This is a genomic window from Paenibacillus sp. GM2FR, from assembly GCF_002803325.1.
GTDB lineage: Bacteria > Bacillota > Bacilli > Paenibacillales > Paenibacillaceae > Paenibacillus_AQ > Paenibacillus_AQ lautus.
Genome location: NZ_MKZM01000008.1, coordinates 2,766,421 through 2,881,763 on the forward strand (window position 1 = coordinate 2,766,421; position 115,343 = coordinate 2,881,763).

Genomic DNA, 115,343 nt, shown 5'->3' on the forward strand with positions numbered 1-115,343 from the left:
CGCAAGCCCCTTCACTGCCGTCGGTACCACGCTTTCTTTCCCCTCATATTGTTCGATGGCGGTTTCAAGCACAAGTCGAAGCTGCTGCTGAAGCGTTAAATCGACCGAGCCCTCAATGGCCAGGACGAACAGATCTTCCAATACACTCCTTCCGAGATTCTCATAAGGCAGCGTATCCACTCTTCCGCATTCCTCTGCATAGAGGGTTCTGGTCTCATCGTCATATCCATACAGCGTACCGAATTCAGGAATGAAAATGTCCCATGCCAGCACAGGGTATCCGCGATCCAGCGAGCTATGAATCAAATCAAGCGCCCTTGGCAGCTCCTGATGAATGCTGCGCTTGCTCATGGCGCCCTTCTCCAAGACGGATGGATCCAGGAGATTGGTATTTGCACCGATGCCCTCGGACATCCCGTCGACGTATTTGGAATGGAAGCCGATATTATGAAGTCCCCGAGATAATACTTCGCCAAAAAAATACGCCGTCGGACCTGCAATGTGAACTTGATCCGGAATGATGTTGATCCGGAATGCATGACCTGTAAGCCCCATAACCATCGGCAGGGATAGCTTCCGATCCGTAAATTGAAGCATTTTATACGTGGCATCCGCAGCGGTTGTCCAAGTTTTGATTTCTTTCAACGATCCTTCATACGACAGAATCTTCTTTTTCATAATTCCCAAGTCCCTTCTCGTCTTAATATAAGAGTCAACGGTGACGCGGATTTTTTCTTGGATCACTTTCTTCCGTGATCTCGAAATAATCTGATACACATTGGCCGAAGAGAGCTGAAACAAGTTGGCAATTTCTTGCGGGGACAGCTGATCGAAAAAATGGGATTCGAAAATAAGTCGTTCGCGTGGCTTCAGGCATTGAATGATGTCCGTTAAAACACGCAGCGTCTCCTGCTGGACGATTCGATCCTCCGGCACGTTGAATCCAGCGGCAGCTTCGGTTGCAGAATGATGGAGCCTGCCCAGAATGCTGTCCAGATTGTTCCACTGATCTGAACTCCCGGCACTATCAAACCTTCCCCTGCCTTCAAGCTCGGTGAAGGTCTGCTCTTTCATCACGTGGCTTCCTTTAAGCCGGGTATAGGCCTGATTCCGGACGATCCGCTGCACCCACGGCAAGAACCGCCGGGCATCGACCAATTTTCCCAGGTGCATGAACGCACGGATTAGCGCATCCTGTACAACGTCCTCTGCCAGGTAGGACTCCCGGGTTATAGCTCTGGCATAGCCATATACCTTGGAGCGATGACGCCGAACAAGCTCCCCGAATGCTTCCCGCTCCCCTGCCTGCGCATATTCCACCAACTCCTGATCTTCCATCTCATCCCACTGGACCGTGCGGTCGGCTGTCGTTTCCAATTGCTCAAACCCTCTTTCTTATCGTTGACTACTTATATGACCAGAGAAGTTTGTCATTTCTGACAAAGTAATTGAAAAATATGATCTGACTTTTATAATACATAAAAAACGTTCCAAGATGACCCCCAAAACTCGGTCACTCGAAACGTTCATTAAAAACATACTCGCTTAAATGACATCCGCCGCTGCCTGGTGAACCTCCCCGCGAAAATGTCCTGGTTCAGGACGTGTTAGGCCCAGGTGCTCCCGCAGTGTCGTTCCGCTGTATTCGGTACGGAATAAGCCTCGTTCTTGCAGCACCGGTATAACCGTATTCACGAAAGCATCCAGATCTCCCGGCAGAACCGGAGGCATGATATTAAATCCGTCGCAGGCATAACCTTCAAACCAATCCTGCATCATGTCGGCTAATTGTTCGGGCGTCCCGACAAATTGCATATGGCCCCTCGAAGTCAGTATCTTTCTGCCTAACTCCAGGATCGACAGATTTCCTTGGTAAGCCATATCCATATATAACTGAACCCGACTCTTCATACCGTTGGAAGCTGCCACGGGGTCCGGAATGTTTCTTGGCAGCGGCTGGTCCAGCGGATAGCTGCTAAGATCGTAATTCAGGAACCCGGATAGAACGGTGATCGCCGACGCTGGCGGAATCAGTTCCAGCAGCTCCCGCGCCTTGCGCCGTGCCTCCTCCACTGTGGACCCGATGACAGGCGACAGGCCTGGCATGATTTTCAGGCTCCCGCTTCCTCTACCATAATGAGACAGCTTCGAGTGGACGCTTGCATAAAATTCCTGTGCGGCCTTCTTGGACTGCTGGGCCGTGAAGATAACCTCGCCATATTGCGCGGCGAAGTCCTGTCCCGGATCGGAAGACCCGGCCTGTATCAACACGGGGTAGCCTTGCGGCGGCCTAGGTACGTTCAGCGGGCCTTTCGTGGAATACCATTGCCCGTTAAAATCCACAGGCCGTACCTTCGCTCCATCCGCAAATCTCCCAGACTCCCGGTCAAGCACCAACGCATCGTCATCCCAGCTGTCCCATAAACGGGTAACCACTTCGACAAACTCACGTGCCATTTCATAACGCAGGCCATGCTCCGGATGCTTTGTCTTCCCGTAATTGTGCGCTTCGATATCCAGCTGGGACGTTACGATATTCCAACCCGCCCTTCCTCCGCTGATCCAATCGAGAGAAGCGAACTTCCTTGCCACGTTGTAGGGCTCATTGTATGTTGTGGAGACCGTGGCGGTCAGTCCCAGTTTATCCGTAACGGTTGAGAGAGCGGATAAAAGCGTCAACGGGTCCAGCATGCCGGAGGCGGAATTTTCGACCTGGGTCACATACAGCAAATCGGCCAAAAACATCATGTCGAACTTCCCCCGCTCCGCTGTGGCGGCAAGCTGCTTATACAGCTCAATTCCAAACATGCCCTCCACATCGGATGCAGGATGACGCCACCCGGCATGATGATGTCCGGCATAATAAATAAACGCACCCAGGTGCATCTGGTGATCTCTGCGATCGGTTGTTCCCATCCGTAGAACACTCCTTTTAGAATGAATTTTCCACCAACCTCCTAGAAGCCCTTATAAGTCTCTCTCCAGCTCAGCAGTCTGGATTCCAGCAGACGCACCACAGAATCGGACGCTTTGCCCATGATCGCGAAAATAATGATGCCTACAAATACGATATCCGTCTGTGAGTAGGCTCTGGCGTCCTGAATCATATAACCGATGCCCGCGCTGGTCCCCATCATCTCTGCAACGACCAGAACAAGCCAGGAGACGCCAAGCGACAGGCGGATGCCAAGCAAAATGTTCGGCAATGCAGCCGGTACGATCAATCGGATCAGCAGCTGCGGCTTGGGATATTGAAAGATCCTTGACACTTCATACAGCTTAGCATCCACATTTCGAATGCCGAGGAAGGTGTTTACATACATCGGGAAGAAAGCCCCCAGGGAAATCATCAGAATCTTTGAGAATTCCCCGATGCCGAACCAGAGAATAAACAGCGGAATCAGCGATAAGAGCGGCACGGTGCGCAGCATTTGCAATGAGGGATCCAGCGTTCGCTCCGCCATTTTGCCTAGACCCGTGGACACCCCCAGTGCAAGACCGGTCAAACCGCCCAGCAAAAAGCCCGAGAGCGCTCGAAGAATACTGATTCGAAAATGCTCCCACAGCTCTCCGCTAGCACCCAAACCCGCGAATTGCTTGGCAATCGTAAGCGGCGTAGGCAGCAGGGTTGCCGAAATCCATCCTAAACCGCCCGCTGCCTGCCATAAAGCCACGATCACTACAGGCGCAAGCCAGGCATGAAGCGGCTTTGGTATAGCCTTCAACCAATCCTTCTCCGTTGGTTCACGGGTGGCTATTTGACTTTTCATGACTTGTCATCCCCCTTGTAGCTTTCCTGCCAACGCAGCAGCCTGCCTTCGAGCCATTTAACGAGTGTATCCGAGAGCTTTCCGGCGAGTGCAAACACCATAATTCCGACGAAGACAACGGTGGTCCACGAGAAGGACCGCGCGTCATTGATGATATATCCGATGCCGGAGCTTGCGCCCATCAGCTCCGCCACAACAAGACCAAGCCATGCCACGCCGATGGAGAGGCGGATGCCGAGGAAGATATGGGGCAGCGCAGCGGGAACGATCAGCCTGCGGATCTGGTCCCAGCGGCTGAACTGCAGAACGCGTGCTACATCAAACAGCCTGTTGTCCACGGATCGGATGCCGAGGAACGTGTTCACGTAAAGCGGAAAGAACGAGCCTTTGGCAATAAGAAGTATTTTCGAGGTCTCCCCAAAACCGAACCAAAGGATGAACAGCGGGGCGATCGCCAGATGGGGAAGCGTCCGCAGCATTTGCAAGGAAGGATCGACAAGCCGCTCGGCTTTGTACGAAAATCCTACCCATATGCCCGTAGCCAAACCCAAACTGCCGCCAAGCAGGAATCCGAGCAGCGCTCGCCAGGACGATATGCCAAGATGCCTGATCAGTTCGCCCGTGCTGGTTAATTGGACGAACTCATGCCAGATACTTAGCGGAGTCGGAAGCAGAATCGGATTGAGCCAGTCTAGAGCTCCCGCGGTCTGCCATGCGATGATTATAAAGAGCGGAACAAGCCAGCCGATCAATGCGTTTGTAAGCTTTAGCAGGAACCTGCGGTCTAGCCGTTTTTGGCGGCGAACAGGCTCGGCGGGCATGACCACGGCTCCTTTGCTGATCCCTTCTGGGAGCATATACGAATACCTCCTTTCTGATTCAGATGAATTGCCGCTTATTTAGACGCAGCCTCAATGTACTGATTATCAAACACGTCTTTAACCTGGATTTTTTTGCGGATCGTTTTTTGCTCGAATTGGAAATCGGCCGTTTTCTGCTGTTCGGCAATAATTGCCTCCGTCACCGGAATGTTGATCGACCTTGAACGCTCAAAGGTGCCTTGAATGACTTCCTGCGGAATGCCGCGCTCATCGGCATACCGCTTAAGTGCCTCGGCTTCGTTCTCTTTCTCCCAAGCGAGCGTTTTGTTCAGCACGGTCAGATAGAGTGTGACCAAATCCGGATACTGATCGGCAAAATCCTTCCGCACGATGTTGAACGACGGTGACAGAACGCCAAGCTGCTCGCCGTCCGCCAGCACTTTGCCTTTGCCCGTCAGCGTGTTCAAGGTGATATACGGGTCCCAGGTTGCCCATGCATCGACGCCGCCCGATTCGAATGCGGGCTGGGCTTCGTCGGGCTGAAGCTGGATGATTTCGATATCGGACACCTTGACTCCCTGATCCGCCAGTCCCCGGTACAGAAAGTTAAAGGCGTTGCTCCCTTTCGTTACCGCAATCTTCTTGCCCTTCAAATCACTTAAGGTCTGCGCAGTACTGCCCGGCGGTACGATGATGGCCACATTCTTCTGGCCATGCAGGCTCTGGGAAATGACCTTAAACTGGATATCAGCCGCCTGGGCAGCGATAATCGGCATATTGCCGAGCCCCGCAAAGTCCAGGCGATTCGAAGCCATCGCTTCGGTCATCGGGGGGCCGCTCTGAAATTCCGACCACTCCACCTTGACACCCAACTTGCCAAACTCCTCCTCAAACCACTTCTCTTCACGTGCCTTGCCAAACAAACCGCCGCTGTCCTGTACCCCGAGTCTTACGGTCAGATCTTTGTACTTTCCGTCCGCCCCTTTCTCCACGGCGCTAACCTTGGGCTGGCTGTTTGCGTCCGCGCATCCGGATGCCAAGACAGACATGATAAGGAATAACATAATGACGACATTCTTTTTCTTTGTGTTCATAATCAGATTCTCTCCCCTGTTTTCCATCGTTCATCTATCTGGTAAGAAGTTCAGCATCATCCAGCGTGTTTAAATGCCCGCACCGGTGTCGAACTCCGGTTCTTCCACTTTCTCAAACTCGCGCAGCACTTTAGTCCGCAGCTCCTGAAAGGAGGAACCGGTCCGTTTGCGAGGAAACGGCAGATCAATCGGCAGGATGGAACGGATATGGCCCGGCCTCGGGTTCATAATGACAACACGCTCGCCGAGGAACACGGCTTCATCCAGATCGTGGGTAACAAAGAGCATGGTCGTGCGGTTATTTTGCCAAATATCCAGCAGCACCTCTTGCATATGGGAACGCGTGAATGCATCCAACGCGCCAAACGGCTCATCCAACAGCAGCACGTCCGGATTCCGCAGCAGTGCCCGGGCGATCGCCACACGCTGAGCCATCCCTCCTGACAGCTCCCTGGGATATGCTTTCTCGAAGCCTTTGAGCCGCACCAGCTCGATGAATTCATCTACTTTGTTGCGGATGTCCTTCTGCTTCAGCGACAAATTGCCAGCGATATTCTTCTCCACAGTAAGCCATGGAAACAAGCGCGGCTCTTGAAAGATGAACCCTTTCTCGATGCTTGGACCGGATATCGGTTTGTCATTCAACAAGACACTCCCTTCGTACGCTGTGTCCAGACCGGCAACGATTTTGAGCAGGGTGCTCTTGCCGCAGCCGCTCGGTCCGATTAACGTAATGAACTCTCCCTTTCGAACCCGCAAATCAATGCCTTTCAGCGCAGTAACATTCCCCGTCGGGGCTTGAAAAATTTTATTGACCTGTTGAATAATCAAGGTGTCCGCTGACATTGGTCTCACCACCCTATAACATAATCATTCACACCTGTTTACTTGGTAAAAAAGACAACAAAACCGTCTAAGGACATACTCTCTAAGAAGACTGACCGTATGTAGCGAAGGTTTTTTTCTTGCAAGCTAAGAAGGGTTAAGCTCTGGTAGCTATGCTTTCTTATCTCGAAAAAAAAAGAGATATTGCGCTTGTCTAAGTACGTCCATCCATCATCGTACTTGTTCATATGCGCGATATCTCCAGTTATCCGGTCGATTATCTTGGTATTCTTTGGGTATGTCGTTATATTACAACCGCTGGTAAAGGTTGTCAAACCTTTTTTTCATTCCGCGCCTCAGTCATATATGTCAGAATATAGTCCTACAGGCAATGGACAAATGCCGTCCAATAATGCGACAATATACTCTGCATGTCATATCTTATATAGTAAGAATAACGAACTTTGCACCACGACACTCAAAGAAGCAACATTGCACTTATAGGAAGGGAACGAAAGCATGGCTCAATTATTTTTTAAGTACGGCTCTATGAACAGTGGTAAATCCATCGAGATTTTGAAAGTCGCCCATAACTACGAAGAACAGAACAAACCGGTGCTCCTCTTTACGTCCGCTATCGATGACCGGGATGCTGTTGGTTATGTATCCTCACGAATCGGCCTGCGCCGCGAAGCGATACCTATATCCGATACGACCGACATCTACGGGATTGTGAAGGATCATCAGCCTAAGCCATACTGCGTTCTTGTTGACGAGTGCCAGTTCCTGTCCAAGGACAGCATCCTGCAGCTCGTTCGAATCGTAGATGAGCTTAGCGTGCCTGTCATGGGCTTCGGACTAAAGAATGATTTTCGCAACGAGCTGTTTGAAGGCAGCCGCTGGATGCTGATTTACGCCGATAAAATCGAGGAAATGAAGACGATCTGCTGGTTCTGCGAGCGCAAAGCGATCATGAACCTTCGCGTCATTGACGGTAAGCCCGTGTATGCCGGCGAGCAGATTCTGATCGGAGGGAATGATACCTACTTCCCTGTTTGCCGCAAATGTCATACCAATCCCCCTTTATCATAGGACGTTTTTACGAACAATCCACCATTCAAACGTAAGGAGTAGGTGATCCATGCCGATAGTCAGACCGCTATTAACCGACCAGGACTTTCAGGAAGTTATGGAGCAGCAGATCCGTATACGCATCTTCAAGGATAATCATCTGATTGATTCCGGCAGTCTCGTCATCCGCTTCACCGACGAAACCGTCATTACGCAATCCAGCGTCAGTTCGCTCGGCTATCATAAGCGGGATGAATGCGAATTTTTTGAAGTACGAAAATGATAGATGGATTGCCTGATCGCTTACATGATAGATCCTACGAAATCTCTATCAGACCCTCAGGCAATCCGATCTTTTCCCCCGCTATAAAAAAACAGCGGCCTTCTGCAGAACAAGATCTGCAAAAAACCGCCGTTCGTTAAGCAACCTATTACATGGAGAGCGTGTGCTTGCACCTAGTGAATATCGGACTTCGCCATGCTTCCACCCAGCACGTCCGCGACATTTTGAATCGAAATAAATGCGTTCTTGTCAATCTCCTGCACAACCGTCTTCAGCTTCGCAATCTCCAGCCTAGTGATGACGCAATAAATCATCTGCGTATCCTCTTTCGAATACCCGCCCTTGGCATAGATCATCGTCGTGCTGCGGCCCAGACGCTGCATGATGGCACTTGAAATTTCTTCGTATTCATTGGATATAATCGTAACGGATTTGGACTCGTCCAAGCCCTCTACCACAATATCCATCACTTTTGCCGCTATGTAGTATGAGAAGATCGAATACATGGCCGAATCTGCACCGAATACAAATCCTGCCGTAATAAAAATAAACACGTTGATGATCATGATGATCTGTCCAACCGGCATCCGTAGCTTTTTAGACAGCAGGATAGCTACGATCTCCGTCCCGTCAAGAGCTCCGCCGTAACGGATAACAAGACCTACCCCCAGCCCCAGAACCAAGCCACCGAACAGCACCGCTAAAATTTTCTCGTTCGTAAACGGGTCTACATGATGCAGGAAGGTAGTCGCCACCGACAACACCACGATCCCATATAAGGTGGAAAATGCAAACGTTTTGCCGATCTGCTTGTAACCGATGAACAGAAACGGTAAGTTGATAATAAACAGAAATACCCCCAATTTGATGGGCGTAATCGATGATAATACGATGGAAATACCGGTAATACCACCGTCGATAATTTCGTTGGGCACCAGGAATATTTCAAGCGCCACGGCCATCAGAACTGCACCGATGGTAATAAAGATGAACCGTTTCAGAATTTCGCCGACTGTCAGATTTTTGTGTTTTTTGACCATGCCATTCTCCTTTTTGTATCTTTTTTCACACGAAGTGCCTGTCGAAGAACCATTGTATTAAAAAAAGGAATGACATGTCAATGTTGACACGCGAAATGACATGGGTCTTTTAGGCCATTTCCTTGTCATCCAGACATAAAGAACGCAGATGCTGATCGACAATCCTCTCGATTTTTTCTTTGGCGAGCTGCTGTGGCCTCATGATATGATGAATCGCTAACCCATCCACCAATGCGTATATTCGCTCCTTCTCATATTCAAGATCCAGCTCCGGTTTAGCCAGCTTATGGGCAACCAGGGTATCCACCACATAATGGCACGCCTTGGTTAAACCATCGTACATATGATCGGTCATTATTCTTAATTCGGGATAGACTAACGCTTTGGCAACAAACGACATCCACACCTCCATCTCCATCGTCCTATCCTCATCCATCGGCAGAAATTGCATCAACACTTTCTTTACATCCTCAAACACGGGTCCCTTCAAGGGTAGAGAAGAAAAACGTTCTTCAATCCGTTCGATAATCAGGTTCATACAGAAAGCTAACAGCTCAGCCTGGCTGGTAAAATAGTGCCTCATTGAACCTACGGATAAACCCGCCTCTTCCGCGATATTGCGAACCGTCGCTTTTTCGAGTCCACTCCTCTGAATAACGCGCAGGGCAGCCTCAGCGACCCGTTGTCTTTGTTTATCATGATCTACGATTTTCGGCATAACCCCATTATACACTTCCGGTTTTTTTTAATACAACGTACGATAAACAACATGTCAGCATCTTTAATTTGCTTCGTTCATGCCTACCCTCTTAAAAATAGGTGCTCTCTATGGAACACCTTGGTAGAACCAATACTATATATATTAATGTCAAAAAGAATAGGGAACACGGGTAGCGTGTTCCAGGAGAGGAGAGAGTCGTCATTCGTACATTAACTGAATCGAAGGCTAGGCATGGTGTCTCTCGAGCATTCCGTGATCGGGAGGGCCGCTTAAACCTGTTCTGGCGTGTCGTCCTTGGGTGGCTGGCTTTTGTTGTCGGGCTCAGTTTAGCGGTTGTGATTGCAACGGTTGCGGGCTCTTACGAAATTCCCACGCTCGGGCTGCAAATTCTCCTTGCAGTCGTAACGACCAGCGTATCCGTGCCGCTGATTTATCTGCTTAGGCGTTATGCCGACCAGCGTCCCTGGAGCGGACTTGGTCTTAGCTCTCCACCTTCCGGTTTTCGTTATTTTATTCTCGGCATTGGCTTCCTTGCCCTTGTCACGGCAGCAGCCCTGCTGATTGGCAGTGCCGCCGGATGGCTCCGGATCGTTGCTTTTCATTTACCTGTAGCTACGATGCTCGTTATCCTCATCAATGCTCTCATTGCATTTTTTTATGAATCTTTTCCCGAAGAAATCACCTTCCGCGGTTATGTGTATCGGAACCTGAATACCCGTTTTCCTCGCTGGCTTGCTTTGATCCTTCAGGTCGTATTGTTCGTGCTTGCACCCATCGCCGTAACGGGATTCATGGTAGCGATCGGAATAGGGACATGGGACCTGATCACGGTGGAGTATATCGTTAACTTAATCGCGTTCGGTACGGTTCTGCAGCTATGCCGCATCGTATCCAACAATCTGTGGGTGAGCATCGGCTTTCACCTTGCCTGGCTGGAGATGGTGCGATACGTCGTGGTGCCTTCGAGTTATGCATTCATCGAGATCGAATACCTTTCGGTCTGGGGCAATTATATGGTAACCATCGGTTCGGTCATCATTGGAATCATCCTATTGATCGTCTGGTCGCTGCGGGGCAAAAATCGAATTGATTGGAACCGGATAGAGCCGGATCTTCCGCTGGATTCGAAACCTGAAACCGAGGAAGCGGCATCCATCTCCCGTTCGGAATAGGAATATGTCAACCGGTATAGCTCAAACTCACCGCTGCTTTGGCGGAGTTTGGGCTTTTGCCTGTATCCGGCTCCCGCATTAATACTTGCAATTTATAATATTGATTCCGGTTATGCTATAATATATTCCATCCGCGATCGACCGGAAAATACATCATTTTACCCCAGGCAGGGAGAGGATTTACTCATCATGTTGGAATGGCTTCAGAACGTGTGGACCCATATGAAAGAAATTGACATGGATCAAGTACAGGGATGGCTTCAGCAGTACTCGCAGCTGGGTCCCATCCCGGGTATTTTGCTTCCATTTATAGAGGCGTTTCTCCCCTTTCTGCCCCTTATTGTCCTGGTCATGGGGAACTCGGCGGCCTATGGTTTATGGTGGGGATTCTTGCTGTCCTGGATCGGCGTTTGCCTAGGATCCGTTACGGTATTCTGGATTGTTCGTAAGCTGGGAGGCAAGCTGGGACTGCTCATACAAAAAAGAATGCCGGGGTCCCAGCGTTTCTTCCATTGGATCGAAGAAAAAGGCTTTACGCCCATCTTCATCCTGTACTGCTTTCCCTTCACGCCTTCCTCGCTGATCAATATCGCATCCGGCATCAGCACGGTATCGGCAACGACGTTCACGATAGCCGTAATGGCAGGTAAATCCGTCATGATCTTTATGGTCGCATTCATCGGACATGATTGGCAAGCCTTTATCCAGCAGCCTTGGCGCATCCTTATCGCGGCCGTCGTCCTCTGGCTGCTGTGGCTGGCCGGCAAAAAGATGGAAAATCGTTACCATCACGATGATCAGCCGGGAAGTGTCGTGATAAGCAACAAAAAGACAAAGCGTTAAATTCATAACAAGACCCGCCTATCCCTACAACCGGAACTGGCGGGTCTTGTTCATAATAGACGTGCTAGAGTCCATGTCCAAGCGTTTCGCGAACTCGTTTTGGCCATTTCTACCATAGGATGACACCCACGAGCTAAGGCATAAAAAAGAAACGGGCTTCCCAAGTTCGCGGGAAGCCCGTTTTTCATATTCCCGATATTTCAAATCGTAGCCTTTTTGTTCGAGGTCACCCCTTCTCGGAGTGCTCCCCCTTCCGGGAAGCGCGCATCCGCTCACGTTCGCGCTTGAGTTCAGGCTTAAGGTCATCGAGAACGCTGTTCTCCCACATGGACACGCCTGATCGATAGGCCGCTCTCCCGTTCAAGTGACCTGCTACCGGCCCCGTAATGAATACGAATACGATTCCCAGCAGCAGTTTGGCACTGACATGCTCCAGGTAGAAGGTGAAATACAGGAATGCGCCTGCAAGGATCAAGAGGACGCCCAGCGTAGCACTTTTCGTAGCGGCATGGGACCTCATGTAAACATCCGGCAGACGGATAAGGCCAAATGCGCTCAATGCACCAAGTAAAGCTCCGAGCAGCACCATCAGCGCGATCAGAAATTCACCGATCTGACTCATCGTTTGTGCGTTCAATGACATCACCCCTCTCGATATATCTGGCAAGCGCCGTCGTTCCGATAAACGTAAGAATCCCGATCAGCAGAATGATATCGAAATAGACGGTTGTCCGGAACAGCATGCACAGGACAGCGATCATGGACAACAGAATGATTCCGATCGTATCCAGCGACATGATCCGGTCGTTCATGGAAGGTCCCTTGATTAATCGGTACAAGCAGCCCAGTATAGCAAGCGACAAAATCACCAGAGAGGCAATCAGGATGCTTTGGATCATGTGCGGGTCACCTCCTTGATCGCGCGTTCGAAGGTACCGCGGATCTGATTCGACAGCTCTTCGACGTCTTCAATATCCATCGCATGAATATACAGCGTCTGACCATCGCGAGACACTTCCAGGGTAAGCGTTCCTGGCGTCAAGCAGATCAGGCACGATAACACCGTAATTTCCCAGTCGGATTTCAGCTCGGTTGAATAGGCGAAGATGCCGGGACGAACATTCAGCTTCGGCCTTATGATCTGTCCGATCACGGTGAAACTCGATTTTAACAGTTCCCTTAGGAACAGTAGCAGCAGCAGGATGATGGACCACAGCTTGCGCAAATAGAAATCGTTCGGCCAGAAACGCCGCAGCAGAAAAATCAGCAAGATTCCGATCAGATAGCCGATGATAAATTGCTGGGGGGACCAGTTATTGTTCAGGAACATCCAGACAACAGCAATAATGATATTTAACAGGATTTGATGGCCCATATCCACTACTCCTTTAATACAGCGTTAATATATAGTGATGGGTCGGATAATACGGCGCCTGCTTGAGAGGTATAGGAATAAATCCACTCCGAGCCCACCCCAAGGACAATCACCATCACCGTTAGCCCGATAGCTGCCGCATAAGCTGTTCTGTGGATTCTAACCGGTTTCGATTCTTGCTGTCCAGGTGATTCGCCCCAGAATGCCCCCATAAACACTTTGATCAGGGAATACAATACCGCCAAGCTTGATGCCAGTGCCAGTCCCGTTAACACATAATGACCCTCGCTCAATCCGCCGCGGACGATAAGGACTTTGCCTAGGAATCCGCTAAGGGGCGGGATGCCGACCAGCGCCAGGGCAACGATAAAGAACATCCATCCCACCAAGGGATGGCGCTTCATCAGCCCGCCCATCTCGCTCAGCTTGTTCGTGCCTGCGCGAGCCATGATGATACCGCCTAGAATAAAGAGCAGTGCCTTTGCAATCATGTCATGCATCAAGTAGAATACGGCTCCGTTCAAGGAGTCGGAGGAGGCCACAGCCACACCAAAGGCGATGAAGCCAACACTGATGATGATATTGTAATTCAGAATGCGTCCGAGATCCTTATACGCAACCGCGCCCAAACTGCCCAGAATCATCGTTGCTGCGGCCATCCAGCCGATGACGACATGGATGCCGCCGGTGTCGTGATGGAAGATCAGCGTAAAGGTTCGGATAATCGCATATAACCCAACCTTCGTAAGCAGCGCGCCGAACAAAGCCGTAACGGCCGCCGGAGGTGCGCTGTAGGAGCCAGGCAGCCAGAAGAACAGGAACAAGCCCGCCTTCAAGGCGAATACAATCAGGAACAACAGGCCGATGACCGACAAAATTCCATCCTGCTGTACTTCCGCCACACGCAGGGATAGATGCGCCATATTCAGCGTGCCAACCGTCCCGTACAAATAAGCAACGGCTGCAACAAACAGGGTGGATGAAATAATATTAATCAGCATGTACTTCAGGGTTTCTCTCAGCTGCCGCTTGGTGCCGCCCAGTACGATCAAGGCGTAGGAAGCGATCAGCATGACCTCAAAACAGACAAACAGATTAAACAGATCCCCTGTCAGGAACGATCCGATCACGCCGGCCAGCAAAAATTGAAAAAAGGCATAAAAGTAATGCTTCTCTCTCTCTTCCCCGATACTCCGAAAGGAATAGAACAGACAGGCAGCCGCCACAATCAACGTCGTAAGCACCAGCAGCGCCGCGAGCATATCGGCTACAAACACGATCCCATACGGCGGCAGCCATCCGCCCATATAAAGCGTCTGAATGCCTTCGTGGTTTACCTGATTCACAATGAACAACGCCACAAGCAGGTTTAGTATGACACTGACCACACTGATCCAGCGCTGTGCGCGGACGTACTTGGAGCAGAAAATAAGAATAACGGCTGTAACCAGCGGAATAAGGAGGGGCAGAACAATTACATTATTCATCATCCATCCCCCTTAGCTCCTCCATGTTGTCCGTGCCCAAGCGTTGATACGCTTTATACGCCAGTACGAAGAAGAACGATGTGACGCCGAAGCTAATGACAATGGATGTCAGAATCAACGCTTGTGGAACCGGGTCAACGTAAGAGGAAGCCTTCTCGCCAAGCAGCGGAGCAGCACCGGTCTTCAGCCGCGACATGGTAAGCAGCAGTAGATGGACCCCATGGGTTAACAGTGAAGTACCGAGAATAATCCGCAGCAAGCTTTTGGATAAGATCTGGTATATCCCAACCGCAAATATGATCCCGATGGCAAGCGACATATATAGTTCCATGGTCAGTTATCCCTCCCAATCGAATTGATGATGGTCATCGTCACGCCAACGACGGCCAAATAGACGCCGAGGTCGAAGAGAACCGCAGTAGCCAGCTCGGTTTCCCCGAGCAATGGCAGGTTGAAGTAACCGAAGGAATGACTTAAGAACGGTGCATCAAAGGCAAAAGAGCCGATCCCCGTAAGCAGTGCGATGGCAAGCCCCGCCGCCGTAACCTTTCGGAACTCGAAGGGCACGATCTTTCGGGTCATATCCATGCCGAAAGCCATCGATAACAGAACCAGTGCGGCAGCAGTCATCAGCCCTCCGATAAATCCGCCGCCCGGCTCATGATGTCCCGAGTTGAACAGGAACCAGGAGAAGGTTACCACGATAAAGATAACCACCTTGGATATGGTTCGAAGAATGACATCATTGCTGTTGGGCAGATATGCCCCTTCATAACGATCCCGCTCACCCAGAATCCCTTCACCCAAATCGATTTTGATCAAGGCATATATCCCAAGGGATGCAATGCCAAGAACCGTAATTTCAAGCAAGGTATCAAATCCGCGGAAGTCCACCAGAATGACATTGACGATATTTTTACCGCCTGCCGAGTGGTAGCTCTCTTTAATGAAGTAATCCGCGATGGAGTCGAAGGTTCTGCCGCTGCTTGCGGCCAGCGCGATCAAGGTTACGACAGCACCGACGCCTACCGATATGAGCAGATTTCTCCACTTCAGGCTCATTGGCACCTTCTCCCGCTTCAGCTTCGGCAGATGATAGAAACATAGCAGGAACAGCATGACGGATACCGTCTCGACGACCATCTGAGTCAACGCCAAATCCGGAGCCCGGAACAGAACGAAGAACAAGGTCACCATGTAGCCGGCAGCACCGGTTAATATGATCGCCATCAGACGTGTCCGGACGAACGGCAGCGCAATGACCGGGATCACCAGGCCGAGGATGGCAACGGCCTCATAGAAGGACATCGGTGCGTAGTCCGTCATATCAAATCCAATATGATCGACCAGCAGAAGTCCCCCGCCAAGAACGGCAATGAAAAACACAAAAATATAAATCACGTAATGACGGAGCGAGCCTGTCATGTAGGTTGAGGTCAGCGTTTCGCCGCCTCTTTCGAGGGCCCGCAATCCCCCGTCATACAGCTTGTTCAATGTCCATCGCTTCGTTAGCGATGTATTCAATATACGTGCTCTGCCGTGAAGCTTATACAGAACGGTACCGAGAACAATGATGCCGATGGTCATAAAAATCTCCGTTGTCCAGCCGTGCCACATCTCGATATGCACGTGAAAACGATCTTCTGCCGCGAGGAGCCCTGGATGAATCGCGGCCATCGCCGGTTCGATGAGTGCATGGGACAGCAGGTTCGGAAACAGACCGAACACGATGGCGAGCGATGCCAGAATGACCGGAGGAATCAGCATCCCCAGCGGTGCTTCGTGCGGCTTCTTCTCCAGTTTTTCAGGCTGGAAGCGTCCGGTGAAGGTTTTGAAGACCAGGATCATGCTGTACAGGAACGTAAACACACTGGCGATCCAGGCAACGACCGGGATCAGCACGCCCCAGGTCTCACCATTCCAGAAATTCATTTGAGACGCTTGAACGACCGCCGTAAAGAACATCTCTTTACTCAGGAATCCGTTGAACGGAGGCAGACCGGCCATGGAAAAAGCTCCAATGACGGCCACGGTAAACGTGATCGGCATGAGCGACATCAGACCGCCGAGCTTCCGCAGATCCCGTGTGCCCGTCTCATGATCCACGATGCCAACGACCATAAATAAAGCGCCCTTGAATATGGCATGGTTCATCAAATGGAAGATGGCTGCCGTCGTCGCTTTGGTGTAGAGCAGCGTGTCCACGCCGCCTCCATAATAAGCTGCGGCAGAGCCAAGACCGAGCAAACTCATAATCAGCCCCAATTGGCTGATGGTGGAGAATGCCAGCAGTGCTTTCAGATCCGTCTGCTTGATCGCACGGATCGAAGCGTAGATCAGCGTGGTCAAGCCCGTAATTGCAATGATCCAGAACCAGGAAGCTTGCCCGGCAAACACCGGGCTAAACCTGGCAACCAGATAGATCCCGGCCTTAACCATCGTAGCGGAGTGCAGATAAGCACTAACCGGGGTCGGTGCTTCCATCGCATCCGGCAGCCAGATATGGAATGGGAACTGCGCGGATTTGGTGAATGCCCCCAGCAGGATCAGAATCATGGCTGGGATAAACAGCGCGTCTCCTGCAATGCTCCCCACATTCGCCACGATCTCCCGCACGCTGAAGGTACCCGTCATGATGTACAAAAGGATAAACCCTGCGAACATGGCAAGTCCGCCAAACACGGTAATCAGCATGGATTTTAATGCTCCGTATCTGGAGCGGTCCCGATGATGCCAGAATGCAATCAGCAGGAATGACGAAATACTTGTCAGTTCCCAGAAGCCGTACAGCACCATCAGGTTATCGGAGAGCACAACCCCAAGCATGGCGCCCATGAACAGAAGCAGATAAATGTAGAATTTGTGGACCGCTTCCTTGTTCTTATCCATGTAGAAGATGGAGTACAGTACAACGAGTGAACCAATACCGGATATTAAAAGTGCAAAAATTAAACTTAATCCATCCAAATAAACGGTAAAGTTTATTCCCACGCTTGGAATCCATTCCAGAACGGCTTGAAGCTGTTCACCTCCCTGAATGGTTGGGATAAGTCCTAAAAAATAGGCGAACAGAACAACCGGTACCGGCAAAATGACCCACCCGGTGTGGACACGGCCAATGAGCTTGTAAGTCAGCATAACTACAAGCGCTACAATAAAAGGTGCCATTACGGCGATGTGCAGCAAAGACAAAGTCTACTCCTCCTATAGTCCGATTTTTCCTTCATTAGTAGTATTTCCCCATTATTTAGGCATAAGTCCAAAAAAACACAAAAAGAGCCCGTTGATGGCAGGCTCCTCCAGGTAAAACCATATGGTATTTTTTCGAATCACACTGAAAATCAGTATATCTTGAGATCAAAGCTTTGTCAAAGGTATCTTGGAATGAAAAGAGGTCCGTTGGGAAATCACTGTATGTAAAGGAGTGGTTCCCATGATGATCAAAAAAGCGGCTGTTTGCGCTTTCATCTTTCTCGTGGTATTGGCGGCGGCCATCGTGACCCATATTCGCACGCAGCCCGTCTACCGACAGGATAACCCGCCAAACGGCGTATATCAAATGCAGACTTCCCTAGATGGATCTCCCTGGTTCTCTCCCCGGGAATATGTGAAAATCATTCGCAAATCACCCGACCCCTTACCGGATCAGCCATAACCCATGGATCAGTATCGTTTATCCGTGAATTTGGATTTCAGTATTCTCCTCTTTGCTTCGTTTATTTCTTCGTATCAACCACGAAATGATCAGGATGACAGCAAGCACCGCAACAATTCCCGCTGCATAGTATCCGTACCGGTTAATCAGTACTCCAATATGATCGACGACCTGATCGCCGACAAACATGCCCAAAGAGAAATAACCGATGGTCCATACAAAGGACGCGGAATACGAATACATCGCAAATCGGCGATACGGCATCCCTTTCATGCCAACCGCATAGGGCGTCACGTTGCGCAAGATGGGCAAAAAAGCGCTGATGCATATGGCGTAATTGCCATACTGGCGGGTCAACCGTTCGGATACATCGAGAAACTGGCGTATTTTCGACTTTTCCCCTACGCGGTTTAACAGCTTGCTCGCGGTAAAGCGGCTAAGCATGTAACCTACCGTCGATCCCGAGCACACGCCAAGAAACGTCATGATAAAAGACGGAAACGGCGTTAAAATTTCGGATGCCGCTAACGCTCCGCCTGTCATTGCCACGACTTCATTAGGCACAGGAAGACCGACCAATCCAAGACACAATACGAGGAATAATGCATAGTGCCCGATCTGTTCAATAAAATCTAATAGCGTATCCACCCCTGTCCCCCTAATCCGTCCCTAGAATATAGTATCAGCTTATATGACAACGTGGCTTTCGCAAACGTGCTGTAGGCGAGGATATGAACTGGACCTGAGACCAGTTTTATTATGGATCATGCCATTAGAGATTTTTAAATGCCGATATGAAAGAACCCGGATCATCCTTCACCGTGTACGAATACACGCCTTGCTGGGTGTGCAAGTATAAGAAACCCCCGCCGTCTCCCATCGGCCGATACGACAGGTCAAACACCTGCTTAATCGGGAACTCCCGGTATTTCGTTACGATTCGATCCTCGTACAGGAACATCTCCCGCCCCTGCTCTTCCGTTCGTTGTTCGATGCCATCCACAACTCGGTTGATTTTGTAGTATGGCTGTACGGCTACCCAATTCACAAGCGCCCTCCTTGCTGTCTTTGCTTTTTTATTTGGAAGATCGCACTTCCCCCTTCTTCTTTCTGCGGCTCTTGATTCGTTCCAGCAGCTCCAGCGCCCCGATAAACAGTACGAATACCACGAAGAGCGCAACCGCCCGGCCAGGCTCGATCAGACCGGTAATAGATGCAACGATGCCGGTAATGCCTACAATAATAATACCTAATACGGATAGTTTCCAACCTGTTAACATATGTATGCTCCTAAAGTAAACGTAATTGCCATCCATCAAGACATATCTACATGAAAAAAATACGCTAGACACACACGGAATGTATCATAAAGAAGCACCCATGTTCAAGTTATAATCGATTCTCCAATTTCAATTGCCAACACTCATGACATTTGCAATAATTTACTCAGGAGAGAAATTATAAGCCGACCTCCGAACACTAAAAAGACAGGAGGAACATGTTATGAACTCAACAACCTGGATACTGATTATATTATTCATTGTGGTGGATGTATGGATTATTTCTTTTTTCGTGAAACGCTCGTTACGCAGAAGCAGCGGACAGCAGCTGCCTAAAGGCAATAAGCTTGGCCTCGGGAAGATACCCGAGCTGCCGCCGATCGTCAAAGCGGGAAGCCCGGCGAGTGAGCTTGTCGGGAGACTGGAAGCTGCGCTGCCCTACACCTATCAGAACATGCTGAAGCAGCGAGTGATGAGTGAGCATCCGAATCTGTCCGAACAGGAGTATGAATGGAGATGGCAGGAGCTCAAACGGTTCTTCATCATGTGCGCCGTGCTGGATCGTGTCCCGATGTTCAGCAAAGACGTGGATGAAGTATGGCATGAAATGCTGATGTATACATACGAGTACCAACAATTCTCGGAACGCTTTCTTGGTAAAATGCTTCACCACGCCCCAAACACCGGTAGCGAACATGTACCGATTCCGAATGAACGCGCGTGGTTTGATACGGTATATGTACAATTATTCGGCTGGCATGAATACAGCGCCAAACTATGGGGAGCTTTCTTCCGCGTCCCGCTGCCGCGCGAAGAGCTGGAGGTCTGCACTTCCCGTCATTTCACCGTGAATCATGGACAGAAGCGCTTTAATGCCTGGACCTATGAAAAGATCCCTGCAGCGCGTACGGCCATTGATGCTATCATCCAGGATCTGCAGGATCGGGTTCGAACCGCCCAAGAAGATCCGGCGCGTCATGAGAAGCAGGTCAATTTCCGAAATAGTGATGTGCTCCTGGCAGCGGCCGTCTATTTTGCCTGGAACACACCGGAACAATTTGGTGACCATATGATCCCTGATGAGCGCGAGCTTCATAAAAACAACAGCAGTTCCTCCTGTACCTACGCTTCGGCATGCGGGTCCGGCGGATCGGATTCGGGTGATGGGTCCTCAGGCGATGGATCCGGATCCTCTTGCAGCAGCGGTTCATCCTGCAGCAGCGGGTCCTCTTGCGGAAGTGGCTGCGGGGGCGGCTGCAGCAGCTAAGCTGCAAACGTAACAAGGAACGCCTGCTTATTAATGAACAGAACATAAAGTACGGGCCCAGATTTCAGGCCCATGCTTATTCCGGGACGAAAATAACAAACGGTCATAGCATATTTACTTGCTCAGTTACGCATAAGTGCATATATCCAGAAAACACCATACATCTCCAACTAAAACAAAGAAGCACCTGACCCCATTCATCGAAGGTTCAGGTGCTTCTATATCATTGATATAAACTCGGCATATTAATTGTTAGATGAGAGAACCAAACCGGAACGGGTTTGCGGTCCGACCTTACGCACGGAAATCTGGTTCCGCTCGGCCCAACGCGTAAGACTCCGAATCCCTTCGCAATTTTTCTCTTCAAATTTAAAGCAGCAATACTTTGGATTCACGTTCTTGTCCTTGAGGTTTATTTGGAATGCGGCTTTATGGCATCCGGAAACCTTGATCTCACGTATCTGGTCCACATGAATCTCTACGCCATTGATTGTAATCGTATCCGAAGTCTCCTGAATATTCACTTCCCGTTTCACCAATCGGGCATACCCTTCAATAGCTAGTGCCGCAACAACAACGACGTTCACCGCCATCTGCATATAGAATAGAACAGGATAGGAATATTCGGTCAAGGTCGCTACCTGGAACAGGATAATGCTAATGACAAAGGAAAATAAAATAACGTCTTTCATTCTTGTAGAGTAATGGATCGCGTATTTCATATTAATCAGCTCCGTTCATTCTGTAAGGGTTTTCATTTAGCTCTTACCTTATTATAACACCATTGTACATAATTTTGACACATATCATTCACATTTTTGTCAAAAAAATTATTTGCGTCGCCCCTTATCCTATGCTTATCCATTTTACTTCGTGTCGTTCATGGTCTAGCCAACCTTGTAAGTAGACCGTGACGCAAGGGAGGTTGTCCTCGTTAATGGCGAATGGCGGCAAAAGTGGATGAGGAACGATTCGTTTTCCTATGGTGTCTCCTAACAACAAAAAAGAGCATCCCGCCAGATCCAAGATCTTTTGGGATACTCTTTGCTTCAACACTTTTATTTTTACTTGGTTAACGTCGTATTTCCTTCCTTTCCCCGAAACCGTTTCATCACGACAGATACGGTATCAATAAGGGTAATGACCACAATGATGTAAATGAGTCCGTCCCTGGATCGATCCCAAATTGATTTTACGGTTTCATACGCTTCATCTCCCGGTGTTACGAGACCGGCTTGAACGAGCTGATCCATGAATATCGGATTCCAAATCGTCATATCGGAGAACAGGATCACGGCAACGATAACGGAAGCGACGTTAAATATGACATGCATGACGGCGAGCTGCGGCGTCCACTTTCTTGTGATTAATTTCATGGCTTCATTGAATATGCTGAAGGCGGTAAGAAGCCAGATCAGCGGCAAATACTTGGCAAAGACAGCCTGTTCAAACACCGGAATGGCGATCGAGTTTTCATCGAATCGATGAACACCGATCAGATTAATGGAAAACGTGAACAGGACGAAGAACAGCACGGTAAACAGGATGCCCAGCACCGGCTCGATCGGTTTAATCCGATCGGCTGGTTCCGGAATTGCAGGTAAATCGGATGGTTTCCATGGGCCTTTGGAGACTTGGCGTGCACCGCGGTATTCGATATAGGCAAAGATAACGGTCACCCAAGCAAACCCGTGGATACCCACGCTCAGCAGGGAGACGAAGTACTCCAGAAGCTTCTCGGCGGTGGGAGCCGGGCTTGCAAAGAAATCAACAATGTAGAAGATACCAAGAGCGACGGCGACCGAGTACAATACAATCCGCAGAACAGCCCAATAACTGTCAATCAAACCGGGACCAATGAGATAACGCTCTCTCCCTCTGTATCTTGCTGCCATTTCCCCGGGTGGCCCGAGCTCGATCAGCACCTGTTCCACATCTGCAATGCTTGCGATCTCACCGCCGGCTCTCCGGTCTTCCAGCATGTCTTCGATGAGTCCGTGAAGCTCCTTTTCAATCTCGGCCCTTTGCGATTCGGGCAGCTTCTGTGTCACCGCATAAATATACCTGTTAATCAGATCCATTACCTGACTCCCCCTTGTTATCAACAAGTCCCTCCAGACTTGTCATCATATCCTTCCATTCATGGTAGAGCTGCCGATATATATCCTTGCCTGTCTGACTTATGATGTAATATTTCCTCGGACGAGCTTCATTCGTATCCCACTCGCTATCCAGCAGACCTTGTTTCTCCAATCGCCGCAGCAAGGGATACAGGGTACCCGCTTCCACGCTGATCCCCTTCTCCTGCAATATGGTCACCAATGAATATCCATACTGAGGTTCCGACAACTGGCTGAGAACACCAAGAATGATGGTTCCTCGCCGAAGCTCCTGCACCAAACTGTGTAGAATGTCTTGATCCTCTGACATATCATCATCTCCTGGAAATTATTATACTGTATGTCACACACTAATGTATATAGTCAAATAATAATTATTTACTATTATTTTTCGTTTAATACAAGTTGCAAGGCTGCTAAACCAAGCAGCAGGCCACGTTGAGGCCTGCCCTTTCATGTAAAAAAGGTTATCCTACAGTCGGGACAGTCCCAGACCATAAGATAACCTTTTTATATACTCTCATCTCATTTACACATTCCAAGTGATGTTGCTTCGCTGTCAAACCAGCCGCTTTCGAAAAACTACACGATCTCCTGCGGCTCCTTGCCCAGCAAACCGAGCATGCGAAGTCCGTATTGTATTCCGTCTTGACCGACATCGCGGGTTATATGTCTGGCCGCCTGCTTGACCATCTCCGGCGCATTGCCCATCGCCACGCCGTGGCCTACGTATGCCAGCATCTCCAGATCATTCAGATAATCGCCAAAAGCGATGGTATTCTCCAGATCGATACGCAGCAGCTGAATTAATGGTTTGATTCCTTTTGCTTTGGATCCCCCTGCCGGTAACACGTCAATTCCATAGGGGCCCCAGCGCACGAAATCGAACCGGCCATCGAATCTTTTTACGTAATCTGCTTCCTCATCCTCCGTGCAGAATACAATGGCCTGATAAATGTCTCTGCCCAAGTAATATTCGGGATCATATTCCGGAATCGTAAGTTTCAGTTCTCCCCAGCTGGAATCGATATGAACATGCTCGGTTACGTTCATCTTCATGGCTTCACTGCCGGCATATATGATCGGATGGTCAAGCTCCACGGCCTGCTCCGTCAGCTGCTGCAAGGCATCTTGCGCCAATGGATTTCCATATATCGGTTTGCCTTCATGAACCACATACTGACCATTCAAACAAACATAGGAATGGATCCCGAGCTCCTCCCGCAGCTCTTCAAAATGATAAGGGGCGCGCCCTGTCGCTATGGCGACGATGTGTCCGGCTTCCTTTAACTCTCGAATAGACTCCTTTGTTGTCGCTGGAACCTTCTTTTCATGATCCAGCAGCGTCCCGTCAATATCAAAAAATATGATTTTTTTATTCAATGAAAACTCGCCTCTCTTCCGTATATGCTAGCCAGTACCCCTATTGTAAATGATGAAAAGCATTTCAGAGCAAGCCATAATTTCAGCAAGGTCGCTCGGACGCTTTCCGAACATGCATAAAAACCGCGCCGGTGCACGGTTTTCACGATATCAAATATGGATGAATTAATAATACCATCTGCATTAACATTTCGTGCATGTGCTGTAATTTTCTTATCTAACGACAAAAGAGCCCGCCTATAACAGACGGACTTCTTCTGTGGTCTTTATTTCGCTTCCGAGCGAACCTCGTCGAGCATTTTATCATTGAATCCGAACAGCCAAGTCAGCACAAAAGTTAGAGCCATCGCGGTTACGTTGCACAAAATATAAAGTGGAAGCTGGCTGTTCAAGTATAAGAGCGTACCCGGAATAACGGTAATCGCCATACCCGTAGCCTCAAGCTGGAAGATGGAAGCCATGAAACCGCCCACGCCGCCGCCGATCAAGGCGATAACGAACGGTCTGACGTAACGGAGGTTGACCCCGAAGATCGCAGGCTCCGAAATTCCCAGCATGGCCGAGAATGCTGATGGCAGGGATAACGCCTTCAGTTTTTTATTTCTCGTCTTGAGTCCGACAGCGAGACAAGCTGCACCTTGCGCTGCCATGGCACTTGTCACGATCGCATTAAACGGATTGCTTCCCGTCTTCTCAAGAAGCTGAATTTCAAGGAAGTTAAAAATATGATGCACACCGGTGACCACAATGATCTGGTTAAAAAAGCCGATCACAAGACCCGCAATGCCGAACGGCAGCTCCAGCAAGAAAGTCGTCACGTTCATCACGACCTCTTCCAAGGAGTGGAACACGGGTCCAATTGCGAACAGACCAAGGACGATCATAACGAGCAAGGTTAAAAATGGCGTAACGATCAAATCAATAGCTTCAGGAATGCGTTTTCTCAAAAATCTCTCGAATTTCGCGCCAAGGAGTCCGATGAAGAAGGCTGGAAGGACCGAGCCTTGATATCCGACAACCGGAATGAAATCGAAGAGCATGAGTGCTTCGGCCGAACCGTTCGCCACGCTGTAAGCGTTGGGAAGAGCCGGGTTAACCAGCATCAAACCCAGCACGATACCGAGCACGGGGCTGCCTCCGAACACCCTGAATGCGGACCATGCCACCAATGCCGGCAAGAAAGCAAAAGCCGTATCCGTCAGTACCTGGGTGAAGAGCAGAAAATTAGGCGAGATATCATCCGGTACCGCTCCAAACCAGGCCAGGACGGTTTCTTGCGTCAATAATCCCCGTAATCCCATGAACAAACCTGTGGCGACCAATATCGGGATAATCGGCACAAACACGTCACCGAACGTACGAATCGCCCGCTGAAACGGATTCCCTGATTTTTTCGCCTCGGACTTCAACTCATCCTTGCTTGTGCTCTCCAGCCCAAGCGATTCAACCGCTTCAAAAATCTGATTAACGGTTCCTGTTCCGAAAATGATTTGATATTGTCCGGAGTTAAAAAAAGCGCCTTTAACCTTATCGATATTCTCGACCTTCTTCTGGTCTATCTTCTTCTGATCGTGAACCATAATTCGGAGTCTCGTAGCACAGTGAGCAAAGGAAGCAATGTTCTCCCTGCCACCGATGGCTTCCACTACCTGCCTTGCAATTTTCCGATTATCCGCTGCCATGTTCATTCATCCCCTTCTATATCTTTTACGGCTTGGGCAAGATCCCACTTCGTGACCTTCAAGCCGGCGCTGCCGTTCTTTGCAAAAAATCGAATATGACGGCTGTCCTCCTTGGGAAATATCCGACTCGTAAACACCTCTTGGCCATCATTGACGAACACTTCTGCCGAAGAAATATCCACAAAGAGATGGAATTTGATCGAGTCTGCTTTGTTATGCAGCATACAGGTTCGTGTCGTTCCGTAATCACTCACAATCGTTGCACCCGAGGATGAGCGATCCAGTGTAACCTTCTGCCTGACAGCGTCATACCAAATGACTGTGCGCTCCGTTTCGCCGGCTCGAAATTCAATGCCGACAACGTCCGCTTCGATCGCATGGAACTCGCATATCATCTCGAATACGGTCCCTTCTAACCCTGTATAATTCTTCACCTCGCTGTATAACGTATCCGCTGCTTCCATGGCTGTCCCACGAAGCGTTTCCAACTCGGGGACCGGCTGCTGAATCAGCTTGCCCTCACGGAAAGTGAGCACACGCGGAAGAGTCAAACAATGGGCCCAGCCATGCGAGTCCGTTGGATAGACGACCTCCGGCAAACCCATCCAGCCTACCATGATGCGCCGCTCCTTCTCATCCAGCATGGTCTGCGGTGCGTAAAAATCAAAACCTCGGTCCAGCTCGTAAAAGGGGCCGTGTTCAAACTCCAGCGTATCCCGATCCAGCGGTTTGCCCGAGATGTAGCCGGATTGGTAAATGTTCCGGAATTCGTCGTTTTGCGGACTCAGCCCCTGCGGTGAAAACAGCAGCACGCCCTGTCCTTCCAGTTCAAAATAATCGGGGCATTCCCACATATAGCCGAAATATCCAAGACGGGTTTGGATTTCCCCTTTGCATGTCCAATCCAGCAAATCCGGTGATTCATAGACAACAGCCGTTCCTGTCTGATCACCCCTCTGGGCGCCGATGACGAACCGGAACAGGTCTTCGTCTTTCCATACCTTCGGATCCCGGAAGTGCTCGGTATATCCGTCCGGCACACGGTCTATCAGCGGTTGATCGAATTTCGTAATGGTGCCAACGCGGTCCATCACCGCCATGCATTGATAAGAATGCCTGCTCCATCCCTCATCCCGGGTGTTCCCGGTATACATCAAATACAGTATGTCGTCTTTCACGATCCCACTTCCCGAATAGGCGCCATATGCGTCAAACGAGTGCCCGGGCTCAATGGCAATGCCTTTGTTTTGCCAGTGCACCAAGTCCTTGGAGGAGGTGTGGTACCAGTATTTCAAGCCGTGAAACGTACCCAGCGGAAACCATTGATAAAACAAGTGATATTCCCCGTTATAATAAGAAAATCCGTTGGGGTCATTCAACAAGCCCATGATGGGCTGTATGTGAAACCTCTGCCTCCATTCGCTTTGTTTTGCTTGCTCCTTTAAGGAGGAAATCTCTTCGGGAGAGGCCTGATCCAGGCGTCGGTATTTCCGTTCTCTGTCCATGTCTCTTCTCCTTGTAAATGGGCTTTCTAATAGCAACAAACGGATCATGCTGTGCGTGAACACCAGCCTGATTCACTTGCAGTGGAACCGGTTCCAATTCGAGGTAAAAATAATGAACTCAGCTCCAATACCAGGCAAAAACAGTATTGGAACCGGTTCCGTTTTTTTTCAGTATAAAATACCTAATTTAGATTGTCAACGCTTTCCCGATGAATCATATCGCAATTCATGACCGTCAGGAAATCCACAGGCTCGTCGTTGACCAGCTTTATAATATGCTGAGCTGCGAGGTGGCCCGCTTGGGAATATCCATATTTAACGGTTGTCAATCCGGGATGAATCACTTCGGTTACGTCGTATCCGCCAAAGCCGGTAACGGAGAGTTCGTTGGGAATATGAATGCCTCTCATGTGCGCCGCTTTCATCACGCCCAGCGCAATGTTGTCAGTAGCGCAGACCACCGCAGTAGGCATCGTTCGGTTTTGCTCAAAAATAGCCAAAGCCTCCGCAACTCCATCCGCCATCTTAAATCCACTTTCATAGAAAATCGCTTCCACCCCGTCATACTCGCTTAACGCCTTCAGAAACCCTTCTTTCCGCTGAACTCCGACAGCAACGTCTTTTTCCGTCACACCGATATAAGCTATATGACGGTGTCCCTTGGACAGCACATATCGGCCCATGTCATAGCCTGCGGCATGGTCGTTATAAATCATGCTGTGGACCTCCTTATGCTGTTGTCCGAGCAGAATGACGGGAATGCTGATCTCTTTAATCGCGGCAAGATGTGTTTCCGTCACCTGGGTGGCGAATAAAATGATGCCAGATATTTTTTGCCTAGCGAGATCATACAGCGCTTCTATCTCCCTGGATAAATCCTGGCTTGCATTGATGATGAGAAGCTGATAACCGTGTTTCCTTAATTCTTCATCCATGCCGGCAACGGTCTGCGATGCCGAGAATGAATCCAGACGCGGCACAATGGTGCCGATCATGTTGGTTTTTTTCGCTTTCAAGCTCTGTGCGAACGAATTCGGAATATAGCCGGTTTCCTGAATGACCAGCTCAATCTTTTGGCGTGTCGCATGACTGACGGAACCTCCGTTTAAGAAACGGGAGACCGTGCTTTTGGCAACTCCGGCTTTTTTGGCAATATCTGCAATCGTGTTCTTCATTCGGTTCTCCCGGGAGCCGTTTGCGGCGCTGCACCGAACGGATAAACCTCCGCAGCTCCTTGCTCCGCCACACAACAGGCAATGATTCGTTTGTGCATGAATCTCTCCCCTTCGATTTCACTTTTTCCTAACTATAACATGACGTCTGGGCATCCGTGAAATGCAGACTTCACCCCGAGCCTTTGATGGGCAATACTTTTCTGCGTTCCAGACTCTAGCGGGGAACGAAGCGATTCAAAGGGGGATTCTCCATGCAAATCCCCTTTCGGGACGCGTAAATGAACCGTGCCTTATCCCGTTATTACATGGTTACTGTTAGGCTTGCACGGTTCGCTCAGCCGATTCGACGGTATGCTTCAGCAATGTAGCAATCGTAACGGGGCCAACACCGGCAGGTACTGGTGTAATTGCGGATGCCAACTTCGCGCAGGCTTCGTAATCGCAGTCGCCGATATTGCCTGGATTATAGCCGGCATCCAATACGACGGCTCCCGGCTTGATCCAGTCCCCTTGAATGAAATTAGGCTTGCCTACGGCCGCAACCACGATATCCCCCTGGAACACAATCTCCCCAAGGTTCTTCGTTCTCGAGTGGCAGATCGTAACGGTAGCATTGCGATTAAGCAGCATCATCGATACCGGCTTACCCAGAATCGGACTGCGTCCGACCACCACGGCATGCTTCCCTTCGATCGGCAGATCATAATAATCCATAATCGCAATAATCGCGGCAGGCGTACAAGACGGGTAATCGGCAAAACCAAACGCATTTTGCGAGAAACCAAGCGTGGTCACTCCATCCACGTCTTTTTCAATATCAATAGAATCAAAAGCCGCCCGTTCATCGATATGATGCGGAACCGGATGCTGCAGCAGAATGCCGTGGACATTCGGATCCTCGTTCAGCTCTTGGATCGCGGCAATCAGCTCTGCTGTCGTTGTTGACGTCTCCAGTACCACTTTCTTGGATATGATGCCAAGCCGCTCGCAAGCATTTCCCTTCATCCGCACATAGGTCGCCGAGGCAGGATCATCGCCAACCAGAATCGTTGCCAGACAAGGCGTTACCCCTTGCTGCTTCAATTCCTGTACCTTTACGGCCAGCTTGGCCTTGATATCGTCGGATACCTTTTTTCCATCCAAAATTACGGGTTCCTTACTCATGCTAATCCGCTCCTTCGCCATTGTATTTAAAAAACATAAAGAGGCAAGGCGACTTCATCGTCTCCTTACCTCTTGCCCAGGCGTACGGCATATGATCCTATGTGCTCCCTCTTGGTACCCCAAGCTACGCCAGTAACACATAGATAACTTTTTTTAATATACCACGACTTTGGACATCGCGCTACCGATGACGAAACTGACCATTTTAAATCGTAATCTTTTTGATTAATTTAGGGGAATCACGTATGTTGCTGATGGTACAAGCATAGAATGTCCTAAGATCAAATCGCTCCAGGAGGCCCAAATGAAATATCCGGTAATCTTCAGAATGCTGCCCTTCATTATTCCGCTTGTCTTCGTGATTCCGGTCTTGACGATATGGCTGCAGAAGGATTTAAGTCTACTCTCAAGCCATGACATACAGCAGGTAAAAACCATTTTTACGGGTATTTTCCTTGAGGCACTTCCGTTTGTGCTGCTTGGGGTGCTAATTTCGTCCCTCCTGCAAATGTTCGTCAAAGAACAGTGGGTGCGTCGTATCACGCCCAAAAATCCGGTCGTCGGCGTCCTGTTCGCTTCCATGCTGGGGATCATGTTTCCCATATGTGAATGCGGTATGATCCCGGTCGTCCGAAGGTTGATGCTCAAGGGGATGCCTGCCTACATCGCCGTAACCTTTATCCTCAGCGGTCCCATCCTGAACCCCATTGTGTTCGCTGCAACGATCATGGCCTTCCGTTCGCATCCCGAAGTGACGATCGGCCGGATGGGACTGGCTTTTGCAGTCGCGGTGACGGTAGGTTTGCTCGTCTATGTTTTTTCAAGGAGCAACCCGCTCAAGCGTTCTTTTCAAGAGTTTTCCGAACGTGATTCCGCCAATGGCGGACGCAAGCTGCATGAGCATCCCAAAACATGGAGAAGCATGTTTGTCCACGCCGGAGACGAATTGATTGAGATGGGCAAATACCTGGTTCTTGGCGCATTCCTGACGGCCTGCATCCAATCCTTCATTCCAAGGGAGGAGCTGCTGGCATTGGGGAGCGGTCCCGCCGCCTCTTACTTGTTCATGATGGGGTTTGCTTTCATCCTATCCCTCTGCTCGACTTCGGATGCCTTTGTGGCATCGGCGTTCACGCATACCTTTACCGTAGGCCCGCTTGTTTCCTTCCTGGTGCTCGGCCCGATGCTGGATTTCAAAAGCCTGCTCATGCTGTCGGCTACCTTCAAAACCAAATTTGTGATCGGTTTAAGCCTGCTGGTGATGACGCTCGTATTTATCGGCTCTGTAGCCGTTGACGCTCTATTAGGTGGTTAGCTGGCGAGAGAAGGAAGATTTGCGAAAAACGAAGAGGAGATTACCGGGACCGTTCAGACTCACCAGGTACCCGTTGAGATTGGAGGTGATTGGGACCATGAAGTCCAGTTTGAGGATACGGATTCACTATACGCTCCGGTCGCTGCTTGTTGCGTCTCTCGCCGCTTATATCATGCATCTGAACGCTTCAGATTCGCTTGAATATTACTTAGCGCCTCATATGCAGACCCTGCTGCTTCTATGCCCGGTTCCGCTGTTGTTCATTGCATTCGGCATGATATGGCATTCCCTTGCAGGTGATTCAGGAGAGGTGTGTGATTGCGAGCACCCCCTTCCTGCCGGCCTTGTCAAAAACGTAACGGTATACGGGCTATTCATGGTGCCGCTGCTGTTTGGCCTGCTCCTGCCGGACCAAGCCCTCGGCAGCGATATGGCTGCCAAAAAAGGCATGATCTACACCTATCCGAATCCCGATGTGCGCCGTAAAACCGATGACCGCAACGCTTCCGTCTTTTCTGGCACGGATAAACGATTACCCGAAGTTGATCAGGGAGTACCAGAAGACCTCACATTAAACGAACGATTCGTTGCCAAGGACATCTATAGCGTGGAGTTTGCAGAGCTTGCCAAGCGCTTATATACGCTGCCCGTCATCCGGGTGGAACCGAACATTTTCTCGGAAACCGTCGGGGCCATGGATATGTATAAAGAGCATTTTCAAGGTAAAGCCATCACGGTCCAAGGCTTCGTCTTCCGCGACGGACATATGAATGAGGATATCTTTGCCGTCAGCCGATTCCTCGTGATGTGCTGCACGGCCGATGCTGTCCCGTTCGGGGTTCTTGTGCGCGGCACAAATGCTGCCTCGTTCGCTAATGACACGTGGGTTCAGATCGATGGCACGATCCAGGTTACCACCTTGAATGGTAAAGAGACTCTGCAAATTCAAGCGGAGCAGATTCAGCCGATTGAGCAGCCGGCATCCCCTTACATTTTCACGAATCCGGACTCCGTCGCGGAGTTTGATGAACTATATTCGAACATAACGATACCGGGAGGTAACAAATAAATGAACAAGATACCTGTTGTACTGATCAGTGGGTTTTTGGGAAGCGGCAAAACCACGCTGCTGCTCAGACTGCTGGCGTATGCCGCCAAGCGGCAGTGGAGAACCGCCGTATTAATGAATGAGATGGGCGAACAAGATGTGGATGGCGATACGGTCTCCGGCGAAATGCCCGATCTTCCGATTGAGAAGCTGCTCGACGGATGTATCTGCTGCACCAGGCGAGACGAGCTGGGTCAAGCATTACAGACCCTGTTCAATCAGAAGCCTGATCTCATATTTATCGAGACGACCGGCGTGGCGAATCCTGAACAGATCCTGGAGGATCTGCAGGATCCATCCCTGTCTAATCAAATCTCAATCCAGCGCAAAATCGCCTTGGCCGACTGCAGCAAATTTCTGGAATACAACAGCTTCTTCGCATCCAGCCGTGAACTGGTCCGCACTCTGAGGGGGCAGATTAGCTTCGCGGATATGATCATCCTGAACAAGGCGGGGGACTGCGACGATAAACAGATCAACAAAGTCATCACCTCCATCCGAAAAATAAACACGACGGCAAGTCTGGCCGTAACCGACTACAGCCGGTTGGATGAGAATGAAGTGTTTACGTCGCTTCAGCTTCAGCCCCGGGAGGATGGGATCCATTCGTCTCCACCTTCGAACCGGAGGCAAGGGAATCTTGCGGATCGTAAGCAGGACAAACCGTTGATTGACGATCACGGCAAGCATGGGCACGACGCCCCTGAGGGAACAGTCATTAACCTTGACCACCATAGCCATCAGCACGGAGAGGAGTCCGGGCACAGCAGCCCTTCCTTTACGGGCCTGGACACCTTGACATTATCTGCTCCATCTCCCTTCCCGCTTCAGATGAGCGTAATTGAAACTTTTCTCGCCGCTCTCGGCTCCAGTCTGATTCGGGCCAAAGGTTACATTCATCTCTCGACGGGTCCCTCTCTAGTTCAGTGGGCGGGTTCACAGCTTGAGTGCCAACCAAGCACGCTGCAGCTGCAGCGCGGCTATCTAACGCTGATCGGCCATCGTTTGAATAAAACGCGCATCGTCCAGGAGTGGGAAGACTTGCTAAGCGGCGTGGTGCAATGAAAGCTGGATGGTTGGTTGGATAGATAATAGATATAAAAAAAAGGAGGTCCACAGAGGATCTCCTTTTTCGATATGCTTCGGATTAGTCCCGAGGATAATTCACTTCCATAATGTCCATAAAAGGAACCTTTGTAATGACGCCATGCTGTTTCATATGCACCTTCCCTGTGCGGGAATCCATTTGATCGATTTGTCCGCGGACCGCTTCTTCCCATCCCCAGACCGTCAGTACGATGACCGATTCCTCCTGGTATGCTTCCGTAAGCTGATTTCCGAGCTCTTCTAGTACAAACTCATCTCTAGTGGGTCTCTTTGGAACTTTTGCTTTTGCCATAACCTTGTCCTCCTGCTTTATGTTGTTCATGCGTCAGCATTACATTCTCAATGAAAACTGAACTTTTAAGATAACTGAATTAGGAATCTACTTCCTATTATACATGAAATACGATTCAGAATACTTGGGACAGCGGAATGAAGGATTAGAATATGCGTATAAACAGGGAATAACTTGTTGAACTTTCCATGACAAATATCCCCTTTAAGTAAACTGTAGCGCTCTTCTTCAGCACTGTCTACGAAAAGGGGATCATATTCTAGAAAACCTGATCATGTGGGAGATGTTAATCCGACATTCATCAATACGCTCTGTATATCAAGAACAGCAAAGCCACTACGAGTGGCCCCTCAACTGTTCGTAATTATTACGATTAATTTCATTCAAAAAAATATAGCCTTACAGCGATAGCTCTTCGATGGCCATCCATGGCAGCGGATTATGAAAAGTCGACCAATCCAGCTGCATTTCCTGATCGTTCAACAAACATTCGTCCAGCTTCTGTTCGATTTGGGTCTGTTCCATCCCAATCCCGATCATCACGAGCTCCGTCATCCGATCTCCCCAGGCGCCATCCCATTTTCTCTGCACATCCGGCTCACTCTGAATCAGCTCCTGCTGCTCCTGCTCGGTTAAAGCAGCCACCCAATATCCTGCAGGCCCGAATTGAATCGAAGGACCGGCCTGACTTAAACTTGCCGCAACATCCTCACGTACAGCCAGCCAAGCGATCCCTTTTGCACGTACGACCTCTTCCGGCCAATCACTCAAGAATTCTGCCAGGCGCTCCGGATGAAACGGTCTTCTTCTCCGATATACAAAAGAGCTGATGCCGTATTCATCCGTTTCCGGCACATGCTCTTCCTTCTGAAGCTCCTGAATCCAGCCGGGGGACTGACTGGCTTTTTCAAAATCGAATAAACCGGTATTTAGAATTTCCGTAGGAGCGACTTGTCCTTTCTCGGTGCGTATGATTTTGGCGCTTGGCTGAAGCTTACGAAGGATGCCTTCCACCTTGGCCAATTCATCTTCGCTTACCAGATCGCATTTGTTTAGTAGCAGTACATCACACATTTCAATCTGGTCAATCAGCAGATCCACGACTTCCCGCGTATCCTCATCGCCCAGCGCCTCCTTTCGATCGAGCAGGCTTTGGCCCGAAGAGAAGTCTTTCCAGAACCGGTTCGCGTCCACAACCGTCACCATGCAATCCAGCCGGGCAAGGTCGGACAACTGGACGCCGGACACCTCATCCGGATAGACAAAGGTCTGCGCAACGGGCACGGGCTCGCTGATACCCGTTGATTCAATGAGGATATAATCAAAACGGTTTTCCTGTACCAGCTTCTGAACTTCCTGCACCAGGTCTTCCCGGAGCGTGCAGCAGATGCAGCCGTTGGACATTTCGACCAGCTTCTCATCCGTTCGGGACAGACTCCCTTCCCCTCGAACCAAATCCGCGTCAATATTCACTTCGCTCATGTCGTTCACAATGACCGCTACCTTCAATCCATCGCGATTATGTAGCACATGATTCAGCACCGTCGTTTTGCCTGACCCGAGGTAACCGCTGAGTACTGTAACCGGAATCCTATTGTTGTTATTCATCTATTGAACTTCCTCCATTCGTTAATCGTAATTATTACGATTTATACGGTATGATATTATATCTCCTCCGTTAAATTGTCAATCCTTCCGTGCAAAATAACTTTCCTTCAAACAAAACAAACCTCCGGCATTTGTGTGCCGGAGGTTTAATTCCTCACTATTTTCAACTTTTATCTTGTTAGCCCAATTTCTTTTGGTCAAGTGTCACTAATCGTTTGTATATATAATATGAATCATCTCAAGACGAAAAGGAGAAAATCGCCATCACTACCACATGAGGAGAGAAGAAGATCAATATTAATATTAAAAATTGATAATGAAAAACTTAAGGCGAGAAGATTTACGCCACGATCGTATGCCGCATTCATGCAGCCGTGCGTGTCATTCTCGCATTTTCTATGCTTACATAGTATTACGGTAAAACTATCATGTGGTACTCAACATACGGTAAACTACTCTCGATTGTTCTCACTTTATAGTCAAATTTAGTTCAGTTACAATCCTCTAAGGAGGCAATATTCAATTCAAAATATTCCTTTACAGGAATATTCCCTTGATGGTATATTATAATCAATCATTGGTTAATCTTCACAAATAAGGAGGATAAGATATGAGCCAAGAAGTAATTTCGTTCATTGAAAACCTTAGTCTGCCATGGCAAATAGAAGTCGGCAAAAAGCTTCGACTCATGGTCCATGAAGCCATTCCGGAGGTAGAAGAACGGATTCAGTACAAAAAACCGCATTTTCTAAAAAACGGACATTATGCAGCTGTGATTTCACCATCAAAAGATGCAATCGCTTTTATGATCATGAACACAACAAATCTAGAAGTCCCCAAAAATTTCGATGGTCCACCCGAACGAAAATGGCTTAAAATTCGAAAAGATGATACTCCAGACTATGAACTGCTATCTGAACTGTTAGTTCAAGCATCAAGTTCGTTGTAATAACTAGATCGGGGGTAAGGTCCTATGAAACAGACAACGTTGAACGCACTAGCCGAACCTAACCGATTACAGATTGTCGAACTATTATGAGAAGGTCCTTCAACCGTCGGTCAGATTGCTGATCGTCTTCATATCCGGCAACCTCAGACTTCCAAACATTTAAAAATATTGTATGAAGCAGGACTGGTAGAAATCCAAGCAGAGGCTAATCGACGCATTTATAAACTACGTCCTGAACCGCTTCAAGGGATGGACGAATGGTTGGAATCGTTCCGCGGTATTTGGGAGAAGCGCTTAGATCAACTTGAGGATTATTTGGAAAAATTACAAAAGAAAAGGTAGCAGTCGCTACCTTCTTAGGAGGAATTCAAATGACTGAGCAAAGCAAACAAGGCTTACTTCTGTCACGTGTTTTCAATGCCCCTCGAGAACTGGTTTTTAAAGTTTGGACCGACCCTGAACACTTCGGCAGATGGTGGGGGCCTCAAGGTTTTTCCTTAGAAGTTATTAAAATGGATGTACGTCCTGGAGGCATGTTCCTAGGTTGTCAGAAGTCTCCGGACGGCAACCAAGCCATGTGGGGTAAATTTGTATATCAGGAAGTTATCGTTCCTGAGAAACTGGTATTCGTTCAATCATTCTCAGATGAGGAAGGTAACACGATACGTGCACCTTTTAACGCAAACTGGCCGCTTGAAATTATGAATATCATCACATTTGAAGAAATCGAAGGAAAAACGACGCTTACCATGCAGGGAGGCCCTATAAACGCAACTGCGGAAGAACTGGCAGCGTTTGATGAAATGGCTCCAATGGTGAAACAAGGATTTGGCGGTACTTTTGATCAACTCGCTGAATACCTCGAAAGCCAGCAATAATTACATTGATCAAGGAAGCGCAAACCAACTGCGGCGAACCTATTTGTTCGCCGTTTTTTAATTCTTCAGAATTCAGCATCCCTCATTTAAAAAGCCCCCTTAAAATTTAAGGAGGCTTATCCATGCATATTCGAGAAATTACAGCTTTTGGGCGACTGCTTGTTCCGCTGCCTGTTCATCGTCTTTATTCTCAGGCAACTCGCCGTCTTTCCAGATGACCTGTTCGCCGTAATCTTTTCCCCAATCGTACATCAACTTCAAAATTGGCATCAAGCTCTCCCCATAAGGCGTGAGCGAATATTCGACTCGAGGCGGAACCTCGGGATAAACCATGCGATGAACGAGCTGATCTTCCTCTAGTTCACGCAGCTGATTGGTCAGCATTTTTTGCGTGATGTGGGGAATCATTCGGTTCAGTTCACCGAAGCGTTTAACGCCCTCCAAGCCAAGATGCCATAGGATGATCAGTTTCCACTTGCCGCCGATGACCGCCAGGGTTAACTCCTTATGGCAGTTTATTTCCTTCAGATTAATTCGCTGCTTGACCTCGTTTGCCATAAATGCATCACCCCTTCTTGCCTATAGTATACAACGGGTGCGGGCATATCAACAAAAGTGGAAAACATCACATGATAGCACCTTATTCCAAATTGGCGTGCAGGCCAAACATTTGGTCCGAGTGGAGCTCACTCTTCTCCATTAATCTCAAGATAACCGCATCGAGCACGATCAGCATGCTTTGCTCAAATAATGAAGCCATCGGTTGAACGGTGACGAGAGTATCCTGATTCTGCTCCTTCGTTGTGCCCGGAAGCTGAACCATGGCATCCGACAGCTGACCGATACGTGATTCGGGTTTCACCGTTACGACCGCTACGGCCGACCCGATATCCTTGGCTTTCTGAGCCATCGCCACCAAGCTCTGCGTTTCGCCGGAGCCTGAACCGATAAATAGTAAATCCCGCGCGCCGATGGCCGGAGTTACCGTATCACCGACGATGTGCACCTTATATCCCATCTGCATTAACCGCATCGCAAATGCTCGGATCATCAGACCAGATCTGCCGCCCCCTGCCAAGAAAATAGCATCGGATTGCTCGATCCGTTCAATTAATTCCTCGATCTGGACAGCATCAACCTGCTGTATGGATTCCGCGATTTCCTTGGCAACGACGGCTGCTTGTTGAAATATCTTTTGACTCATTCTGATTTAAGCCTGCTTCACAAGTTGGTTCATTTGAGCCGCTGCAACCTTCTTGTCCGTCTGGCTTGTAATTCCGCCGCCGACGATGACGAGATCGGGATTCGCCTGGATCACCTCAGGGAGCGTCTCGATTTTGATTCCTCCCGCAACGGCGGTCTTCGCATGTTTAACGACACGTTTGATCGCAGCCAATTCCTCGAATGAGTTTTTACCCTCCGCCTGGTGATCGTATCCGGAATGCACGCAAATGTAATCGACGCCGAACGCATCAATCTCCCGTGCTCTTCCTTCAATGTCCTTTACGTTGATCATATCCACCATGACCTGCTTGCCTTGCTTGAGGGCTTCCGCCACCGCGCCTTTGATCGTGGAATCGTCGGATACGCCCAGCACCGTAATGATATCCGCGCCCGCTTCGGATGCCTTCATGACCTCATAACCGCCCGCATCCATAATTTTTAGATCGGCCAGCACGCGCAGATGCGGGAAAGCCTCTTTAATCGCTTTTACGGCATGAAGCCCTTCGTTAATGACAACCGGCGTGCCGATCTCCACGATATCGATAAACTCGGCGACTTCAGCCACCACTTGTTTTGCTTCCGGAATATTCACCAAATCCAATGCCAATTGAAGTTCCATATTGTCAATCTCTCCTTATGAGTGTATTGGTTAATAACTACACGATTATTGTAGAGTAGACAGTTTACTTTACGGAAGTACGTACTTATAAGTGAGATACTTACGTGGAAGTAAGTAATATGGAGGGACAAGGGTTTTCAGGTTTTCGTTTATTTACGAATTTCCGTCTAGATGCTGGTAAAAAACAATTAAGCCTGTTTGTTCACTTTTGCCCAGTCTACGGCTGTGGTTTAATATAGTTGTCAGGCCGGACAAAATGATCGGAAAGGAGGCTGAACGAATTGATTCAGAATATGGAGGTGGCATCCGCATAAGCGGGTGTCACGTTTAAGGGAGCCCCTCATAGGGCTCCCTTCATTTGTAATCCAATCAAACTGGAGGAAACACGATGTCACATTCACGTAAACCAGCGGTTATCGTTGTCACCGGCGTCATGGCTTCCGGTAAGTCGACGGTAGCCCAGCTGCTGGCCGATAAGTTTGAACGCGGAGTCCATTTGCGGGGAGACTCGTTTCGGAGAATGATTGTCAGGGGAAGGGAAGAAATGCTTCCGGATGCTTCTGACGAAGCGGTAAGACAGCTTTTGCGCTACAGGTTATCCGCCTCCACTGCCAGAACCTATGCCGAAGCCGGTTTTCATGTCGTTCTGCAGGACGTCATTCTCGGCCCGGCGCTGCAACAAATAACCGAAATGCTAAACGGCCTTCCCGTCTTCGTTGTTGTGCTGAACCCATCCGAGAATGCCATCAGCGCACGCGAGTTGATTCGTGACAAAAAAGGTTACGGGGTATGGACCATCCATGAGTTGAATCGGCGGTTGACCGACGAGACGCCGAGAATTGGCCTGTGGCTGGACACCTCCGATTTATCTCCTGAAGAAACGGTTGAAGAGATTTGGAAGCGGATGTGGGACGAGGGGCAGATCCGTTAACATAAATCCGGTATCATTCATGACAAGGCTTCCTGGTAAAAAACAATTAAGCCTGTTTATTCACTTCATTCTCGCCGCCAGCCATGGTTTAATATAGATGTCCGGCTGGACCAAATGCTCGGAAAGGAGGCTGAACGAATTGATTCAGAATATGGAGGTGGCATCTGCGTAAGCGGATGTCACGTTAAGGGGAGCCCTCTATAGGGCTCCCCTTCATTTCATTTTACTCATAGATCACGGCTTTGATCTCGTCGCTGTCGATATTGTTTTTGTCGTACCAGTAGAATCCCGTATCGATCTGCGGCTCGACCTTCTCCCCTTTGACGGCCGCCACGGCGGCTTTTACCGTCTCATATCCGATGCCGACCGGATTTTGCGTGATGGCTCCCGCCATGGTTCCGTTCTTGATCGCGTCAATCTGCGCTTTTCCGGAATCGAACCCGACCACGATTATCTGGCCTTCCTTCTTCATCTCCGTTACCGCATTAATGACGCCGACGGCGGAGCCCTCATTCGCCCCGAATATCCCCTTCAAATCCGGATGTGCCTGCATCATGGCTTTGGCCAGGTCCGTCGATTTCAGATGATCGCCGCCTCCATATTGAATGTCTACGATCTCGATATTCGGATACTTCTCTTCGATCTGCTTCTTAAAACCGTCGCGGCGGCTAACCCCGGTTACGCTGGTCTGGTCATGGACCACCATCGCGATTTTACCTTCATTCCCGATGAGCTCCGCCATTTTATCTGCCGCAAGCGCGGATGCAGCCATATTGTCCGTCGATGCCGTCGTGACCGGAATGTCGCTTTCCACGCCCGAATCGAAGGCGATGACCGGGATGTTGTTTTCCTGGGCTTTTTTCAGATAAGGTATGGAGGCCTGGCTATCCAATGCGGCAAAGCCGATCGCGCTTGGTTTCTTGTCGAGTGCTGCCTGCAGCATTTCGATCTGCTTATCCACCTGGGATTCCGTCTCCGGTCCTTCAAAGGTAATCCGTACGCCAAGCTCTTCCCCAGCTTGCTCGGCACCGGCTTTTACCGCCTGCCAGAATTGGTGCTGAAAGCCTTTGGAAATGATCGGGATGTAGATTTCTCCTTCGGCTGCAGAACTGGAACCTGAACCCGATCCGCCCTCGCTTGGATTGTCGGTTCCTCCGGCAGCGTTATTGCCCGATGAACCGCAAGCCGCCAGCATACTTGCAGTCAGCATGAGAATCAGAGCCAATACGGATAGCTTTTTCATAATCTTCATCTCCCCTTGTTTATCAAAATAGTACATCTATAGAACTTCCATCCAAGGAAGCTTCTAACCCGTTAACATTCGGCTAACTTAGCGCGGAACGCAGCTCTAACATTACGCTTTGCGTCTGCGCAAAATATCCGCATACACCGCGAGTATGATAACGAACCCTACGACAACGGTTTGCCACTCCTGCGGCACGGACAGAATGCGTAATCCATTCGTCAGCACACTCATGATCAAAGCGCCGATCACCGTACCGATGATGGTCCCTTTCCCACCGCTGAGCGAAGTTCCCCCGATCACGACCGCCGCGATGGCTTCCAGCTCATACCCGGCGCCCAGGGCCGGATTGGCCGAATTCAGCCTCGATGCCATCATGACACCGGCCAAGCCCGTAAAGGCGCCGGTTAGGGTGTAAATGACGATTTTCCAGAAGCCCACATTGACGCCGGACAATCGGGTCGCCTCCTCGTTGCTGCCCAGTGCAAAGTTATACCGGCCGATAATGGTCTTCGATAAGATGAGGTAACCCACAACCGCCGCAATGAAGAAAATAACGACCGCATTCGGAATATCAAGGCCCGGTATCAACCAGCCCAGCACACTGCCTTGGGACACCTCGGCAAAGCTTTCCGCGTCGTTGAAATAGACCGGCTTGGCTCCGGAGATAATCAGTGCCAGCCCTTTGGCAATCATCATCATCGCCAGCGTTGCGATAAAAGGCGGGATCTTCATCTTCGCCACTGCCGTTCCCGACAGAAGCCCGCACAGCGCGCCCGTTAAGATGCCGCCAAGGATGCCGACAGGTACCGGTAATCCCCAGAAGGTGATGCATACGCCGGTCATAACGCCGCTCAGCGTCATGACCGTCCCGACGGACAGATCAATGCCGCCGGTAATGATGACAAAGGTGGATCCCAAGGCCAGCACGCCAATCACCGCGGTCGAAAGAAGAATGCCCACGATATTGGAGAACTGAAAGAAATTGCTGGATGAGAACGTAAAGAATAGAATGAGAACGACCAGGCTGGCTAGGGCCAGCACTTGCTGAAGCGCGCCCGATTTGATTTGAATGTTCATCTGCTTATTCCTCCTAACGTGTATGGATAACGGCTTACATTCTTGCTGTAGCCAGATGCATAATGCTTTCTTGGGTCGCCTCTTCTTGATCCAGCTCGCCCGTAATCCGACCTTCACACATCACGAGAACCCGATGACTCATCCGAAGAATTTCCGGCAGCTCTGAGGAGATCATGATGATGGATTTGCCCTGTGCCGTTAGATCGTTCAGCAAACGGTAGATTTCGCTCTTGGCCCCTACATCGATCCCGCGCGTCGGTTCGTCGAAGATCAGAATGTCGCAATCGCGGGTCAGCCATTTGCCGATGACGACTTTCTGCTGATTGCCGCCGGAGAGGTACTTTACTTCCTGGTCCACATGCGGTGTTTTGACCTTCAGTCGTTCGACCATATCCTCCGCCTGCTTGCGAATCCTGGCCGTACTCATCCAGCCCCCGGGACGCACGAAGTTACCGTATGACGCAATAGCCACATTGCTCTTCACATCCAGATCAACGACGCATCCATAGCGCTTACGATCCTCGGATAAATAACCGATCCCTTGGCGCACCGCATCGTGGGGGCCCTTGATCGTTATTTTGCGGCCATGAACGTGGATCTCGCCGGATTGAATGCGGTCGGCACCGAAGATCGCCCGGGCAAGCTCGGTCCGCCCCGCGCCAACCAGCCCTGCAATGCCAAGGATTTCTCCCTTTTTCAGAGTGAAGTTAATGTCCTTCAAAGTTCGACCTTGATTCAGTCCTTTAACCTCCAATACCGTCTCACGTTCACCTGCGCTCCTCTCCGGCTTCGAGGTCTCGTAGATTTGCCGGCCAACCATCTTGGAAATAATGTCCTGGGTGGTAACTTCAGCTGTGGATACCGTATCGATATACTGTCCGTCACGCATTACCGTAATGCGATCCGTAATTCGCTTGATCTCATCCATCCGGTGGGAAATGTAAACGATTCCAACTCCGCCTTCGCGAAGCTGGCGAATGATGCGGAACAAATCCTCAATCTCGGTTTCGCTTAAAGCCGCCGTAGGCTCATCCATGACCAGCACGTCGGCGCTATAAGACAACGCCTTGGCAATCTCCACTATCTGCTGCTTGGCCACCGTTAGTTCCGAAACCTTGATGGATGGATCCATGTCCAGGCCCATCCGCTCGAACAGTTCCTTCACTTGTCGGTTTAGCGCCTGATCATCCAGAAACAATCGGAGCTTTCGCCGCGGCTCCCGCCCGATGAATATATTCTGAGCAACTGTCAGATCGGGCGCCAAGTTCAATTCCTGATGGATCATGCTGATCCCCGCGTCTTGTGCCGCTTTCGGATTCGTTAACTCCACGGGCTGCCCCTTGTACGTGATCGTTCCTGCATCCTTCTGGTATACGCCGGTCAAGATTTTCATCATGGTTGATTTGCCAGCACCGTTCTCACCCATAAGCGCATGAACCTCACCACGCAGCAGTTCAAATCGGCAGTTATTTAATGCAAGCACGCCCGGAAATTCCTTCATGATTCCTTCCATCTGTATCAATACTTCGCTCAAAGCCCCTCACCTCTCTAGCTGGCACCTTTTATGAATCATTGTACAAAGCGTTCCCCTTGCGGAGGAATGGAATATTCTCTGATCGATGTTGAATAATCTATGATCTGTTAACAGGACCCCATAAAGGAAGAAGCTACTCTTCCACAAAGGGAAAGAGCAGCTTCTGGTTCTCCTCGGTATACATATTGTCTTTGTTGATGACAACGGAATCGGTGTACACGTTGCGTGACACTTTGTCTCCATCGATGATGGATACGGCTGTTTTGATGCCTAAGTAGCCGATGTTGAAGGGTTTCTGAACGATCGTGGATTGCAGGACTCCCTCTTCGAGCAGCCTGACTTCCTTCACCGAGCTGTCGAATCCGACCAGCTTGACCTTGCCCCCCAGCCCCAATTCTCGAATCGCTCTGCCTGCCCCCACCGTTGAAGGCTCATTCAGTCCCACGATCCCATTCAGGTCAGGCGTCTCCAGCAGCAGCTTCTTCGTGATTTCATAAGCTCTCTCCTCCTTGCCCTCGCTGTAGTAAGTACCCACAATTTCCGTGCCGCTGCGCTGCTCCAAAATGCTTCGAACCCCTTGTTCCCTCTCAATCTGCGTCGAGGTGCCCCGTACGAAACTGATAATAGCAACCTTGGCATGTGCCGGCAGCCGCGAGGAAAGCTCCTTGCCTGCCTTCTGTCCCGCATGAACATTATCGGTCGCGATTAAGCTCTGCGCATAATCACCGTTAACGGCGGAATCAATCATAATAAGCGGGATGTCAGCTTTGCGAATCGACTCCGCAACTGGAACCAGACGGTTATAATCAGCGGCGGCCAAAACAATCGCATCCGGCTTCTGCTTGATGGCTTCCTCCAGCAATTGAATCTGCAAGTCGACTTCGATTTCCTGCGTGGGTCCTACCACCGAGACATCCACGCCGAATTCACGAGAAGCTGTGCTCACCCCTTCAATCAGCACCCGCCAGAATTCATTCTCATCCAGGGCTTTAACACCCACGATGATCTTCTTGGTACCGGGGTCTTCCTTGGACCAGTGATAAACCGCGTAACCCAGAATAAGAACCGGAACCAGCAGCAATAAAATATATCGCAGTCTCATGTACGACTTCATGGCACATCCCCCTCCAAGCTCCGCCATTCATCCGGATGAACGGCCGGAATAACCAGCGTTACGATTGTCCCCGATCCCGGCGCGCTCGCATAGCTAAGACCATATTCCGTTCCAAAATATAACTGAATCCGCTGATGAACATTTGCAATGCCAACGCTGTTTCTCGATTGTTTGCCCCCTGTAGAGGTTAATAATGTCTCAACTTTGGACTGATCCATCCCGATGCCGTCGTCCTTGACTTGAAACTCGATGCGGTTATCTCGACACTTGCCCGTAATCGTGATCGTACCCGGACCTTCTTTGTTCTTGATACCATGATAAATGGCATTCTCCACCAGCGGCTGCAGCAGCACCTTCAACGTAAGATAAGGGTAAAGTTCGCGATCCATATCCAGAGCAAACCGGATTTTGTCCTGGTATCGCATTTGTTGTATTTTTAAATAATTCGTTATATGCTCCACCTCGGTAGCAATCGGGATCATTTCCCTCCCTTTGCTGAGCGAAGCTCGAAACAGCCTTGCTAAAGCCGATGTCATCAGAATCACCTCATCATGCTTCTTACTCTCGGCCATCCATATAATGGAATCGAGCGTATTGTAGAGGAAATGGGGATTGATTTGGGCTTGCAGGGCATTCAGCTCGCTTTTCCTCTTAATCTCCTGCTCTACCACGATCTGATCCATCAATTCCTTCACCTTCAGCACCATCACATTGAAGCTGCGGGCTAGACCCGAGATTTCCCTGGAATGCCCCACGGGAACCCGGATATCAAAATTCCCCTTCTCCACTTCCATCATTTTTTCTTGGAGCTTCTTGATGGGACGCGTCAAGTTGCGGGAGATGACGACGGAGAACAGCACGCCGACGCCAAGGCATAACAACCCTGCTATGGCAAAAGAAAGCTGCATCTGCTTCTTATTGTCCACCAGCTCATTCTCATAAAAAACGCCGACGATTTTCCAGCCGAAATCCGTATCCTTGATGCTGTATATCCGGCTTGCCCCGCCATCCTTCACGACAAATCCCCCTTCCTTGTCCTGAAGCACCTGCTCTAATCTCTCCGTCTTCAAATTGCTGTAGAGCAGCTGCTGCTGCGGGTGATACACAATCCGCCCTTGACGGTCAATCACGAACACGTAGCCCCGGTTCCCCAGATCCAGCTTGCTGAGCATATCGTTAATCACCTTGAAGTTAAGATCGATCAACAGAATGCCAAGCCCATTCGAAGGATTCACGCCGCTGAGCTCGCGGCTCAGTGATACGACCCAACGGTACTCTCCCTTGATGACCGGCTGTACATGGGACGAAGAGATCACCGTCTGTCCGTTGTTTTCCTTCGCCTGCCGATACCAGGGCTGCTCCGATATCACAATATAGGGATTCAGTTCGGCGTCCGCCCGATCGGAGATGAAGGTCCCGCCCGCTCCAAAAATATTAATCGACGCAATATCTTTGCGCGAAACCCGAATCGAGTGGAAATATTCCGATATCTTCGCTTTTAATATGGCTAGTTCCGCAGGCTGCAGTTCATCGGCCAAGGCAAGATATTCCCTCACATTCGGGTTGTTCATCGCCGCCAGCGAGATGTCCTTCATCCCCGTAATGTAGGTTTGGATATTCGCATTGACTTGATTGATCAGTTCGGAGGTATAACTCTCCGCTGTTTCGCGCACAGCCGATTCGGACAGCCGATAGGAGATAAAGATCAGCAGCAGCGCCGTAAACAGCACCAGCATCACGAAGGAGCTGGCAATCCGGGATTGAATGCTTTTGATTCGCTGGGGAGCCTTCATGGACTAACCCTGCCTGACGTCATTTTATTCCGGTACTCCGTCGGGGTATCTCCGGTATGTTTCTTAAACAGCACGCTAAAATATTGAGGATCCTGATAACCGGTTTTCGCCGCAATTTCATAGGTTCTCATCAAGGAATGCTTCAGAAGTTCCTTCGCTTTCTCCATTCGGACTTCCGTTACGTATTCAACGAAGGTCTTCCCGGTATGCGACTTGAACAAAGCGCTGAAATAACTCGTGCTCATGTAGATCCGGCTGCACACGGTCTTAATCGATAACTCCACATCCTCGTAATGCCGCTGAATGAAATCGACCGCCTCCAGCATCTGGGTGCGGGTCATGTCCTTTCTCGTCTTGGCAACGTCCCTTAGCGCTTGTTCACACACCTCATTTAACCAATGCTCAATCTCATCCAGTGAACGAAAAGAATACAAATCGGACAGCAGCCTCTTCTCCTTGCCGATCAGCTCGTTCTCATTGCTGCCGATTTCCATCAAGGTTTGAAGAACTGCAAGCATCACTCGTACGATCCGCACATAACACAGGTCGATCGAAATTGAAGCGCTTCCAAGTTCCTTGATCAGCTGCCGGATGCTCGCCTTCACTTCAGCGTCCGTACCGGCCCGGATCGCAGAGATTAGCGCTGACTCGGTTTCGATCCCATCCTGGAGAGGAGCGTTCCCCCGCTTTTCAAGATCCGTGATATGGATCACCTGATCGCGGCCGATCAGGAGGCGGTATTCCAATGCAGCTTCCGAAGCTCTGCAGGAATAACGGATATCCTGAAGGTCGCGGCACATCGTTCCGAGGCCCAGCGTGACCGTGAATTTCATGAACTGTTTCGTAGATCCGCGAATATCCTCCGCCAGCTTCTGCGCCCGAGCTTGCAGCTCCTCCTCGCCGGAGCCCGATAGAATGGTCATGACTTTGTTCTCCTTGTAGCGAAAAACGGCTGTACCGGGCTCTCCCGCCAATATTTCCTGAATGATGTTGTATAAGGCAAAAGCATACAGCTCATGATCGACGTGCTGTTCATCCGAACGTCGCTCATCCATATCCGCTGCCATTGCGATATAAAGCGGCCCCGGAAGCGGAATATCAAAATAAGACAGCTTGCTCTCGATCTCGGATCGCTTCATCGGCGATGACGCCAGTCGTTCAAGAAATCGTTCCTTAAGCAGGACCAAACTCTCATTCAACTGATGCTTGAGCCTCTTCAAGTGCTCCGTATGTCCGCGTTCCTCATCCATTTCCAGTTTGAGTTTATCTAGCATCTCCCTTAACTCCGCCGAAGTAACCGGTTTCAAAATAAAATCCGTGACCTGCAGCTTCACCGCCTGCTGGGCATATTCGAAATCGTCAAACCCGGTCAGGATGATGATCTTCGTCTTTGGAAAACGTTCCGTAATATGGCGGGACAATTCCAGGCCATCCATGTACGGCATGTTGATGTCCGTTAACACAACATCGGGTGGATGGCGGGTTACAGTCTCCAATGCATCCCTGCCGTTCTCGCAATCCCCGATGCATTCAAAGCCATGATCAGCCCACTGAATCCGATTTCGGATCCCTTCCCTTACGATCGGTTCGTCGTCCACAATAAGAATCGTATACAATCAAAGCCTCCCCCGTTCAAAAGCAAATCGCATTTGCTTAGGTTATCTCGTGTTACGAGGTGAATATTACAGGAAAAGCCCTTTGGCAGGCAACTGCCAAAGGGCTCCATGACTACGTATTTATTTGCGGGTGTTCATCCACGTAATGAAATTGTTCACCACGATATCAAGGAAACCGATCGTCGGCTCATGAATCAGCTTGCCGGACTCATCCATCTTCTCATGTACCGCTCCGATATATACTTCATTGTTCGGAAGCAGCGGCGAAGTAATGCCAACAGAAAACAGAATATCCCGGAGATGTTCTTGAGCGCGAACGGTTCCAAGCTGTCCCATCGACGCCCCCATGATCCATGAAGGCTTCCCGTTCATGACCTTATCGACACGCGATAACCAGTCGAGCGCGTTCTTGAGTACGCCCGGTATGGAGTAATTATACTCCGGCGTGATCCACAATACCGCATCGGCGGCAGCAATCCGCTCTTTGAAATCCTTGACGACCGCAGGAGGGTCCAGCTCAATGTCTTGATCATAGAACGGAAGATCTCGAAGCCCCAAGATTTCAAACGCAATCTGATCCGAGTAGCGCTGCTTCAAATATTCTGCCAGTTTCATATTGTACGACTCTTTTCTAATGCTTCCTACAACGATTGCGACTTTCATGATACCCTCCAGTTCTATGCCTTCTTAGCATATTTCAATCTATTTTTAACAACTAATTTTTAGCCTAACACCATATATTACCAATGTCAAAATATCCATTGCCCTATTTCATCAACGAGAGTAGTTTACACACATCTCGCTCCATATCTTCTCTCCGTTCAGGCGGCACATATTGGAGCAGAGCCAGTGCCGCATAAGGCACCTTGATGGCATGCGGATCTTCATACCGTTTACTCCAATAAGCCGAATCCATAATCGAAGCTTCTTCAGGTGCCTGAACCCCCTGATTCAAAAGCGTTTGTGGCTTTAAACGGTTGAGTTTCATTTGCAGCCGGTGATTGCTTTGACCAAGCTTGGCAAGCTGAGCATATCCGAGCCGTTCCAGCTCAATCAATGCGTGGGCGTGGGTAATTCCATGCTCAAGCTCACCTGCAAAAAAGTAGTACTTACCTTCAACGTGTTGATCCGGCAGCACGTGATCCAACTCGGATAAAGCACGCCCAGCCAGATCGGATGCATTCCGGTACGGCGGCTCGTCCGAGAGCCGGATTTCGGAACGATCCAGCTTCGTATAATCTTCGATTCCGTAATACCTTGCAAGCTTATGTTCAACGGCCGCATCTTCCATCAGCTTGAGTAAGCCTCGAACGATAGACGGCGTCAGCAAGTCCGGACGGTCCCGCAATGCTTTCAGTCCCAAGACGGCCAGGGTAACACCATGTCCGGAGGTGCTCAGATTCGTCAGATTAGGCAGCAGCCCTTCAATCAATTGATTCATTAATTCAGGCTGAGCAGGCTCGGCAGGATAGGGTTCGAACCAATCTTCATGCTGACTGCGCAAATGCCGGCAATTGGCGGCCAATCCCTTCCGTACATCTTGCGGCAAATCAAACTCCTTCTGCATATAATAAGCAGCCAAATACGCCCCGCCGACATGTCCTTCAAACCAGCCAACCTCGCCGCCGCGGCTCAAGGCCGTAAGACCATCCTCCAAATACCGGTCACTAATGACCGAATTCACCTCCTTCCCTTCGATGGCACTCGGCAGATTCAGCCGGGCTGCAATGTCTTTGGGAAAGCTTGTTATCTTCATTCGGATGCTGTAACCATACATTCTAAAATGCAATCCATCCTTGTTATCCGAAACGATCATCCGCCAATCCAGAGTGGAACGAACCCGGTCCAGAAACCGTTCGTCTGTTACTCCGTAAGTTATCTCCAAGGGTGGTGCCAGCGCATACATCGAAATCGGAATCCATTTGCGCTTCGTTGATACAACAACGGCATGGGCTGTTCCTCCAATGGCAAAAGCGAATTGCTCCGACTCCTTGGCGATCGTTAATCCGAGCGTCCGCTTCATCCACAATCTTGCGGCTACCGGATCTTCCACGGGCAATCCCACCTCCCGCAAATACAGGACGCCATAGGTGCCGTTTGGCGCCAGTACCCCTTCCTTTAGATCATCATGCGCGATAAACTCAAGCAAGTTTCCATCACCATCCTTGAAGTACACGTTCACACCGGATTCGAAGCGCTCAACCACTTCGCCATCAGGCCATTTCAACAAAGGTACCTGCTCTGCGAGCTTCTGGATCAGGGATTCAAACTGAGAATAAGGCACTTCAAACGCGATATGGGCAGGAGCTATAGGTTCATACGCTTCTTCAAAAGCGAGCGTGAAATCCGGTGTAGGCTGAAATACGACCTCAACCTCGCTTTCACTTGCAATCGGGAAGTGAAGCAATCCGTTGTAGAATTGTTTCACGCCCTGAATGGAGACCGTTTTTAATTTCAATCCGGCAAAATGAGTGATCATGAGGTTTCAACCTCCTCTTTACTGCTGATCTTCTTGACCAGCTCCATAAAGATGGATAGCGCCTCTTTAGCCCGATAATCCAGCACAATCGTGCCTTCTGCCGCTTCGGATTCGTAAATGGCACGCTGAGAACCGCCAATGGAGATCCATTCCGGACTATTAATTCCGTGCAAATTGCGTATGGTAGCCTGCATTTGCTGCAGTGAACTCACGCCGACCGCCCCTCCCGCCGAGCTTACCGATAGAACCGGTTTACCCGAGAAATGCATCTGCCCCAAATGATCCAAAGCGTTCTTCAAAACTCCGCTCATCCCTCCGTGATACTCTGGGGTAGTCAAAATAATGCCGTCCGCCTCCATTAATAGGCGCTGCAGCTCGCGCACGCCATCATGGCGGTTGAATATCTCGTCAGGCGAGTAGAACGGAAGCGGTGTTTCATACAGGTTAAACAGCTTCACTTCCACGAACAACCGATTCATTTGCGCTTCCAAGGCTTTGGCCAGAACGGTGCTTGTTGCTTCCTTACGATTGCTGCCAGCTATAATCACGATTTTCATGGTACAGCCTCCTTTATTGGTATCCAATGTTTTGTTAAGTACATTGTAGAGGAGGCAGGCCATGGAAATCGTCAACATTTAGAGTGATTTTACGAGCAAAAGCTCTCATGCCTTCGGCTGAGAGCTTCTACAACTATAGTCTTAGATATTTACCGTTATGTAAGCCAAATACAGCAATCCTTATACGATTCCATGCTTGAGCGCATAAATGGCCGCCTGTGTCCGGTCGGAAACCCCCAGCTTATCGAGCAGATGGCTGACATGGGTTTTAACCGTCTTCTCGGTGATGTAAAGCGCTTCGCTGATTTCCCTGTTGTTCATACCCGATGCAATCAGCTGCAGCACCTCCTGCTCCCGGCGGGTAAGTTTATCCAACTGCGCAGCCTCTTCCTGATGGCCGGACGCGCTGGTCTCATCTGCTCCCGCCGGCGATGTAACATGTGTCATGAGCAGGCCTGCCGCATCCGGATGCAGTTCGACTTGGCCTTCATTTACACGCCTGATCGCAGCCACCAGATCCTCAGGCTCGATATCCTTAAGAAGATAGCCGCGTGCGCCTGCCCGAATGGCTGGAAGAACATGGTCATAATCGATAAACGAGGTCAGCACGATGACTTTAATGTGAGGCTGTTCTTTTTTTAACCGTGCGGTCGTATCGATTCCGTTGAGGATCGGCATATTCAGATCCATTAACACGACATCGGGATTTAGATGTTTGGCCGTCTCCAACGTCTCCTCGCCATTCGCGGCTTCGCCAACCATCTCGATATCCGGCTGCGTCGCCAGAAAAACCTGTAGCCCCCGGCGTACCATGGCGTGATCGTCAGCGATCAACAATCGGATCATCCGTTATCCCCCCATTCTCTGTTGATCTCACCCTTATGGGCAGCGAAACCTCAATGATGGTTCCCTCTCTGTACACACTGTATAGACGGAATTGTCCTCCGAGCGATTCGGCCCGTTCCCGCATGCTGGACAACCCTATCGAATGTCTTGTCAGTTCGTTCAATCGTTGCTTGGTAATCCCGCGGCCATGATCTTCGATCCGAAGTTCGACTTCATTGTCCTGCAGGGTTAATACTACCGTTACTTCCATTGTATCCGCATGCTTGCTAACATTGTTCAGCGCCTCTTGACCAATCCTCCACAATGCTTCTTCCACGATCCGGGGCAGGTCCCGTATCCCGCTGATATGTGAACTTACATGGAGCTTCAAACGTTCGCCGTATTGTTTCAGGCCTGTCATAAGCCCTTCCTCAAGTCCGGGTGGGCGAAGCTGCATGATCAGTTCCCGCATTTCCTTCAGCGCGCTTTGCGATAACGACTGAATATCGTGGATCGTGTCCTGGAGCAAGCTTCTCTGCTCATTAGGCTCCGCAGCAAGCATACTCCCTACACCCTTGGACATCATCACCAGCGAGAACAGGGTTTGACTTACCGAGTCGTGCAGGTCTCGGGCTAGACGATTTCGTTCATCCATTCTTGCGAGCGCGCGCCGGTTCTCCTCTAGACGAATGCGCTGAAGTGTCATGCCGATATGTTCAGCCAGTGCCTCAATCACCTCCCTATCCGCCAGGTACGAATTCCCATGATGATCGTACCCTACCAAAAGCAGTCCAAAAGAGGTGTCCCCGGCAGCCGCCAGCGGAACCGCAACTGCTCGGGGGATGGATGAAATCCATCCCTGTTCCACCAATAGATCCGCAAGCCGCTGCGCGTCTTCGGCACTGACGACCGGATCCTCAGAGACCCTTCCCTTGCCAGAACGGGTTTGAGGAGTTTCAGCAAGCCGAAATTTAGCATGGGGCAGCGTTGTCCGCCCTCCGCTGTATAGAGCACGAAGTGTCATTTCATTGCCGATTGGCTCCAACAATGCGGCAACCGGCCAGTCAAAGTAACGGCCCATTAAACTCATGACTTGATTCGTTAATTCGGCCCGATTAACCGCTTGGGAAGCATAAGCACCGAGAGCGCTGCTATATTCCCCAAGCCGGGCAAACAAATCCGCACGGCGCTGCTCAGCTGCGTAGAGCCGCATGCGCTCAATGGCGCTGCCAATTTGGTAGGCTACTGATTCCAGCAGTGCCAGTTCCTCTTTGGTGAAATGCAGCTTCCCGGGTGCAGCCACATTCAGTACGCCGAACCTGCGGCTGCCGGATCGCAGCGGAACGGTTGCATGGTGGGTTATGCCTTCTGTATCGCCCCATTGATACCGAACGGCGTTATCCAGACGTTTGCAATTCAAAATGTTCACTGCATTTTTCAGACGTCCGTCATCGTAACGCTCCAGGCACCAGCAGCTGCCGCATCTCATGGGTTCATTATTATCCCGGCTCAGGGCAGGTGGCAAATTCCGGCTGGCTACGAATTCATGCGTTCCCTGATCTTCCACCAGGAACAGCCAACCGGTCGTAAGTCCCGTTAGCTCCAGCAGCTTGGCAATAACAACGTCCAGCATGGGGGCAAGCTCATTGGACTCGTTCAACGTTTCTGCGATCGTCTTCAGCGTGATTAACTCCTGAATATGCGGATCGTGATTGGACATACACGAAAGCTCCTTCTTTTTTGCATTCTGAAGTAACTATATTATATAATCCTGTCACACACCATCAAAATTCCCTATGAGTCGTTCGGGTTTTTCTCAGATCGTTCACCTCATGAATTTTGGTAAAAAACAATTAATATTGTTTTATCTCTTGCAAATTTCCATCTACATATGGCTTAATATAGAAGTCGGGGCCGACGAAATGAGCTGAAAGGAGGCTGATTGCAATGATTCAGATCCGTGAGGTGGTATTCGCGTAAAGCGAATATCCGTTAAATGGGAGCCCGCTGCGGGCTCCCTATATCTATTTTTAAATTCAAAAATCCAACAAATCCAACAAAAACCAATTTCACGAAAGGAGGAGGGCAAGCATGATCAATGCAATTGTTTTGAAACTCAGCGATAGCTTAAATATGTATACAGAAAGAGGAGGGCATCGATGGGCCATTACAAGAACGGAAGAGAAGTGCTTCCCCCCGAGCTGCTGCAGCAAATTCAACAGTATATAGATGGAGAATTACTCTACATACCGAAACAGAGCGAGCAAAGAGCCGGCTGGGGAGAGTTAAGCGGTTCCAAACAACGCATCGAAAGTCGAAATAAAGAAATGTATCGCGCTTATTGCAAAGGACGGTCCATTGAGGAATTGGAACGGACCTACTTCCTGTCTGGAGAAAGCGTGCGCAAGATCATAAGTAAACTTACCCGCGTAGGGACCTGAATCGATGAGATTTAACGGTCTGCATACGGATTAACATAGGACTGTTCCCCTGGGGCGCAGTCCTTTTCATTTTATATGAACGTTACTCCATCACAGAAAATGCCCGACTGTAAGCGAATCTACAGTCGGGCATTTTTTATACCCTAGTGATCTTCCCGCTTCTCCCCCGCGATGTCCCAGCGATGGCGAAATTTCTCCAATCTCGGGTGCAAGTACGGCGGCTCGGACAAGAGGATTAGCCTCAGCTTCACGATCCATTCCTCGAATGAAGAAAAGGATGCAAACACATTAGCTACTTCAGGAGTCAGGATCAGAAAATGGGGACTTCCGTATTTCTCTACCAGATGACGAAGCGCGGTATCGATCGGCGTGTATTTTTTCCGTTTCGACTCGAAGGGTTCAATCACAACCGATGATCCCCCATGCTCCTCTACCCATTCCTGAAGCTGTTTCTCCCGCTTGTAATAAGGGCTTACCGGCTCCTTGAACATCCGCCTTGCCGTCTCTTCATGCAGCGGATACAACACCAATTTTACAAATGACCGCTCTTCTAAAATGGCAGCCGCCTGCTCTAAATCCTTCTGGACCTGCTCAAAGAGGTCATAAAATATTAAGGTTCCTTTGGTTGTGGGCTTCGGGGGCTCGTAACCGTAAGGAACATACTCCAAATTGCGCGGCATGATGGAACATCACCTCTCTTCTACTCTGACGACTGGGATGACAGCTTCGGTGGTACGCGATGCTGGGTAGCCTGCTCAAAGCCGTAGGCTAATTGGATCAGCACGGGCTCGCTATATGCCGTCCCGATGAACGTAATGCCCTGTGGACCCTTCGTGATATATCCTCCCGGTGCTATGATGCCCTTCTCGGCATAACCGCCGGGAACGGTTACCGATGGATACCCTGCCCGGGCAGCCAGATCCGGTCCATATTCATTACCCAGAAACAGCAGGGCGTCCAGCTGATACGCCTGCAAAGCATGGTCAATCCCTCTCGCTCCCGCCATTTCTTTGTTCTTCTGCTTGCTCTTAAGATACGCTTCTTCGGTCAGCGTGCCGCTCGTTTCCTCGGCCCAAATCAATGTGCCCTGTCCATATTTCAAGGCAATATCAGCGTGTGCCTCATTATAAGCGATAACCTCGGCCAACGAATGAACCGGCAGGGACTCATCCACGTTTGCCAAATAATCATTGACATATTTCTTGAACTCATAGCGAAGGACATTAGCATCCCATTGGGTATCCTGGCAGGGCAACTCCACCGGATCAATAATGGTGGCTCCTTGGTCCCGCAGCACTTCAATCGCGGACTCAACAATATTTAGTCTATCCCGATCGAGGTGCTTATAGTAGTATCGGGGAATCCCGATTCGAGCTTTCCTCAAATAACTCGAATCCAGAAACTTGGTATAGTCCTCAACCCTATTTTGAGGATTTATCTGGGTCACTTCGTCCAGATCATCGCTTCCCGCGATCGCGCTAAGCAGAATCACGGCATCTTCCACCGTTCTGGTCATTGGACCTGCCGTATCCTGCGTATGGGTGATGGGTATGATGCCTGACCGGCTTACCAGTCCGATCGTCGGCTTAATGCCAACCAGACTGTTCTGGCTGGAAGGACTGATAATCGATCCAGATGTTTCCGTCCCGATGGCGGCTGCGGCCAAATTCGCCGCCACCGCAGCACCGGAGCCTGAGCTTGAACCTCCAACAAACATTTCGCCAGGGCCGTAGGGATTTAACGTAAGCCCATGTCTTGACGAGAATCCTGCCCACATCGTCGGTGACATGAAATTCGCCCACTCGGTCATGTTGCTCTTGCCCAAAATAACAGCACCCGCCTTACGCAGCTTCGCTGCAACATAGGAGTCTTTCGTGGCAAACGAATCGGCAAGAGCGATGGAGCCGGCGCTCGTATGCAGCCGATCCCCGGTGTCGATATTGTCTTTAAGCAGGATGGGAACTCCGTGCAGCAATCCTCTTGCACCCTGGTCCTTGCGCTCCCGATCCAGCTGCTCGGCAATTTGCAGCGCTTCAGGGTTCATCTCAAGAATCGAGCGGAGAATTCCATCGTATAACCTGATCCGCTCCAGATACAATTGAACCAGCTCTACTGAAGTCATCCAACCCTCTGCCATCGCATGCTGCATATCCGAAATGGTTGCTTCCACAATCCATGATTTTTTATCCATGATCCTATATAGTCCCCCTGACTTATCTTTCTGACCTTACGGTAGGTGGTGGGGATTAACGTTTCATATTGTAGCCCCCAAACGTTTCATGTTCTTAATGAAATTCGGGATTCAGGCGCAAAATTCCTCTAATATATGTAACCTTGAGTCATAAACAAGGGTTACCCCTTTCTTCTTAATTTAGGGGCAACCCTTGGTTTATAGCCGCTTCGATTCTATTGTTAACTAATGATCGTAATGACCGGCGCCGATATCGTCGGCTGTGTCGTGATCGCGGATGCTGTATTCGTGAAACTGGCGATTTCCAACAAAACCGGTATTCCCGCTGGAACATCCGTCGTATCGAGCACCAAGCTGGCAGTTGTTAATGTCGATAAGGCAAGCTGTTGCAGCATGCCGTTAATATACACATTAAAGTATTCTGAACCTGTCAACGCGGGGAACGCTGTCACGGCTGCTTCGGCATCATCAACAAAGCTCGTAGCCGGCATGGTAATCGAGTCTGCTCCAATCATAGCTTCATCTATCAGAGCAAAGTAACGGGTTACAGCTGGCGTTACCGTTGTTGTGATCGTTCCGCCTGTTGCAACGGGAACCGTTGCGACAGCGGTAATGATAGGTTTAATAACAGGCATATCATCACTCCTCCTAATTAGGGATGTTAAAACTATGAGACTGTGCCACATTATCATTAAATGTTAGTTTTTGAGTTTTGATTCTGGCATTCTCCCTATTAAAGCAAAAATAAATTAGAGAAAGGCATATGATCTGGTCAATATATCCGTAAGCAAAGGATATATGTCCACTCGACTCCCCCTTCAATGACATAAACTAAGTACATACATTCATTCGGGGCGGTGATAAGACTGAAAACTCCCGTGATTAAACGGAAGCGATATCCAAGATTAAAATCCACTAGGCATCAACAACGCAGGAACCACAAGAAGCGTAAATGTAAACATGTCGTATCACCTGGCAATAGAAAAAAAATCCGACCGTGCAAATACAGGCCCGATCATTCAAGCATCATCCCACCTGAATGGTCGGAAAGACAACGGGGAAGGAGCTTGGAGGGATTACCTGGATTGCCTGGTCAGCCAGGTAACCCAGGGCTTCAAGGCGATCCAGGCATTCAAGGGCCTCCAGGCACGCCAGGTCTTCCGGGATCCGCCGGACCAGCAGGCATTCCAGGTCCGATAGGTCCCCAAGGGCTGCCGGGTACCCCGGGTATTCAAGGCATTCCCGGGGCTCAAGGCATCCCAGGTCCTCCAGGTCCTCCAGGTCCTCCAGGTCCTCCAGGTCCCCCAGGTCCCCCAGGGCCGCAGGGCATCCAGGGATTACCGGGAAGCGTGATCGTGCCGGAGATCATGGTGCTGCCGACCACGCTTCGTTACTTTTACGTATTGATGTCCGAGGTTAGTCTGGATGCTCCCTTCGCCATATCTGCCCAGCAATTTACGGATGATGACGGAAATCCATTTCAGAGCATCGAGGTCGGTCCGAACACCTCCTCAACGGTTTATATCAACGGCATGATTCAGGAAGGCCGAATATACACACTCTCGTCGGAAGCATTAACCTTGTATTCTCCCGGTGATGTGCTCCAGGCCGGCACACCGATTGTGCTGGAGGTTTTGTATCTCACCGTTCAGGTGGTGGCTTGAGCGACGCGGCACAAAGAACCCCGCTGCAGCCGGGCAGCGAGGTTCTTTGCATTTCATGTTATTTAAATGACAACGCCTTTTTTGAGGATAACATTTGCATACAGCGCTTTTTCGCCTGTCGACACGATAGCATACGCATTTTTTGCCCGTTCGTAGAACGAGAATCGCTCTACCTCATCAAATTCTATGGGCACGGCGTGAAACTGCTGCACGATCTCACGGTATTCATCCCAGATTGGAGTTTCTACGGTATCCCCCGGCGTCACGGCCATTAGCGCTACCGGGGATTCAACATACGTATCCAGCGGAAATAACGGCAATATCGCGTTTAATAACGCAGGAATCCCGTGTCCGTCTGCCCGGACCAACCGCTGGGCATGACTGGCTGCCGGAAAATTGGCATCGCCGAGCACAATTTCATCCGCGTGCCCCATCTCCATTAGAATCTTCAGCAGCTCAGGAGAGAGCACATGAGATATGCCTTTTAGCATGATATGACATCCTCCTCTATCGAATTTAAATGTAAGGCTTGGATATGTCAGGAGAACATCATTCTCTTAGAATCCCTTAACCTCACTGTTGTACCTGCTGCTGTTCAACAAGGGTCTTGTAATGTTGGTATGCTGCCTCCCAATCCTCGTTGGACTCAGGCTCGTACCAGGCAAGCGGAAAAGACCGCTTGACGAGCTCTACGCCCTCTTCCCGATTGCGCAATGTGCCATTCGCCACAAATTGAACCAGCATGTTCCCGATGGCACTTGCTTCGACCGGTCCGGCCCACACCGTTCGGCCCATGGCATTGGCCGTATACCGGCATAACAGCTCGTTTTGAATGCCTCCGCCAACCATATGGAGCCCATCGTAGCGCTGCCCTGTAAGGACCTCTATCCGTTCAAGTACTTCCCGGTATCTTAGGGCCAGGCTCTGCAGTATGCACTGGACATACTCTCCGGTGCTATGCGGAATGGACTGCCCGGTCTCCCGGCAGTAATCCCGAATTTCAGCCGTCATATCCGCCGGATTCATGAAGCGCAGGTCATCGGGGTTTATGAAGCTGCGGAACGGTTCCGCGTCCTGTGCGAGTTCAACCAGCTCTGAAAAAGAATACGTCAATCCTTGATTCTCCCATTGCCGCTTGCACTCCTGAAGAATCCAGAGGCCCATGATATTCTTCAGCAACTGGAAGGTTTGATAAGCTCCACCCTCATTGGAGAAGTCTTCTTTCAGCACGTCCGTATGGACAAGCGGCTCCGGAAGCTCTGTTCCGAGAAGCGACCAGGTTCCGCATACAAGATAGGCAAAACGGGATGTGTTCGCCGGAACGGCTACCACGGCGGATTCCGTATCATGCGATGCTACAGCAATCGCTTTAATTGCCGGAATGCCCAGCTCTTGCGCCACCGTATCCTGCAGTCTGCCGATCACGGTTCCCGGCTGTACGGGTTCAATGAACAGGGATGCGGGAAGCCCCAGCTCCTCCATTAAGGGTTCATTCCACTTGCCTTCTGTAACATGGTATAGCTGAGTGGTGGTTGCCATGGTGAACTCGCACGCCTGGACCCCGGTCAGAAAATAGTTCAGCAGATCCGGAGTGAGCAGAAACTTATCCGCAATGTCCAGCATCGGGGATTTTGACTTTCGCATCGCATTTAACTGGAATATCGTGTTAAACGGCATGAATTGCAGACCGCTCTCTTGAAACAGACGTTCTCTCCCGACCTGCTCGCAGGTTTCCTCCACCATGCCTTCCGTGCGCAGATCCCGGTAATGATAAGGAACTCCGATGAGCTCCCCGTTACGGTCAATCAGTCCATAATCGACGCCCCATGAATCGATGCCATAACTGACCGGTTGATGGCCGGTCTGGAACGCTTTACGGATGCCATGCTTCACCTCCTGCAGCAGCATCGGGAAATTCCAGTGCAAATGCTTTCCCATCTGGACAGGTATATTGGCAAAGCGGTGAATCTCCGTAATCTTCAGCATGCCGGGGGAGTCATGATCAGAAGCGGTAATTTCGCCCAGCAGCGCCCGGCCGCTGCTGGCCCCCAAATCAAACGCAAGCACCGCAGATGAATTGCTCATACGCCGCATCCTTCCTCACCTTTAGTACGATACCTATTCAAATTCCAACAACCCGAGATCTGAACCTTAACCAACATTTATTTCATCTTCTGCAGAAGCTGAATACGATAATCTTCGCTCTCCAGTGCAGCGATATCATCTACTTCCTGGTCCGTCAGCGGCACCGGCGTGCCGGCCGCCTTGGCGCTCAGATAAATTTTGGCGCTCTCTTCAACCACCTGGGTTCGGTAATACGCTTCGCGCAGATTCCGGCCGGTTGTGACCAGTCCATGGTTACCAAGCAGTATGGAACTGGCCATCGTCACTTTCTCCGCGACGGCATCTGCCAGCAAATCTGTTGTCGGAATGATGTAAGGAATGTATGCCGTACGTCCAACCAATGCCGCCTGGTCCGGGAACATCACCGGCAGTTCCTTCTCCACCAACGTAAAGGCAATGCAATGGGATGGATGTGTATGCACCATCGCCCCGATATCGGGGTTGCTGCGGTATCCATACAAGTGCATCAGCACTTCGGACGAAGGTCGTAGACCTATATCGGTAATATCGCCGGTTGGGATATCCACTTCAATCCATTGCTCCGGCTCGATCTCCTCCAGCGCAAAGCCGCTCGGGGACAAATACATTTTGTCCCCGGCTCTCGCGCTGATGTTTCCTCCCGGTCCTACAACGAGTCCGCTGTCGACGATTTTTTTGGCATATTTGCAGAGCTCGTTTCTCGTTTCTACATTCAGCATGATTCGCTCTCCTCTCGAATATGACCTTATTTATATAGAGGACCGAAGTTCTGGCAAGCGCGGAAATCGGCGCTCTCCGGATCGGATGTTCCGAACATTCCCCATGCGCGTGGACGGAACACCTCTTCGGCGGGCACATTATGCATGTTGACCGGAATACGTAGCACCGAAGCCAGCGTGATAAGATCTGCTCCGATATGTCCGTAACTGATCACGCCATGGTTAGCACCCCACTGGTTCATGACCTCATAAACGCTTGAGAACGCACCCTGTCCTGTAAGATTCGGTACAAACCAGGTCGTTGGCCATGTCGGGTCGGTACGCTTGTCGAGCGTGTCATGCACCTCCGCCGGCAAATCCACGGAATAGCCTTCAGCGATTTGGAGCACGGGACCAAGCCCTTTCACCAGGTTAAGACGGAACATGGTCATCGGCATGCCGCCGCGCGTCAAGTAGTCGGTCGAGTAACCGCCTCCCCGGAAATACTCCAGGTTAGCCGGTCTCCACTGCGTGGCCTTGAGCGTGCGATCAACCTCTTCATCCGTGATCTCCCAGAACGGCTTCATAGCCGGTTTGCCGTCTATCTCCTGCTCGCCCGTTCCATCCAGTGCAGCCGAGCCGGAATTAATCAGATGCAGAATCCCGTTCTCAGCTTTGCCTTCCAGCTTATAGCCGGTAACCCGTTCCACCGAAGCCGGACTCCAGTACGTCCGCACATCCGCAAAAATCTGTGCCGTGTTGGTCAACAGGTATCCGAACAGCATGCCGACTCCATTGAGGCTGTCATTCTCCGTTGCCACGATATACGGCGAACGTCTGCCGTTCCAATCGAAGGAGGAATTGAGGATGGTCTCCAGGAAGTCACCGTTAGGGGAATGATCCGTCCACTGGCGCTGACCTTGGAATCCGGAAGCGATTGCGCTGTGGCCCTGAGCTTCCTCTTCGAAGCCAAGCTCCTTCAGACACGGATTGCCGATCATCAAATCGCGGGTGATCAGCGTCATTTTAACGACGGTTTCCCACTCCAGATCCTTGCGCTCCCGGCTGTTCTGGAGATGATCCGGGTTGTTATCCGGTCCTTCCGTACAGTTCTCCTTCACCCAAGCAAGCGCCTGCTCATACTCTTCAGGGTCATAGATGCCTTCTTCCAAACGGCGCGTAAACTCGCTCATGTCGACATATTCATTCCGCATGCCCAGATACTCCTGGAAGAAGCTGTCGTCCACGATCGAGCCGGCGATGCCCATCGACACCGAGCCCATGGACAAATACGATTGTCCGCGCATATAAGCTGCAGCCAAGCCGCTCCGTGCAAAACGCAGAAGCTTCTCTTGAACGTCATCCGGAATACGGGTATCCCCCTCATCCTGAACGTCTTCGCCATAGATGCCGAATGCAGGAAGTCCCTTCTGCGCATGCGCAGACAGTACGGCGGCCAGGTAAACCGCGCCTGGACGTCCTGTTCCGTTGAAGCCCCATACCGCCTTCGGACGCGATGGATCCACGTCCATCGTCTCGGTGCCGTAACACCAGCAAGGCGTAACGGTTATGGTCAGGCCGACCTCGGCATTCTTGAATTTTTTGGCAGCCGCAGTCGCTTCGGCCACTCCGCCAATGCAAGTATCCGCAATCACGCATTCAACCGGCTCGCCGTTCGGATATTTGAGCTCCTTCGTCAACATCTCAGCGACGGCCTTGGCCAGATTCATGGTCTGTTCCTCGAGAGATTCCCGTACCCCTCTCCGTCTTCCATCTATCGTAGGGCGAATGCCGATTTTCGGAAATCCGTCCCGCCATCTGTAATCGTTTTCAATTGTCATGTTTGTCACGCCTCCCTATAAGGAATATGACATCATTGTAAGATTAATCGGTGCAAGAGATAACCCACTATTTTGTTATATCGAATCTTAATTTCAGCAAGACAGTGAACCATTCCGAACAGCCGATGAAATCGATTTCCGCATCGAAGAGCGTTTTGCATTATAATAGGTAGAGGATGTTGCTTTCCAGGAGGGACCAGAACGTGCCAAAGATCGAAATCTCGCATAGCAAAAGCGATCACTTCCGCTTCCTTAAAAATCCGCAGCTGCTCTTTGCCGGGCAGGTCGTGGACGAGGACTTCTTTTATGGACCGCCGCAAATTCATGATTTCTGCGAGATCATCTATGTAGTAGAAGGACGCGGAGAATTCACCATTGCAGGAAAAATATACGAACTTCACAAAGGCGATGTAGCGATTTATAACCCCGGCGTTCCTCACGAGGAGAGATCCATCACGGACGGGCCTTTTAAGGTGATATACTGCGGCGTGGATTCGCTTCACATTGAAGGGGTTCCCCAAGGGATGCTGCTCCCGGCTTACGTGGAGCCGGTCATATCCTGCGAGAAATACGCTTATAAAGTGGAGAGCTATCTTTCCGAGATCCTCCGCGAATGCGATTCGCAGGTGCTGGGGTATGAAACGCTGAGCACCAACCTGCTGATGTCATTGATTACCGTGATCTATCGCATTGTGGATGTTAAACACCAATTCCAGTCCTTGAAGGGCAAGAACGAAATCGCGCTGCGGACCAAACACTTTATCGACACCAATTATACCCAGAGCATCAGTCTCAAGGACATCGCCGATACGATGTATGTCAGTCAGCATTATTTATCCCACCTGTTCAAAAAAGAAGTCGGCGACTCCCCCTTCAATTACTTGATATCCCGCCGGATTGAAGAGGCCAAGCGCTTGCTGGCAGATTCCGAAATGCCGATCCATGAGGTTGCTTCTCAAGTGGGTTACGGCAACGATAAGTACTTCTCTATGTTATTCAAAAAAATTACCGGTCAAACGCCGAGCTCGTTCCGGGAACAGAGCAAACTGAGCATGGAGTAAAGCATTAGCATTTTGATCTTTCCGAGCAATGCAGGCAGCCGTTGTGGTACGGCTGCCTGCTTTTTTAGTATGAAACGGCAATCTGCTTTCGATGTCGTCAAAAATATGGGGCATGCTTGATTTTGATGGGACCGACCGCTTCGATCTTGCTCTGGCATCCCAGTCGATATCCTTCTTCAATCTCTTCGGGATCCAGGCGTCGTTCTTCAGCCAGATTGGGATCGGACAAATACTCGATTCCCTCCACCACCATGCAGCGGCAGCGGGCACAAGTTCCTCTTTTGCAAAAAGAGTTCCAGTCGACGTCATTCCGCTCGGCCAAGTCAAGCACCGTCATGCCTAGAACGGGAGCCACGCTGCGCTGAACTTCGCGGCCTGTAAGCTCAATGATCGGATCCGGTACGGCTTCGATCATCTCTTCCGCTGCCGGGTTCAACGATTTATCTCCCCCGCCCTTTTTGTTTTTCCAGAATTTAAACACGCGTTATCCCCCTATGCATGTAATCATCAGGTTATGTAAGAAATCCTCCATTTATTATACTGGAAAGTTTAAAAAATCAACATGCTTACTCTTATCTATTCTATGACATTGACATCACGGAATTGGAACTCTATGAAAATTTTGCTATACTAGCGTATGCTAGACCAAATTCCATATTCTATGAAATCATTCTATTATTTAATGGATCGGAGGAAATACAAAAGCATGCTGCATAAACGAATAGGAAAAACAGCTGTCGCTGCCGCTCTTGCCTTATCCTTTATCGGAACCGCACCCCATATCGGTCAGGTACATGCTGAGCCTGCCATTTCGGTAAAGCTGGATGATGTGACACTAACCTTCGATGCGGCTCCGCGGGTAGACAAAGGGGTCACCTACGTTCCATTCCGGACGGTCGGTGAAGCACTGGGCATTCAGATCACGTGGAACAGCAAGACGCAAACCGTCAAGGCTATAGGCAAGGTGAAAGGTCAAACGACGGAAGTCCTGCTTCAGGTGGGAAGCACGACGGCGACCGTCAACGGTAAAAAAGTAAAGCTTGCAGCTCCTCCAGTCCAACGGGAAGGCCGCGTGCTGATCCCGCTTAGCTCTTTCAGCAGCCAATTCGGTGTCGACGTCGGCTGGAATCAGGCGACTCGCACGGTCTCTCTCGTATCGCCCCAGCGCGAAATGCATTTGAGAGCCTTCTATGCTTTGCAATCTTTCCAAGAACGGGATCTCGTGGGATCCATGAATTCAGTCGCTTTTGGCTGGAGCCGCATCGATCGTGATGGCCAGTTTACGCTTCAAGGCGACGAGTATCGTCTGCCAGGGGCGGCCGGCGACGTGACCCCGCAATCGATTGTTGCGGATGCGGCGGATCAGGAGATTAAACCGTACCTTATGGTTTATGCTCTGGACGGAAACGGAGAATTAACCAAAGTCCTGAGCGACAGCAGTCTGCGCGAAAAGTCCATTGAAGGCATCACAACCGCGGTTGCCGATAACGGGTTCGGCGGCGTTGTGCTTGATTTTGAAGGACTCGGTTTTAAATTGGATGCCGTGAAGCAGCAGAAGCTGCTCAATGATTACGTCAAGCAATTGAAGGTGGCATTGCCAAATGACATTGCCCTGTCCTTAGCGGTCCCGCCATTGAATAGCGCCTACAAAGGCTATGATTACAAGACGCTGGCTTCCATCGCTGATGATCTCATCGTTATGGCTTATCAGTACAATCCGGTCGGAACCAAATCTCAGGTTCCCGAACCAAACAGTCTGGTGGACCAAGCGATCCAGTTGGCACTCCAAGCAGGTGTCCCGAAGCAGAAGCTCCTGCTCGGCATCAGTTTAAGCAGTGAAACCGCCACTTCCGTTGACGATAAGCTCGGCTTGGCCAAGCGTTATGATCTGAAAGGTGCTGCTTTCTGGCGCCTTGGCTTGTTCCGTCTCTATAATAATGGAATAGAAGCTGCTGTGAATGCCTCTGTCGTTAAGGAGTAACCGAACAACCTCTGTGGGATGATAGACTTATCGTAAGAAAAACGTCTATCGACGTACTTTCACAGATGACAGACCGCAGTTAATAGATGTTTTTCTTGCGATATCAGGAAGTCACAAGCTTTCGAAGTTTATACTTTCTGATATCTAAAAAAAGAAAGCCTGACAAGGGCATCCCTTTGTCAGGCTTTCTGGTTATGTATCGAATCCTAAACTGCAATTAATCCATTTAGCTTGCGCTTCCTACCAGCTTCGCATAGTTTTCTTGACTCAACACACGACGCGCCGTGACATAACGCGGCTCGTAATATGAATCGCTAAGCTTGCTGATTCTGACTCCCTTGCTGCTGGAAGCATGCGCAAATTGTCCATCACCAATGTAAACGCCTGCATGGGAAATTCCGCTGCCACTTGTATTGAAGAATACCAAATCTCCGACCCGCAGATCTTCGCGATCCACATGTTCACCGGCTTTAGCCTGGCTTTGGGAAGTGCGTGGAAGATCCATATCAAAATTTCTAAACATGTACAGAATAAATCCGGAGCAATCAAACCCGCTGGTAGTCGTTCCGCCCCATTTGTATGGAGTTCCTACCAATTGCTTCACTTGATACTGAAAATTCGGTTGTTGATCAGCAAATGCTGATACGGCACCAGAAGAAAAAATAATTGCAGACCCTAGCAAAGTGATGACAAACTTCTTCAAAATATGTTCTCTCCTTCGATGCCTACGGAGTTAGCTAAAGGTTCGGTTGAAGGTTCCCTATACTCTATATACAAGAGTAATTCACCCAAGACGGTTCCCCCGTTTTCACAAACGAAATTCGGCAAAATTCATTAACGTTTTGTAACCTTCTCTTAATATAGTATACAAGCAAGGATGCTGTCAATAATATCCTAAGAATCTATCGTTTTATGTTTGGAACTGTCGTAAAGATGGTTAATTTCGGGCGTCCATTTGTTAACCATCTCACACAGTCATGACAATTATGTAACTCTGCTTTCCTGTTCGAACTGCTTTTTTTAGTAATCTAGCAACTTTTAACAGATTTATACGTTTACATATTCAGAAATGAAATTAAAGAGGTGATCGATCACTTATGATTCAAATTACGATGGCTGAAGCTTTGGCTGTCCGGGCAGCAATCAATCGTCTCATGAATCAATTGATGTCGGAACGCTTGAATAACAGCAGCACGATCATTGAAAAAGGGGAAACGGCGGGAATATCCTGCACGCAGCGTGGATGCCATTACGGAAGAGATCGAAGCCGCCGCGGCGGATTACAGAAAGCTGGATTTGCTGATGGCCATCTCCAATACAACGCAAACCATTAGCTGGAACGGCTCCGACATGACCATCATGGAAGCGATCGAGCTGGCCAAACAGATACGCAGCGATATCGGACAGCTTGCTCATCTCGGCTCCCGCAAGAAGCTGGAGCGGCAGAGCAGCCGTGGCAGCGGAGACGGTGCCGTAACGCTGTTCAACGTCGCCTTATATGATCCGGAAGCCTATCAGGCGCAAGCGCGCAAGAAGGAACGCGAAGTAACCAAGCTCTCTTCACTGATTGAACATGCCAATCATACGTCCATGATTACGTTTGACGCATCGAAGTACATGGAGTAGCGGCAGCCGCCGGCTCCAAGCCTGCAGGTCACTCCACGTGCGGGTTTGGAGCCGGCGGTTTCCGCCGGCGGGCGGGAAAGTGCGAGCAACCGCTTATTGTTTGTCGGATACAAACAAACCTAACCAGGAAACCAAAAACTCGCCTCCAGTGAAAACGGATGACGGCTTACGGTTCACGCCTATCACTTGTCACATGTTACGGACTTATAACGAAAAAAATGATCGCTCCGTTTCCCGCTCTCTCCATAAATAGTTGGAAAGCCGCCCTTGAAGGGCGGCTTTTGTCAAATTCGCTTAAGCTCGGTTAACATGAAACTAGGTTGCCGATCCAAACGCTCTCAATCTAACTTCTATTTCATTCTTTATCCTATCCGTAACGTTCTCTTTACACATAGGCTACTGGAACAAGGCCGCAGCTCCAACCAGACCCACATCGTCCCGAAGTCCTGCAGGGACGATTTCGTACGTACCCAGATAGGATGGCATGACCAGCTTATCTGTCATTTCCCGCAGCTGCGGGAATAGAAGCTCGCCTGCTCTGCTTACTCCCCCTCCAATCACGATGCGATCGGGGTTAAAACTGTGAATGACGTTAACCAGACCAAGCGCCATGTAATAAATAGCACGATCGATGACCTCCACAGCGACGGGGTCATGAAGACGTTTAGCCTCGAATACATGCTTGGCGTTGACGCCGGCCTCGGCTGCGGCCAGTTTAGAAATTACGCTGGGCTGGGTGAGCATCCGCTGGGATGCTGCCAAACCGATGGCCGTTCCTGAAGCAAATACCTCCCAGCAGCCGTGGCTGCCGCAATTACACTGCGGACCGCTCGGATCAATGATATGATGCCCAAGCTCCCCTGCAAAAGAACTGCTGCCCAGGAACAGCTTCCCGTCCAGCACGATGCCTGAACCGATGCCTGTGCTTAGCGTCACGTATATCATGTTCGTCGACCCTCTTCCGGCACCTCTTACATACTCTCCCCATGCAGCTGCATTGGCGTCATTCAGCACCTGAACCTCCGTATGCAGATCGCGTTCCATCCAAGCTTTGAGAGGAACATTGGTCCATTCCGGCAGATTCGTACCATGAATGACGATCCCCTCCCGGCTGTTAACCGTTCCGGGTGAAGCCATGCCTACGCCTCGAAGCGGGTGGCCGCCCGACACGCTGCGAATCATGTTCGTAATTCTCGCGACCACTTCTTCGGCCGTACGCGCACCCGCTGTCTCCATTTGCTCCCGGTTCAGCAGCTGTCCTTCGGAATCAAAGAGCGCTGCCGCGATCTTCGTACCCCCAAGGTCAACGCCAACCACAAATTCTTGCTGTTTATTCCATACGGTTTGCAATTTTTGTTCACCTGTTTCCGATAGGTTTGCTACTTCTATTGATGTAAGCTGTCAGCCAATGATCGCAGCTCAACCGGATCAATGGGCTTCAGCCCTGATCGACCGTACCGGACGGCTGAGCCGAAATGCACCTCGCTCACACCGGTCTGGTCGATAAAATCATGTATGATTTCCCACTTCAGGCCATTACCAGCCAATATTTTCAGCTCACTGCCTGCCGTTTGTTCTACAAGCTCCCGAATTCTTGGGATGGCTTGCGGTGCAGGCTGCGGTCCTCCCGACGTTAGGACGCGGGTAACGGACGGGTATTTCTGCAAGGTACGCAGCCCTTCGAGCTGATCCTCCAATTCATCAAAGGCCCGATGGAACGTGACCTGCATATCACCTGTCCATTCCAGCATTTTGACCAAGGAGACCTCGTCAATCTTCCGTTCCGGGGTCAGCATACCAAGCACTACGCCAGCTGCACCTGCCTTGCGGATCGCCTTAACCTCCGCGATCATGGTAGCAATATCATGTTCGTTGTACACAAAGGATCTGCTATGAGGTCTGACCATGACATGAACAGGAATCTGAACAGCTTTCACAACCTCTTCAACGAGCCCGATTCCCGGCGTAAGCCCGCCTTCGGTTATCGCCGTGATTAATTCCAGACGATCCGCGCCATTCTTCTCTGCCGTGATGGCATCATCCACGCATGTTGCGATAATTTCAAGCAGCATCGTCGTCACTCCTTACTGAAGTTGATTCTTTAAGCATGGAGAAACTGCTTCTCCACATAATCCGCCAACAATCTCGCGCCATATCCGGTAGCCCCCGCTGCGGAATGGGGGAATTCCCGTTTATACTGGACCGTGCCCGCCATATCGATGTGCACCCATTTCATGGAATCGGCCACAAAATGCCGGATAAACAGCGCGGCCGTTATAGCGCCTGCCAACGTTGACGTACCGACATTTTTCAGATCGGCATAATCGCTCCTAAGATCCGATTCGTACTCATCCATCAGCGGCATAGGCCATAGACGCTCTCCGTTACGCTCACCGATCTCAACCAAATCGGCCGTAATCTGTTGATCGCCCCAGATACCCGCAATTTCCAAGCCCAGTGCGGCTCCGACATTACCGGTGAGGGTTGCGATATCAATCACCTTATCTGCGCCAAGATTCGCAGCGTGCAGCAGGGCATCCGCAATGATCAACCTTCCTTCCCCATCCGTATTCGCGACCTGAACGCTTAAGCCATTCGGATAGTGAACGACGGAAGAAGGAAGCATCGCATCCGGTCCCGATAAATTATCCGCAACGGCTATCAGCGCCGTTACTCGTACCGGAGCTTTTTGCGATACCAGAATATCCATGGCACCCACGACGGCTGCAGCGCCGCCCATATCCATACGGGCATCACTGATGTCTCGGCCAATTTTGACGTTCATCCCGCCCATATCAAAGGTTACGCCCTTGCCGATGAGCACGATATGAGGGCTCCCCTTCTCGGAATCCACTCCATTATAGGAAATCTCAATCAAGGCAGGCTCATATTTACTTCCAGCGCCCACAGCGATTAGTCCGTTCATCTGCCGGTCATGGAGCTCTTGTCCGCGATACACATGAAGCTGAACGGGTGCCTTCTTGAAACGATCCTCGACCACTGCAACGAATGCTTCCGGGTTTAACGTTTCCGGAGATTCATTCACCAAGTCTCGAGTGAGCTGCGTCCCTTCGATTCGGATTCCTGCCGTCTGTATGATGGCTTCCAGGTCTTTACGGGAAAGCCCCTGCCAATCTTCTTGTCGAAGATTTAGGGACAGGGCTTGCAGATTGGCCGTGACCCCGCGATGCTTATTGAATTGATATAATCCGTACATCCAGCCTTCAACCCACGCCTGGAGTTCTTCCTCCTCCGAAATCCGGGAAGAACCCCTGCCATCCCCGTTTGTTGCGCGGATCAGCACTGCGCTTGATTTATTCTCCTTGAGCAGCGCTCTCGCGGCTGAAGCGCCCGTTCTGCGCACTTGCTCCAACGTGAGGTTCGAACGCTGCCCCATGCCGACAACGAGATCGTCCGCTTCTTGATCGGAGCGGCCATAGAACCACGTTAGCGTCATGCTATGTTTACGAGATTCCTTTAAACGAAAATGAGACTCCTCGCCCTCATAAACCACATATATCGAAGTTTCTGCCAATGAAGCTTCATCGATTGTGATGTTCATATCGAGGCTTTCCCTCCTTTATAAGAGAATCAACACCGTTATGCGTTTTTCATGATTTCTTCGTCATATAAATGGCATGCCACCTGATGCCCTGGCTCAACCTCACGGTAAGCAGGCGTGATCTGTTTGCATACTTCCATGCAGGATGGACAGCGTGTATGGAAGCGGCAGCCTGTCGGCGGATTCACCGGACTCGGCAGATCGCCCTTCAGAATGATCCGTTCCTTCTTCTGCTTCGGATCCGGAACGGGCACCGAGGACAGCAGCGCTTGAGTATAAGGATGCAGCGGGCGATCGTACAGCGTATCCTTATCAGCCGTCTCCACGAGCGCGCCCAGATACATGACGCCGATCCGGTCGCTGATATGCTCAACCACGCTGAGATCATGGGAGATGAACAGATAAGTCAGGCCGTATTCCTCCTGAAGATCCTGCAGCAGGTTCAGCACCTGCGATTGGATGGAAACATCCAGCGCGGACACCGGCTCGTCGGCCACGATCAGATTCGGACGCACGGACAGCGCTCGGGCAATGCCGATCCGCTGACGCTGCCCGCCGCTGAACTCATGGGCAAAGCGTTCGGCGTGGAAGCTGTTCAGTCCGACCGTTTCCAGCAGCTCACAAGCCAATTTATCCCTCTCTTTGGTGCTCAGCTTGGTATGAATCAGCAAGGGCTCCGCGACCAGTTCTTTGACCTTCATTCTTGGATTAAGGGAAGCATAAGGATCCTGGAAGACCATCTGCATATCTTTCCGCAGCGGCCGCATCTGATTCTCGTTGTATCCGCTAATATCGGTTCCGTTAAAAATCACTTCGCCGCTATTCGGCGTCAGCAGACGGGTTACCAAGCGGCCGGTGGTCGATTTGCCGCAGCCGCTCTCGCCAACCAGACTGAAGGTCTCGCCCTTATGGATTGCGAAGGAGATGCCATCCACGGCACGAAGCTGCTTGGATGTACCGAAGAACCCCTTTTTCACCGTGAATGATTTCTGCAAATTCTTTACTTCTAATAGAGGTGTTTCTTTCATGCGGTTTCTCCTCCCTTCGAGTGACCTTCTTGTGTCAGCCAGCAGCGGCTCTTACGATGTTCCTCATGTGCGACAGGGAGAAGCTCCGGCTCCTGAGAGAGGCACTGCTCCATCACAAACGGACAACGCGGAGCAAACTTGCAGCCTTTCGGCATGTTCCTTAGATCCGGCACATTCCCTGGAATGGATTCCAAACGGCGCACCTTTTGTCTAAGCTTAGGCACCGAGTTAATAAGTCCTTTGGTGTACGGATGCTGAGGATTCTCAAACAATTCCTCGACTGTCGCCTCTTCCACGACTCTGCCTGCGTACATGACAACCACCCGGTCGCACATTTCCGCGACGACGCCAAGGTCATGGGTAATGAGCAGCATGCCCATTTCCTGTTCGGTCTTGAGTCGGTTCATCAGATCCAGGATTTGAGCCTGAATCGTAACATCAAGGGCTGTGGTCGGCTCATCCGCTATCAGCAGCTTCGGATTGCAGGACATCGCCATCGCAATCATGACCCGCTGCCGCATGCCGCCGGACAATTGGTGCGGATAGTCATCCACAACCTCATCGGCTCTCGGAATACCAACAAGTTGGAGCGAATCGATGGCATGCTGCCGCGCTTTCTTGCGGCTGTACCCCAAATGCAGCATAATGGCTTCCTCCAGCTGCTTCCCGATACGAAGGACGGGATTCAGCGACGTCATCGGCTCCTGGAAGATCATGGCCAGCTCATTTCCGCGATAGCGGCGCATTTCTTTTTCCGACATTTGCACGAGATCCTTGCCCTCAAAGCTTACCGAGCCCCCGGATATTCGACCGGGCGTATCTTTAAGAAGCCTCATGATGGACAGGGAGGTTACGCTTTTGCCGCATCCGGATTCACCAACGAGCCCGAGCACTTCGCCTTTATTGATGTGAAAATCCACTCCTGCTACGGCAAGCACGGATGAGCCATCGCGTTTGAACTCGGTTTTGAGACCTTTTACTTCAAGCAATGTTTGCGTCACGATCTATCCCCCCTATTAGTTTTTCGTCTTCGGATCAAGGGCATCATTCAGTCCGTCACCGATCAGGTTAAATGCAAGCACGGTCAGGAATATGAGAAGTCCCGGATAATACACGATATGAGGTGCAATGCTCAAGTAATCGCGCCCCATGCTGAGCATGGCGCCCCAGTCCGGTTCCGTCGGCTTGGCTCCAAGTCCGAGGAAGCTTAACGAAGAAGCTGCCAGAATGGCGCCGCCGATTCTCATCGATACGTTCACAATGATGCTGGGAACCGTCTCGGGAAAAATATGCTTCCAGATAATCCGGTTATGCTTGGCGCCCATGGACCGTGCTGCCTCTACATATAAAGACTCCTTCGCGGAGAGTGTCACGCTTCGAATGATTCTGGCAAACGACGGCGTCCCGAAGACCGCCACCGCGATCACCACATTGGATAAGCCCGGTCCCAAAATCGCCACGATCCCGATGGCAAGCAGCAGGTCAGGAAATGAGAACATGACGTCACTTCCCCGCATAATGAGACGGTCGATCCAGCCGCCATAGTAACCGCTGATCAGACCAAGAATCGTACCGAGAATGGCGGATATAAATACAGCACTTAAGCTGACCGCCATGGTCAACCTTGTTCCGTCGATCAAGCGGCTCAGAATATCACGGCCGTACTCGTCCGTACCTGCCCAATGGGCAGCCGACGGGCCTTGCATCATCGCATCATAGTTCGGCTCATTCGGAGGATACGGAACGATTTGCGGACCGATCACCGCCAGCACTAACAATAACAAGATAAATCCGCTTGATATAACGGCAAGCTTTTGCTTCATGAATTTAGACGTAAACGCTTTGAATTTGCCAGTTGCCTGACTCTTCGCAAGCGTATCCTCCGGTACGGAGGAATGGACCGTCACTGTTGAATTGTCGCTCATGGGTTCCCCCTCCTATTTCGATGCATACCGGATTTTTGGATTCAGTACACCGTACAATAAATCGACAATCAGGTTAATCAGGATAAATTCGGCTGCAAACAGCAGTAAAAGCGCTTGAATGACGGTATAATCCCGGAACGCAATCGAGTCTACCAAGAGACGCCCCATGCCAGGAATACTGAATACCGTCTCAACCATAACGGAACCGCCCAGCAAAAATCCGAACTGCAGCCCAGCAACGGTTACGACCTGAATCAGGGAGTTGCGCAGCGCGTGTCTGCCGACAACGACGAATTCCCGCAGACCCTTCGCGCGTCCCGTCCGGACATAATCCTCACGCATCGTCTCCAGCATCGAAGTACGGGAGTATCTTGCCAGCATGGACATAATCCCTGCCCCCAGCGTAAAGGATGGCAGAATATAGGACTGCCAGCTGTCGACACCGCCTGTCGGGAACCAGCCCAGCTCAACGGAGAAAATTTGAATAAGTACAAGACCAAGCCAGAAACCTGGCAGGGAAATACCGGATATCGCAGTCAACATTCCGATATAGTCCGGCCATTTTCCGCGGTTGACGGCAGATATGATACCAATGATCAGACCAATGACCAGTGCCCAGCCAAGGCTGGTAAAGGTCAGGACAATCGTTGGGAAAAAGCGGCTTTCCAACATGTCCGTCACCGGCAAACCGGAAGTAACGGATACACCCAAGTCACCCTTCAACAGATCACTCATGTAGTTCACATACTGCTGCCATAGCGGCAAGTTTAAGCCTAGCTGCTCTCGAATCCCGTTGATCTCCTCAAGGGTGGCATCCTTACCTGCAACAAGTCGTGCCGGATCTCCAGGAATAAGGTGAATGAACATAAATACAAGAATGGATACAACGAACAACAGCGGGATAACACCCAGCAGCCTCTGAATTGCATATCTTCCCAAAGGATGTGCCTCCTTTCAACATGCCAGCTTTTTAAAAATACGATGGGCCGCTTCCTTATTGATTCAAGAGGCGGCCCACCACAAGGTATACGTTTAGCAAGCTCTTCGCTGCCTGATTATTTGACTTCTGCGTTGATCACGCTGATCGATCCGTCCGGAAGGGCTTTAACGCCTTCAAGATAAGCTCTCTTGCCGGTGATGACCTGATCGACCCCGAGGAATGCCCAAGGAGCGTCTTCCCAGATTTGTTTTTGGATGTTCGCATAGATTTCTTTTGCATCTTCAGCTTTTACAGATGCGTTAGCATCTTTGATCCATTGGTCTACATTGTCGTTCTTGTAGTAAGCCGTATTAGAACCAGCCGGCGGGAAGAACTCGCTGCTGAACAGACCTTTTGTTGCGCCGTCAGCATCACCTGACGAAGGGGACCAGCTTACATACCACATTTGAATTTTTGCGTTTTCCGGCGTAGCCGAGTTAATCTGATCGGACAGGGTTGCACCCTCCATCGATTTCACGTCGACTTTGATTCCGACAAGAGCCAGCTGCTGCTGAATGAACTGCATGCCTTTCATCGTTTCGGAATCGTTCTCTCCCCAGAGCTCTGCTTCGAATCCGTCCGGATAGCCCGCTTCCGCCAAGAGTGATTTTGCTTTCTCCAGATCGTAATCATAGCCGGTTTGCTCGGAGTAGTGCTGGGTCATTGAGGACATGGAAGACTTCAGCTTCGAACCCAGTCCGGATTTAACCACTTTAATGTAAGCATCTTTATCAATGGCATAGTTGATGGCTTGACGAACCTTCAGATCGTCATAAGGCTTCTTCATGGTGTTAAGAGTGATATAACGAACGATGGTGGAATCGATCTTATCAATGACAATATTGGAATCGCCTTCTACTTCAGAGACTTGCTCGGTTGGCATAGGATAGATGAAATCCGCTTCGCCCGTCTTCAGCATTGCGATCCGGGAACCGTTCTCCGGTACCGGTTTAAACGTAATGCTGTCTACCTTCGGAAGTCCTTCTTGCCAGTAATCTTCATTCTTCACAACAACAAGGCGGTCACCTTGAATCCATTCCTTGAACTTGTATGCCGCTGTACCTACAGGGTTCTTCGTGATGTCGGCACTTTCTTTAAGCGCCTTCGGGCTGATCATCAGCGCCATCGCGGTCTTGTTCAAGAAAGCGTTGTACGGCTGGCTAAGGGTGATGACAACCGTGTGGTCATCCGGAGTTTGAACATCGGCGACGGTAGAGAAGCTTTTACGCATTCTAAGGTTGTTCTTTTCATCCATGATGCGATCCAGGTTGGCTTTTACAGCTTCTGCGTTGAAATCCGTTCCATCATGGAACTTCACGTTCTGGCGCAGATTGAATGTGTAAGTCAGGCCGTCTTCGCTGATCTTGTAGTCTTCAGCCAGCACAGGAACGAGTTCCATCTTGTCGTTGAAGCCCATCAAACCTTCGTACATTGTGCGTGCACCGGAAATGGAGTGCGTGTCTCCGGCATTGTGAGGGTCAAGCGTGATGAAGTTGGCGTTAATCGCAATGACAACATCTTTGTTATCTTTTGTCACCGGCTTGCTCTCGCCGCCTTCGCTTGCCCCTTTGCCGCTTCCGCTGTTTCCGCCGCAGCCTGCCGCAACAATCGTAAATGCGAGCAGCAGCATGAGCAGTGACCATGTTCTACCTTTGAATCTCATTGTTTTACTCCCCCTTTGATGTAGTGAATATCTATAGATTCACTCGCCGCTTCAGCATATAACATCCTGCCGATCGCCTTGAGTTCCTCACAGCTTAAACATTCCATTCGTACACCGCACGTCGCTTCCCAACCAGCGTACCGCCATCGTTGAAAATCTCATTCGGAACCAGCGCATACAAGCGGTCGATCGTAGCCTGATCGCTGTAACCCAGGCGCTCCAGGATGGAAGCGATGATGCATGGCCATACTTGCTCGGAGCCATCGGACACTTTAAGCGAGATCGCCAAGCGTTCTTTCCGAAGACCGATGCCGTACACGCCCTTGGCGCCGCCCTTGGCAGTCAGATTGTGGTCCCGGAGCAGAGCAGAGCATACAAACTTCGTGTCTGCAATGATATCCGGGTACTCATTCATCCGTTTTGCCATTCTGGCAGCTGCCTCTGCAGTCTCTGGATCCTCGATCAAATCCGGGCATGCCAGCTTGAGGAAGGAGTAACCGATGCGGTCCAGCGGAAGCGCGAAGATAGGAAGGCCACAGCCGTCAATGCCTTGCGGGATCGAGGAAACCGGAACCTCGGCAAAATAAGCCAGCGTCTCAATGATCTCTTGCTGAACCGGATGCTCCGGCTTGTAATACGTGCTCTCGTCCCAGCCCATATGCTTGCATAGGGCAATCAAGCCGCTGTGCTTGCCTGAGCAGTTATGGAAGATTCTGCGCTTGTCCTCATGATCGCGATGGCGCTGCGCCTTGGCATCCTCGTTCAATGGATAAGTTGCACAGCAGTGCAGCGTTTCTTCCTGAATCCCGGTTTTCTTCAAAATAGATTCCAAGGCATCAATGTGGAAGCGTTCGCCCCGGTGTGAAGCGGCAAACAAAGCCGTTTCTTCCCCTGTAAGTCCGTACACCTCGTCAATCCGGCGTTTCATTACCGGTATTGCCTGGAACGGTTTAGCCGCCGATCTCAGAAAGGTCATATGATGCGGATCACCCGCTGCATAAACCACCTTTCCGTTCTCGTCTACAACACTGATCGCTCCGTAGTGGATGTTCTCCAGTACGTTTCCGCGATACTCCTCTACCAATGGCACAAATCCCATGATTTTGCTCCCCCGATCTCCAGATGAATTAATTCAATTGAAAATAACGATCCTGTGCGACAAGTCCCGACCCGATGATGACCCCATGCTCGTGAAGCTCGGATCGGACAATTGTAAAGGAATCCTGAAGCGGTTCCCAGATATACTGTGAGTAGCACAGCTCGGTGATCTCTTCATATACTTCAGGGAACTTGTCCAGAATCTCACCGCTCAATATGACGCTGTCCGGATTGTACATACTGACGACGTTATTAATCGTAATCGCCATATAGGCAAGGGCCCTATCGATTAAATAGCTCGCCCATCGTGTTCCAGCCCGTCTTTCCGCGAACAGTTCCTCAATCGTACGAACGGGTTTAATCTTGCTGGCTTCCGACAACAAGGAGGGTATATTGATATATGTTTGAAGGCAACCGGCTTTTCCGCAGTCACACATCATACCTTCAGGGTCTACGGTCGTGTGTCCGATTTCCCCCGCACTATTGGTCACCCCGCGGTAAATCTCCCCTTCCAGGATCAGCGCTGAGCCTACGCCATTACCGAACCCGAGGAGAACCGTTCGGTTGGAGCCGTATGCCGAGCCTTTAAGCTGCTCCGCCAATGCTTTTACCTTCAGCTCATTGTCTACGACTGCTTGAAGCCCGGTTAATTCCTTGAGCCTCTCGGCAAGCCTCACATTCTTCCAACCAAGCTGTACCGAGAAATTGACCACACCGGCATCAACATCGATGATGCCCGGCAGTCCCACGCCAATGCCCACCACCCGTCTGCGATCGATATCGCATTCCGCGATGAGTTCTTCAATGGTGTCTGCAATTCGGGCCACCGTGGCTTCTGCCGTATCCTCCGACGATCTCGGAAAACTTCCGCTGCACAATACGTTTCCCTGAACATCGATGAATCCAATATTAGCTTGATGGCGATCCAGCTCGACGCCGATCGAGATGACCGCCGTATCCAGCAGCCTTATTAAGGAAGACTTTCTTCCGCGGCCGGCCGAGGCTTGTTCTTCTGTTTCGTGAACGTATCCTTCTTCCGTCAGCTCCGATACGATCCGGCTGACCGTTGTCGGACTCATTCCCGTCTGTTTGGCAATGGCTGCTCTTGAAATCGGCTGTTCGTTCTTGATGATTTGGAATACTGTGAGTCTGTTCTGCCGCTTCATAAAGTCTTGATCATGCTTTTTCATGAAGACATCCCCTATTTAATTTCACCAGTAGATTAATTAGATCATTTTCCCAAATAAAACGATCCGAAATCATCAAAAAACCGTGATTATTATCAAATTTATTATTTTTATTCTCCAGTGATATTAATAATAAAACGTGTTTTGTAAATGTGTCAATATATATGACACATTTAAATTATTATTTTTTTGATTCTGGAAATGTAAGTGTTTCAATATTTTACGAAAGAAATTCATTCTCGTGTATACATACAATTGACCGCGCATCGCGCACAACATGACATCAACTTGACGCAAGATCTCCTAAAATGTAGATAACAACGTCTTTCCACCCTATGAATAAAGCCACCCGAGAAATGAATGATTGGAACATTCTTCATCTCGAATGGCTTCTAAAAGAGGAAATATATGATTTTTTCGGTGTTGTCCCGGGTCTTTAGGTGCTTTCTTGCTCGATCTTCCCACAACGAATTAAACCACCCGAGAAATAAATTCGAGGTGACCCTCAAATAATCCCGGATGGTCTATGTATAAAGAACACGTATTTTGATTAACGCATGAGCGCAGCTTAAAGCTATCATAATTTCGACTATTTATCGTAGCCTCTTTTATTTGATCGCATCAGATATGAGTTACAACTTGTAATCCTTGATCTATTTTAATCTTTTAATCTTTAGTCTCTTATCTTTAGTCTTTTGATCTTTCCTTTTGAACTTTCCAACCAGCGGAGGTTTGAGGATAACCGATCCTTTGGGAGTCCGTTTCTACCTTGTCTATTCCATTCCGGAAACGGACGGACAACAGAGCGGGTAGCCTCAAACCGGAGCGCACGGATCCTTTGGGAGTCCGTTTCTACCTTACCTATTCCATTCAGGAAACGGACAGACAACAGAGCGGATAGCCTCAAACCGGAGCGCACGGAGTCCGTTTCTACCTTACCTATTCCATTCAAGAAACGGACAGACAACAGAGCGGATAGCCTCAAACCGGAGCGCCCTACTTGTTCTTGTAATATTCAACCGCTTTATCGAAATAATGCTTCTGGTCTTCCGGCAGATCCTCAAAATAGAAAATGGCCGCAACCGGACAAGCTGCTTCGCAAGCCCCGCAGGAGATACAAATATCGGTATCGATGTAGAACTGGTCATCTCCTTCTTCGATACAATCCACAGGGCAAACGTCAACGCATTCTCCCGCTTTCTCTTCGATACAAGCTGAGCCAATAACATACATTCGTGATTCCACCTTCCCGATTGTAATAATCTTTCAAACTTTCGACGGGCTATCATTGCAAAAAGTCGATCTTCATAGATTTCTTGGTTTTCTATACTTTTTATACTAAAATATATCATAATTATGTGGTTAATCATGCCAATTGTCAATGAACCGCGTGAGGACAGCCTCAAAAACAGCTATTCCGGTTGACTTATAGAAGGTAAAGACATAAGATGAGACATATTGCTTTTTAACCTTTTTAGTTGAAAAAGAAAGCATTCATCGAGAAACAAGGCGGTGATTATAGTGGATCAAGAAGTCGCATACAGTACCCGCGAGTATATCATGCAAATGTTAAAAATAAATGGTGAACTCAGCACGAAATCCATTACCGAGGCACTGGGCATAACAGGCATGGCCGTCCGGCGCCATCTGGAGAGCTTGAAGAGTGAGGGTTACATCACCTATCGAACCGTGAAGCAGCCGATGGGAAGACCCGTTTCCTTATACAGTCTTACTGAATCAGCTGAGGATTTTTTCCCTAAGAACTATCATGCGCTTGCACTCGATCTGCTGAACGAGCTGCAGGACGAGGCCGGTGACGAAATGATTTCACGGTTGTTCGACAAGCGCAAAGATACATTGCTGAACAAGTATACGCCTACGGTGAAAGCCGATGCTCTCGAAGATCGCGTTGCAGCCCTTGCCCAGATTCAGAATGACAACGGATATATGGTGGATTACAAAAAAGTCACCGAAGAAGAATACCTCCTCGAAGAACTGAACTGCCCCATATCCCAAGTAGCCAACCGGTATCAACACGCATGCCGCTGTGAGCTTGACCTGTTTCAATCCTTGCTGGAGGCGGATGTGGAACGTACCGAGTGCCTTGCCAAGGGCGACAAAAAATGCGTGTACCGTATTCGAAAACAAACCGAAGCCATGCAGACATAATATCTGTTATTGCCACTTCAGGCTCCTTCCATACAGGAAGGGGCCTTTTTTTGTACTTGTCCTATCCTATTCTCTTAAATCGCAAGACATGTACAATTCTTTGAATTATTTCAGCACCAGCAGTCGATCATCCTGATCGGAGGGCACACCCCTGCCATCGGTATTGTTGGTAATGACATAGGTTTTGCCGTCATGGACTTTGACGTCTCTTAACCTGCCCTCCCCCTCCAATACCGTCTCAAGCGAGGCATCCTCCGGCCGAAATCGGTACAGCTTCTGACCGCGAAGGGTCGCCACGTACATGTAATCCTCCTCATCGAAAGCGATGCCTGAAGGAGCAATAGCCGTTTCGCTGCTGTGGTAGAGCGGGGTATTCATGCCCTCTTGCTGTTCATCCCCAATAATCTCGGGCCAGCCGTAATTGCTGCCGGCCGTTATCTCATTAATCTCATCATGTCCACCGGGTGTTCCGGACGGTCCATGCTCCGAACTGTAGAATTCACCATCCGAATTCCAAGCTAAGCCCTGCGAATTCCGATGCCCTAACGTATAGATATAAGAGCCTGCGGTCGGATTATCCGCCGGGACCTTCCCATCCAGCGTCAATCGCAATATTTTGCCTGCTAGACTTTCCTGGTTTTGCGCAAGCTCTCCTTCTCCCGAATCTCCAGTTGTTACGTATAGCATCTCGTCAGGTCCGATCGCAATTCTGCCTCCGTTATGCACATTGGAGCCAGGAATACGCTCCAGGAAGACTTGCGACTCTGTCCATTGATTCCCCTCCTGCTTCAGAAGGACCAACCGGTTCATGACCTTTCCATCCGAATCATAGGTGTGGTAGGCGAAAGCCTTGCCGGAATCCTGAAAATCAGGGGCTAACGCAAAGCCTAAGAATCCACCCTCTCCTTGATGGGCGACCGACTTCTCGGTATGTACCGATTGTCTGGTTAAGGTGCCGTCCTGGATCTGAACGATATTTCCTTCCCGCTCGCTGATATAAATCGTATCGCCGTCAAAATCGATAGACCAAGGTGTCCTCAACTGCTCTGCAAGCACTTGAACGGAGGAATCGGTTTTCTCCTCCCGATGTTCTTCCTGCCTCCCCTCTTCCTCAGAAGGGGGAGACTGTGTACAAGCAGCAAGAAGCAGCAAAACCGCGATTAACGCAGCACCAAACACCGTTCGTTTCAAAATCCAGCACCTCCCGGGTAATTTTATAGCTCCGGTGTCATCATCTGGATGCCTTGCTCCATGTCCTGCAATGAACGCAGCACAATATCCTCATCGCTAAATGATTCGATCTGGCTGCCTGCTACATAACGGGTCTCATGTCCTCGTCCGGTAATAATGATCCTGTCCTCGTCACCGGCCAATTCCACTGCTCGTTGAATGGCTTCTTTACGGTTCAGGATAACCTCCCAATTCCCCGCCTCATGCGAGGTTAAGCCACCCAACATCTCTGCCATAATCTGCTCCGGATCCTCCGAGAACGGATTGTCCGTCGTGAACAACACATAATCCGAATACGAAGCGGCAATGTCCGCCATGATCGGGCGTTTCAACCGATCCCTCTCGCCCCGGCAGCCCATCACGCATATCATTTTGCCCGAAGTGATTTCCTTGGCGGATTGTAATGTTGCCTTAAGTCCATCCGGATTATGCGCATAATCCACAACCACGCGAAATCTCCGTCCTGTTTCTATTTCTTGAAATCGTCCATGAACCCCTGCAAATTGTTCAAGACTTCTGCGAATTTCTTCAAGAGGTATCCCTTCCAGCAGGCAAGTGGTCATGGCAGCAAGTGCGTTATATACATTGTGAACACCATGCACCTTCAGTCTGAAGCCGCCCTGTCCCCATGGCGTTTCTACATGAAACGTGCTGCCCTCCGGCATATTTTGAATGTGCGTTGCCCGAACATCAGCCTCGTTATGAATGCCATAGGTTACGATCTGTGCGGATGTACGTTTTGCATAATAGGACGATGCTTCATCATCCGCATTCAGGACCGCCTTCTTCAGCATGTCACGGTTACTGTTTCCCAGCTGGGCGAACAACAGCTCCTTCGTATTGCGATAACTCTCCATATTCTGATGAAAGTCCAGATGATCATGTGATAAATTCGTAAAGACTACGGTTTGAAAATCACATCCGCGCACTCTCCCCATATCCAATCCGTGCGAAGACACTTCCAACACGGCATAGTCCCCGCCATGGGTGACCATCGTGTGAAAATAACGCTGCAGCTGGATCGTATCCGGCGTGGTATTCAGCGTCTTCTCCATATGATCTCCGATCTTCATATACAGTGTGCCAATAATGCCCGTTTTGCGGTGAGCGTCGTTCAGTATCTTTTCTACCATATGGGTTGTCGTGGTCTTGCCGTTTGTCCCGGTTATTCCGATCAGCTTCAAACGCTGTGTGGGATCTTCAAAAAATGCGTTTGCGAGAATCGGCAGAATTCTTCTGGTATCCGGTACTGTTATACGCGTTACGTTCCCTGGAAGCACCGGCAGCTCCCGCTCAGCTACGATGGCAACAGCGCCGTTGCGTATCGCATGCCGGGCATAGTCATGGCCGTCCACGTGAAAACCCGGAACACAGACGAACAGGCCGCCAGGCCGGATCTCTCTTGAATCTGTATTCAGGTTCGTGATATCCATGGAAGTACTGCCCGTTATCGTCTTAAGTATCAGCCGCTCCGTCAGTGATTTCAGAATCATGTAAGGTTCCTCATCTCGTGATGTAATCAAAATCCCATGGTCAATGGCAGTGTGATATATAAGATGTAGAATTTACGACTATGTATCGTTTTAACCAGCATTTCTTATTAACCTAACCAAGCAAACACGTTCTGAAACTTAAAAAGGCAATTTCCATGGTGATCAAACACCCGACCACGCTTTTGCTCACACCCATCCGTTCTGCGAAAGTTGCAGTTAATTTATTTGAGGATTCACCACTGATCAAATCCTGCTCAAGGTAGCGGGTACAATGACAATCCAAGACGAACACGTTCTTCGTTCTTCTTATTCCGTACCACAACAACAGAAAAGCAGCTCGATAAGGAAGCTGCTTTTCGCCTGCACAGATAAATGAGTGAATTCCTATTTCTTTTTCATGATAACGAACAGAACACCAGTGAGAATCAAAGCTGCACCGATCCAAATGGTTGGGTGTGGTGTGCCAATTGATTTGAACAGATTTTGCAGTTCTAGGCATTGCCTAGTGATCCACTTTAAACCTGCAAGATTCATGCCATATCATCCTATTTCACGGTGCGTTACTTAAATAAAATAACGGCAAACCAAGAATGAACTTCACTTCTTAGTTTGCCGCTCTTTTTGGTATTTCTCAAAACTAGTATCATCTTGCTCTAAGCTTTTTACGGGCGATGCTTTTTGTGCTTTTCACACTTTACAATGACCTTTTGTCCCGGTTTGAGGACAATCACTTTAACCTTATGATGATGTTTTTTCATAAGAACTCCTCCCTTCGAAGAAGATAATGCATTATATGCAGAATCTATAAAAATGAATTGGACGAATAATTAATGAAAAAAATGAAGGTCCTGAAAGGATCAGTAAAGAATCCCTCAGCTTCCGAGTACATGATATGCTCTCAGTTTCCTCAAAAGCCTCCACCGGGTGAAGTCACCGCTAAAGCTTGGTTATAATAAAAAGCGTGATTAGCTCCTTTTTTTGAATCATCTGCCCCATTCATACAGCTGGGCGCGTGAATAAGGCATCCAAATTTATTTTGGATGCCTTTAGATGTTAACCCTGGTATATTCAATGCGCGTAAGTGAGAGCCTCTATAATGTATTCACTTAAAATCCCCAAGTACGGAGTATTATTACAAGTAGAATAAAGAGAACGAGAATAACACCAAGACTACTACCATACCCAGAACCTTCATAGCCGCTCATTCATCATTACCCCTTTCCATTTGGAATAATACATCATATGAAAGGGAATCTGATAAGGCAAAGGCAGGAGGTAATAGTCAGAGGCATAATTTATAAGAACAAAAATGCATCAATAGGAAGTACCTGGATAGCCCTGTTCATTACCTGTATTTCCACTATATCGATGAGCATGTGGAACCCTGCCATCTACTGTGGTATAACCCTCAAAATAATGATAGTGCCCACCACCTGCCAAGGGAATGGCAGGGCCAGTTGTTCCTCTGATCATGTGCTTGTGTTGGTCATTAAATGATGTTTGGGCATGATAATTATGGACGTGTGGAACACCACTTGGAGCTGGTTCAGTTACACCCACGTAATGATGAAAATGTCCAACATCAAAGGATGTATCTCCTTCAAAGGGATGCACATGAACGTTAACCGGTCTTCCATCCCAGGATGTAAGAAAGAGTTGATGTGAATGTCCCGAATCGGAGTCATTGGAATGAACAACAAACCCCGTTATTTGTATTTCCATCAAATAGATGCCTCCCTCATATCATGATTTCTTTCGTGTTTGCCTTCATGCCACACCATATCCCACCTTTCGGCACACTTAATAAGACAACCATTTATATTTGCTTGATAGCAAAGTATATGGGGATGACAAGTTTCAATATGCTATTGGAAACTAAAATCGAAAAGAAGGCATTTTGTATTCTCCGCCAAGGATAGGTGGCGCTTGCATGCGTCAGTCGTTTTTTCTTATGCTGCTCGCTTCCTTGGAAAGAATGCTCATTCACCTTCCATATACTGGAACCTCCATTTGATTCATGCATATTTAGCCTTAAGGGGCTGATCTTATGTTTTTACTAATACTCGACGTTCTGAGCGTATCGGTCAACGTTCTGATCATTTTGTTCGGTCTGTCTGTTGGTGCCATTAATATAGAGATCGGCATATCTATCGATCGTCCAACAAATCCATTTGAAATGAGGTGAATATATCATGAAAAAGATGAACTGGCCCGGACGAACCAAGTTGGAAAATTTATCTGGTAACGCCACCCTGGTTCTGGATGTTATTCTCCATATCCCTCGTTGGATCATGAGGCTTTTTTAATGGGGGATCCCCTCTTCTGTCGTTAGTTACTATTCACAAGCAGCCATCGGTGTATTTCATCCCCCCCCGGGGTGGACCTTCCTGTTCTGGTAACTTGGCTCGTGCAGCTCTTTCTTGATCTCGTGCTCCTTACCAACATAAAGAATATGATGACTGGAAGCGTTAGCCATGTTACGCTGGAAGTAAGCGGTTGCAATCCTGGAATTAAAGAGGGGTTAATGCAGCCTGCCGTTTATAAAACGCGGACAGAGGATCCGCCTCACTACATTCATTTCTGCTTGAAAGGAGAACCATCGATGGGACCGTTCACTGACGATTTGCTTCAAAATAAAGTCGTACTGATTACGGGAGGCGCCACCGGGCTTGGGCGAGCCATGGGAGAGAAATTCGCCCAGCTTGGCGCCAAACTCGCCATATGCGGACGCCGAGAGGAAATTCTGCAGCAAACGGCTGCAGAACTAACACAGCAGGGCTGCGAGGTATGGTACAAGAGTTGCGATGTTCGGGACCCTGCGCAGATCACGGCTCTTGTCGAAGCGGCAGAGCTGCATTACGGCGGCATTGATGTACTTGTCAACAATGCGGCCGGGAATTTTATCAGCCCTACGGAACGTCTATCCCCTCGGGCTGTAGATGCCGTGCTGAACATTGTGCTGCACGGCACCTTCTACGCAACCCTTGAAGTTGGCAAACGCTGGATTGAGCAAGGCAAAAGCGGAACAATGCTCAACATCGTCACGACTTATGCCTCAACAGGCTCTGGCTACGTGGTCCCTTCTGCAGCCGCAAAAGCGGGCGTGCTTGCGCTGACACGGTCCCTCGCGGTGGAATGGGCCCCTTATGGCATCCGTCAGGTAGCGATCGCCCCGGGTCCGTTCCCCACCGAAGGCGCCTGGTCAAGATTATCGCCCACGCCGGACCTGGAGCAAAAAATGATCGACCGCATCCCCCTAAGGCGAGTTGGGGATGCAGAGGAACTAGCCAATCTGGCCGCATATCTCATTTCCGATTATGCCGGTTACATAAATGGCGATGTGATCACCATTGATGGCGGCGAATGGCTGCGGGGTGCGGGGCAGTTCAACGACTTGGCGGAAGTGACCCATGAGCAGTGGGATCGGCTGGCCGAGCTGACGCGTAAAGGAAAATAACCTCATACGTAAAAACATCCATCTATCGCTGTGCTTTCATAGTATACAGAATGGTGTGGATCGTAGTTTATAGTTTCGCTGAGAACTTATACATTCTATAATTTAGATAAGCCCCAAGCCGTGAGCATCATGTGATTGCTCCTGGCTTGGGGCTTATCTTGCGTCAGGTGTTACGTTATTCGTCGTAGGAGTCTACCAGCAAGGCGTACACGATGCCTGGCCCGTGAACGCCAATCGTCAGATCGTTTTCAATATCGGCAGAGCGGCTCGGGCCTGAAATAAAATGGATTCCCGCCGGCAGCTGCTCGCGTCCGGCCTGATCGAACTGAACCAGAATCTCGCCTAGCCGGGTAACCATTCGCTCTATGGGGATGATAGCCATCAACACGGTCGGCAGCAGGCTGACGGATCTGCCTTTATGCGGGGCCGATTTCACCGTAATCGAACCGGTGTAAGCCGCTGCGTAATCCGCCATGACAACGCCAAAATCAGCTCTGGCAGCTACAGCCCTCCAGTCCGTGTCCGCTGCATCATTCCAGGAGAGAACAAGTGCCTCCGGCAAGCTTTGTTCCAGCCCCAGACGGTCCAGCGCGTCCTCCTGCTGACGAAGAATCGTAGCCGCACTCATCTCCATCGCTTTGTCCCTAATAAACCGGCTGACCTCTTCAAGATGGTTCAGCCTTACAACATGGCCCCCGGCCGCTTCAAAGTTGGCGGTAAACTGCGTAATCCTCTCCTCGAGCGGCCACTCAAATTCTTTCCAGAAGTCGGGGGCACCGCGAAAAGGGTGCTCCGGAGCGGTGCGAACCCGGTCTCTCCCCAGCTTCGCTGCGATTCCATCCATGAACAGTTCCTGCTTCTTGCGAGACTGTTCTTCAAGACGGCTCAGCCAACTGCGATTGGTTTCGTCAGTCATGGGCATTCTCCCCCTTTCCGGACTTCTGCTGCTGAAGCCGCTCTTTCAATCGGTTTGCGATTTCAGGATCCATTGTCCCCGAGGTGCTTCGAATATCCTGCTCCATCTCCGGCCACCGGTCACGGAAGGATTGCTTGGGAAGACTCGGGGTTACCCTGTACGAATTCCACCCCTTCAAAGGACCGATCCGCGTTCGGATCTCCCCGCCTCGCACTACCAATTTCTGGCCCCACTTCCCGAGGGATACCACGCTGCGGTAACGCTTGGCATTCCCCATGATCGCCGAGAAGCCCTTCATTCCCATTGCTTCCAGCTTGTCACCGCGCCCGGCTTCAATCTTCCGGCGGCGGAGGGATACCAGCATATCATGCAGCGGAATCTTCACGGGGCATGCTTCATAACAGGCGCCGCACAGGCTGGATGCGTTGGCGATATCGTCCCATTCCGCGACATTCTTGTTTAAGGCCGGCGTTAATACGGCACCGATTGGGCCGCTATACGTGCCTCCATAGGCGTGCCCGCCAATATGGCGATATACGGGACAAGCATTCAGGCAGGCGCCGCAGCGTATGCAGTTGAGCAGCTCCTGAAATTCGGGGTCGCCGAGCTGGAGAGAGCGCCCGTTGTCGATGATGATAATATGCATTTCGTCCGGCCCATCGGCATCCAGCTCTCTCTTCGGCCCGCTGATGCCGGACATGTACACCGTCAGTTTCTGACCGGTCGCCGACCGTGGCAGCAAGGTAGCCATCACTTCGAGATCCGCCCATGACGGAATAATCCGCTCCATGCCCATCAGGGTGATCTGTGTCTTCGGCACGGTTGTCACCATCCGGGCATTGCCTTCATTCTCGAACAATACCATCGAGCCCGTTTCGGCGATCGCAAAATTACAACCCGTCATACCAATGTCCGCTTCAAGAAACTTCTCGCGCAGCTTCATGCGGACGAACCCCGCCATAATCGCCGTATCGGGCGGCAGCGTTTCACCCGCCTCTGCTGATAACAGCTCCGCGATCTGGTAACGGTTCTTATGGATGGCGGGAATGATGATATGAGAAGGCGTTTCATCCGCAAGCTGAATAATATACTCGCCGAGATCCGTTTCCACGGCCTCTACCCCGATCGAGTCGAGCGCCTTGTTCAGATGCAGCTCCTCGGACACCATCGATTTTGACTTCACGACGGACTTGGCCGACTTATGCTCCGCAATCTGCAGGGAGATCGCGACCGCTTCTTCCGCCGTCTCCGCAAAATGGACATGGGCTCCGTTCGCCCTGGCCTGTTCGGCAAACTCATTCAAATAGTAATCCAGGTGCGCAATGGTATGGAGCCGAATTTGGCGCCCCCGTTCCCTCCACGCATCCCAGTTGCCATGCTCCTCCGACGCAAGCTTTTTGCCAAGCCGCAGCCGCTCTGTCGTAAACTTCACCGCATTGCGCAGAAAATCATTATTAAGGGCATAACCTGCACGCTCCTTAACCGTCTGCGCTCTCGTCTCAGCTGTGCTCATGCACGCTCACCCCCTCATACAGAAGCTCGGCTAAATGCTTGACCTGAACCTTCTCGCCCCGATGACGCAGATTGCCGGCAATGTTTAAGAGGCAGGCCATATCAAGTCCGACCAGCACGGACGCCTCGGTTTCCAGCACATGATCGCTTTTCTCCGTTACCATCGCACCTGAAATATCCGCCATTTTCACGGCAAACGTTCCCCCGAATCCGCAGCAATCCTCGGCAAAAGGCAAGGGAACAAGCTCCAGCCCCTTGACGTGGCTGAGCAGTTTCATCGGCTGCTCCTTAACGCCGAGCAGGCGGCTTCCGTGACAGGATGGATGATAGGTTACCTTTTGCGGATAAACGGCGCCTACATCCGTCACCCCCAGCACGTCAACAAGGAATTGCGTAAACTCATAGCATTTGGATTGAAGCGCGTTCGCTTTATCCAGGTATAAAGGATCGTCCTTGAACAAATCCGGATAATGATGAATCATATACGTGCACGAGCCGGAAGGGGACACAACGAAGTCGCTATCGTCAAAAGCGTCCAGAATCGTCTTGGCACTTATGCGAGCATCATCCCAATACCCACTGTTGTAGGCCGGTTGGCCGCAGCAAGTCTGGATTTCCGGGAATTCCAGCTGCACCCCGTACCTTGCCAGCAATCTTGCCATCGATTCAGCCACCCGCGGGAACAAGGCATCGCTGAGACAAGTGACAAATAATGAAATCTTCAACATCTTCACCCCGCTAATCATCAGGATATGGACCGAAGGATCGGCCTCTAGCAAGAACCCCCCGGAACGGGGGGATTCCATGTTGATATGTTATAGCAGCTTGCTCTATACAGATTCGATCTTGATGCCCAATGCTCGATAAGGTGCCGCTTCCTCTTCCGTCAATCTCCGATCGGTGATGATCAGATTCACTTGGGAGAGATCGGCAACCTGCGCAAAAGCCTGCGTACCGAATTTGCTGGCATCGGCGAGGAGAATGGTCTCATCCGTCATTCCGATCATTTTATGCTTGATTCTCGCTTGAAGCTCATTGGATTCGCTAAGACCCCGCTCGATGTGCACACCCTTGCATGACAGAAAGGCTTTATCCACGTAGTAAGCATCCAGCGAGCGTTCCGCAAGCGGACCGACAAAGGACAGGGAGCGATGAGCCAGAATACCGCCTGTGGAGATCACCTGAACCCTCTCCTTGGTGCTCAGCTCAGCAGCTACCTTAATCGAATTCGTCAGCACGGTAATCGGAATATCCGGTATGATTTTAGCCATATACCAAGCCGTTGAGCTTGCATCCAGCAGGATGCGATCATTCGGATGGATTCGCTTGACCGCTTCCTCCGCGATCCGCTGCTTCTCCAGCGCATGCATGATTTCCCGTTCAGCATACGGTATTTCCGGCTGCGACCGCTGAATTTCCGGTTGATCCTTCACGCTAACCGCTCCGCCATGGGAACGGCGCAGGCGCCCTGCTTGCTCCAGCCTGTCAAGATCGCGGCGAATCGTTTCTTCCGTTACACCGCAGAGCTGACTCAGCTCGGAGACTCGGATGCTCCCTCTTTCGTTGACCAACTGTACTATTTTCTCATATCGTTCTGCAACCAGCATCATACCGCCCATCCTTACTGTTCATATATTATCGCTTCCCGGTCCGCTGTCTGAACACTCCGTAAGCTTCCTCCCATAAGGAGGCATCCTTCGGCTCGTAAGTCTTGACCGGGAAGGACTCTCTAATGACTGCACGTGCTTCCCATATATCGGATAGCTCGCCTTGAGCGATCCACTGCACGACCATATTTCCGATGGCACTGCCCTCCGCAGGTCCCGCCCATACGGGCTTCCCTATTGCATTCGCAGTCCACTGGCATAATGTTTCATTATGAATGCCACCGCCTACCATATGCAAGCCCTGAAATTTTCGCCCGGACAATTCCTCGGTCAACTCGAGCACATAACGGTATTGCATGGCCAGACTCTCCATAATGCAGCGCACAAGAGCACCTACACCCTGCGGAACGCTCTGGTTCGTGCGGGCCGCATATTCCATTACCCGCTTCGGCATATCTCCCGCAGGGAGGAATACGGGATCATCGGGATCAATGAAACAAGCAAAGGCCGGTGCCGCATCCGCCATGTTAACCAATTCGGGATAGGAATACGATAACCCTTCCCGTCCCCAGGTCCGCTGACATTCCTGCAGAATCCACAGTCCCATGATGTTCTTGAGCAGCCGGTATGTGCCGTATGCCCCTCCCTCATTCGTGAAATTCAGCTCTCTGGCCTTTTCATGAATGACAGGCTGATCGACTTCAGTTCCCATCAGCGACCAGGTACCGCAGCTTAAGTAAGCAAACGACCGCTCCAGAGCCGGAACCGCAACAACGGCGGAAGCCGTATCATGTTCTGCAACCGTATAAAGCGGAATCGGCGGGATCCCTAGTTCCTCCATGACGGAGGATCTTAAGCTTCCTGCTTGCGTGCCAGGCGAAACCACGGGTTGGAAAAGTTTATGAGGGATATTTAATGATTTCAAGAGATGATCATCCCAGCTGGCCGAAAGCGGGTTATACAGCTGCGTTGTGGTAGCGTTCGTAAATTCGTTTGCCATCTCGCCGGTGAAGAAGTATCGCAGCAAATCGGGAATCATAAGAAAACGCTCGGCTTCTTGAAGCAGGTAGGGCTTCTGCCTCTGCAATGAAGCTAGCTGATAGACCGTGTTGAACGAGAGGAACTGAATCCCCGTCCGATCAAAGATCTCGACAGGCGACACATCCCGGAAGACCTGTTCCATCATGCCATCCGTGAGTGTGTCCCGATAATGATACGGATTCATAAGCAGCTCCCCGCTCCGATCCAGAAGACCGAAATCTACGGCCCAGGTATCAATGCCGATGCTCGACGGCAGGGTATGTTGTCCCTTCAACCGGAGCAAGCCCTGCTTCATCTCATGGTAGATCCGTAATATATCCCATTGAAAGCGGTCGCCGATTCGAACCGGATCGTTCGGGAACCGGTGAATTTCCGTTACGTCGATGGTGCGGCTGTTCAATTGGCCCAGCATCGCCCTTCCGCTGCTCGCGCCCAAATCAAATGCAAGAACGCTCAACGCTCCCCAGCCTCCTTATCAGAGAAATATCAACGATTCGGGCTCGAACCCGATTGTTCCGTATCTCTTCATGCTTGCGAACGCTTCAGCAATACAGTCTGTTCATACTGTTTCACTTCAGACAGCCACTCTTCTCGGACAGGTACACCCATGCGTTCGCAGTAATAATCCCACACCGCTCCGAACGGATAGGATTTAAATTCTTCCACTAATGCCAGGCGGGTCGTGTAATCGCCTTCAAGCTCAGCCTGCTTCAGCCTATCGATTGGTTCCAACTTGGCACGCAGCAGCGCCTTGATCGTATTCCGGGTACCGATAACCCATGCCGCGATACGGTTAATGCTGGCATCAAAAAAGTCCAGTCCGATGTGGGTAACATCCAGCAGGTTATTGCGCACCAGCTCGCGTCCAATTTCGGTCAGTTCATCATCCATGATGACAACATGGTCGCTGTCCCAGCGCATCGGCCGGCTGACATGAAGGAGAAGTCCGTCGGTGAAAAGAGCGAGTGACGACAGTTTGCCGGCAATGCTCTCGGTTGGGTGGAAGTGACCCGCATCCAGGCAGATCAGCTTGTTGTTCCGAATGCCGTATCCCATATAGAACTCGTGAGAACCCACAACATAAGCCTCGGATCCCAGTCCGAACAGCTTGCTCTCGACAGCATCCAAATTCCATTCCGGATTGATAGTCTCCGCAAAAATCTCATCCAGCGAATCCTTCAGCCGCTGCCTCGGCGCCATTCGGTCTACCGGCATATCCTTGTAACCATCCGGAACCCAGATATTCGTCACGCAGGTCTGACCCAGCTGTTCCCCGAAGTAAGCCCCGATTCTTCGTGAGGCCTTGCAATGCTCAATCCAAAATTGACGGATCGCCGGATCGTCATGACTCAGCGTAAACCCGTCCTTCGATTTGTCGTGAGAGAAGCAGGTCGGATTAAAATCGAGTCCGATTCCCTGCTCCTTGGCCCAATCCACCCAAGACTGGAAGTGCCTCGGCTCCAGCTGATCCAAATCAACAGACTCGTCGGTATCCGCGTAGATGGCATGGAGGTTCACCTTGTGGGATCCCGGAATGAGCGACATCGCTTTTTCCAGATCGGCCCGTAGCTGATCCGGCGTACTTGCAGCCCCGGGATATTCCCCGGTTACCGAGATGCCCCCGGACAGCTCCTGATCGCGGAACAGGAATCCCCGGACATCATCTCCTTGCCAGCAATGGATCGAGATTTTGATGCGTTCAAGTTCCGTCAAGATTTCGTCTACGTTGATGCCATGGTGTCCATAGAGCTTTTTAGCCTCTTCAAAGTTCCTTGCAACATCCTGCCTCATCACATATCCTCCCGTATGATGAGGATAGCCGGGTCATATTAGACCCAGCTCCCCATCTTATTAAGAAATCTTGATTTCTTGCGGTAGATGCGTCACATCTTCATTTGATAAAGATTAACGAGTAAACGCTGCTGGCACTCCGCCATCAATCGTCAGCATGCAGCCGGTCGTCTTCGAAGATCTGGATGATGCAAAGTAAGCGATGCCTTCGGCAATATCCTGCGGATAGATGTTCACAAGGAGTGTTGTGCGTTTGCGATAGTGCTCTTCCAGCTGATCGGGTTCAATCCCGTAAGCTGCTGCCCGCTCGTTTCTCCAGTTCGAATTCCAGATTGCGGAGCCTTGCAGAATGGCGTCCGGCAAAATGGTGTTGACTCGGATGCCGTATTCTCCGCCCTCAGCAGCAATGCAGCGCGCCAGATGTGCCTCCAGTGCTTTAGCGGAGCTGTATGCGGACACGTTCTTGCCGGCATAGACCGAATTCTTCGATCCGACAAATACCATGCTTCCGCCAACGCCCTGTGTCTTCATTAACGAGAAGGCTTCTCGCGCTACCAGGAAATAACCTGTGCCCAGCACGTTCATGTTCAGGTTCCATTCCTTCAGGGATGTCTCGTCAAACGGGCTGGATGTTGCAAGGCCCGCATTGTTGACAATAATATCAACACCGCCATAAGTGATGGAAGTTTCGCGATAGGCGCTTTGAACGGCCTCTTCGTCGGTTACATCCATTTTAACAGCAAATGCCCGATTCTCTCCGTATTGTGCATTGATCTCCTCGGCAACCTGCTGTGCTCCTTCCAGGTTCAAATCCGCCAAAACGACATGCGCGCCTTCAGCTACCAGCCTGCGGGCTGTGGCACTTCCGATACCGCCCGCTCCCCCGGTGATAAAAGCGATCTGGCGGGAAAACTCCGCTTCAGCCGGTGCAAGGCTCAATTTATACAGCTCAAGCGGCCAATATTCCACGTTATAGGATTCATTTTCACTCAGGGATACAAAATCGCCCAGAGCCGTCGCACCGCGCATGACTGCAATTGCCCGATGATACAGGGCGCCGCTGACTTGCGACATCGCCCAGCTCTTGCCCGTGTTGATCATTCCGATGCCCGGAATAAGAATGACGCGCGGAGCTGCCTCAAACATGATGTCGCCTTCGTGATGGTTACGTTCAAAATAAGCTTTGTACTGCTCTTTGTAAGCAGCAATGCCATCGATAAGCTTGGTCTTAAGGCCTTCCACATCTTCAGCGTCAGGTATCCAGTCGATGAAGAGAGGAACTACCTTGGTATGAACCAGATGATCGGGACAAGCTGCGCCTACCTGGGACAGCTTCGGCGAATCGGCGCCACCGACAAAGTCCAGCACATCATCTTGATCATCGAAGGACAGGATCATTTTCTTAGCGTCGCTGACGGCCCCACGAACGGCGGGCATCACTTGGGCGGCGATGCGGCGGCGTACTTCCGAGGCCAGCGGTGTATGCTTCCGGCCGCCGAACAGCTTGTCGTTGTTCACTCGGGCTTCAATGAAGGCTTCCGCTTCACTAATGATACGAATTGTTTGCGCGTAACAGGCTTCCGAAGTATCGCCCCAAGTGACAAGCCCGTGCTTCTCCATCAGAACCAGCTCGGCCTTCGGATTAGCCAACACCCCTTCGGCAATCATCTTCGACAAGGTAAATCCGGGACGAACGTAAGGAACCCACACAAATCGGTCGCCAAAGATCTCCCTGGCTAATTCTTTGCCGTTATGGGCACAGCATAAGCTGATAATGGCATCCGGGTGGGTATGGTCCACATGCCGAAACGGCAAGAACGCATGTAGCAGCGTTTCTATGGATGCTCGCGGATGCTTCGCATCGACCATGCAATGACCCAGGTAAGCCACCATTTCCTCGTCCGACATCGAATCCCTTTCGAATAACGGCCGGATATCCTCCATGCGCAAGCCTGTGAAATTGCCCGATTTCATGGTAGCCAGATCGGATCCGCTGCCTTTCACGTACATAACCTCGATGTCTTTGCCGCGAAAATCCTGAATCGTTGTTTTGCTGGATGTATTGCCGCCGCCCCAGTTGCAGACGCGCCGGTCGGAACCGATCAAGTTCGAACGGTAGACCAGCTCATCCAATGTATTTTGTGCCTGCTGTGCCTTTGACTGTTCCCATAAGCTTTGAACCATGAAGTTTCCCCTCCGATTGACCATATGAATTTGCTTTCATTTGTTTCCCATAATATCACGCCCGTTTATTTTTGAATAGTTAATTTTCAAAAATAAACACAGATTTATATCCGTTTATTTAGAATTCCATCTTATAAATCTATTACAAACAAAAAAGCAGCCCTGCCAGAGTTTACCTCTATACAGAGCTGCTATCATTATAAATTACGATGGGTCTGAGCCTGCGGCTGCCATTTGATCCGTCTTTGCAATTCCTTCGATCAATGCGTCACGAAAGGCAATTTCATCTTCATTGACATAACCCATAAATACAATTTCCGAAATCTCCTTATGGTTGAAAAAGATATTGGAATCTGCGGTAAGATTTCCGTGAGGGTAGAAGCAGGCCACGTAATCCCAACGCTTCAACGTCTTGGAGTCGTTCTGCATTCGGCCATAGATCATCAGCGTCTGGTCCCACTCCTTGAACTTGACTACAGATCCGATTGGCAGCAGCTTCTGTTCCGTTTGCTCATGCTGTTCCATATACATCAACCCTTCAATATTTTTTTACCGATCCAATATACAATCGACACTACGAGCGGTACTCCAATCAGAAAGGACAGGCAAATGACTGCTTTTTCCGCAGCTGCGTAACTCGTGTCAAGCAGATTAGGAATCACGGTCCCCAGTACACCGACAACAGCAATGATCACCATTATGTATTTGAACCGTTTTTGTTTATCGCGCATCGGGGGTGCTCCTCCTTCTATTTTACCGTAATCGCTCCTCCGACCCCGACAAGGCTTGCCCCTGGTCCTAACGGCACGTGGAACTTTAAACCGCTCTTTCCTACCTCAGCGGATGCGCCGAGTACGCCGAGTGAGGCGGAACCTCCGATATGCAGCTCCTTATCCGTCCATGGAAGCGGAATATTCACGCCGCCTTCATATTTGTTTAATGTAGCTTCAGCCCCAACACTGAGTGTGCCATCCTTGACAGCTGCCTCAACCTCGGCCTTAACGAGGCTAACTGATCCTTCGACATGATCATTAGCATAGCCCGCTTCTACAACAGCCCCGCTGGCATGCGCTCCTTCGGATAAGCTTGCTCCCGCACTGCCTGTTATTGCCTTGGCATAAAGTCCATTCTCTTCGTGCTTGATTACGCTGCCTTCCACTTCAACACCTTCAAGCGCCGCGTCCAGCGGGTTGCTTGAGGATTTGGCAGACACGCCGGAAGTCTTGGTTGCAGCTGCCGCAGCGATGCCCGTTCCGGTTGCCGCCCCGGCCAGAATGCCTGCGCCTGCTACGGCTCCTCCAGCTGCAGCACCGTTCACCATTTCATCCGTGGAACGGAATTTGACGGAAATTTGCTTCAGTTCGGTGCATATCGATTGCAAGCACTCTACGAACTTGATCATGGTCGCCCTGGCTTGCTGGTAATCCCCGTAAAACCGCTCACGGGTCATTCCCTGCCATTGGCCTTCCATTTCTTGAATGCTTCGTTGAAGCCGCTCCACCATATCGCTGCTAAGTTGCCCTGACTGAGCAAATTGCGTGGATACCTGCTCCAATTGCTCGGGTGTAACTAAAATTCGATTGGACATAAATATGGACGCCCCTTCTGTCTTGCTGCCTCTGCTCTTCAGGCAGTCTATATGCAAATTCCATAACCAACTTAAACCGATCTACCTCGTGAATAACCACATTTTACAATTTTAGTAGGTATACAGGAAAGGAGCAATCAAGCGAGAGGTTCATTTCTTAGTTGCTAATCTAGTAAAAAAGAACTGGCATCCTTTTTCTCCCATCCTGAATAAGACTCGCTTCATCCCCGGCTTTAGTCCAGCCCTGAAATCATTCCGGGGTACAGGGTCCCGTTACATCCCCAGCCCGTTAAAGTCACCCCCATTCTCCTGTAAATTATAAACAATTCATTATTACGGAGAGGGTGTCGTTCATATGAATCAACTTGCACGTGAAGCGACCAACTGGGCGTTCAGGCTGTATAAGCAGGAGACTTGGCTTTTACTGACGGGGCTGCTCGGGTTTTTGTTAGCCGGAATATGCGGGATCTGGGTATTGCTGAATGGTGGGCCTGTCTCGCCAGATGGAGATATCTCCAAAGCGTTTTCCTTCAACGCGGCCCTGGGGATATTCATCCTATCCACCGCAATCATTTTGCCGGTTTCCGGTATGCGGCTACGAAGCAAATCGTTCTACCGCTGCTGCTATATACCGCTCGTTCTGTTCTCCTATTTCGCCGAGACCGTTCAAAATTTCCGCGGTGTCGATCCGCGGTTCGTTCAGAATGGCTCGCCCTTTGATCATATCATCTCGGCTATTTTCCCTGCTGTTGCGCTTCTGCTTATCGCGTTCTACCTGATCCTTGGCGCCCAGTACTTCCGCAAGCGTGTAATGGAAGCCCATCCGGAACTCGGACTCGGCATTCGTTATGCCATGATCGCGGTGCTGGTATCTTTTGCAGCCGGCATATGGATCTCCATCAATGCGGGACGCTTTACCGGGATCGGCGGCAATATCATCTGGCTGCACGGACTAGGGTTTCATGCACTGCAAGCGATCCCTTTTGTAGCGTGGCTGTCCACGAGGAAATCCGTCAATCCTGCAGTTAAACCGATTCTGATCCACATTAGCGGTCTGGCCTATTTGCTCGGATTGATTGCCATCGGATGGCAGACGCTTCTCGGATACTCCATTGCCGAATGGTCCTTGCTTCCGATTCTGGCTGGCAGCTGTTTTCTCGTCGCATTCACCCCGGTTATATGGCTGCTAAGTCAATCGAACACATCCGCTGAACCCGACCACAAAGTCCAATCCACACGTAGTGTATAAGACTCGCATAAGAAAAACGGCTATCGACGAACTTTCTCAGAAGACAGACCGCCTTTATAGGATGTTTTTCTTGCGATATCAGAAAGGCCCATGCTTCGAAGTTTATACTTTCTGATATCTAAAAAAAAGAGACAGTGCCGGGATATCCCCCGCCTGTCTCTTCTATAAAAACACTGCGCCCGTGATCTAAAATCGATGACCGTTTAGATAAACAAAAACGGAATGAGGAACAACAGCGCTATGGCTTCCCAAGCAAACACATTGGCTCCCCAGCCATATCCGCCGTATGCACCGTAGCCGTAAGGTCCAAATGCGGACGTTTGCGCACCGCCTTTAGCTGACTTCGAAGATTTTTTGCCCTTTTTACCCTTTGTGGACAATATATATGCGGATGGGTTCGCAAATTCGAGTTCAAGACCTCGATCATGTACACCTCGAATAGTCCCCACAACTTCCGTTCCATCACGCATGACAGCGCAAACGGTTTTACCGATGTAACCCCTGCATCCTTCTGCCGAAATTGGTATTGGCTGCACTCTATTTCCCCCTCCCCAGCGTTTGTGTATTATATTCCTGCTGGGAAGAAGGCGGCAGAGATAGATGTCCGTGTCACCAAAAATCCGCAATTAACCTTACTTAATTACTAGCCTTACGGTAGGCTCTGACCATTAAATCTTCGTCTATCGCGCCTTGAAACCGCTCGGAGATGATGCCGTCTGGAGAAATTACATAGGTAGTCGGATAGGCCACCACCTCGTATTGTCTGGTGCTCGCTCCGTTCTGGTCGTATAGGACAGGGAATGTTAAGCCATTCCTCTCGACGAAAGACTGTACCTCACTCATGCTATTTTCCAGGTGGGTCATATTCACAGCCAAAATGATCACATTCTCATCCTGATATTTATCGTAAAAATCCTGCATATAAGGCATTTCAACCTTGCAAGGCGGGCACCAGGATGCCCAGAAGTTCAGAAGAACCGTTTGCCCTCGATAATCGGACAGTTTGATCTCCTGCCCTTCCCGATTCATCAGCGTAAAATCCGGTGCGCGAAGCCCAGGCTTCAACCCTTCAGCAACGGCTTCCGGTTTGCCTTCTACATTCGGAGATACGATCGCTTCTCGCTGGCTTGCTGAGGTAGAAGCGAAGTCATAGATTACCCAGACGAAGAGAGCGCCTATGATGAGCAGCACCGCTCCATTTCTCCCTAATCCCAGGGTAAGAAAACGGGTGAGAGGAGAATGGAATTGTAGCCAGCTCATCGTCAGCAATGTACCGAATAATAGCATATAGAATAAGGAAGAGTTTAGACCAGCCCCGTCCGCCCACAACCACTGAAATACATACCCGGCCCATCCGCTCGCGAATGCCGACAACAGAGCGGACTTCAGCAGCAGACCTGAATCTTCCCTTTTTTTGTTCCAGCGCAGAGCTGCGTAGATCAGGGCTAGAACAGCCCCAAGCCAAATCCCCCTGGTTCCGCCCGTCATGTAAATAAGCGAGGCCGGATGCTGAAAGGTGCGGATCGGATCGAACACCAGCATCCCGAATTTCCATGAAATAAAACCGATGATCAGTACAGATAAATAGGTGTCCAGGATCCATTGCCGCTGCGGCATCTGACGCAAACGAATTCGAAGCGCAGCGAAACCGGCTGCCGCGCAGATCAGAAAAATCACAATGTCGGCCCTCATCATAAAAGGACCTATCGGAATTATACTCAAATGCGAACCTCCTCAGGTCGGCAAAGTTTTGCAATTACCCACCGGGGTATATCCCCATCATAGTAGATTCCCCCTCTAATGTAAACTCACGAAACTCACGCGGAGCACTTTTTAGGAGAAGGACCGAATAAGGTCAATGGAACTCCACAGGAGCGCCGTTTCAATATGTGTTTTTCCGCCGATTACAATCTCTTTTCGTTTCAGTTCCTGGCCGCCCATATGTTTATAAAAATGTTCAGCCTTATTGCCTTCCAGCACCCAGACCAATAAAGAACGATATCCTCTCACTTGCAGAAATTCCTTCAGCCTCGCAAATAGCTGATTCCCCCAGCCCTTCCCCTGGATCTCTTCCAAAAGATAGATCGCGTAAAGTTCTCCTTCATGAGAAATCTTCTGCTCTCGCTCCGTGCCGTAAGACATGAACCCGTAAACCTTGCCATCTTCATCTGCAATGACCAGAAGTTGTTCGTCCTCCGGCATATTGGCAAGTTTCCAGCGCCAGCCTTCGATCCGCAGCAGACAAATTTTCTAAGAAGCTATCATCCACGATCCCTTTATACGTCGTTTTCCAGCTATTCACATGGACGTTAGCGATGCCGGCTGCATCCTGTTCATTTGCGTGTCTAATATGCATGTACATCCACTTCCTCCTGCTCATATCTTAATCTTTATTTAGTTCGCGGAACACGATCTGCGATCCTCTTTTTTTTTCTGAACGCTTCAGCCCCGATGACGCAATGCCTATTCCGGGCATAAATTATCGGGATCGTTATCTCCATCAGCTACCCATGGAAGGAGGGCATCTTAATGAATAAGGCATTGATACGGCTTGAAGATATCGGACCGGGCGGCTGGTATGAGACGGAGGAACAACAGGCAAAGCTGCTGGTCATCGCACAGTTCCTGCACCGCCAACGGATACCCTTTCACCTGGCCGTCATACCGCGATATGTCGATCCGGCGCACCATACGGACCGGTCGATAGATGATCTGCATGATGAAGTTTCCCTTCGATTTGTACGGCTGCTACGAACGATGGTAGCCCTTGGCGCCTCGCTTGGTATTCATGGATATACGCATCAGTACAGTGGATCGGTAAGCGGTGACGGATTCGAATTTGCCTATCCCGAATGTTGGGCCGATTGTCCTCCGGATGATTCGCCCGAAGCAGTTCATTCGCTCCCGCAGCTGCAGCGTTCCTATGCTTATCAGCGGATACAACGGGCACATAAGATGTTTCAATCGGCTGGTCTTGCAGCGGTCTGGTATGAAACTCCCCACTATACCGCTTCATCTGTCCAGCGGCACATTATTGAGATCTGTAACGGCATCCTCTATGAATCTCCGCCTTCCAGCCCGGATGCAAGGACAGCCGGACTCCAGCACACCCCGGACGATCCGCTGACGAACGGAACGATCTATGTTCCCACTCCGCTTTATTATGTTGCAGGTGACAAGATCGAGGAAGAAGTTACTCGTATGGAACGGTCATTACCGGATTTCACAGACGATCACGAACTGGCTTCGTTCTTCTACCACCCCTATCTCGAATTTCCCTATATCCGCTTCCTTGCTGACGGCACTGTGCATTATGACGAGCATTCGCCGCTTAGAAGAATCATTCAATCCTTCAAGAGGGAGCGTAAATCGTTTGTGTCCATATCCTCAATCTTACCCTTCATTCCGGATTTCAGGGAAACCCGATTGCAGGACAGGATGACCATGAAACTCCCTCAGCTTCTGCACGCCCCGAGAAAAGGGAAGCCAGATCGATGGATCGTCCACGACGAGGCCAACAACCTATGGTACGACGCTGCTCTTATGGTTCTGTCCCCCATTAAAATCCATAATGGCATACAATATATACGCCCGCTGTTGGCAGACTGGCCGCTTTACCCGGGTGGGACAGCGATGGCAGGCGATTATGATGGAAATGGCAGCATCGATACGGCTGTGTGGAATGCCAAGCTGGGGATATGTGAGGTTGCCTTGGACTCAGGGGGCCGTTTAGTACCTTCGGGTCATTGGCTCTGTGAATCTGGAGCTGTGGACTGGAAAGCTCTTACGGGGGATTTTGACGGGGACGGCAGGCATGATTTATTTCTATGGGACCCTGTCACAGGAAAAGCCGCCATTGCTTATAGCTCCGGGTGTGATTTTTATTCTCCCCTCATTCAGCATGAGGTTTCCGTACAGGGTGTAGGCATGATTCCCTCCATCGGAGATGTGAACGGCGATGGGCTGGATGACCTGGTTGTGTGGAACTCCGACTCGGGCACATGCCAGGTCTGGTTAAGCAGCGGGAAACAGCTCGTGGACGCCGGAGATTGGTATTCCGCCAAGAGTCCCATGGGCTCGTCCATATCCATGATGCTAGGTGACGTGGATGGCGATGGGTTGGAAGATTTGGTCCTCGTTGAACATACCGCAGGGAACTGGTTCGTTCTATATAGCTCGGGGACCGCCTTCGCCTTCGGGCGGCAGGAAGAACGGTTTGGCCCCTGGGTTGCCGGAGAACGGATGATGCCTTTCGTTGGTGATCTGACGGGCAATGGCCGTGTCAGTCTGCTGGCATGGTCTCCGAATCGGCTCGGCGGAACCTTGGACGCCGCCATTAATTCCAGGGACCGGACAATCGAATAAGGACATGATATACTTCTATACAACAAAACCGGGTTTATTCTGATCATCTCTATACTTATTTTCTATGTTTGGAGGAGAAATCATGTCATCCAATGGCAAAAGCAATACTAACAACAATACAGCCAGTCCATCACCCCCAGTCAAAATCGTGAAACCCAAGCTCCCCAAGCAGCTTGAGCCTATGATTCTATCTGATTTCGGCGTTGACGATGAATCCTCGTTCATTCAATCCACTTGTCAGGACGAGACCCTGTCTTATATTTCAGCCGACAAGGTTCAATTCGATCAAATGATATTCCATAACGTTACGTTCCAGCACGTCACGCTCCACCATGCCGAGCTAACAGACCTTGTGTTTAACCATTGCGACTTGTCCAACGTAGATCTCAGTGAGGCCATTATGTACCGCGTACAATTCAATCATTGCAAAATTCTGGGGCTCGACTTGACGGCAGCCACCATCCGTAACGTCGTATTCGATCATTGTACGGGCGACTACGCTACGTTTCGTTTTGCTAACATGAAGCAGGTGTCCTTCCAATCCACCTCGCTCGTAAAGTCGGACTTTTATCATTCCGAATTAAGCAAGGTGGAATTTGCAGATTGCCAGATCGATCAATCGCAGTTCTCCGGCACGAAGCTTGCAGGGATCGACTTAAGCCGAACGGATTTCCATAATATTGGCGTCACCCTGGAAGATCTTCAAGGATGCATCATTTCACCGCATCAAGCCATCCCGTTAACCAAAATATTCGGTCTAGTCGTAAAAGAATGACCGTGAGTTATACGTGCCTAAATCATCGAGTTCGTTCGTTTATATGGAGAACGTATCCGTGCATAGCATAAAGCGGCTTACACCGTGGTCCGTTGGACCCTTCGGGATAAGCCGCTTTTTTACGCCATTCTATTATTATTGATCAAGCGTATACTTCTGCAAATCCAGCGGCAGCGGTGCCGGGATGTCACAGGTGCTGACCATCTCATAGCGCTTGCCTTCATCGGAAGCATCATGGAACCCCCACATGGCTTCAAGCACATGATAGGCAAGCTCGCCGCTCGCACGATGAGCTCTTCCGCTGCGGATGGCGTAGGCCATATCTGCAGGGCCGATCCCTCTCGTATTCTCGTTATACCCCGGTAGCAATGGTTCTTCCGTCCACTCGGTTTCTCCGGTCAATCGATATTTAACCGAGCCGCCAAAGCCGTTGGGATCCGGGACGAGCATCGAACCCTTGGTGCCGTAGATTTCAATATTAGGAAGCGTACTGCCTCCAAATACATCAAAACTCGTAATCAGCGTGCCAATCGCACCGTTATGAAACTCCATAAGTCCAGCCACGTGAGTAGGAATGTCCACCTGAATCTTCTGACCATGTTTCTTCTCACTGGTAATGGTCCGCTCCGTAAGGGCCGTTCCGGTCATACCGCTAATACGACGAATCGGTCCCAGCAGCTGAACCAGCGCTGTCAGATAGTAAGGCCCCATGTCAAACATCGGACCACCGCCCGCGGCATAATAAAATTCAGGATCAGGATGCCAATGCTCATGTCCGCGGCTCATCATAAATGCAGTCGCTGCAATCGGCTTGCCGATGCGTCCGTCTTCAATCAGCTTCAGTGCCGTTTGGATACCGGCTCCAAGGAAAGTCTCGGGAGCGCATCCAACAAGCAGCCCTTTGGACGCGGCCATATCCAGCACCGCCTTCCCCTCTTCTCGGGTTACGCCAAGCGGCTTTTCCACGTACACATGCTTGCCGGCTTGCAGTGCATCCAGCATAATTTGCGCGTGAAGTGCAGGTATCGTCAGATTAATGACCAGCTCAATCTCCGGATCTGCAAGCAGTTCCTCGGTAGTGTATACATTCGGGATATTATACTTGGCAGCCTGTTCCTCGGCACGGGCACGATCGATATCCGCACAAGCCGTCAGCTCCAAAATATCGAATTTATGGCAGTTTTCCATATATATGCCGCTGATTTTTCCGCAGCCGATGATGCCAACCTTTACTTTCTTCATGATCCAAGTCTCCTTCTGCCTTATTGGCTGTCTCCCATGCCTGTGTAGCCTTGACCTTCCGTAAACAAACTCATGTCCGAACCCGAATACAACGCTTTGCCTTCAGCAGCCCAGAGCAATCCCCTGCGCATCATTTCCTTCACCTGCGGCATATCGACGATATCGGCATGATGGCCGAGGGAATTGTAATAGACCCGTCCATATCCCCAGCGCTTCGTCCATACCACCGGCATATCCACTGCTTTGTTCAGTAGATGCGGTCCGGCCACAACCGGAAAACGGGTGGTTGCCAGCACTTCAACGGCCGGATCCACATGCAGATAATACTGCTCGGAGACCACCGTGAAATCCTGCATCCCTTCCACAAGCGGGCTGGTGCTCGATTTGATCTCAACCTGGTACTTCACGCCATCATTACCCGGATGCGCAACCCATTGACCGCCGGTCATGAACTGCCAATCCACATTGTTGCGGAACGAATCGCACATACCGCCATGACACCCCGCCAAACCGGTTCCCTTCTGCACGGCAAGCGATACATTGCTCACCTGCTCCTTCGATATTTCTCCCATCGTCCATAACGGCACGATCAGATCCAAAGCCTGAAGCTTCTCTGCATCATTCAAAGCATCCAGCGTTTCTGATACCTCAACCTCATATTGCTCAGCCCGAAGCAATTCCGCGAAAATGCCGGCAACCTGCTCAGGTTCATGTCCGTCCCAGCCGCCCCATACGATTAATGCCTTTTTCATGCATAGCACTCCTTTGTTATGTGTCCGGCCTAGTTGGGCCGAATGACTTTGATTACATTTCCGACAACTGCACCCAGCGGCGTTCTTCAATGGATTTATCCACGGCTTCCAGCACAGCCTGACATTTCACGCCATCCTCAAAATTGGGCACAGGCTGCCTTCCCTCCGATATAGCGGTCGACAGCTCCAGGATTTCATGCGTAAAGGTGTGCTCGAAACCGATCGTATGTCCCGGAGGCCACCATGCTTCCATATAATCGTGAACGGGATCGGTTGCCAATACGCGGCGGAAGCCCTGAACGTCCTCATCGTCCGACGTAAAGTAAACCTCCAGCTCATTCATCCGTTCAAAATCGAATTTGACGCTGCCCAAGCTGCCGTTGATCTCGAAGGAATTGGTGCTGCGGTGACCCGCGGCAAAGCGCGTCGCCTCAAAGCTGCCAAGCGCCCCGTTCTCAAAGCGGGTCATGAATAACGTAGCGTCATCTACCGTCACTTTCCCCATGGGACCGCCTGTGCTTCCTTTTGCGCTTAACCCGGTCATCTCGCTGGCAATGGGGCGCTCCTTGATAAAGGTCTCGCTCATTCCGATCACTTCCTGCATATCGCCGACCAGATAATGCGCAAGATCGATCAGGTGAGCGCCAAGATCCCCGTGCGATCCGGATCCGGCCACTTCCTTCTGCAGCCTCCATACCAAAGGGAACTGCGGATCCATGATCCAATCCTGCAAGAACCAGGCACGAAAATGATAGATCTGACCCAATCTTCCACTTTCAACCAGCTTCTTGGCCAGTCTTACGGCTGGCGAAAATCTATAGTTAAACCCGACCATATGGGTAACTCCCGCTTCTTCCGCAGCCTGCAGCATCTCTCTGGCATCCGCTAAGGTCAAAGCAAGCGGCTTCTCGCAAAATATATGCTTGCCCGCCTTGGCCGCGGCAATGGCAATCTCCTTATGGGCATCGCTTGGGGCATTGATATCGATCAGATCGATATCTTCCCGATTGACAAGCTCCTTCCAATCGGTAACGCTTTCATTCCAGCCTAATTGATCGGCTGCTGCTTGCACGGCCGACACATTGCGGCCGCAGATTGCCACCATTTCAGGCTTCAGCGCCTCCGGAAAAAACATCGGTAAGCTCCGGTATGCATTGCTGTGAGCTTTACCCATAAATTTATAACCGATCATGCCGACACGTAATTGTTTCATCCTTCATTCCTCCTTGAATAAGAGTTCATTCATTTCGATGAAGCGAAGATGCACGGATTACCAGGCGAGTTGGCAGCTGACGGTGAAGCACTGCGTTCGTTTCGTTACCTTCTGGCAGATCGGAGGCTTCCAGCATGCGAAGCACATGCTCTGCTGCAAGGCATCCCAGTTCATAGAACGGAACTCTCACGCTGGTAAGCGGCGGGGTGCACAGCTCGGCGGCTTCCGAATCGTCATACCCGACAAAGGCAGGCATTCGCTCTTCCGAAATGCCTAACGCACGCAGGCCCTGCTGAAGTCCAATCGCCATGCGGTCATTGGCGGCAAATACGGCTTCTATCCGGTCTAACTTCCCGGCGATTAACTCGGCTGCGGCATAACCGCTTTTGCGGCTGAAGTTACCTTCGAACAGCAAAGATTCATCCATCACGATTCCCGCTTCATTCAGCGCCTGGCTGTACCCCTTCAACCGGTCGCGACTGTTGGAATACTGGGGCGGCCCATTAAGAAATGCAATTTTCTGAAATCCCTGCTGTGTCAAGTGATGAACGGCTTGATAGCTGCCATCCACATGATCGGCATCCATAACGTGAAACGCCTCGCCGTCAAAGTATTGATTAATCAGGCAATATGGGTGATCCGCTTCACTCAGCTGTTTGATGGCCGCACGTTCGCCTTCATCATCCCGGGCGCCAAGAATAATGCAGGCATCGACCTTCTGGGTCCGGAACAGGTTCAAGTAGTCCATCGAACCACCGGGCTCACGGAACAGCATCAATAGGTCATGTTGGCTTTCCAGCGCCTTACTGCCAATACCGCTTAATATCTCGGAAAAATAGTACGCGGAGAATATGCGGGCTTTCGGCAGGTAGGGCATGACAACGCCCAGGTTACCGCTTCTTCGGCGGGCAAAACTTCGGGCAAGCGCACTCGGGGTATACCCAAGCCGATCCGCCGCTTCCAGCACCCGCTGCTTGGTCTCCTCCTTGATGGGTCCGACCCCGTTCAGTACACGGGATACCGTTGCTTCCGAAACGCCGGCAAGCTGTGCTACCTCTTTACGACTAGCGATATTCATCAAGCCTCCTGCAATTTATGTACGCGCGTACATTTTCTCATGGAGCTTCGCTGTTGTCAACTGTCTTAACCTAATTTTTCATGTATAATGGGGAGATTGAGATTAAACCACGACGAAAGAAGAGACACATATGAGCATTTTCATCACGATGTTATTTCTGGGCGGTCTTCTCGGGTTTGTCGGTGCCGGCGGATCAGGCTTCATTATTGCGCTTCTGGTTACCGTATTTCACATTCCCGTACATACGGCGCTGGGCACTTCCATCGCCGCCATGGTATTCACCATGATCTCCGGTTCCATCAGCCATCTACGGGAAAAGAATGCGATTCTATCCACCGGGCTTGCCGTCGGACTGTTCGGAGCCGTCGGCGCATATGCAGGCAGCTTTGCCGCCCGGCTCATTCCGGAGGACCGGCTGGTATGGTGTACGGCGATCATGCTGTTTTTGTCCGGCCTGCTCATTATGCTCCGGACTCGCATGCAGTTTTCGCCGAAGCCCATGTTGACCTCTATCCGTTCCTCACGATTCTGGGTGATGGCTCTGATCTCCGGCTTAATCACCGGCGGCATGTCCGGCGTGTTCGGCATTGGGTCGACTCCATTCATTCAGCTTGCCCTGATGATTCTGTTTAACTTGCCGATTGCGCTGGCCGTAGGCACAACCATGATGGTTATTATGCCGATTGCCCTCTTTGGCGGCATCGGCTACTTCCAAGCAGGGTATATCGACTGGCAGCTGCTGCTGCAGGTCGTTGCCGGTACGATGATCGGTTCGTACATCGGCGCGAAGTTTACAAGCAAAGCGCCAAGAACGCTGCTGCGGTTCTCCATGATCCTTATGCCGATCCTCGGCGGTACCATCATGCTTCTGCGATAATCTTATACGCTTCTGGAATTAGAGCGTCCGCAACCCTTATCCTTTGTTGCGAACGTTCTTTTTCTGTCCTCCGGATACCCTCGAATTTCAAGCAGCAAAATTGTTCTTGCACCATGTTTTCAGATGTGCCATAATCATCTCCAGACACTTATTAAACATGTTTAAAAAGAGAGGGAAGTGGTGATGACAACGCGCAAAGAAGCTTTACCCACACCGCAATCCATGAAATATGCCGTGCGGCGCGCGCTCCGCGCTTCCCTGCTGGAGCTCGGCAGCGGAACCAAAGTAGAGCTGAGTGATAGGCTCGGCATCAGCTTTCCTACGGTGAGCAAAGTTCTGGAACAGATGGCGCAGGAAGGCGAAGTTACCCTGCTCGGATTGGATGAGTCCAGCGGCGGCAGGCGTGCAAACCGCTACGCTTTTAACCCGGACTATATGCTGGGTCTCGCCGTTTATTATGAGAAGGAGCGGAGCGTATACACCATTTTTAATTGGAACGGCGATCTGGTCGAACAAAAAGCAGAAGAAGGCATACTCCAGCTTGGACCGGAAGCGCTGGCTTCCCAGCAAAGAAGCTGGATCCGCCGTTATCCGAAGATCCGCACGATCGCCGTCGGCATGCCGGCTGCGGTGCGTGATGGCGTTATTTTTCACGTTCCGTTGTATGGGACATTCCAGGATTTCGACCTCAAATCTTACCTGGAGAACCTGTTCTCCATTCCTGTCATCGTGGAGAATGACATGAATGCGGCCGTGCTTGGCTATCAGAATCTGAGCCGCTCGGAGGAGGCCTCCCTTGTATACGTGTATCTCGGACACAATGGACCGGGGGCGGGACTGCTGATCAACGGAAACGTCGTTCGGGGCAAGTCGTTCTTTACGGGGGAGATCGGTTATGTACCGATGAGCAAAGACAACAATTTTCACGATGTATTGGATCGCAAAAGTTCCGTCATGAGCCGTCTCATCGAGCCGGATGAGGAGCAAATCGATGCGTTAAGCCGATTAAGTGCCGCCTTCACCGCGATTCTCAATCCGGACGCCATTCTGTGGTGTGAGCATAACCTCCTGCCCTCTACCCTGCTCTCCATCAAAGACCGGGCTTCCGCCTACGTACCGGAACGGCATCTGCCCGACATGCTGCTTCGCGAGTGGGAACATGACTACATAGCCGGCCTGCAGCGGCTTGCTCTGGACATGATGATATCCGATACAAGTGCAATGTAAAATTCAACGATGACGATTGGGGAATAACCGTGAATACAGACCTTCAAACGAAAACAAAACCTAAATTCAGCAAAGACTACACCCTTCATTTAGCAACCATTTTTCTCGGCTTTATCATTTTCGGAATTTCGGAAAATATTAAGGGGCCCGCCATTCCAAGGATTCAATTCGATTTCCACCTGGATGAAATGCAGATCGGCACCTTGCTATCGCTGAACGCGCTCGGGTACTTGATTGCCTGCTCTTTCACCGCGCTGTTAACCCGGAAGATCGGGATCAAGTGGGTCAGTATGGCTGCCTTCGGTTCGATGGCCATCTCGGGTGTGTTCATCTTCCTGTCGCACAGCTACCCGATGTTTACCGCATCCTACTTCTTCATGTACATTGGAAACGGTATGCTGGAGATCGGCCTCGCCATTTTGGCGGCCCGGATCTTTGTGCGAAACACAGGCACGATGATGAACCTGTCCCATTTCTTCTACGGAATCAGTTCAACCGTGGCACCAATGATTGCATCCGGCCTCATGACGGTAACCGTGTTTAATCACACGCTGGACTGGCGGGGCATGTATCTGGCCATGCTGATGTTATCCATACTGCCGATGATACCGGCACTCATGAGTAAGTTTCCCGGGGACGATCTATCCGAAACGGAACGAACTCCGCTCAAGTTATTAGTTAAAGATCCCGCGCTGTGGCTTGTTGTCATGATTCTATCCTTCGGTGTCGTATCGGAGATGGCCGTTGGCGGTTGGCTCGTAAACTTTCTTGAAAAATCGTACAAATGGGAACCTACGGCTGCAGCCGGGATGCTGTCCGCCTTCTTCCTTTGCTTCTCGGCAGCACGCCTGCTGCTTGGCCCAATAACGGACCGGATCGGCTTCACGCTGTCCATTATCATCCTGTCCGCGTTGACCGGAGTATGTACGTTTATCGCGATCTTTGGCGGGGAATCCTATGCCTTCCTGTTCGCGGCTGCAGGCATTGGAATTGCTCCGATTTATCCAACGGTCATGGCTCTAATTGCCAAAAGATATCCGAAAGAGAGCGACACCGCGATTACGTTCATCGTTACCATGATGGGAATCGGCAGCGTTATCGGCAATTACGCTATCGGAGCGATCACGAACGGATTCAAGCAAATGTACGGCAGCGGAACAGAACTCGGTTTGCTGCGCGGGCTGCAGGCCGGCTATGGCTTCATCGGATTGTGTGCCATCCTATGCTCACTCTTTGGCATCATTCTGTACCGTTATTTAAAAGTCCGTAAGCAGTTGGTCTAACCCTATGATTCCTTGAAACATAAAAGGGAGCCCTCTCATGACCACAAGAGGGCTCCCTTTTTATTCATTACTATCCTTTGTCTACCCACACCCTAATTAGCCCAAGTCGGGTTGATCGACAAGTTCGATGCTGGTTGTTTCGGTATGATGGAGTTCAAACACCAAGATTTCATTGCGGCCCTGCTTCAGCAGTGGTCCAGGCAGATAAAGCGCAGCCTGCGGTCCCTGTTCCCAGTAACGCCCCAGGTTAAAGCCATTGACCCAGACCACTCCTTTTCCCCATCCGTCCAAGCGGATAAACGTATCTCCAATGTCATCCACCGCGAATTCACCCCGATAGAAGGTAGGACGATCCTGCGTTTCAAGCGGACCCTCCAGCGGTTGAAACGGTGCCGCATTCGGGTGTTCAAGCGGCAAAGGATAGATGCTCCAGTCATACAGGAACTGGTTGTTCATCCGGACTCCCTCGGTGATCCCTTTATAGTCCTTCAGCTTCGGGCCGTAATTAATACGCCCCATATTCTCGACAACGATCTCCAGCTTCGCGCCGGCTGCCGGAACATCGATCTGCAGGGCTTGGGGATTCCAGCGTTCAACCGTCCCCTGATACTTACCGTCCAGGAATACCTGGGCCCGGTCATGCACCTCTTGCAGATACAGCGATTCTCCTTGACGAGGTCCGGAGATATCCGTTGCATAAACGATGAAGCCATAGCTTTGACCCAGCAGTTCCATCGGTACAGGTGTCGTACGTTTCACCGGCTCGGATAGCACCGGCAGATGCTCCAACAAGTCGGCATAATGGGTCATGGGAACCGAACCATAGCTTTTTTTCTTGACGGGCTGAGGCAGACTTGGGAAATCGGAGGGCTCTTTCCCCTGATGCTTCGCAATCGTGCTGCGAATAGCCTCGAATTTAGCTGTTACATCCCCGGACTCCGAAAGAGGCGCATCATAATCGTAGCTGGTTATCGTCGGCTCATACTTCTCGTGGAAATTCGCCCCGTTATAAAATCCGAAATTCGTTCCGCCATGAAACATATAGAAGTTCACGGATGCATTCAAGTCCAGCATCTCCTTGAACACAGCGGCGGCATCTTCCGCGTCCCGGGTATGATGCGGTTTCAGCCAATGATCAAACCAGCCATTCCAGTATTCCATGCACATCAGAGGGTCTTCCGCGCGATATTCCCGCAGTTTATCAAACGCCTCCTTCGTTCTTGAACCGAAATTGACGGTGGCGAGCACCCCCGGAACGGTTCCGCCTTGCAGCATGCCGTCGGTGGGACCATCCGAAGTGAACAGCAGTACATCTACGCCCCGCTTGACCAAGCCATCCTTCAAATACTCCAGATATGCCGTATCATTTCCGTAGCTCCCGTACTCGTTCTCGATTTGCATGGCAATCACCGGACCTCCCTTGGAGGTTAATAACGGAACCAGCCGCGGAATCAGCTCATCATAATAATGATTAACCTTCTCCAGAAACACCGGATCCATGCATCGGAGATGAATATCCGGATACTGCAGCAGCCAGGACGGAAGCCCTCCAAATTCCCATTCGGCGCATATGTAAGGGCTCGGCCGAAGTATCACATGCAGCCCGAGATCACCGGCGATTTGGACAAATTTCTCCAAGTCGGCGATGCCATCAAACGCAAATTGTCCTTCCTTGGGTTCATGCAAATTCCACGGAATATAGCTTTCCACGGTGTTCAATCCACAACTTTTCAGCTTCATCAATCTGTCTTCCCAATATTCCGGTACGATCCGAAAATAATGTACGGCACCTGACAGAATCTGTATCGGCTCATCCCCGAGCACGAACTGTTGATTAACCGCTTTCAATTGAGCTTTCATATCCTGTTTCCTCCCTGCTCGTATCATTTCGCTTGCGCTTGCTATTGTCATCATCTATCAAAACCTCGTGCGGCTCAATCTCCAAATGGATCATTCTTTATACCTTTTGTGCCGAATTTTCCAATTCGCATGATCCTATTATGATAAAATAGATGGCATAATCAATGGAATTTTCGATGCCAAAGGAGCCTGCCCATTATGGATATCGCTTTTCGCTTTCCCAATATGATTCACACGCTTCAGGTAACGGGATGCCATTTTGATTCCCAGCCGCCCGGCTGGAGTTATCCGAGGCATCATCATCACCTGTTCGAGCTGCTGTACTGTCTGGAAGGCGAGGTCTTGCAGGAAATTCATCGTGAGTCCTTTACGCTGCGGCAAGGGGAATGGCTTCTGATCAAATCCGGGGTGCCCCATCAAACAACTAATCTGGCCAACAGACCGTATGGATACTTCAATGTTCATTTTGATCTCGATGATCAGGAAATTCGGAGCTCATTGTCCGCTGCCCCTTACCGCCACATTCGTCAACAGGAAAGCGAGCACAGCAATCTGAATACATACGTAAAAGAGCTGGAGGGGATCGTTCGGCGCAGTCAGCCGGCAGCCCAATCGCATCTCTCGGAGAATCCGAGAGCCGAATACAATCTTACCTTTGAAGACAGACTGCTGCTCCAATCCTATACATTGCTTATCATCCACGATGTGCTCTCTCTTCTGAAGGTGCAGGACCAAGTCAAGCTGCCTTCGTCGACACAGGCTGTATCAGGCTCGCACAAACCGCCTTCCTTGCTTGCTGCCGATGCAGCGCATGCCATTGAAGAGAAACTATCATCGGGGCTCACAGAGGAAATCTCTGTCGCAGCGGTATCCAAAGAGCTTAATTTAAGCCGCAGCCAATGCAGCAAGTTGTTTCGCCAGGTTTACGGAATATCACCAAGACAATATATCAGCCGTCAAAAGCTCACCCTAGCCAAGGAGCTGTTGGTCACGACCCATCTGCCAATGACGGCGATCGCCGACAAACTCGGATTTCGCTCAGCCAGCCACTTTTCAAGGCAATTCCGCCGCTGGACCGGGCAGTCGCCGACGGAATACCGTCCAAAACACTAAATAGTGGAATTTGATTATTTTTAGTAAGTTACTTGACAATTAACAGCATTGTTGAGTATGATACAATCTATAGTTTCAGCTATACAAAAGTTAGTTGATAACAAATTTAAAAATAATAAGGAGCTGTTACCATTCATGCGTAGTTATTCTTCTACGGGTACTTTCATCATTCGGGTTATTCTGGGGGTCATCTTTTTGGCTCACGGTTTGGATAAATTCCAGAGCGGCATCGGAAATATCGAGGGCTTTTTCGCCAGTTTGGGAATCC

General features: G+C 50.3%; 112 protein-coding genes, 1 pseudogene and 2 riboswitches (2 of these 115 only partly in view). Of the genes and pseudogenes, 28 read left to right on the forward strand and 85 right to left on the reverse strand.

Annotation, left to right across the window (positions count from 1 at the left end; all coding sequences use genetic code 11):
- From PAEVO_RS12245 to PAEVO_RS12270, 6 genes are all read right to left on the reverse strand, one after another.
- A protein-coding gene (locus PAEVO_RS12245; protein ID WP_100537796.1) for an RNA polymerase sigma factor crosses the window boundary here: on the reverse strand, positions 1-1,377 show its 5' portion. It extends 372 nt beyond the left edge of the window; only the first 1,377 of its 1,749 coding nucleotides appear in the window; it begins with the start codon at positions 1,375-1,377; the stop codon falls past the left edge of the window.
- Between the two features lie 168 nt (positions 1,378-1,545).
- Positions 1,546-2,916: an LLM class flavin-dependent oxidoreductase gene (locus PAEVO_RS12250; RefSeq protein ID WP_100537797.1), complete on the reverse strand. Its 1,371-nt coding sequence runs from the start codon at positions 2,914-2,916 to the stop codon at positions 1,546-1,548.
- A 41-nt stretch (positions 2,917-2,957) separates the two neighbouring features.
- Positions 2,958-3,770, reverse strand: a complete 813-nt coding sequence (locus PAEVO_RS12255) for an ABC transporter permease (RefSeq protein ID WP_100537798.1) — start codon at positions 3,768-3,770, stop codon at positions 2,958-2,960.
- Entirely contained in the window at positions 3,767-4,627 is an 861-nt protein-coding gene (locus tag PAEVO_RS12260) for an ABC transporter permease (RefSeq protein ID WP_100537799.1), read from the reverse strand. The genes PAEVO_RS12255 and PAEVO_RS12260 overlap by 4 nt, the downstream gene beginning before the upstream one ends.
- Before the next feature lie 38 nt (positions 4,628-4,665).
- Positions 4,666-5,685: an aliphatic sulfonate ABC transporter substrate-binding protein gene (locus PAEVO_RS12265; RefSeq protein ID WP_100537800.1), complete on the reverse strand. Its 1,020-nt coding sequence runs from the start codon at positions 5,683-5,685 to the stop codon at positions 4,666-4,668.
- Positions 5,686-5,754: 69 nt separating this feature from the next.
- Entirely contained in the window at positions 5,755-6,531 is a 777-nt protein-coding gene (locus PAEVO_RS12270; protein ID WP_100537801.1) for an ABC transporter ATP-binding protein, read from the reverse strand.
- A gap of 498 nt (positions 6,532-7,029) precedes the next feature.
- On the opposite strand from PAEVO_RS12270, the gene PAEVO_RS12280 reads away from it, so the two are divergent.
- The gene (locus tag PAEVO_RS12280) at positions 7,030-7,602 is read left to right on the forward strand and encodes a thymidine kinase (protein ID WP_100537803.1); all 573 of its coding nucleotides are present in this window, start codon (positions 7,030-7,032) and stop codon (positions 7,600-7,602) included.
- Positions 7,603-7,651: 49 nt separating this feature from the next.
- The gene (locus tag PAEVO_RS12285; protein ID WP_071220380.1) at positions 7,652-7,864 is read left to right on the forward strand and encodes a hypothetical protein; all 213 of its coding nucleotides are present in this window, start codon (positions 7,652-7,654) and stop codon (positions 7,862-7,864) included.
- A 173-nt stretch (positions 7,865-8,037) separates the two neighbouring features.
- On the opposite strand, the gene PAEVO_RS12290 is transcribed toward PAEVO_RS12285, so the two are convergent.
- Both PAEVO_RS12290 and PAEVO_RS12295 read right to left on the reverse strand, forming a co-directional pair.
- Positions 8,038-8,904, reverse strand: coding sequence for a YitT family protein (locus PAEVO_RS12290; RefSeq protein ID WP_100537804.1), 867 nt, complete (start codon positions 8,902-8,904; stop codon positions 8,038-8,040).
- Between the two features lie 109 nt (positions 8,905-9,013).
- Positions 9,014-9,622: a TetR/AcrR family transcriptional regulator gene (locus tag PAEVO_RS12295; protein WP_100537805.1), complete on the reverse strand. Its 609-nt coding sequence runs from the start codon at positions 9,620-9,622 to the stop codon at positions 9,014-9,016.
- A 338-nt stretch (positions 9,623-9,960) separates the two neighbouring features.
- Here PAEVO_RS12295 and PAEVO_RS12300 point away from each other — a divergent pair, with 338 nt between their 5' ends.
- On the forward strand, positions 9,961-10,797 hold the full coding sequence (locus PAEVO_RS12300; protein ID WP_347708111.1) for a CPBP family intramembrane glutamic endopeptidase: 837 nt from the start codon (positions 9,961-9,963) through the stop codon (positions 10,795-10,797).
- A gap of 189 nt (positions 10,798-10,986) precedes the next feature.
- On the forward strand, positions 10,987-11,640 hold the full coding sequence (locus PAEVO_RS12305; protein WP_100537807.1) for a TVP38/TMEM64 family protein: 654 nt from the start codon (positions 10,987-10,989) through the stop codon (positions 11,638-11,640).
- A 226-nt stretch (positions 11,641-11,866) separates the two neighbouring features.
- On the opposite strand, the gene mnhG is transcribed toward PAEVO_RS12305, so the two are convergent.
- From mnhG to PAEVO_RS12335, 6 genes are read right to left on the reverse strand one after another with little or no spacing between them, the layout of a single operon-like run.
- Positions 11,867-12,262, reverse strand: a complete 396-nt coding sequence (gene mnhG / locus PAEVO_RS12310; protein ID WP_100537808.1) for a monovalent cation/H(+) antiporter subunit G — start codon at positions 12,260-12,262, stop codon at positions 11,867-11,869.
- Positions 12,246-12,539 (reverse strand): Na(+)/H(+) antiporter subunit F1, encoded by a 294-nt coding sequence (locus PAEVO_RS12315; RefSeq protein ID WP_100537809.1) that lies wholly within the window; start codon positions 12,537-12,539, stop codon positions 12,246-12,248. Before PAEVO_RS12315 ends, mnhG begins: the two co-directional genes overlap by 17 nt.
- Positions 12,536-13,015, reverse strand: coding sequence for a Na+/H+ antiporter subunit E (locus PAEVO_RS12320; protein WP_100537810.1), 480 nt, complete (start codon positions 13,013-13,015; stop codon positions 12,536-12,538). Before PAEVO_RS12320 ends, PAEVO_RS12315 begins: the two co-directional genes overlap by 4 nt.
- Positions 13,016-13,020: 5 nt before the next feature.
- Positions 13,021-14,502, reverse strand: a complete 1,482-nt coding sequence (locus PAEVO_RS12325; RefSeq protein WP_100537811.1) for a Na+/H+ antiporter subunit D — start codon at positions 14,500-14,502, stop codon at positions 13,021-13,023.
- The gene (locus PAEVO_RS12330; protein WP_071220369.1) at positions 14,495-14,833 is read right to left on the reverse strand and encodes a Na(+)/H(+) antiporter subunit C; all 339 of its coding nucleotides are present in this window, start codon (positions 14,831-14,833) and stop codon (positions 14,495-14,497) included. The genes PAEVO_RS12325 and PAEVO_RS12330 overlap by 8 nt, the downstream gene beginning before the upstream one ends.
- Before the next feature lie 2 nt (positions 14,834-14,835).
- On the reverse strand, positions 14,836-17,694 hold the full coding sequence (locus tag PAEVO_RS12335; RefSeq protein ID WP_100537812.1) for a Na+/H+ antiporter subunit A: 2,859 nt from the start codon (positions 17,692-17,694) through the stop codon (positions 14,836-14,838).
- A 241-nt stretch (positions 17,695-17,935) separates the two neighbouring features.
- Between PAEVO_RS12335 and PAEVO_RS12340 the strand changes: the two genes are divergently transcribed.
- The gene (locus PAEVO_RS12340; protein ID WP_100537813.1) at positions 17,936-18,157 is read left to right on the forward strand and encodes a hypothetical protein; all 222 of its coding nucleotides are present in this window, start codon (positions 17,936-17,938) and stop codon (positions 18,155-18,157) included.
- Between the two features lie 18 nt (positions 18,158-18,175).
- On the opposite strand, the gene PAEVO_RS12345 is transcribed toward PAEVO_RS12340, so the two are convergent.
- The 3 genes from PAEVO_RS12345 to PAEVO_RS12355 all read right to left on the reverse strand — a co-directional run bounded on the left by PAEVO_RS12345 (position 18,176) and on the right by PAEVO_RS12355 (position 19,437).
- Positions 18,176-18,805: a DedA family protein gene (locus PAEVO_RS12345; RefSeq protein ID WP_100537814.1), complete on the reverse strand. Its 630-nt coding sequence runs from the start codon at positions 18,803-18,805 to the stop codon at positions 18,176-18,178.
- Between the two features lie 124 nt (positions 18,806-18,929).
- The gene (locus PAEVO_RS12350; protein ID WP_071220365.1) at positions 18,930-19,205 is read right to left on the reverse strand and encodes a hypothetical protein; all 276 of its coding nucleotides are present in this window, start codon (positions 19,203-19,205) and stop codon (positions 18,930-18,932) included.
- A 28-nt stretch (positions 19,206-19,233) separates the two neighbouring features.
- A complete protein-coding gene (locus tag PAEVO_RS12355) occupies positions 19,234-19,437 on the reverse strand; it encodes a hypothetical protein (protein WP_100537815.1) in 204 nt (67 codons plus the stop codon).
- Positions 19,438-19,660: 223 nt separating this feature from the next.
- On the opposite strand from PAEVO_RS12355, the gene PAEVO_RS12360 reads away from it, so the two are divergent.
- Positions 19,661-20,704 carry a glycine-rich domain-containing protein gene (locus PAEVO_RS12360; protein ID WP_100537816.1) on the forward strand — a complete coding sequence of 348 codons (1,044 nt, stop codon included), beginning with the start codon at positions 19,661-19,663 and terminating at the stop codon, positions 20,702-20,704.
- A 245-nt stretch (positions 20,705-20,949) separates the two neighbouring features.
- Here PAEVO_RS12360 and PAEVO_RS12365 read toward each other — a convergent pair whose 3' ends face one another.
- The 8 genes from PAEVO_RS12365 to PAEVO_RS12400 all read right to left on the reverse strand — a co-directional run bounded on the left by PAEVO_RS12365 (position 20,950) and on the right by PAEVO_RS12400 (position 29,733).
- On the reverse strand, positions 20,950-21,426 hold the full coding sequence (locus PAEVO_RS12365; RefSeq protein WP_100537817.1) for a hypothetical protein: 477 nt from the start codon (positions 21,424-21,426) through the stop codon (positions 20,950-20,952).
- Positions 21,427-21,768: 342 nt separating this feature from the next.
- Complete coding sequence (locus PAEVO_RS12370; protein WP_100537818.1) at positions 21,769-22,785, reverse strand: hypothetical protein; 1,017 nt, start codon at positions 22,783-22,785, stop codon at positions 21,769-21,771.
- The gene (locus PAEVO_RS12375) at positions 22,772-23,134 is read right to left on the reverse strand and encodes a PadR family transcriptional regulator (RefSeq protein WP_100537819.1); all 363 of its coding nucleotides are present in this window, start codon (positions 23,132-23,134) and stop codon (positions 22,772-22,774) included. Before PAEVO_RS12375 ends, PAEVO_RS12370 begins: the two co-directional genes overlap by 14 nt.
- Before the next feature lie 272 nt (positions 23,135-23,406).
- Positions 23,407-24,207 carry a Cof-type HAD-IIB family hydrolase gene (locus tag PAEVO_RS12380; protein WP_100537820.1) on the reverse strand — a complete coding sequence of 267 codons (801 nt, stop codon included), beginning with the start codon at positions 24,205-24,207 and terminating at the stop codon, positions 23,407-23,409.
- 266 nt (positions 24,208-24,473) lie between these two features.
- Positions 24,474-25,895: a sucrose-specific PTS transporter subunit IIBC gene (locus PAEVO_RS12385; protein WP_100537821.1), complete on the reverse strand. Its 1,422-nt coding sequence runs from the start codon at positions 25,893-25,895 to the stop codon at positions 24,474-24,476.
- Positions 25,892-27,394, reverse strand: coding sequence for a glycoside hydrolase family 32 protein (locus PAEVO_RS12390; RefSeq protein WP_100537822.1), 1,503 nt, complete (start codon positions 27,392-27,394; stop codon positions 25,892-25,894). The genes PAEVO_RS12385 and PAEVO_RS12390 overlap by 4 nt, the downstream gene beginning before the upstream one ends.
- A 182-nt stretch (positions 27,395-27,576) precedes the next feature.
- Positions 27,577-28,569, reverse strand: a complete 993-nt coding sequence (locus tag PAEVO_RS12395; protein ID WP_100537823.1) for a LacI family DNA-binding transcriptional regulator — start codon at positions 28,567-28,569, stop codon at positions 27,577-27,579.
- A gap of 315 nt (positions 28,570-28,884) precedes the next feature.
- Positions 28,885-29,733: a bifunctional 5,10-methylenetetrahydrofolate dehydrogenase/5,10-methenyltetrahydrofolate cyclohydrolase gene (locus tag PAEVO_RS12400; protein WP_100537824.1), complete on the reverse strand. Its 849-nt coding sequence runs from the start codon at positions 29,731-29,733 to the stop codon at positions 28,885-28,887.
- 67 nt (positions 29,734-29,800) lie between these two features.
- Positions 29,801-29,880, reverse strand: a riboswitch (ZMP/ZTP riboswitch).
- Positions 29,881-30,037: 157 nt separating this feature from the next.
- Here PAEVO_RS12400 and PAEVO_RS12405 point away from each other — a divergent pair.
- The 3 genes from PAEVO_RS12405 (at position 30,038) to PAEVO_RS12415 (ending at position 33,221) form a co-directional block, all read left to right on the forward strand.
- A complete protein-coding gene (locus PAEVO_RS12405) occupies positions 30,038-31,048 on the forward strand; it encodes a permease (RefSeq protein ID WP_100537825.1) in 1,011 nt (336 codons plus the stop codon).
- A 97-nt stretch (positions 31,049-31,145) separates the two neighbouring features.
- Complete coding sequence (locus PAEVO_RS12410) at positions 31,146-32,117, forward strand: TIGR03943 family putative permease subunit (protein ID WP_100537826.1); 972 nt, start codon at positions 31,146-31,148, stop codon at positions 32,115-32,117.
- A complete protein-coding gene (locus PAEVO_RS12415) occupies positions 32,118-33,221 on the forward strand; it encodes a CobW family GTP-binding protein (RefSeq protein ID WP_100537827.1) in 1,104 nt (367 codons plus the stop codon).
- A gap of 82 nt (positions 33,222-33,303) precedes the next feature.
- Here the strand turns inward: PAEVO_RS12415 and PAEVO_RS12420 are convergent, their stop codons facing one another.
- Both PAEVO_RS12420 and PAEVO_RS12425 read right to left on the reverse strand, forming a co-directional pair.
- Positions 33,304-33,555, reverse strand: coding sequence for a YolD-like family protein (locus PAEVO_RS12420; RefSeq protein WP_100537828.1), 252 nt, complete (start codon positions 33,553-33,555; stop codon positions 33,304-33,306).
- Positions 33,556-33,954: 399 nt separating this feature from the next.
- Positions 33,955-35,163: a GTP-binding protein gene (locus PAEVO_RS12425; RefSeq protein ID WP_100537829.1), complete on the reverse strand. Its 1,209-nt coding sequence runs from the start codon at positions 35,161-35,163 to the stop codon at positions 33,955-33,957.
- A 610-nt stretch (positions 35,164-35,773) separates the two neighbouring features.
- Between PAEVO_RS12425 and PAEVO_RS12430 the strand changes: the two genes are divergently transcribed.
- From PAEVO_RS12430 to PAEVO_RS12440, 3 genes and pseudogenes are all read left to right on the forward strand, one after another.
- Positions 35,774-36,112, forward strand: coding sequence for a DUF1801 domain-containing protein (locus PAEVO_RS12430; RefSeq protein WP_100537830.1), 339 nt, complete (start codon positions 35,774-35,776; stop codon positions 36,110-36,112).
- A 24-nt stretch (positions 36,113-36,136) separates the two neighbouring features.
- Positions 36,137-36,454 (forward strand): annotated as a pseudogene (locus PAEVO_RS12435) (ArsR/SmtB family transcription factor).
- A gap of 29 nt (positions 36,455-36,483) precedes the next feature.
- Positions 36,484-36,990: an SRPBCC family protein gene (locus tag PAEVO_RS12440; protein ID WP_100537831.1), complete on the forward strand. Its 507-nt coding sequence runs from the start codon at positions 36,484-36,486 to the stop codon at positions 36,988-36,990.
- A 138-nt stretch (positions 36,991-37,128) separates the two neighbouring features.
- On the opposite strand, the gene PAEVO_RS12445 is transcribed toward PAEVO_RS12440, so the two are convergent.
- The 3 genes from PAEVO_RS12445 to hxlA all read right to left on the reverse strand — a co-directional run bounded on the left by PAEVO_RS12445 (position 37,129) and on the right by hxlA (position 38,833).
- Entirely contained in the window at positions 37,129-37,548 is a 420-nt protein-coding gene (locus tag PAEVO_RS12445) for a winged helix-turn-helix transcriptional regulator (RefSeq protein ID WP_100537832.1), read from the reverse strand.
- 82 nt (positions 37,549-37,630) lie between these two features.
- Positions 37,631-38,194 (reverse strand): 6-phospho-3-hexuloisomerase, encoded by a 564-nt coding sequence (gene hxlB / locus PAEVO_RS12450; RefSeq protein ID WP_100537833.1) that lies wholly within the window; start codon positions 38,192-38,194, stop codon positions 37,631-37,633.
- Between the two features lie 6 nt (positions 38,195-38,200).
- Positions 38,201-38,833, reverse strand: a complete 633-nt coding sequence (gene hxlA / locus PAEVO_RS12455) for a 3-hexulose-6-phosphate synthase (RefSeq protein ID WP_100537834.1) — start codon at positions 38,831-38,833, stop codon at positions 38,201-38,203.
- Positions 38,834-39,221: 388 nt separating this feature from the next.
- Here hxlA and PAEVO_RS12460 point away from each other — a divergent pair, with 388 nt between their 5' ends.
- On the forward strand, positions 39,222-39,764 hold the full coding sequence (locus PAEVO_RS12460) for a P-loop nucleotide/nucleoside kinase family protein (RefSeq protein ID WP_100537835.1): 543 nt from the start codon (positions 39,222-39,224) through the stop codon (positions 39,762-39,764).
- Positions 39,765-39,987: 223 nt separating this feature from the next.
- Here the strand turns inward: PAEVO_RS12460 and PAEVO_RS12465 are convergent, their stop codons facing one another.
- The 11 genes from PAEVO_RS12465 to PAEVO_RS12515 form a co-directional block, all read right to left on the reverse strand.
- Complete coding sequence (locus PAEVO_RS12465; protein WP_207797504.1) at positions 39,988-41,016, reverse strand: ABC transporter substrate-binding protein; 1,029 nt, start codon at positions 41,014-41,016, stop codon at positions 39,988-39,990.
- Between the two features lie 102 nt (positions 41,017-41,118).
- Positions 41,119-42,087 (reverse strand): ABC transporter permease, encoded by a 969-nt coding sequence (locus PAEVO_RS12470; RefSeq protein WP_071220346.1) that lies wholly within the window; start codon positions 42,085-42,087, stop codon positions 41,119-41,121.
- A 34-nt stretch (positions 42,088-42,121) separates the two neighbouring features.
- Positions 42,122-43,621, reverse strand: coding sequence for a sugar ABC transporter ATP-binding protein (locus tag PAEVO_RS12475; RefSeq protein WP_100537836.1), 1,500 nt, complete (start codon positions 43,619-43,621; stop codon positions 42,122-42,124).
- Positions 43,622-43,754: 133 nt separating this feature from the next.
- Positions 43,755-44,735 (reverse strand): substrate-binding domain-containing protein, encoded by a 981-nt coding sequence (locus PAEVO_RS12480; RefSeq protein WP_100537837.1) that lies wholly within the window; start codon positions 44,733-44,735, stop codon positions 43,755-43,757.
- Entirely contained in the window at positions 44,732-46,528 is a 1,797-nt protein-coding gene (locus PAEVO_RS12485) for a sensor histidine kinase (protein ID WP_100537838.1), read from the reverse strand. The genes PAEVO_RS12480 and PAEVO_RS12485 overlap by 4 nt, the downstream gene beginning before the upstream one ends.
- Positions 46,525-48,144, reverse strand: coding sequence for a response regulator (locus tag PAEVO_RS12490; protein WP_100537839.1), 1,620 nt, complete (start codon positions 48,142-48,144; stop codon positions 46,525-46,527). The genes PAEVO_RS12485 and PAEVO_RS12490 overlap by 4 nt, the downstream gene beginning before the upstream one ends.
- A 120-nt stretch (positions 48,145-48,264) precedes the next feature.
- Positions 48,265-48,807 carry an NADPH-dependent FMN reductase gene (locus tag PAEVO_RS12495; protein WP_100537840.1) on the reverse strand — a complete coding sequence of 181 codons (543 nt, stop codon included), beginning with the start codon at positions 48,805-48,807 and terminating at the stop codon, positions 48,265-48,267.
- Between the two features lie 103 nt (positions 48,808-48,910).
- Positions 48,911-50,623, reverse strand: coding sequence for a VOC family protein (locus PAEVO_RS12500; RefSeq protein ID WP_100537841.1), 1,713 nt, complete (start codon positions 50,621-50,623; stop codon positions 48,911-48,913).
- Positions 50,620-51,180 carry an NADPH-dependent FMN reductase gene (locus PAEVO_RS12505; protein ID WP_100537842.1) on the reverse strand — a complete coding sequence of 187 codons (561 nt, stop codon included), beginning with the start codon at positions 51,178-51,180 and terminating at the stop codon, positions 50,620-50,622. The genes PAEVO_RS12500 and PAEVO_RS12505 overlap by 4 nt, the downstream gene beginning before the upstream one ends.
- 180 nt (positions 51,181-51,360) lie before the next feature.
- Positions 51,361-52,026, reverse strand: a complete 666-nt coding sequence (locus tag PAEVO_RS12510) for a response regulator (protein ID WP_100537843.1) — start codon at positions 52,024-52,026, stop codon at positions 51,361-51,363.
- Positions 52,004-53,725, reverse strand: coding sequence for a GAF domain-containing sensor histidine kinase (locus PAEVO_RS12515; RefSeq protein WP_100537844.1), 1,722 nt, complete (start codon positions 53,723-53,725; stop codon positions 52,004-52,006). The genes PAEVO_RS12510 and PAEVO_RS12515 overlap by 23 nt, the downstream gene beginning before the upstream one ends.
- Positions 53,726-54,164: 439 nt before the next feature.
- On the opposite strand from PAEVO_RS12515, the gene PAEVO_RS12520 reads away from it, so the two are divergent.
- On the forward strand, positions 54,165-54,446 hold the full coding sequence (locus PAEVO_RS12520; protein WP_006211013.1) for a CD3324 family protein: 282 nt from the start codon (positions 54,165-54,167) through the stop codon (positions 54,444-54,446).
- Between the two features lie 143 nt (positions 54,447-54,589).
- Here the strand turns inward: PAEVO_RS12520 and PAEVO_RS12525 are convergent, their stop codons facing one another.
- The 3 genes from PAEVO_RS12525 to PAEVO_RS12535 form a co-directional block, all read right to left on the reverse strand.
- Positions 54,590-55,126, reverse strand: a complete 537-nt coding sequence (locus PAEVO_RS12525; RefSeq protein ID WP_100537845.1) for a hypothetical protein — start codon at positions 55,124-55,126, stop codon at positions 54,590-54,592.
- Between the two features lie 20 nt (positions 55,127-55,146).
- Positions 55,147-56,637 (reverse strand): amidase family protein, encoded by a 1,491-nt coding sequence (locus PAEVO_RS12530; protein WP_100537846.1) that lies wholly within the window; start codon positions 56,635-56,637, stop codon positions 55,147-55,149.
- Between the two features lie 221 nt (positions 56,638-56,858).
- Entirely contained in the window at positions 56,859-57,272 is a 414-nt protein-coding gene (locus tag PAEVO_RS12535; RefSeq protein ID WP_100537847.1) for a DUF4183 domain-containing protein, read from the reverse strand.
- 432 nt (positions 57,273-57,704) lie between these two features.
- On the opposite strand from PAEVO_RS12535, the gene PAEVO_RS34320 reads away from it, so the two are divergent.
- The gene (locus tag PAEVO_RS34320) at positions 57,705-58,301 is read left to right on the forward strand and encodes a DUF4183 domain-containing protein (protein WP_243390751.1); all 597 of its coding nucleotides are present in this window, start codon (positions 57,705-57,707) and stop codon (positions 58,299-58,301) included.
- A 62-nt stretch (positions 58,302-58,363) separates the two neighbouring features.
- On the opposite strand, the gene fucU is transcribed toward PAEVO_RS34320, so the two are convergent.
- The 4 genes from fucU to PAEVO_RS12560 all read right to left on the reverse strand — a co-directional run bounded on the left by fucU (position 58,364) and on the right by PAEVO_RS12560 (position 62,943).
- Positions 58,364-58,792, reverse strand: coding sequence for an L-fucose mutarotase (gene fucU / locus PAEVO_RS12545; RefSeq protein WP_100537849.1), 429 nt, complete (start codon positions 58,790-58,792; stop codon positions 58,364-58,366).
- Positions 58,793-58,874: 82 nt separating this feature from the next.
- Positions 58,875-60,386, reverse strand: a complete 1,512-nt coding sequence (locus PAEVO_RS12550; protein ID WP_100537850.1) for a rhamnulokinase — start codon at positions 60,384-60,386, stop codon at positions 58,875-58,877.
- 77 nt (positions 60,387-60,463) lie between these two features.
- A complete protein-coding gene (locus PAEVO_RS12555; RefSeq protein WP_100537851.1) occupies positions 60,464-61,123 on the reverse strand; it encodes a class II aldolase/adducin family protein in 660 nt (219 codons plus the stop codon).
- Between the two features lie 26 nt (positions 61,124-61,149).
- Positions 61,150-62,943, reverse strand: a complete 1,794-nt coding sequence (locus tag PAEVO_RS12560; RefSeq protein ID WP_100537852.1) for an L-fucose isomerase — start codon at positions 62,941-62,943, stop codon at positions 61,150-61,152.
- A 203-nt stretch (positions 62,944-63,146) separates the two neighbouring features.
- Between PAEVO_RS12560 and PAEVO_RS12565 the strand changes: the two genes are divergently transcribed.
- A complete protein-coding gene (locus tag PAEVO_RS12565; RefSeq protein WP_100537853.1) occupies positions 63,147-64,004 on the forward strand; it encodes an AraC family transcriptional regulator in 858 nt (285 codons plus the stop codon).
- 97 nt (positions 64,005-64,101) lie between these two features.
- Here PAEVO_RS12565 and PAEVO_RS12570 read toward each other — a convergent pair whose 3' ends face one another.
- Positions 64,102-64,485, reverse strand: a complete 384-nt coding sequence (locus tag PAEVO_RS12570; RefSeq protein WP_100537854.1) for a 2Fe-2S iron-sulfur cluster-binding protein — start codon at positions 64,483-64,485, stop codon at positions 64,102-64,104.
- 225 nt (positions 64,486-64,710) lie between these two features.
- On the opposite strand from PAEVO_RS12570, the gene PAEVO_RS12575 reads away from it, so the two are divergent.
- A complete protein-coding gene (locus PAEVO_RS12575; RefSeq protein ID WP_100537855.1) occupies positions 64,711-65,985 on the forward strand; it encodes a stalk domain-containing protein in 1,275 nt (424 codons plus the stop codon).
- A gap of 226 nt (positions 65,986-66,211) precedes the next feature.
- On the opposite strand, the gene PAEVO_RS12580 is transcribed toward PAEVO_RS12575, so the two are convergent.
- Positions 66,212-66,688 carry a C40 family peptidase gene (locus tag PAEVO_RS12580; RefSeq protein WP_100537856.1) on the reverse strand — a complete coding sequence of 159 codons (477 nt, stop codon included), beginning with the start codon at positions 66,686-66,688 and terminating at the stop codon, positions 66,212-66,214.
- A gap of 3 nt (positions 66,689-66,691) precedes the next feature.
- Positions 66,692-66,822: riboswitch (cyclic di-AMP (ydaO/yuaA leader) on the reverse strand.
- 363 nt (positions 66,823-67,185) lie between these two features.
- Here PAEVO_RS12580 and PAEVO_RS12585 point away from each other — a divergent pair.
- Positions 67,186-67,611 (forward strand): hypothetical protein, encoded by a 426-nt coding sequence (locus PAEVO_RS12585; RefSeq protein WP_243390752.1) that lies wholly within the window; start codon positions 67,186-67,188, stop codon positions 67,609-67,611.
- Positions 67,612-68,007: 396 nt separating this feature from the next.
- Here PAEVO_RS12585 and PAEVO_RS12590 read toward each other — a convergent pair whose 3' ends face one another.
- The 11 genes from PAEVO_RS12590 to PAEVO_RS12640 form a co-directional block, all read right to left on the reverse strand.
- Positions 68,008-68,961: an ROK family protein gene (locus tag PAEVO_RS12590; protein WP_100537857.1), complete on the reverse strand. Its 954-nt coding sequence runs from the start codon at positions 68,959-68,961 to the stop codon at positions 68,008-68,010.
- 35 nt (positions 68,962-68,996) lie between these two features.
- A complete protein-coding gene (locus PAEVO_RS12595) occupies positions 68,997-69,683 on the reverse strand; it encodes a copper homeostasis protein CutC (protein WP_100537858.1) in 687 nt (228 codons plus the stop codon).
- 29 nt (positions 69,684-69,712) lie between these two features.
- Entirely contained in the window at positions 69,713-71,173 is a 1,461-nt protein-coding gene (locus PAEVO_RS12600; RefSeq protein ID WP_100537859.1) for a leucyl aminopeptidase family protein, read from the reverse strand.
- Positions 71,174-71,211: 38 nt separating this feature from the next.
- Entirely contained in the window at positions 71,212-72,201 is a 990-nt protein-coding gene (locus PAEVO_RS12605; RefSeq protein WP_100537860.1) for an ABC transporter ATP-binding protein, read from the reverse strand.
- Positions 72,198-73,202 carry an ABC transporter ATP-binding protein gene (locus tag PAEVO_RS12610; RefSeq protein ID WP_100537861.1) on the reverse strand — a complete coding sequence of 335 codons (1,005 nt, stop codon included), beginning with the start codon at positions 73,200-73,202 and terminating at the stop codon, positions 72,198-72,200. Before PAEVO_RS12610 ends, PAEVO_RS12605 begins: the two co-directional genes overlap by 4 nt.
- A 15-nt stretch (positions 73,203-73,217) precedes the next feature.
- Positions 73,218-74,126, reverse strand: a complete 909-nt coding sequence (locus tag PAEVO_RS12615; protein ID WP_100537862.1) for an ABC transporter permease — start codon at positions 74,124-74,126, stop codon at positions 73,218-73,220.
- 12 nt (positions 74,127-74,138) lie between these two features.
- Positions 74,139-75,065 (reverse strand): ABC transporter permease subunit, encoded by a 927-nt coding sequence (locus tag PAEVO_RS12620; RefSeq protein ID WP_009592113.1) that lies wholly within the window; start codon positions 75,063-75,065, stop codon positions 74,139-74,141.
- Between the two features lie 116 nt (positions 75,066-75,181).
- The gene (locus PAEVO_RS12625; RefSeq protein ID WP_100537863.1) at positions 75,182-76,768 is read right to left on the reverse strand and encodes a glutathione ABC transporter substrate-binding protein; all 1,587 of its coding nucleotides are present in this window, start codon (positions 76,766-76,768) and stop codon (positions 75,182-75,184) included.
- Positions 76,769-76,862: 94 nt separating this feature from the next.
- Complete coding sequence (locus tag PAEVO_RS12630; RefSeq protein WP_100537864.1) at positions 76,863-77,867, reverse strand: asparaginase; 1,005 nt, start codon at positions 77,865-77,867, stop codon at positions 76,863-76,865.
- 28 nt (positions 77,868-77,895) lie between these two features.
- Positions 77,896-79,056: an ROK family transcriptional regulator gene (locus PAEVO_RS12635; RefSeq protein WP_100537865.1), complete on the reverse strand. Its 1,161-nt coding sequence runs from the start codon at positions 79,054-79,056 to the stop codon at positions 77,896-77,898.
- Positions 79,057-80,049: 993 nt separating this feature from the next.
- Positions 80,050-80,286, reverse strand: coding sequence for an indolepyruvate ferredoxin oxidoreductase subunit alpha (locus tag PAEVO_RS12640; RefSeq protein WP_015736133.1), 237 nt, complete (start codon positions 80,284-80,286; stop codon positions 80,050-80,052).
- 288 nt (positions 80,287-80,574) lie between these two features.
- Here PAEVO_RS12640 and PAEVO_RS12645 point away from each other — a divergent pair, with 288 nt between their 5' ends.
- Positions 80,575-81,222, forward strand: a complete 648-nt coding sequence (locus PAEVO_RS12645) for a helix-turn-helix transcriptional regulator (protein WP_100537866.1) — start codon at positions 80,575-80,577, stop codon at positions 81,220-81,222.
- Positions 81,223-81,327: 105 nt separating this feature from the next.
- Here the strand turns inward: PAEVO_RS12645 and PAEVO_RS12650 are convergent, their stop codons facing one another.
- The 5 genes from PAEVO_RS12650 to PAEVO_RS12665 all read right to left on the reverse strand — a co-directional run bounded on the left by PAEVO_RS12650 (position 81,328) and on the right by PAEVO_RS12665 (position 85,667).
- Positions 81,328-82,413, reverse strand: a complete 1,086-nt coding sequence (locus PAEVO_RS12650) for a PQQ-dependent sugar dehydrogenase (RefSeq protein WP_100537867.1) — start codon at positions 82,411-82,413, stop codon at positions 81,328-81,330.
- Between the two features lie 23 nt (positions 82,414-82,436).
- The gene (locus PAEVO_RS12655) at positions 82,437-83,945 is read right to left on the reverse strand and encodes a UDP-N-acetylmuramoyl-L-alanyl-D-glutamate--2,6-diaminopimelate ligase (protein ID WP_100537868.1); all 1,509 of its coding nucleotides are present in this window, start codon (positions 83,943-83,945) and stop codon (positions 82,437-82,439) included.
- 112 nt (positions 83,946-84,057) lie between these two features.
- Entirely contained in the window at positions 84,058-84,444 is a 387-nt protein-coding gene (locus PAEVO_RS33500; RefSeq protein WP_133120324.1) for a hypothetical protein, read from the reverse strand.
- A 607-nt stretch (positions 84,445-85,051) separates the two neighbouring features.
- The gene (locus tag PAEVO_RS12660) at positions 85,052-85,150 is read right to left on the reverse strand and encodes a YjcZ family sporulation protein (RefSeq protein ID WP_100537869.1); all 99 of its coding nucleotides are present in this window, start codon (positions 85,148-85,150) and stop codon (positions 85,052-85,054) included.
- 109 nt (positions 85,151-85,259) lie between these two features.
- On the reverse strand, positions 85,260-85,667 hold the full coding sequence (locus PAEVO_RS12665; RefSeq protein WP_100537870.1) for a YmaF family protein: 408 nt from the start codon (positions 85,665-85,667) through the stop codon (positions 85,260-85,262).
- Positions 85,668-86,547: 880 nt separating this feature from the next.
- Between PAEVO_RS12665 and PAEVO_RS12670 the strand changes: the two genes are divergently transcribed.
- Entirely contained in the window at positions 86,548-87,402 is an 855-nt protein-coding gene (locus PAEVO_RS12670; RefSeq protein WP_100539439.1) for an SDR family oxidoreductase, read from the forward strand.
- A gap of 175 nt (positions 87,403-87,577) precedes the next feature.
- On the opposite strand, the gene PAEVO_RS12675 is transcribed toward PAEVO_RS12670, so the two are convergent.
- From PAEVO_RS12675 to PAEVO_RS12720, 10 genes are all read right to left on the reverse strand, one after another.
- Positions 87,578-88,318 carry a LutC/YkgG family protein gene (locus PAEVO_RS12675; protein WP_100537871.1) on the reverse strand — a complete coding sequence of 247 codons (741 nt, stop codon included), beginning with the start codon at positions 88,316-88,318 and terminating at the stop codon, positions 87,578-87,580.
- On the reverse strand, positions 88,311-89,831 hold the full coding sequence (locus tag PAEVO_RS12680; protein ID WP_100537872.1) for a LutB/LldF family L-lactate oxidation iron-sulfur protein: 1,521 nt from the start codon (positions 89,829-89,831) through the stop codon (positions 88,311-88,313). Before PAEVO_RS12680 ends, PAEVO_RS12675 begins: the two co-directional genes overlap by 8 nt.
- Positions 89,818-90,555: a (Fe-S)-binding protein gene (locus PAEVO_RS12685; protein WP_100539440.1), complete on the reverse strand. Its 738-nt coding sequence runs from the start codon at positions 90,553-90,555 to the stop codon at positions 89,818-89,820. The genes PAEVO_RS12680 and PAEVO_RS12685 overlap by 14 nt, the downstream gene beginning before the upstream one ends.
- A 105-nt stretch (positions 90,556-90,660) precedes the next feature.
- A complete protein-coding gene (locus PAEVO_RS12690) occupies positions 90,661-91,437 on the reverse strand; it encodes a DeoR/GlpR family DNA-binding transcription regulator (RefSeq protein ID WP_071220495.1) in 777 nt (258 codons plus the stop codon).
- 28 nt (positions 91,438-91,465) lie between these two features.
- Positions 91,466-92,935, reverse strand: a complete 1,470-nt coding sequence (locus PAEVO_RS12695; protein ID WP_100537873.1) for a rhamnulokinase — start codon at positions 92,933-92,935, stop codon at positions 91,466-91,468.
- Positions 92,936-93,003: 68 nt separating this feature from the next.
- On the reverse strand, positions 93,004-94,269 hold the full coding sequence (gene rhaA / locus PAEVO_RS12700; RefSeq protein ID WP_100537874.1) for an L-rhamnose isomerase: 1,266 nt from the start codon (positions 94,267-94,269) through the stop codon (positions 93,004-93,006).
- Positions 94,270-94,383: 114 nt separating this feature from the next.
- Positions 94,384-96,453, reverse strand: a complete 2,070-nt coding sequence (locus PAEVO_RS12705; protein ID WP_100537875.1) for a bifunctional aldolase/short-chain dehydrogenase — start codon at positions 96,451-96,453, stop codon at positions 94,384-94,386.
- Positions 96,454-96,657: 204 nt separating this feature from the next.
- On the reverse strand, positions 96,658-96,978 hold the full coding sequence (locus PAEVO_RS12710; protein ID WP_100539441.1) for a DUF4176 domain-containing protein: 321 nt from the start codon (positions 96,976-96,978) through the stop codon (positions 96,658-96,660).
- Between the two features lie 5 nt (positions 96,979-96,983).
- Complete coding sequence (locus PAEVO_RS12715; protein WP_100537876.1) at positions 96,984-97,184, reverse strand: hypothetical protein; 201 nt, start codon at positions 97,182-97,184, stop codon at positions 96,984-96,986.
- A 17-nt stretch (positions 97,185-97,201) separates the two neighbouring features.
- Positions 97,202-98,041: a WXG100 family type VII secretion target gene (locus tag PAEVO_RS12720; protein WP_100537877.1), complete on the reverse strand. Its 840-nt coding sequence runs from the start codon at positions 98,039-98,041 to the stop codon at positions 97,202-97,204.
- Between the two features lie 355 nt (positions 98,042-98,396).
- Between PAEVO_RS12720 and PAEVO_RS12725 the strand changes: the two genes are divergently transcribed.
- A complete protein-coding gene (locus PAEVO_RS12725) occupies positions 98,397-99,290 on the forward strand; it encodes a hypothetical protein (RefSeq protein WP_100537878.1) in 894 nt (297 codons plus the stop codon).
- 203 nt (positions 99,291-99,493) lie between these two features.
- Here the strand turns inward: PAEVO_RS12725 and PAEVO_RS12730 are convergent, their stop codons facing one another.
- The 4 genes from PAEVO_RS12730 to PAEVO_RS34325 form a co-directional block, all read right to left on the reverse strand.
- Positions 99,494-99,826, reverse strand: coding sequence for a hypothetical protein (locus tag PAEVO_RS12730; protein WP_100537879.1), 333 nt, complete (start codon positions 99,824-99,826; stop codon positions 99,494-99,496).
- 100 nt (positions 99,827-99,926) lie between these two features.
- Entirely contained in the window at positions 99,927-101,012 is a 1,086-nt protein-coding gene (locus PAEVO_RS12735; RefSeq protein WP_100537880.1) for a redoxin domain-containing protein, read from the reverse strand.
- Positions 101,013-101,123: 111 nt separating this feature from the next.
- The gene (locus PAEVO_RS12740) at positions 101,124-101,492 is read right to left on the reverse strand and encodes a GNAT family N-acetyltransferase (RefSeq protein WP_243390754.1); all 369 of its coding nucleotides are present in this window, start codon (positions 101,490-101,492) and stop codon (positions 101,124-101,126) included.
- Complete coding sequence (locus PAEVO_RS34325; RefSeq protein WP_243390755.1) at positions 101,455-101,646, reverse strand: hypothetical protein; 192 nt, start codon at positions 101,644-101,646, stop codon at positions 101,455-101,457. The genes PAEVO_RS12740 and PAEVO_RS34325 overlap by 38 nt, the downstream gene beginning before the upstream one ends.
- Before the next feature lie 173 nt (positions 101,647-101,819).
- On the opposite strand from PAEVO_RS34325, the gene PAEVO_RS12745 reads away from it, so the two are divergent.
- Together PAEVO_RS12745 and PAEVO_RS12750 are read left to right on the forward strand one after the other, a co-directional pair.
- Positions 101,820-103,655 carry a DUF2334 domain-containing protein gene (locus PAEVO_RS12745; protein ID WP_100537881.1) on the forward strand — a complete coding sequence of 612 codons (1,836 nt, stop codon included), beginning with the start codon at positions 101,820-101,822 and terminating at the stop codon, positions 103,653-103,655.
- Between the two features lie 82 nt (positions 103,656-103,737).
- Positions 103,738-104,430: a pentapeptide repeat-containing protein gene (locus PAEVO_RS12750; RefSeq protein WP_100537882.1), complete on the forward strand. Its 693-nt coding sequence runs from the start codon at positions 103,738-103,740 to the stop codon at positions 104,428-104,430.
- A 135-nt stretch (positions 104,431-104,565) separates the two neighbouring features.
- Here PAEVO_RS12750 and PAEVO_RS12755 read toward each other — a convergent pair whose 3' ends face one another.
- From PAEVO_RS12755 to PAEVO_RS12770, 4 genes are read right to left on the reverse strand one after another with little or no spacing between them, the layout of a single operon-like run.
- Positions 104,566-105,672, reverse strand: a complete 1,107-nt coding sequence (locus PAEVO_RS12755) for a Gfo/Idh/MocA family protein (RefSeq protein ID WP_100537883.1) — start codon at positions 105,670-105,672, stop codon at positions 104,566-104,568.
- 20 nt (positions 105,673-105,692) lie between these two features.
- Positions 105,693-106,424 (reverse strand): ThuA domain-containing protein, encoded by a 732-nt coding sequence (locus PAEVO_RS12760; RefSeq protein WP_100537884.1) that lies wholly within the window; start codon positions 106,422-106,424, stop codon positions 105,693-105,695.
- Between the two features lie 52 nt (positions 106,425-106,476).
- Positions 106,477-107,637, reverse strand: a complete 1,161-nt coding sequence (locus PAEVO_RS12765; RefSeq protein WP_100537885.1) for a Gfo/Idh/MocA family protein — start codon at positions 107,635-107,637, stop codon at positions 106,477-106,479.
- Between the two features lie 25 nt (positions 107,638-107,662).
- A complete protein-coding gene (locus tag PAEVO_RS12770) occupies positions 107,663-108,715 on the reverse strand; it encodes a LacI family DNA-binding transcriptional regulator (protein WP_100537886.1) in 1,053 nt (350 codons plus the stop codon).
- A gap of 130 nt (positions 108,716-108,845) precedes the next feature.
- Between PAEVO_RS12770 and PAEVO_RS12775 the strand changes: the two genes are divergently transcribed.
- The 3 genes from PAEVO_RS12775 (at position 108,846) to PAEVO_RS12785 (ending at position 112,102) form a co-directional block, all read left to right on the forward strand.
- Positions 108,846-109,592: a sulfite exporter TauE/SafE family protein gene (locus tag PAEVO_RS12775; RefSeq protein ID WP_100537887.1), complete on the forward strand. Its 747-nt coding sequence runs from the start codon at positions 108,846-108,848 to the stop codon at positions 109,590-109,592.
- A 183-nt stretch (positions 109,593-109,775) separates the two neighbouring features.
- A complete protein-coding gene (locus PAEVO_RS12780; protein ID WP_243390756.1) occupies positions 109,776-110,819 on the forward strand; it encodes an ROK family protein in 1,044 nt (347 codons plus the stop codon).
- Positions 110,820-110,848: 29 nt separating this feature from the next.
- Complete coding sequence (locus PAEVO_RS12785; protein ID WP_100537889.1) at positions 110,849-112,102, forward strand: MFS transporter; 1,254 nt, start codon at positions 110,849-110,851, stop codon at positions 112,100-112,102.
- Positions 112,103-112,198: 96 nt separating this feature from the next.
- Here PAEVO_RS12785 and PAEVO_RS12790 read toward each other — a convergent pair whose 3' ends face one another.
- Positions 112,199-113,962: a glycoside hydrolase family 35 protein gene (locus PAEVO_RS12790; protein WP_100537890.1), complete on the reverse strand. Its 1,764-nt coding sequence runs from the start codon at positions 113,960-113,962 to the stop codon at positions 112,199-112,201.
- A gap of 198 nt (positions 113,963-114,160) precedes the next feature.
- Between PAEVO_RS12790 and PAEVO_RS12795 the strand changes: the two genes are divergently transcribed.
- Together PAEVO_RS12795 and PAEVO_RS12800 are read left to right on the forward strand one after the other, a co-directional pair.
- A complete protein-coding gene (locus PAEVO_RS12795) occupies positions 114,161-115,075 on the forward strand; it encodes an AraC family transcriptional regulator (protein ID WP_100537891.1) in 915 nt (304 codons plus the stop codon).
- A gap of 135 nt (positions 115,076-115,210) precedes the next feature.
- A protein-coding gene (locus PAEVO_RS12800; RefSeq protein WP_100537892.1) for a DoxX family protein crosses the window boundary here: on the forward strand, positions 115,211-115,343 show its start. Its footprint extends 260 nt past the window's final position; the window shows 133 of its 393 coding nt (coding positions 1-133); the start codon lies at positions 115,211-115,213; the stop codon falls past the right edge of the window.

What these genes read in the sequence shown, in the direction of transcription:
- PAEVO_RS12675 (WP_100537871.1), bottom strand. Translation starts at nt 88,318, where the DNA reads ATGACTGACGAAACCAATCGCAGTTGGCTGAGCCGTCTTGAAGAACAG.
- PAEVO_RS12360 (WP_100537816.1), top strand. Translation starts at nt 19,661, where the DNA reads ATGAACTCAACAACCTGGATACTGATTATATTATTCATTGTGGTGGAT.
- PAEVO_RS12405 (WP_100537825.1), top strand. Translation starts at nt 30,038, where the DNA reads ATGAAATATCCGGTAATCTTCAGAATGCTGCCCTTCATTATTCCGCTT.
- PAEVO_RS12285 (WP_071220380.1), top strand. Translation starts at nt 7,652, where the DNA reads ATGCCGATAGTCAGACCGCTATTAACCGACCAGGACTTTCAGGAAGTT.
- PAEVO_RS12465 (WP_207797504.1), bottom strand. Translation starts at nt 41,016, where the DNA reads ATGAAGATTATGAAAAAGCTATCCGTATTGGCTCTGATTCTCATGCTG.
- PAEVO_RS12505 (WP_100537842.1), bottom strand. Translation starts at nt 51,180, where the DNA reads ATGAAAATCGTGATTATAGCTGGCAGCAATCGTAAGGAAGCAACAAGC.
- PAEVO_RS12495 (WP_100537840.1), bottom strand. Translation starts at nt 48,807, where the DNA reads ATGAAAGTCGCAATCGTTGTAGGAAGCATTAGAAAAGAGTCGTACAAT.
- PAEVO_RS12635 (WP_100537865.1), bottom strand. Translation starts at nt 79,056, where the DNA reads ATGAAAAAGCATGATCAAGACTTTATGAAGCGGCAGAACAGACTCACA.
- PAEVO_RS12500 (WP_100537841.1), bottom strand. Translation starts at nt 50,623, where the DNA reads ATGATCACTCATTTTGCCGGATTGAAATTAAAAACGGTCTCCATTCAG.
- PAEVO_RS12420 (WP_100537828.1), bottom strand. Translation starts at nt 33,555, where the DNA reads ATGGCAAAAGCAAAAGTTCCAAAGAGACCCACTAGAGATGAGTTTGTA.
- PAEVO_RS12280 (WP_100537803.1), top strand. Translation starts at nt 7,030, where the DNA reads ATGGCTCAATTATTTTTTAAGTACGGCTCTATGAACAGTGGTAAATCC.
- PAEVO_RS12430 (WP_100537830.1), top strand. Translation starts at nt 35,774, where the DNA reads ATGAGCCAAGAAGTAATTTCGTTCATTGAAAACCTTAGTCTGCCATGG.
- PAEVO_RS12425 (WP_100537829.1), bottom strand. Translation starts at nt 35,163, where the DNA reads ATGAATAACAACAATAGGATTCCGGTTACAGTACTCAGCGGTTACCTC.
- PAEVO_RS12600 (WP_100537859.1), bottom strand. Translation starts at nt 71,173, where the DNA reads ATGAACATCACAATCGATGAAGCTTCATTGGCAGAAACTTCGATATAT.
- PAEVO_RS12330 (WP_071220369.1), bottom strand. Translation starts at nt 14,833, where the DNA reads ATGGAACTATATATGTCGCTTGCCATCGGGATCATATTTGCGGTTGGG.
- hxlA (WP_100537834.1), bottom strand. Translation starts at nt 38,833, where the DNA reads ATGGAACTTCAATTGGCATTGGATTTGGTGAATATTCCGGAAGCAAAA.
- PAEVO_RS12400 (WP_100537824.1), bottom strand. Translation starts at nt 29,733, where the DNA reads ATGAGTAAGGAACCCGTAATTTTGGATGGAAAAAAGGTATCCGACGAT.
- hxlB (WP_100537833.1), bottom strand. Translation starts at nt 38,194, where the DNA reads ATGAGTCAAAAGATATTTCAACAAGCAGCCGTCGTTGCCAAGGAAATC.
- PAEVO_RS12445 (WP_100537832.1), bottom strand. Translation starts at nt 37,548, where the DNA reads ATGGCAAACGAGGTCAAGCAGCGAATTAATCTGAAGGAAATAAACTGC.
- PAEVO_RS12410 (WP_100537826.1), top strand. Translation starts at nt 31,146, where the DNA reads ATGAAGTCCAGTTTGAGGATACGGATTCACTATACGCTCCGGTCGCTG.
- PAEVO_RS12550 (WP_100537850.1), bottom strand. Translation starts at nt 60,386, where the DNA reads ATGAGCAATTCATCTGCGGTGCTTGCGTTTGATTTGGGGGCCAGCAGC.
- PAEVO_RS12765 (WP_100537885.1), bottom strand. Translation starts at nt 107,637, where the DNA reads ATGAAACAATTACGTGTCGGCATGATCGGTTATAAATTTATGGGTAAA.
- PAEVO_RS12395 (WP_100537823.1), bottom strand. Translation starts at nt 28,569, where the DNA reads ATGAAGAACACGATTGCAGATATTGCCAAAAAAGCCGGAGTTGCCAAA.
- PAEVO_RS12470 (WP_071220346.1), bottom strand. Translation starts at nt 42,087, where the DNA reads ATGAACATTCAAATCAAATCGGGCGCGCTTCAGCAAGTGCTGGCCCTA.
- PAEVO_RS12715 (WP_100537876.1), bottom strand. Translation starts at nt 97,184, where the DNA reads ATGCGCGATAAACAAAAACGGTTCAAATACATAATGGTGATCATTGCT.
- PAEVO_RS33500 (WP_133120324.1), bottom strand. Translation starts at nt 84,444, where the DNA reads ATGCCTAGAACTGCAAAATCTGTTCAAATCAATTGGCACACCACACCC.
- PAEVO_RS12760 (WP_100537884.1), bottom strand. Translation starts at nt 106,424, where the DNA reads ATGAAAAAGGCATTAATCGTATGGGGCGGCTGGGACGGACATGAACCT.
- PAEVO_RS12340 (WP_100537813.1), top strand. Translation starts at nt 17,936, where the DNA reads ATGATGATCAAAAAAGCGGCTGTTTGCGCTTTCATCTTTCTCGTGGTA.
- PAEVO_RS12595 (WP_100537858.1), bottom strand. Translation starts at nt 69,683, where the DNA reads ATGCTGCTTGAAATTATCGCAACATGCGTGGATGATGCCATCACGGCA.
- PAEVO_RS12255 (WP_100537798.1), bottom strand. Translation starts at nt 3,770, where the DNA reads ATGAAAAGTCAAATAGCCACCCGTGAACCAACGGAGAAGGATTGGTTG.
- PAEVO_RS12325 (WP_100537811.1), bottom strand. Translation starts at nt 14,502, where the DNA reads ATGAATAATGTAATTGTTCTGCCCCTCCTTATTCCGCTGGTTACAGCC.
- PAEVO_RS12660 (WP_100537869.1), bottom strand. Translation starts at nt 85,150, where the DNA reads ATGAGCGGCTATGAAGGTTCTGGGTATGGTAGTAGTCTTGGTGTTATT.
- PAEVO_RS12535 (WP_100537847.1), bottom strand. Translation starts at nt 57,272, where the DNA reads ATGCCTGTTATTAAACCTATCATTACCGCTGTCGCAACGGTTCCCGTT.
- PAEVO_RS12390 (WP_100537822.1), bottom strand. Translation starts at nt 27,394, where the DNA reads ATGGACAGAGAACGGAAATACCGACGCCTGGATCAGGCCTCTCCCGAA.
- PAEVO_RS12365 (WP_100537817.1), bottom strand. Translation starts at nt 21,426, where the DNA reads ATGAAATACGCGATCCATTACTCTACAAGAATGAAAGACGTTATTTTA.
- PAEVO_RS12260 (WP_100537799.1), bottom strand. Translation starts at nt 4,627, where the DNA reads ATGCTCCCAGAAGGGATCAGCAAAGGAGCCGTGGTCATGCCCGCCGAG.
- PAEVO_RS12640 (WP_015736133.1), bottom strand. Translation starts at nt 80,286, where the DNA reads ATGTATGTTATTGGCTCAGCTTGTATCGAAGAGAAAGCGGGAGAATGC.
- PAEVO_RS12520 (WP_006211013.1), top strand. Translation starts at nt 54,165, where the DNA reads ATGGGCCATTACAAGAACGGAAGAGAAGTGCTTCCCCCCGAGCTGCTG.
- PAEVO_RS12690 (WP_071220495.1), bottom strand. Translation starts at nt 91,437, where the DNA reads ATGCTGGTTGCAGAACGATATGAGAAAATAGTACAGTTGGTCAACGAA.
- PAEVO_RS12295 (WP_100537805.1), bottom strand. Translation starts at nt 9,622, where the DNA reads ATGCCGAAAATCGTAGATCATGATAAACAAAGACAACGGGTCGCTGAG.
- PAEVO_RS12615 (WP_100537862.1), bottom strand. Translation starts at nt 74,126, where the DNA reads ATGAGCGACAATTCAACAGTGACGGTCCATTCCTCCGTACCGGAGGAT.
- PAEVO_RS12630 (WP_100537864.1), bottom strand. Translation starts at nt 77,867, where the DNA reads ATGGGATTTGTGCCATTGGTAGAGGAGTATCGCGGAAACGTACTGGAG.
- PAEVO_RS12710 (WP_100539441.1), bottom strand. Translation starts at nt 96,978, where the DNA reads ATGGAACAGCATGAGCAAACGGAACAGAAGCTGCTGCCAATCGGATCT.
- PAEVO_RS12790 (WP_100537890.1), bottom strand. Translation starts at nt 113,962, where the DNA reads ATGAAAGCTCAATTGAAAGCGGTTAATCAACAGTTCGTGCTCGGGGAT.
- PAEVO_RS12575 (WP_100537855.1), top strand. Translation starts at nt 64,711, where the DNA reads ATGCTGCATAAACGAATAGGAAAAACAGCTGTCGCTGCCGCTCTTGCC.
- PAEVO_RS12795 (WP_100537891.1), top strand. Translation starts at nt 114,161, where the DNA reads ATGGATATCGCTTTTCGCTTTCCCAATATGATTCACACGCTTCAGGTA.
- PAEVO_RS12315 (WP_100537809.1), bottom strand. Translation starts at nt 12,539, where the DNA reads ATGATCCAAAGCATCCTGATTGCCTCTCTGGTGATTTTGTCGCTTGCT.
- PAEVO_RS12525 (WP_100537845.1), bottom strand. Translation starts at nt 55,126, where the DNA reads ATGCCGCGCAATTTGGAGTATGTTCCTTACGGTTACGAGCCCCCGAAG.
- PAEVO_RS12725 (WP_100537878.1), top strand. Translation starts at nt 98,397, where the DNA reads ATGAATCAACTTGCACGTGAAGCGACCAACTGGGCGTTCAGGCTGTAT.
- PAEVO_RS12385 (WP_100537821.1), bottom strand. Translation starts at nt 25,895, where the DNA reads ATGAACATGGCAGCGGATAATCGGAAAATTGCAAGGCAGGTAGTGGAA.
- PAEVO_RS12510 (WP_100537843.1), bottom strand. Translation starts at nt 52,026, where the DNA reads ATGATCCGATTGTTGATCGCTGACGATCACGCCATGGTACGCCGGGGG.
- PAEVO_RS12665 (WP_100537870.1), bottom strand. Translation starts at nt 85,667, where the DNA reads ATGGAAATACAAATAACGGGGTTTGTTGTTCATTCCAATGACTCCGAT.
- PAEVO_RS12625 (WP_100537863.1), bottom strand. Translation starts at nt 76,768, where the DNA reads ATGAGATTCAAAGGTAGAACATGGTCACTGCTCATGCTGCTGCTCGCA.
- PAEVO_RS12740 (WP_243390754.1), bottom strand. Translation starts at nt 101,492, where the DNA reads ATGCCGGAGGACGAACAACTTCTGGTCATTGCAGATGAAGATGGCAAG.
- PAEVO_RS12705 (WP_100537875.1), bottom strand. Translation starts at nt 96,453, where the DNA reads ATGGTTCAAAGCTTATGGGAACAGTCAAAGGCACAGCAGGCACAAAAT.
- PAEVO_RS12290 (WP_100537804.1), bottom strand. Translation starts at nt 8,904, where the DNA reads ATGGTCAAAAAACACAAAAATCTGACAGTCGGCGAAATTCTGAAACGG.
- PAEVO_RS12375 (WP_100537819.1), bottom strand. Translation starts at nt 23,134, where the DNA reads ATGTCAGAGGATCAAGACATTCTACACAGTTTGGTGCAGGAGCTTCGG.
- PAEVO_RS12370 (WP_100537818.1), bottom strand. Translation starts at nt 22,785, where the DNA reads ATGGATCTGATTAACAGGTATATTTATGCGGTGACACAGAAGCTGCCC.
- PAEVO_RS12355 (WP_100537815.1), bottom strand. Translation starts at nt 19,437, where the DNA reads ATGTTAACAGGTTGGAAACTATCCGTATTAGGTATTATTATTGTAGGC.
- PAEVO_RS12560 (WP_100537852.1), bottom strand. Translation starts at nt 62,943, where the DNA reads ATGACAATTGAAAACGATTACAGATGGCGGGACGGATTTCCGAAAATC.
- PAEVO_RS34325 (WP_243390755.1), bottom strand. Translation starts at nt 101,646, where the DNA reads ATGCATATTAGACACGCAAATGAACAGGATGCAGCCGGCATCGCTAAC.
- PAEVO_RS12670 (WP_100539439.1), top strand. Translation starts at nt 86,548, where the DNA reads ATGGGACCGTTCACTGACGATTTGCTTCAAAATAAAGTCGTACTGATT.
- PAEVO_RS12305 (WP_100537807.1), top strand. Translation starts at nt 10,987, where the DNA reads ATGTTGGAATGGCTTCAGAACGTGTGGACCCATATGAAAGAAATTGAC.
- PAEVO_RS12680 (WP_100537872.1), bottom strand. Translation starts at nt 89,831, where the DNA reads ATGAGCACAGCTGAGACGAGAGCGCAGACGGTTAAGGAGCGTGCAGGT.
- PAEVO_RS12780 (WP_243390756.1), top strand. Translation starts at nt 109,776, where the DNA reads ATGACAACGCGCAAAGAAGCTTTACCCACACCGCAATCCATGAAATAT.
- rhaA (WP_100537874.1), bottom strand. Translation starts at nt 94,269, where the DNA reads ATGAGGCAGGATGTTGCAAGGAACTTTGAAGAGGCTAAAAAGCTCTAT.
- PAEVO_RS12440 (WP_100537831.1), top strand. Translation starts at nt 36,484, where the DNA reads ATGACTGAGCAAAGCAAACAAGGCTTACTTCTGTCACGTGTTTTCAAT.
- PAEVO_RS12320 (WP_100537810.1), bottom strand. Translation starts at nt 13,015, where the DNA reads ATGGGCCATCAAATCCTGTTAAATATCATTATTGCTGTTGTCTGGATG.
- PAEVO_RS12480 (WP_100537837.1), bottom strand. Translation starts at nt 44,735, where the DNA reads ATGAAGTCGTACATGAGACTGCGATATATTTTATTGCTGCTGGTTCCG.
- PAEVO_RS12265 (WP_100537800.1), bottom strand. Translation starts at nt 5,685, where the DNA reads ATGAACACAAAGAAAAAGAATGTCGTCATTATGTTATTCCTTATCATG.
- PAEVO_RS12750 (WP_100537882.1), top strand. Translation starts at nt 103,738, where the DNA reads ATGTCATCCAATGGCAAAAGCAATACTAACAACAATACAGCCAGTCCA.
- mnhG (WP_100537808.1), bottom strand. Translation starts at nt 12,262, where the DNA reads ATGAGTCAGATCGGTGAATTTCTGATCGCGCTGATGGTGCTGCTCGGA.
- PAEVO_RS12460 (WP_100537835.1), top strand. Translation starts at nt 39,222, where the DNA reads ATGTCACATTCACGTAAACCAGCGGTTATCGTTGTCACCGGCGTCATG.
- PAEVO_RS12655 (WP_100537868.1), bottom strand. Translation starts at nt 83,945, where the DNA reads ATGATTCTGAAATCACTGACGGAGCGGCTGATACTTAAGACGATAACG.
- PAEVO_RS12775 (WP_100537887.1), top strand. Translation starts at nt 108,846, where the DNA reads ATGAGCATTTTCATCACGATGTTATTTCTGGGCGGTCTTCTCGGGTTT.
- PAEVO_RS12515 (WP_100537844.1), bottom strand. Translation starts at nt 53,725, where the DNA reads ATGTCCAATCACGATCCGCATATTCAGGAGTTAATCACGCTGAAGACG.
- fucU (WP_100537849.1), bottom strand. Translation starts at nt 58,792, where the DNA reads ATGCTAAAAGGCATATCTCATGTGCTCTCTCCTGAGCTGCTGAAGATT.
- PAEVO_RS12605 (WP_100537860.1), bottom strand. Translation starts at nt 72,201, where the DNA reads ATGAAAGAAACACCTCTATTAGAAGTAAAGAATTTGCAGAAATCATTC.
- PAEVO_RS12415 (WP_100537827.1), top strand. Translation starts at nt 32,118, where the DNA reads ATGAACAAGATACCTGTTGTACTGATCAGTGGGTTTTTGGGAAGCGGC.
- PAEVO_RS12530 (WP_100537846.1), bottom strand. Translation starts at nt 56,637, where the DNA reads ATGGATAAAAAATCATGGATTGTGGAAGCAACCATTTCGGATATGCAG.
- PAEVO_RS12720 (WP_100537877.1), bottom strand. Translation starts at nt 98,041, where the DNA reads ATGTCCAATCGAATTTTAGTTACACCCGAGCAATTGGAGCAGGTATCC.
- PAEVO_RS12745 (WP_100537881.1), top strand. Translation starts at nt 101,820, where the DNA reads ATGAATAAGGCATTGATACGGCTTGAAGATATCGGACCGGGCGGCTGG.
- PAEVO_RS12250 (WP_100537797.1), bottom strand. Translation starts at nt 2,916, where the DNA reads ATGGGAACAACCGATCGCAGAGATCACCAGATGCACCTGGGTGCGTTT.
- PAEVO_RS12270 (WP_100537801.1), bottom strand. Translation starts at nt 6,531, where the DNA reads ATGTCAGCGGACACCTTGATTATTCAACAGGTCAATAAAATTTTTCAA.
- PAEVO_RS12485 (WP_100537838.1), bottom strand. Translation starts at nt 46,528, where the DNA reads ATGAAGGCTCCCCAGCGAATCAAAAGCATTCAATCCCGGATTGCCAGC.
- PAEVO_RS12770 (WP_100537886.1), bottom strand. Translation starts at nt 108,715, where the DNA reads ATGAATATCGCTAGTCGTAAAGAGGTAGCACAGCTTGCCGGCGTTTCG.
- PAEVO_RS12555 (WP_100537851.1), bottom strand. Translation starts at nt 61,123, where the DNA reads ATGCTGAATGTAGAAACGAGAAACGAGCTCTGCAAATATGCCAAAAAA.
- PAEVO_RS12755 (WP_100537883.1), bottom strand. Translation starts at nt 105,672, where the DNA reads ATGAAGAAAGTAAAGGTTGGCATCATCGGCTGCGGAAAAATCAGCGGC.